Origin of the sequence: Cellulomonas marina, assembly GCF_900111925.1 — a bacterium.
GTDB lineage: Bacteria > Actinomycetota > Actinomycetes > Actinomycetales > Cellulomonadaceae > Cellulomonas > Cellulomonas marina.
The window spans coordinates 57,672-173,014 of sequence record NZ_FOKA01000003.1 but is presented as its reverse complement, the minus strand read 5'-3'; the positions used below and the strand labels follow the sequence as shown (position 1 = coordinate 173,014).

Genomic DNA, 115,343 nt, shown 5'->3' with positions numbered 1-115,343 from the left:
ACGGCGCCCTCGACCCGACCCTGACGTCGACGGAGGTCTCCGCGGGGCAGGCGGCCGGCTTCGAGGGGGCGCTGCGGGCGTACGTCGCGTACTGCCAGGGGCAGGACACCTGCCCGCTCGACGGGGACGTCGAGGACGGTCTCGCGCAGGTCCGCACCCTGCTGGACAAGGCCACCGCCGCCCCTCTGACCACCGGGCAGGACCGGCGGCTGACCAGCGCTCTGGCGTTCTCGGGGATCGCCGCGACGCTCTACTCCCAGGCGTCCTGGGACCTGCTGACCCAGGGGCTGACGGCCGCGATCACGCGCGGGGACGGGTCGGTGCTGCTCGCGCTGTCCGACGCGTACTACCAGCGCGACGCCGAGGGCCGGTACACGAGCAACATGTTCGAGGCCTTCTGGTCGATCGGGTGCGCGGACTCCCGCGCCCCCGCGGACGTCGCCGAGATGCGCGCGGCGGCGGCCGAGGTCGAGGCGGCGGCGCCCACCGTGGGCCCGTGGTTCTCCTACGGCGGCGTCACGTGCGCGCAGTGGCCCACGCCCGTCGCCGAGCCGCTGCCCTCCTACGCGGCCGAGGGTGCGGCGCCGATCCTCGTCGTCGGCACGACGAACGACCCCGCGACGCCCTACGCGTGGGCCGAGAAGCTGGCGACGACGCTCTCGTCGGGCGTCCTGCTCACCTTCGAGGGGGAGGGTCACACGGCCTACCGCGCGAGCAACACCTGCATCGCGGACGTGGTCGACGCCTACCTCGTCGAGGGGACCGTGCCGGCCGACGGCACCCGCTGCTGACGGGGCGCGTCCACGCGGGTGGGCCGGGCCGGTTTGGGCGCTCGTCCGGCGCCGGGTATGGTGGACCCGCTCGCCGCGCCCCCGGGTCCGGCGACGCCGCCTTAGCTCAGTCGGCAGAGCGTCTCACTCGTAATGAGAAGGTCAAGAGTTCGATTCTCTTAGGCGGCTCATCGGACGGCCCCCGCCCTCGGCGGGGGCCGTCCTCGTCTCCGACGGAGGTGACGGCATGACGGGACCCCGCAGCGCCGGCGGCGGTCGCGGTCCGGACCCCGGCGGCCGCGGCACGGCCGCGCTCGTCGCGGGCCTGGCGCTGGCGGCGTTCACCGTCTCGACCGCGGTCGTGCTGCGCGTCGCCGCGCTCGTCGACCGGCGGCACGCAGCAGCGGAAGGCCCTCACGCTGCGGGCGACGAGGGGGTCAGCGGCCCGCGCCGGTGACGAACGCCTGGATGGCGCGGACGGCTGCGCCGCGGGGCCACTGCGTGCGGTCCTCGGGGCGGACGACGAGGCCGACCGGCGTCGCCTCCGGGTCGCGGTCCTCCGCCAGGCCCGACGCCAGCGCCTCCGACGCGACCGACGCCAGGCGCACGCCCTCGCCGCCCAGGACGACCGTCGGCGTCCCGGCGACGTTGGCGACGGCCGCGACCAGGCGGCCGAGCGCGCGGCCGGCGTCGTCCACCGCCCGGCGCGCGCCGGGATGCCCCGCCACCGCGAGGTCCAGCGCCTCGTCGTAGTCGACCCACCGGCCGACGGCGGCCGCGACCGCGCCCTGCACCCCGTGCTGAGTGACGAACGCCGACGCGCACCCCCGGTGCCCGTCGCTGCAGCGCGGGCCGTCGAGCGCGAGACGGTGGTGCCCGACGAGCCCCAGGCCGGCGTCCGGCCCCTGGACGAGCCGGTCGTGCACGACGAGGCCGAGCCCGACCCCGGCCCCGACCGTGAGCAGCGCGAAGTGCGGGTGCTCCCGGCCCGCGCCGAACCAGTGCTCGGCCTCCGTCCGCGCGACGAGGTCGTTGTCCACCGTGACCGCCCGGTCGAGCGCGGACCGCAGGGCCGGTCCCGCGGGGACGTCCCGCCACCCCAGGAAGGGGGCGCGCCGGACGGTCCCGTCGGGGGTGGTCTGGCCGCCGAGGCTGACGCCGACGCCCTCGAGCGGTGCGGCGCCCGGCGCCTCGGCAGCCAGCTCGCGGACGAGCCCGGCGACGACCTCCAGCACGGCGTCGGGTGCGTGGTCGGCCAGCGGGACGCGGCGGTGCGCCAGCACGGTCGCGCGCAGGTCGGTGAGGACGGCGACGGCGTCGTCGCCGGTGAGGTTCACCCCGACGAACGCGTGGGCCGAGGCGGCCACGTCGAGCGGCTGCGCCGGCCGGCCCCTGCCCGCGGGCACGTCGGCGGGTTCGACCTCGACGAGCAGGCCTGCGTCGACGAGCGGCCGGGTGAGGCGGCTCAGGCTCGCCTGCGACAGGCCCGTGCGGCGGGACAGCTCCGCCCGGCCCAGCGGTCCGTGCAGAAGGACCTCGAGCGCGACCGCCTGGGTCGACCCGTCGAGCGGCGCCCAGTCGGTCATGCGCGCACTTCCTTCCGTCGAGCAACGAAGCCTCGCGTCATCCTGCCGCAGGACCGCACGCCGCGTGACGCGGATCGCGCTTCTTGACGACAATTCCTTCCGGAGCAAAACTAGGAGGGCCGTCAGCGCTGCCGCACCCCGCCCTCCCGCCGTGGTGGCCCTCCGGCCGACCGTGCCATCCGCCCGACCGAGAGGCCCACCGGTGAGCATCCTGCCGTCCCCGCCCGACACCGTCCGCGCGGGTGCCGCCGGTGCGACCCCCGGGTCGCCCCTCGGGCCGTCCGGGGTGCTCGCCCTGCGCGCCGGCGGCACCGCCCTGCTGCTGGACTGCACCGGCGACCGCCTGCCGCGCGTCCTGCACTGGGGCGAGGACCTCGGCGACCTGGACGACGCCGCCCTCGCCGACCTGCGCCTGGCCGCCGAGCCCGGCCTCGCCTCGGGCCAGGCCGACGTCGTCGTGCCCTTGTCCCTCGTCGCCGAGCAGTCCGCCGGCTGGATGGGCACGCCCGGGCTGACCGGGCACCGCGAGGGGCGCGACTTCTCCACGGCCTTCCTCGTCACCGCCCTGACGCACGAGCGGCCCGCCGGCGACCCGTCCGTCGCCCACCGGGTCCGCGTGGACGCCCGCGACGAGACCGCCGGCCTCGCGCTCGGTCTCGACGTCGAGCTGCTGCACCCGGGGCTCGTCCGGCTGCGCGCCGAGGTCACCAACGTCGTTGAAGGCCTGTTCGACCTCGCCACGCTCGACGTCAACCTGCCCGTACCGCTGACCTCCGACGAGATCCTCGACCTCACGGGCCGCCACCTGCGCGAGCGCACCCCGCAGCGGCACGCCTTCACGCTCGGCACGCACCTGCGCGAGAGCCGCCGCTCCCGGGGTCACGACGCGAGCCTGCTGCTGGCCGCCGGCGAGCGCGGCTTCGGCTGGCGCGGCGGCGAGGTGCGTGCCGTGCACGTCGCCTGGCACGGCAACACGCGCACCTACGCCGAGCGCACCAACCTCGGCACGGGCCTGCTGGCCGGTGGGGAGCTGCTGCTCGCAGGTGAGATCCGGCTCGCCACGGGCGACTCCTACCGGGGGCCCTGGGTCTACGGCTCGGCGGCCGACGGCCTCGACGCGATGTCCGCGCGCTTCCACGGCTACCTGCGCTCGCGTCCCCACCACCCGCGCTCCCCGCGGCCGGTGCTCATCAACGTGTGGGAGGCGGTGTACTTCGACCACCGCCTCGACCGGCTCGTCGCGCTCGCCGACCTGGCCGCGTCCGTCGGCGTCGAGCGCTACGTGCTCGACGACGGCTGGTTCTCCTCGCGGCGGGACGACACCTCCGGCCTCGGGGACTGGACGGTGTCCGACGAGGTGTGGCCCGACGGCCTCGGCCCGCTCGTCGACCACGTGCACGGGCTCGGCATGCAGTTCGGCCTCTGGTTCGAGCCGGAGATGGTCAACCCGGACTCGGACGTCGCCCGCGCGCACCCCGAGTGGATGCTCGCCGCGGGGGAGCGGCTGCCCGTGCCGGCCCGGCACCAGCAGGTCCTCGACCTGACTCACCCGGGGGCGTACGCCCACGTCCGCGACCAGCTCCTGGCGGTCCTCGACGCCTACCGGATCGACTACGTCAAGTGGGACCACAACCGCGACCTCGTCGAGCCCGGCCACCGCCCGACGGGTCGCCCGGTCGCGCACGCCCAGGCCGGGGCCGTGCTGCGGCTCCTCGCCGAGATCCGCGCCGCGCACCCGCACCTGGAGATCGAGTCCTGCTCCGGCGGCGGCGGCCGCGCGGACCTCGGCATCCTCGAGCTGACCGACCGCATCTGGACCAGCGACGACATCGACCCGTTGGAGCGCCAGCAGATCGAGGCGTACACCTCGCTGCTCCTGCCGCCCGAGCTCATGGGCTCGCACATCGCCTCCCCTATCAGCCACTCCACCGGTCGCGGCCACAGCCTCGACCTCCGCGCGGGCACCGCCTTCTTCTCCCACCTGGGCATCGAGTGGGACCTCACGAGCGCGTCGCCCGAGGAGCTGGACCGCCTCCGCCTGTGGGTCGCCGCCCACCAGCGGCACCGCGACCTGCTGCACACCGGCACGGTCGTGCACGACGAGCGCCCCGACGGCTCTGCCTGGCTGCGGGGTGTCGTCGCCCCCGACCGGTCCGAGGCGGTCTACACCGTCGTCGCCCTCACCACCTCGCCCGTCTACCCGCCCGGGCAGTTCCGCCTGCCGGGGCTCGACCCGGACGCGCTCTACGACGTCCGCCCGCTGCCGCCCGGCGACGTCGTCGGCGGCCGCACGTCCCAGGCCGGGGCCACGCCCCCCTGGTGGACCCGCGGGGTCACGCTGCCCGGGTCCGTCCTGGCCCGCGTCGGCGTCCAGGCGCCCGGCCTCCACCCCGAGCAGATGGTCCTGCTGCACGTCACCCGCGTCACCCCCGCCACCGAGGAGCCCTCGTGACCCGTCCTCCCCGCCCCCGACGACGAGGGGCGCGTCGACGCGCCCTCGTCGTCGGGACCCTCACCGCCTCCCTCGTGGCGCTGGCCGGGTGCTCCGGCGCCGGCGACGGCCGCACCACGCTCACGTTCTTCCAGTTCAAGGGCGAGGCCGTCGCCCAGTTCGAGGCGCTGGCCCGGCAGTTCGAGGCCGAGAACCCGGACGTCCGCGTCGTGGTGCAGAACGTCCCGGACCCGGAGACCGCGCTGCGCACGCGCCTGGTGAAGGACGACGTCCCCGACGTGCTCACCCTCAACGGCAACGGCACCTACGGGGAGCTCGCCTCGGCGGGCATCTTCGCCGACTTCGCCGGCACCGAGGTGCTGGACCGGGTCAACCCCGCGTACGTCGAGGTCGTCGAGGCGCTCGGTGCCAGCGAGCCGGGAGCGGTCAACGGCGTCCCGTTCGCGGCCAACGCGAGCGGGGTCCTCTACAACGAGGAGCTCTTCGCGCAGCAGGGCGTCGAGGTCCCCACCACCTGGGACGAGCTCCTCGCCGCCGCCGAGACCTTCGAGGCCGCCGGCATCACCCCGTTCTACGGGATGCTCGGGGATGCGTGGACCGCGCAGTCACCCCTGGCGCCGCTGACGGCGCAGGACGCGCCCGAGGACTTCTTCGAGCGGCGTTTCGCCGACGAGACCACCTTCGCGGAAGGCTGGCGCAGCGCGTCGGAGAAGCTCGCGACGCTCTACGACTACACGCAGGCCAACGCCGGGGCGGTCGGCTACCAGGACGGGACGCGGGCGTTCGCGGAGGGGCAGTCCGCCATGCTCCTGCTCGGCTCCTACGCCGTGCCGCAGATCCGGTCCTTCGAGCCGGCCTTCACCGTCGGCAGCTTCGCGCTGCCTGCCACAGACGACCCGGAGCGCACGACGCTCGTGTCCGGCGTCGACGTGCTCGTCACCGTCGGGGCCGACGCCGAGCACCCCGAGGAGGCGCAGCGGTTCGTCGACTTCCTCGTCCAGCCCGACGTCATCGCCGACTACGCGGCCGAGCAGGTCGCGATCCCGACGCTCGAGGGCTCGTCCAACCCCGACCCGGCGCTCGCGGGCGTGCAGGAGTACATCGACGAAGGGCGCATCGTGGGCTTCACCGACCACCAGTTCATCCCGGCGATTCCGCTGCCGAACCTCCTGCAGGAGTACCTGCTGGACCGCGACCTCGACGGGTTCCTCCGCGGGCTCGACGACAGCTGGGACCAGGTCGCCTCCCGGCGCACCTGGGGCCTCGGGGCGGTGCAGGGATGACCGCCGTCGACGAGCGCCCGGCCGCGCCCGCGCCGGGCGCGCCGGCCGGCGGCAGCGGCGGCAGCGCCTCCCGCGGCACCGCCCGGGCCTTCGCGTGGATGGTCGTGCCGGCAGCCGTGCTCTTCGCGCTGTTCCACACGGTCCCGGTGCTGCAGGGCATCTTCTTCAGCTTCACCGACTCGCCCGGGTACGGGACGTGGGACTTCGTCGGGCTGCGCAACTACCTCGCGCTGTTCACCGATCCGCGGGTGGGGCACGCGTACCTGTTCACGGCGCAGTTCGCCGTCGTCGCGACGGTCCTCACCAACGTCATCGCGCTCGCCATCGCCGTGGGCCTGAACGCGAGGATCAGGTTCCGCACGACGCTGCGGGCCGTGTACTTCCTGCCCAACGTGCTGGCGATCCTCGTCGTGGGGTACGTGTTCCAGTACCTGTTCACGTTCTCGATCCCGGCCATCGCCACCGCGCTCGGCGTCGACGCCCTCGGCGAGTCGATCCTCGCCGACGCGACCTGGGCGTGGGTCGCGATCGTCGTCCTGGCCGTCTGGCAGGGCACCGCCTTCAACATCATCATCTACCTCGCCGGACTGCAGACCGTGCCCGGCGAGCTCTACGAGGCCGCGTCCCTCGACGGCGCCGGGGCCTGGCGCCGCTTCCGCAGCATCACGTTCCCGATGATCCTCGGGTTCTTCACCATCAACATGGTGCTGTCCCTCAAGGGCTTCCTGCAGGTCTTCGACCACATCATCGCGATGACGGGCGGCGGGCCGGGCACGTCGACGGAGTCCGTGGGCGTGCTCATCTACCGAGGCGGGTTCCAGGGCGGCGAGTACGGCTACCAGCTCGCCAACGCCGTGCTCTTCATGGTCGTCATCGTCGCCTTCGCGGTGTTCCAGATCCGCGTGCTGCAGTCCCGGGAGGAGACCGCATGAGCACCCAGACCGTCGCCGCCGGACCCCGCCCCGGGGCCGGTCTGCCGCCCGAGGGGCCGGCGGGGCCCCGCCGTCGTCTGCGCCGCCGCCCCGGCGGCGACGAGGAGACCGGCCGCACGAATCCCTGGCTGACCGGCCTGCTCATCGCCCTCGCGCTGACCGTCGCCGTGCCGCTGTACTTCACCGTCGTCACGGCGCTGAAGACGCCGGCGCAGCTCGGCGGCACCGGGTTCGAGCTGCCGACGTCGGTCCGCTGGGCGAACTTCTCCGACGCGTGGCGCCTGACCGACTTCCCACGAGCGGCGCTGAACAGCGCGGTCATCACCGTCGGCGCCGTCGTGCTGACGCTGCTGACGAACTCGCTCGTCGCCTACGCCATCGCGCGGAACATGCACCGCCGCCGGTACAGGGCCCTCTTCTTCTACTTCATCTCCGCGCTGTTCGTGCCCTTCCCCATCCTCATGCTGCCCGTCGCGAAGCAGACGGCGCTCATGGGGCTGGACAACCAGCTCGGCCTGATCCTGCTGTACACGGTGTACGGGCTGAGCTTCAACGTGTTCGTCTACGTCGCCTACATCCGCTCCATCCCGGTGGAGCTGGAGGAGGCCGCCCGGATGGACGGCGCGTCGACGTGGACCGTCTTCTGGCGGATCGTGTTCCCGCTGCTGGGGCCGATGAACGCCACGGTCGGCATCCTCACGTGCCTGTGGGCGTGGAACGACTTCCTGCTCCCGCTCGTCATCGTCTCCGATCCCGGCGCCGCCACCCTGCCGCTGCAGCAGTACGTGTTCCAGAGCCAGTTCTCCACCAACTACCCCGTCGCCTTCGCCTCGTACCTCATGGCGATGATCCCCATGGTCGTGGTCTACGTGATCGCCCAGCGCTGGGTCATCTCCGGTGTCACGCGCGGCTCGGTGAAGTGAGGATCACGACCATGACGACGAGCACCTCCGCGACGAGCACCCCCTCGACGTCCGCTGGCCCGTCCGCGACCGCCGCGGCCCCTGCCTGGTGGACGTCCGCCACCGTCTACCAGGTGTACCCGCGCTCGTTCGCGGACTCCGACGGCGACGGCGTCGGCGACATCCCCGGCATCCGCGCGCACGTGGACCACCTGGCGGCGCTCGGCGTCGACGTCGTGTGGCTGTCCCCCGTGTACGCCACGCCGCAGGACGACAACGGCTACGACATCAGCGACTACCGCGCCGTCGACCCGACCTTCGGCACGCTCGAGGACCTCGACGGGCTCATCGCCGACCTGCACGACCGCGGCATCAGGCTCGTCATGGACCTCGTCGTCAACCACACCTCCGACGAGCACGCGTGGTTCGTCGAGTCCCGCTCCTCGTCGGACAACCCGAAGCGGGACTGGTACTGGTGGCGGCCGGCGCGCGCCGGCATGGAGGCCGGCGCACCCGGCGCCGAGCCGACGAACTGGGGCTCCTTCTTCTCCGGCCCCGCCTGGGAGCTCGACCAGGCCACCGGCGAGTACTACCTGCACCTGTTCTCCCGCAAGCAGCCGGACCTCAACTGGGAGAACCCGCAGGTCCGCGAGGCCGTCTACGACATGATGCGCTGGTGGCTCGACCGCGGGGTCGACGGCTTCCGCATGGACGTCATCAACCTCATCTCCAAGCGGGTGGGCGACGACGGGTCGCTCACGGACGGGCCCGTGGGCGGCAACGGGCCCTACGGCGACGGCAGCGCGGAGTACGTGTGCGGCCCGCGCATCCACGAGTTCCTGGCGGAGATGCACCGCGAGGTCTTCGCCGGCCGCGAGGCCGACCTCATCACCGTCGGCGAGATGCCGGGCGTGACCGTCGACGACGCGCGGCTGTTCACCGACCCGGCCCGGGCCGAGGTCGACATGGTGTTCCAGTTCGAGCACGTCGGCCTCGACCACGGCCCCGGCGGCAAGTTCGACGTCCGACCGCTGCGGCTGACCGACCTCAAGGCGTCCTTCGGGCGCTGGCAGGCGGGCCTGGCCGACGTGGGGTGGAACAGCCTCTACTGGGACAACCACGACCAGCCCCGCGCGGTGAGCCGGTTCGGCGACGACTCGCCCGAGCACCGCGAGCGCTCGGCCGCCTGCCTGGCGACCCTGCTGCACCTGCACCGCGGCACGCCGTACGTCTACCAGGGCGAGGAGCTCGGGATGACGAACGCGCCCCTCGAGCGGATCGAGGACTTCCGCGACATCGAGTCGCTCAACCACTTCCGGCAGGCGGTCGACGCCGGTGCGGACCCCGACGACGTGCTCGTCGGCCTGCGTGCCATGGGCCGCGACAACGCCCGCACCCCGATGCACTGGGACGGCTCGGACCACGCGGGCTTCACCACGGGCGAGCCCTGGATCGCGGTCCAGCCGAACCACGACGCCGTCAACGCCGAGGCCGCCCGCGCCGACGAGCACTCGGTCTTCCACCACTACCGCCGACTCATCGCCCAGCGGCACGCGGAGCCCGTCGTCGCCCTCGGGGACTTCACGATGCTCCTCCTCGACGACGAGCAGGTGTACGCCTTCACCCGCACGCTGACGACGGACGCGGGGGACGAGACCGTGCTCGTGGTCGCCAACGTCTCCTCGTCGCCGGCGCGCGCGGCCGTTCCCGACGCGGCCGCCTGGGCCGACGCCGAGCGCCTCGAGGGCTGCACCTACCGTCCGGACGAGGGGTCGGCCCCCGACGCGGACGCCGCGCTCGCGGCCGGTGCCCTGGCCCTGCGTCCGTGGGAGGCCCTCGTCCTGCGCCGCCGCGGCTGAGGCCGAGCCGTCCACGGGGTCGGGCCCGGCGTCCCACGGGCGCCGGGCCGGGCCGTGGGAGGCTGACGCCGTGCGGACGGGGAGCGGCTGATGGGGGCGGTCCTCGCGGCGCTCGGGACGATCGCGGCGGTCATCGGCGTCGGCGCGCTCGTCGGGCGGCTCGACGTGCTGGGGCCGCACGCCCCCCGCGTGCTGGCGCGGGTCGTGTTCGCGGTGGCGACCCCGTGCCTCATGGTCTCGACGCTCGCGCGGGCCGACCTGCACGCCCTGCTGTCCCGGTCCGCCGTGGCCGTCTGGGGCAGCACGGCCCTCGTGGCGCTGGTGGCGGCGCTCGTCCTGCGGTTCGCGCTGCGTCGGTCCGCGGCCGACGTGACGGTCGGGACGCTCGCGTCCTCCTACGTCAACGCCGGCAACCTCGGGCTGCCGCTGGCGGTGTACCTGCTGGGGACGCCGCTCGCCGTCGTGCCGACGCTGCTCTTCCAGCTCCTCGTGCTGGCGCCCGTCGGCTTCGCGGTGCTCGACGGCGCCCGTGCCCGGGCTCTCGCCGCCGACGGCGCGGTCCCGCCGCGGACCGGGCCGCTCGTGCTCCTGCGCCGCACGCTGAGCAACCCGATCATCGTCGGCACGCTGACGGGGCTCGTGCTGGCGGTGCTGCCGTGGGACCTGCCCGACGAGGTGCTGGCCCCCTTCGCGCTCGTCGGCCAGGCCGCCGCGCCCGTCGCCCTGCTGACCTTCGGCATGACGCTGTCCGCCCCGCGCGGTGCCGGCGAGGGGACGCCGCGGGCCGACCTCGCCCTGGCCGTCGTGCTGCGCTCGGTGGTGCATCCCCTGCTGGCGTGCGGGCTGGGGACGCTCGTCGGGCTGGAGGGGCGGGACCTGCTGGCGGTCACCGCCATGGCGTCGCTGCCGACGGCGCAGAACGTGCTGGTCTACGCGGTGCAGTACGGCCGCGGCCAGCCCCTGGCCCGCGACGCCGGCCTCGTCACGACGGTCCTGGCCGTCCCCGTGCTCCTGGTGGTGGCAGCCACCCTCGGCTGACCGCGGCGGGTGAGCGACCGTGCTGCCGCGGGCCGGGCGGCCGGAGCTCGGGCCCCGATGGTCGCGCTGGCGGGGTCGTGCTGCCGGGGTCGTGCCGACGTCGCCGTCGTCCCCCGGGGGCAACAGCCGCCGCGCTACGGCGAGGTACCACGCTCGGGGGCCCGGGCGCGGCGTGTCGTGGCATCTCGACGGGTGTCTCCGGGGGGCGCTCGGCTGCTCGACGCATCGGGGCCAGCTCAGGGACCTCGGGTGACGCCGAGTTGCCACGACGGGACCTCGGGCGACGCCGAGATGCCACGACGCGCCGCGGTGGCGGTCCTCCCCGTGGTACCTCGGCGTAGCGCGGCGGGAGGCCCGGCAGACCGGGCGCGAGCACGCGGGAGCCGCGTCGGCCTCGTCGTTCAGGGGTTGGTCGTGCTGGGGCGGCTCGCCGATGGGTGGACGTCGGTCGTGCAGGCCGCGGGTGCGTGGTCGGTGGGTGCCTGGTCGGTCGGGATGTCGGTGGGTGCGTGGTCGGGCGGGGGGCGGACGGCGGCGGTGGTGCCGGGGATGCCACCGGCGGCGAGGGCCGCGCCCGCGAGCATGAGGGCCGCGCAGACGAGCATCGCCGTGCGGTGGGCCGGGGCGAGGACGGTCGGGTTCGTGAGACCCGACCCGACCCCCGCCACCAGCGGCAGGACCGCGACGGCCAGCAGACCCGCGACCCGTGCCACGGCGTTGTTGACGCCGCTGGCGGTGCCGGCCAGCGCGTCGGGGGCGGCCGCGAGGGCGGTGGTCGTCAGCGGGGCGACGAGGGTGGTCAGCCCCAGGCCGACGAGCACGACGCCGGGCAGCACGTCCGTGAGGTAGTCCGCGTCGGCACCGACCCCGGCCAGGAGGACGAGTCCGCCGGCGGCGACCACGGGCCCGACCGTCATGGGCAGGCGGGGGCCGAGACGCGCCCCGAGCGCCCCGGCCGTCGGCGACCCGAGCAGGAGCAGCAGGGTCATGGGCAGCGACGCGATGCCGGCCGCCAGGGCGCTCCAGCCCGCGACGACCTGCAGGGTCGTGGTGAGGAACAGCCCGAGGCCCGACAGGGCGGCGTAGACGACGAAGGTGGAGGCGTTCGTCGCGGCGAACGGTCGCCAGCGGAACAGCCCGACCGGCACGAGCGGGGCGGTCGCCCGCCGCTCGACGAGCACGAACGCCACCAGCGTCGCCGCACCCAGGGCCAGGGCGACGACGACGTCGGGCCCGGCCGCGCCCTCGTCGGCCCACCGCGTGAAGCCCCACGTGACGGCGGCCAGGCCCCCGGCCCCGACCACCGTGCCCGCCACGTCGAGCCGGCCGCCACCCGGCTGCCGCGTCTCGGGCACGTGCCGCAGCGCCGCGACCACGACGAGCGCGGCCAGCGGCAGGTTGATCGCGAAGATCCACCGCCAGGAGACCGAGTCGACGATCCACCCGCCGAGGAAGGGGGCGAGCGCGCCGGCGATCGCCCCCAGCCCCGACCACGCCCCGATGGCGCGGGCCCGGTCCTCGCCGGCGAAGGTGGACTGCAGGATCGCCAGCGAGCCCGGCGTCAGCAGCGCCCCGCCGACGCCCTGGACGACGCGGGCCGCGACGAGCGCCTCGGCGCTGGGGGCGAGCGCGCACGCCAGCGACGCGACGGCGAACCACACGACGCCGACGAGGAACACCCGCCGCCGGCCCCACCGGTCGCCCAGCGAGCCGCCGAGCAGCAGGAACGCCGCGAGCGTGAGGCCGTAGCCGTTCACGGTCCACTGCAGCTGCGCCGTGCCGGCCCCGAGGTCGGCGGCCAGGTGGGGCAGCGCGACGATCACGACCGTCGCGTCGACGAACGCCAGCGCCGACCCCAGGACGGTCGCGGTGAGCACCCACCGCCCGCGCGCGGACCGGTAGGGGACGGGTCTCTCGTCGGGCACGGGCCCACCGTCCTCCTGCGGACCGCCGCTGACGAGCCCCCGACCAGCGGGTCCACGTCCCACGATGCGGACCGAGGACCGGGCCGGTTGGATGACGCCGTGCCCCTGACGACCCTCGGCTTCCACGCCTCCCACGAGCAGCTGCACCCCTCCGTCCTCCTGCGCGCGGTGCAGCGCGCGGAGAAGGCAGGCTTCGACGCCGCGATGTGCTCCGACCACCTCGCGCCCTGGAACACGCGGCAGGCCCACTCGGGCTTCGCGTGGGCGTGGCTCGGGGCGGCCCTCGCGACGACCGACCTCCGGTTCGGCGTCGTCAACGCCCCGGGCCAGCGGTACCACCCGGCGATCGTCGCGCAGGCGATCGGCACGCTCGGGGCCATGTTCCCCGGCCGGTTCTGGGCCGCGCTGGGCTCGGGCGAGAACATGAACGAGCACGTCACCGGCGACCCGTGGCCGCCGAAGGACGTCCGCGACGCGCGGCTGCGCGAGTGCATCGACGTGATCCGCCGACTGCTCGCGGGGGAGGAGGTGAGCCACGACGGCCTCGTCACGGTCGACCGCGCGCGGGTCTGGACGCTGCCCGACGTCACGCCGCCGCTCATCGCGCCGGCCGTCACGGTCCGGACCGCCGAGCGTGCCGCGGAATGGGCCGACGGGCTGGTCACCATCAACCAGCCGGTCGAGGTGCTGCAGGACGTCGTCGCCGCCTACCGCGGCAACGGCGGGCGGGGGCCCGTCGTGCTGCAGGTGCACCTGCAGTGGGGGCCCGACGAGGAGACGGCGGTGCGGGTCGCGCACGAGCAGTGGGGCTCCAACGTGCTGCAGCCGCCGCTGTGCTGGGACCTCGACGGCCCGGAGGCCTTCGAGCAGGCGACCGCGTTCGTGCGCCCCGAGGACGTGCGCGGCGGCGTGGTGATCTCCCAGGACCTCGACGAGCACGTCGACCAGCTCCTGGAGTACGCCTCCCTCGGCTTCGACGAGATCTACCTCCACCACGTCGGCCCGGAGCTCGACGCCTTCGTCGACGCGTTCGGCGAGCACGTGCTGCCGCGGGTGCGGGCCGGCGCCGGCGCGGACCCCTCGTCGGGCGCCCGCGTGGGGCGCACGCGCATCGACGCCGAGCAGGACGCGTCGGTGGCGAGCGCATGAGGATCACGCAGACCGCCGACCTGTGGTGGAAGAACGCGGTCGTCTACTGCCTGGACCCCGAGACGTTCTTCGACAGCGACGGGGACGGCGTCGGGGACCTCGCGGGGCTCGCCCAGCGCATCGACCACCTCGCCGAGCTGGGCGTCACGTGCCTGTGGCTCATGCCGTTCTACCCGACGGCGGAGAAGGACGACGGCTACGACATCACCGACCAGTACGGTGTCGACCCCCGGCTGGGCAACGCCGGCGACGTCGTCGAGCTGATCCGCACGGCGGCGGACCGCGGGATCCGCGTCATCGCCGACCTCGTCGTCAACCACACCTCCGACCAGCACCCCTGGTTCGTCGAGGCGCGGAAGGCGAAGGACAACCCGTACCGCGACTACTACGTGTGGCGCTCCGACCCGCCGCCGGACACCTCGGACCAGGTCGTCTTCCCCGACCAGGAGGACAGCATCTGGGAGCTCGACGAGGCCACGGGCGAGTGGTACCTGCACCGCTTCTACAAGCACCAGCCGGACCTCAACATCGCCAACCCGCTGGTCCGCGACGAGATCGCCAAGGTCATCGGGTACTGGCTCCAGCTCGGCCTGTCCGGGTTCCGGGTCGACGCGGTGCCGTACATGATCGAGACGGTCGGGCTCGACGAGGGCGAGGAGGCCCGCTACGGCGACCCGCACGTCTACCTGGCCTCGCTGCGCCAGCTCCTGGCCCGTCGGCAGGGCAGCGCGATCCTCCTCGGCGAGGTGAACCTGCCCTACCCCGAGGCGCGCACGTTCTTCGGCGACGGGCACGGCGACGAGCTGACGATGCTCTTCGACTTCGTCGGCAACCAGGCGATGTACCTGTCGCTGGCCCGGCAGGACGCCACGCCGCTGGCCGACGCGCTGCGGGCGCGGCCGGAGATCCCCATCGACGCGCACTGGGCGACCTTCGTCCGCAACCACGACGAGCTGACCCTGGACAAGCTCACCGAGGACGAGCGCCAGGAGGTCTTCGCGGCCTTCGGCCCCGACGAGGACCTGCAGCTCTTCGGACGGGGGCTGCGGCGACGCCTGCCGACGATGCTCGGCGGCGACCCGCGCCGGATCCGGTGCGTGTACTCCCTGCTCTTCGCCCTGCCCGGCACGCCGACGCTGTTCTACGGCGAGGAGATCGGCATGGGGGAGAACCTCGAGCTGGAGGGTCGCCTGGCCGTCCGCTCGCCCATGCAGTGGACGGACGAGCCGAACGGCGGCTTCTCGACCGCCGACGCGGCGGACCTGTGCGCGCCGGTGACGCAGGGCGGGTTCGGGCCGGAGTTCGTCAACGTCCGCGCCCAGCGCCGCGACCCGGACTCGCTGATGTCCCACGTCACGCGCCTCGTGCAGCGCTACCGCGAGTGCCCCGAGCTGGGCTGGGCGCCGCTGTGCGTCCTGGAGCAGCCGCACGCGGCCGTGCTCGCCCTGCGCAGCACCGTGGACGACGACACGGTGGTGACGCTGCACAACCTCGGCGACGAGCCGGTGACCGTGCCGCTGGACCTGTCGGACCTGCCGCAGGACCGCCGCCTGCTGGTGGACCTGCTGCAGGACGCGTCCACCCCGGTCGGTGACGACGGCCGCGTGGAGCTGACGCTGGAGGGCTACGGCTACCGCTGGCTCCGTGCCGCCGGCCCGGGCATGGTCCGCCTGCTGTGAGGCCTCAGAGCAGCCGGACGTCGTAGGCGCGGAAGCGTGCGTCGACGGTGAGGAGGAGGAGATCCCGCCGTGCGGCCTGCGCGATGAGCATCCGGTCGAACGGGTCGTCGTGGTGGCGCGGGAGCGCACCCGCTGCCAACCCGTCCTCGACCGAGATCGTGAGCGGGGTGAAGCCCTGCTCCTCGAGCTGCTGCGCGAGCCCGTCGGGGACCTCGAGCCTGCCGAGCGCCGCCTCCATCGAGATCTCCCATGCCGACACGGCGGACACGAGGACCTCGGCCACGGGGTCGGCGATGCGGGTGCGCATCCCCGATGGCAGCCGCGCGTCGTCGGGCAACCACCAGAGCAGGACGTGCGTGTCGAGCAGGAGGCTCACGGGTGCCCGTCCTCCGTGCCCTCCTCGAACGCCGCGACGAGCTCAGCCGGCGTCTCGTCGAAGTCGTCGGCGATGATCACCCGTCCGCGCCACGACCCGGGCTGCATGCCCCGACCGTAGTGGACTAAGTCGGACCAGGTCGAGAGCCGCCTCCGGGCGACCGGTGCCGCTGGTGCCGCCGAGGCGTCCGCCGCAGACTGGCGGGACGCGCCGCGGGGGTCGCGGCGCGGGACCGGAGGACCCATGACCGACCTGCTGCCCCTGCCCGCGCCGCCCTCGCCGGTCCCGGTCCCCGGCACGGGACTCGACCGGGACGAGCACCTCGCGCTCGTGCCGGAGGTCGAGGCGCTGGTCCGGCGGTGGCTCGACGAGGCGTCGGCGCATCCCGCGGACCCGGCGGCGGCGCGGCTGGCCGGGCTGCTGACCGACCCGGACGGGCTCGCCTTCGCCGTCGGGTTCGTCGACGACGTCGTGCGGCCGGAGGACCTCGGCGTGGCGGCACGGGCGTTGGCGCGGCTGGCGCCGGGGGTGCCGCGGTTCCTGCCCGCGCACCTGCGGGCGGCGGTGCGGCTCGGCGGGGTTCTCGCGCCGGTGCTGCCCTGGGCGGTCGTGCCGGTGGCGCGGCGGGTGCTGCGCTCGATGGTCGGGCACCTCGTGGTCGACGCGACCGATGCCCGGCTGGGGCGGGCGATCGCGGCGCTGCGGTCCGAGCCGGGGACGCGGCTCAACGTCAACCTGCTCGGGGAGGCGGTCCTCGGCCGGCGCGAGGCGGACCGGCGGCTGGCGGGGCTGCGGCGCCTCGTCGAGCGGCCGGACGTCACCTACGTGTCGGTCAAGGTGTCCGCGGCGGTGGAGCCGCACGCGCCTTGGGCCTTCGAGGCCGCGGTCGAGGACGTCGTCGAGCGGCTGGCCCCGCTCTACGCGACCGCCGCCGCCACCGATCCGCCGACGTTCGTCAACCTCGACATGGAGGAGTACCGCGACCTCGACGTGACGCTCGCGGTGTTCGAGCGCCTGCTCGACCGGCCGGAGCTGCTGCACCTGGAGGCCGGGGTCGTGCTGCAGGCCTACCTGCCGGACGCGGTCGCGGCGCTCGCGCGGGTGCAGGCGTGGGCGGCCGCCCGTCGGGCCCGGGCCGGGGCGCCCGTCAAGGTGCGGGTGGTCAAGGGCGCGAACCTGCCGATGGAGCGCGTCGAGGCGGAGCTGCACGGGTGGCCGCTCGCCACCTGGGGCAGCAAGGTCGCGACGGACACGCAGTACAAGCGCGTGCTGGACCTGGCGCTGCGGCCGGCGCACACCGACGCCGTCCGGGTGGGCGTGGCGGGGCACAACCTCTTCGACGTCGCGCACGCCTGGCTGCTGGCGGGACGGCGCGGCGTCCGCGACGCGATGGACGTCGAGATGCTGCTCGGCATGGCGCCGGGGCAGGCCGCGGCCGTCCGACGCGAGGTCGGGGAGCTGCTGCTGTACACGCCCGTCGTCGCACCGGCGGAGCTCGACGTGGCGATCGCCTACCTCGTCCGACGGCTGGAGGAGGGCGCCTCGTCGGACAACTTCATGTCCGCCGTGTTCTCCCTGCACGACGACGAGGACCTCCTGCGGCGCGAGCGCGACCGGTACGTCGCCTCGGTGGAGGCCCTGACGCCGGAGGTGCCGGCGCCGCACCGCACCGCGGACCGGTACGCGGCCGTCGGACGGCCGGGGACGGGCGGCCGGCGCGCCCGCTGGGTGAGCACCCCGGCCACGGACCCGGCCGTCGCGGAGAACCGCGCGTGGGTCGACGGGATCCTCGCGCGCGCGGCCGGCTCGGTGCTCGGCGTCGCGGAGGTGGCGGCGGCGCGCGTGGACGACGAGGACGCGCTCGACGCGCTGCTCCGCGCGACGGCCGCGGCCGGACGCGCCTGGGGCGCGCGACCCGCGGGCGAGCGCGCGGCGGTGCTGCACCGCGCCGGGCACGCGCTGGAGGAGCGGCGGGCTGCCCTGCTGGAGGTCATGGCCGCCGAGGCCGGCAAGACCGTCGACCAGGGCGACCCCGAGGTGTCGGAAGCAGTGGACTTCGCGCACCACACGGCGGAGCTCGCGCTCGACCTCGAGGCCGTCGACGGCGCCCGCCCGGTGCCCGTCCCGCTGACCCTCGTCGTGCCGCCGTGGAACTTCCCGGTCGCGATCCCGGCCGGCGGGGTGCTCGCCGCGCTCGCGGCCGGCAGCGCGGTGGTGCTCAAGCCCGCGCCGCCGGCCCGGCGCTGCGCGGCGGTCGTCGCGGAGGCGCTGTGGGCCGCGGGGGTGCCGGAGTCGGTGCTGCGGCTGGTGGTCGTCGACGACGAGCCGCTGGGGCCGGCCCTCGTCGCCCACCCCGCCGTGGACCGCGTGCTGCTCACGGGGTCCTACGAGACCGCCGAGCTCTTCCGCCGCCTGCGGCCGGACCTGCCGCTGCTGGCGGAGACGAGCGGCAAGAACGCCGTGGTGGTCGCGCCGAGCGCGGACCTGGACGCCGCCGCGCGGGACGTGGTCGCCAGCGCCTTCGGGCACGCGGGGCAGAAGTGCTCGGCGGCGTCGCTCGTCGTGCTCGTCGGGTCGGTCGGGCGGTCCCGGCGGTTCCGGGACCAGCTCCTCGACGCGGTGGCGTCGCTGCCGGTCGGCGAGGTGTGGGACCCGCGCACGCGGATGGGCCCGCTCGTCGAGCCGGCCGGGGGCAAGCTGCTCGCGGGGCTCACGGACCTCGGCGACGGCGAGCGGTGGGCGCTGCGGCCGGAGCGGCTGGACGCGGAGGGGCGCCTCTGGTCGCCGGGGGTGCGGGTCGGCGTGCGGCGCGGGTCGGCCTTCCACCGCACGGAGTACTTCGGTCCGGTGCTCGGCGTCATGACGGTCGCGACGCTGGAGGAGGCGCTGGAGGTGGTGGACGACGTCGACCTCGGCCTCACCGCCGGGCTGCAGACCCGGGACGCGGACGACCTGGCGCGCTGGCTCGACGGCGTCGAGGCGGGGAACCTCTACGTCAACCGCGGCACCACGGGCGCGATCGTCCGTCGGCAGCCGTTCGGCGGCTGGAAGCGGTCGGCCGTGGGTCCGGGCGCGAAGGTCGGCGGGCCGGACCACCTGCTGCCGCTCGTGGGCTGGGCGGACGCGCCCGCGACGCGCGGCCGGCCGGTGACCGACCCGGCCGTACGGGCGCTCGTCGACGCGGCCGACGCCGTGCCCGGCCTGCTCGACGAGGCCGCCCGCGCGCGCCTGGCCCGCGCGACCGGCTCCGACGCCGACGCCCTGGCGACGCACCTGGCCGCCACCGACCTGGCCGGGTTGGCGTGCGAGCGGGACGTGCTGCGGCACCTGCCGGTCGTCGCGGGCCGCGGCGGCCCCGTCGAGGTGCGCGCGGTCGCCGGGGCGCCGGTCGTGGACGTGGTGCGCGTGGTCGCCGCGGCGCTCGCGGTCGGGGCGGACGTGGCCGTGTCCCTCGCCGACGACCCCGGGCTCGACCTGGCGACCGCGCTGGCCGCGGCCGGGGACGTGCGGGTGGAGGACGACGCCGCGTGGGCGGCCCGGCTGGCCCGGCGGCGGGTCGCGCCGACGGGTGCGGCCTGGCCGCTGCGGGTGCGCCTCGTCGGGCACTGGGAAGCCGGCACGGGCGCGGACGGCGACCGGTCCAGGGAAGGGGGCACGGCCGCGGCGGCGGCGGCGCTCCGCGACGCGACGGCCGGGCGCCCTGACGTGGCGGTGTGGTCCGACCCGGTGACCGAGTCCGGCCGGGTCGAGACCCGCCCGTTCGTCCTCGAGCAGGCGGTGAGCCTCACGGCGCACCGGTTCGGCACGCCCGACGCGCTCGCCCGCGACGCCCGCCTGGACGTGGGGACACCGCCCGTCGCGGGGTCGTCGGCTCAGGCGGCCAGGGCGGCGGGGCGTCCCCACAGGTAGCCCTGCGCCACGCGGCAGCCTGAGGCGGAGAGCACGGCCGCGACCTCGTCGGTCTCGACGCCCTCCGCGACGAGGTCCAGCGACATCGCCCGCGCCATCGCCACCACGCCCTCGACGACCGCCCGGCTACGGGCGTCGGTGCGCATGGCGGCGACGAAGCTGCGGTCGATCTTCACCTCGTCGACCGGCAGCGCCGTGAGCTGCGTCAGGGACGAGTAGCCGGTGCCGAAGTCGTCGACCGAGAGCCGTACGCCCAGGGCGCGCAGCCGCTCGAGGTCCTCCACCAGGGGCCGGTCGATGGTCAGCAGGTGGGTCTCGGTCAGCTCCAGCACGACCCGGCCCGGGTCCATGCCGGTGCCCGTCAGGGCGTCGGTCACCACCGTCGCGAACCCGCCGTCCCCGAGCTGCGCCGCGCTGACGTTCACGTGCACGTCGACGTCGGCGCCGAAGGTCCGCGCGATGCGGGGCCACTGGGTGAACGCCTCGACGAGCGCCCACCGCCCCAGCGCCGGCATGACCCCGGACTGCTCCGCGACGGCCAGCCACTGCCCCGGCAGCAGCAGCCCGCGCTCCGGGTGCTGCCACCGCAGCAGGGCCTCGACGGCGGTGACCCGGGTGGACGCGATCTCGACGATGGGCTGGAAGTGCAGCACGAACTGCTGCCGCTCCACGGCGCGGCGCAGCTCGTCGTCGAGCTGGAGGTCCTGGCGTGCCCGGTCGAAGAGGACGTCGGCGAAGACGGCGGTCCGCCCGCGCCCGTCGGCCTTGGCCTCGTACATCGCCGTGTCGGCCTCGCGCAGCAGCGCCCCGGCGTCGGTGCCCGGGCGGGCGAGCGTGAGGCCGATGCTCGCGCCCACCGGGATGTCGCGGCCCTCGACGGTGACCGGGCGGCACACGTGCCGTGCGATGCGGGCGGCCAGCGCCGCTCCGGCCTTCGGGTCGGCGACGTCGGGGCAGCAGACGACGAACTCGTCGCCCCCGATCCGGGCGACCGTGTCCCCGGGCCGGACGGCGGCCACGAGGCGCTCGGCCACCTGCTGGAGCACGACGTCGCCGGCGGCGTGGCCGAGGGAGTCGTTGACGCGCTTGAAGTGGTCGAGGTCGAGGAACAGCACGGCGACGGTGGCGTCCGCGCGGGCGGGGGCCGCCAGCGCCTGCGCGATGCGCTCCGCGAGCAGGACGCGGTTGGGCAGGCCCGTGAGCTGGTCGTGCAGCGCCTGGTGGGACAGCCGGGCCTCGAGCTGCGTGCGGTCGGTGACGTCGACCAGCTGCAGGTTGGCCATGCGCTCCGTCCGCCCGTCCCCCTGCTCCTCGTGCAGGAGCACACCGGCGACCACGAGGCACGCGCGCCGCTCACCGGATGCCGTCCGGTGCTCCAGCTGCCCCTCCCACGCGTCCCGGGTCCCGGCGGCCAGCTCGTCGAGGACGGCGGCCAGCCGCCCGCGTTCGGCGGGCTCGAGGAGGTCGGGCCACGCCCGCCCGACGAGCCCGCCGCGCGGCGCGGCGTCGTGCTCGTCGCCCGGTGCGCCGTCGTGCGCGGCGCCCGGTGCGTCGTCCGGCGGCTCGTCCTGCCCCCACCAGCGCCGCAGGGCGGGGTTGGCGTACCGCACCACCCCGCGGGAGCGCGCCTCGAGCGAGACGAGGGCGTTCGGGACGACCGCGGACTGCCGCGTGCGCTCGAGGGCGTCGCCGCGGCGGTGCGCCGACTCGAGCGCGAGACGGCGCTGCCGGACCTCCAGGCTCAGCGCGAGCCCCACGAGTCCCGTGACACCGATGAACACCTGCACGACGACCGTCCGCGCGGCGACCGGTTCGACGTCGGCGAAGGGGCCCTGCCCGAGCAGCGTCGCCACCACGCCCAGGGCGGCGGCGGCCGCTCCGTAGGTGGAGGTCCAGGCCGGGGTGAGCCGCCACGCCACCAGGACGGTGACCGGCAGCGTGAGGAAGGCGTAGGCCTCGCCCCGGCCCAGCGCGTACAGCCACACGTCCACGGCGAGCGCCCCGAGGAGCACCACCGCGACCTCCGAGCGGCTGCGTGCCGCCGCCCGCCGTCCTGCCGCCCGGTCCTCCGACGCCGCTCGCCAGGCGAGGACCAGCGCCACCACGACGGCGGTGCTGGCGGTGAAGCGCGGCACCCACAGCACGACGATCGACCAGGCGGCGGCCAGGTCCTGCGGCCCCAGCACGGCCAGGAGGACCGGGGCCCCGGCGAGGGCGCCGGCCGTGCTCGCGACGCCGATCGCCAGCAGCCCGCGGCCGTCACGCAGCGAGCGGGGCGTGTGCCACGCCAGCCGTTCGAAGACCGCGCCGCCCACCACCGCGTGCGCCACGTTGGCCAGGGCGAACGCCGCCGACGTGAGCACCGGGGCGTGGGTGAGCACGTTGGCGACGAAGGCGAGGACGAGGAGCGCCGGCATCGCGACGCGGTACCGCAGGCGCACGGGCGTGAGGAGGAACCACAGCAGCGCGACCCCCGCCGCGGGCCAGACGAACGCGACCGGTGGGGAGGGCAGCCGCGTCAGGCCGCCCAGCACGCCGGCGACCAGGTACGCCAGAGCCGCGAGCGCCTGCACGGCGACCGGCCGCGGCACCGTCGTCACCCAGCTCTCCACCCGTGCCGGTGCGGAGGGCTCGCTGCTGGCCCTCCGACGTCCGGGCCTACCGTGTCACCGGCCGCGCGCCGCTGCATCCTGGTCCCACGGCGGCGAGGGGCGACCGGTGCCCGGGCGTGCGCTCCCGGTGCGGTCCAGCAGGGGTGTCGTGATCGCGGGCCGTGGCCCTACCGTCGGACGTGGTGGCTGGACGCGGTGGCCGGACGCGGTGGCCGGACGCGGTGGCCGGACGCGGTGGCCGGACGCGGTGGCATGACGCAGTGGCACGACGCGGTGGCCGGACGAGGCCGCCGCGGACGGGGGAGGGCGCATGACGGCACGGGACCGCACCGCCGAGCTGCTCGAGCAGCTCACGTGGCACTGGGAGGCCCAGCTGCGCCCGCGGCTCGACGGGCTCGGGGACGAGGAGTACCTGTGGGAGCCCGTGCCCGGCTGCTGGTCCGTGCGGCCGGAGGGGACGTCGACGGCGCCGCTGGCGCTCGGCACCGGCCCCTTCCGGCTGGACTACGCGCGCGAGGACCTCGACCCCGCGCCGGTGACGACGATCGCCTGGCGGCTGGGACACGTGGTCGTGGCCGTGCTGGCCGACCGCAACGCCCGGTACTTCGGCGGGCCGCCGGTGTCCGGGCGCACCTACCCGTACGACGGGCACGCGGTGGACGCGCTCGCGGCGCTCGACGACGCCTACGCGCGCTGGGTGGCCGGCGTCGCTGCGCTGGGTGCGGAGGACCTCGGGGCCGCGTGCCGTGAGCCGGGGTTCGAGGACCAGTCGATGGCGGCGCTGGTCCTGCACGTCCACCGCGAGGTGATCCACCACGGCGCGGAGATCAGCCTGCTGCGCGACCTGTGGGTGCACGGCCTTCGCTGAGAGCCGCCGCCCGCCGGGTCGGGCACGCGGTCACGCCTCGTCGGCCCCGTCCGTGGCCGTGTGCGCCCAGTCGGCGCGCAGGCGGCGCAGCAGGGTGGTGAGGGTCTCGACGTCCGCGGCCGACCAGTCGTGGACCGACCGCTGCCAGTGCTCGAGCTGCTCCGCCCGGAACGCCGTGTACTTCTCCCGCGCGGCCGGGGTGAGGTCGACGAGGCGCGCGCGGGCGTCGGTGGGGTCGGGGAGCCGCTCGACGAGGCCGAGGCGCTCGGCGGCGCTGATCTGCCGGCTCAGCGTCGAGGGGTCCAGCCGCAGCCGGCGGACCAGCTCCGTGGATCGCACGGCCCCCTGGGTGCCCAGCGCGGCGAGCAGCGGCACGGCGCTCGGGTCGAGGCGCGGGTGCAGCAGGCGGGCCAGCGCCCGGCCCTGCGCGCGGCGCAGCTGCCAGAGGGCCGAGACCTCGGCCTCGAGGGCGCCCAGGGGCGCGCCGTCGGCGGTCTCCCGCCCCGCCGCGCCCTGCCCGAGCACGGCACGCCCGACCGTGGACTCCATCGTGCTGGTCATCCGTACCTCCTCGCTCGCCCGCCCGGGAACGCCCCTCCCGCCGCCGTCAGGCGGGCGTCACGCCGGGTCGTCCTGGCGCACGGCCTGGACGTCGATCGCGACCTTGAGCGTCGTCCCGAAGATGGCAACGCCGACGCCCACCGCCCGGTTCCAGCTCAGCCGGAAGTCGTCGCGGTGCAGCTCGGTCGTCGCGCTGAAGGCCGCCCGCGTGCGCCCCTCGGCGTCCCGTCCGCTGCCCAGGTAGGTCAGCGCCAGCTCGACGGGCCGGGTCACGTCGAGCAGCGTCAGCCGGCCGGGGAGCACCCAGCCGGCCCCGTCGCGCCGGACCTCGTCGGCGACGAAGCGCACCCGCGGATGGTGCTCGACGTCCAGCAGGTCCGCCGAGCGCAGGTGCCCGTCGCGCTGCTCGTTGCCGGTGTCGATGGACGACGCGTCGATCTCGATCTCGACGCGGCTCGCCGCCGGGTCGCCCTCCGGCACGGTGACGACGCCCGCGAACCGCGTGAACCGGCCGTGCACGGAGGACAGGCCGAGGTGGTGGGCCGTGGCCAGGACCGCGGAGTGCGCCGGGTCGACGACCCACACGCCGGGCGGCGGGGTCTCCTGCCCGCCGGTGCGCTCCAGGGTGACGTCCCCGACGCGCCAGGTGCCGGCGGCGGGGACGACGACGCCCGTCGCGCGCGGTTCGTGCGCCGGCGCGGCGACGACGAGCGTCGCGGCCCCGGCCGGCACGTCGCCCAGCGCGAAGCGGCCGTCGCCGGCGGTCGTCGCGCGGGCGCGCTGGGTGCCGTCCGCGCCGAGCAGCGTCACCGAGGCGCCGGACACGGGCCACCCGTCGCGGCTGACCACGCGGCCCGCGCCGGCGACCGGCGGCACGACCGGCGGCACGACCGGCGGCGCGACCGGCGGCACGACCGGCGACGGGGCCGGGGCGGCCGTGCCCGCGCGGTGGCGGCCGCCGGCCGGCGGTGCCGCGGCGAGGGGGTCCTGGCTCACCGGCCCTCGCCGCCCACGGCCGCCTCGGGCCGCCCGGCGCCGTCGAGGTCCACCGGCACCGCGGGGGGCGGGGTGCCGAGCGCCAGCTGCACCGACGACGCGCTGTCGTCGGCGACGTGGACGGGCACCGCCACGGGCGCGTAGCCCGCACCGGTCAGCGTGTAGCCGCCGGGCGCGAGGTCGGCGAAGGCGTAGGCGCCGTCACCGGCCGTCACGGTGCTGCCGACGACCGTGCCGTGCGCATCCACCAGCGTGACGGTCGCGTCGCGCAGGGGGCGGCCGTCGGAGGCGGCGACGACGGTCCCCACGAGGCGGCCGCCGCCGGACAGCGTGAGGTCGACGGCCAGGGCCTCGGCCTCGCCGACCTCGACGGACCGGGCCAGGGGCCGGTGCGCGTCGCTCTGCGCGGTGAGCACGTAGGCGCCCGACATGAGCGTGCCGAAGCTGTAGCCGCCGTCGGCGTCGGTGCGGGCCGACCCGACGACCTCGCCCGTGACGTCGGTCAGGGTGACGAGGGCGCCGCTCACGCCGGCGAACCGGTCGCGGCCGCTCTCGGCGCTCGCCGGGTCGTCCTGCACGAGGACGCGGCCGGTGATGGCGGAGCGACCCGTGAGGGTGACGTCCCGCACGACCGCCGCGTCGTCGACGGCCACGAGGCTCGCGGCCGGCGTCAGGTGCGGGGCCGCGACGATGAGCAGGTACGTGCCGCCGGTCGGGACGGCCAGGGCGTAGTGGCCCCTCTCGTCGGACCGGGTGCGCGCCACCTGCCCGCCGGCCTGGTCGGCGAGGGTGACCACCGCGTCGACGAGCGGCAGCCCGCCGTGCCGGCGCACCGTCCCGGACACCGCCAGGGCGGCGGGCGCGTTTGCCGGCACCTGCACCTGCACCGGCACCTGCACCGGCACCTGCACCGGCACCTGGACCGGCACCTGGACTGGCACCTGGACCGGCACGGAGGTCGTCCCGACCGGCTCGACCTGCAGGCCGGGCCCGGGGGCGTCGACCGGCTCGTCGTCGGTGCGGTCGGCCACGGCGCTGCCCGACCACTGCTGGTCCCGCTGCGCCTCGGCCTGGTCCCGCTCGGCGGGGGAGGCGTCGGCGGCGGGCTCGTCGGCCACCGTCTCCACGCGGCCCGGATCGCTGTTCTGGCCGCGCAGCGCGATCTCCTTGAAGAAGAGCGTGACGACGAGGGCGACGAACGCGAAGGGCGCGGCGACGAGGAAGATGTCGGCGATCGAGGAGCCGTAGGCGGCCTGGAGGATGCCGCGCACGGGCTCGGGGATCTCGGCCAGGTTCGGCACGCCGCCGCTCGCGGCGCTGCCGAGCGCGGCGGGGTCGATGCCCGCCGTCGAGAGGCCCTCGGTGAGGTGCGACTCGACGCGGTGCCCCAGGACGGCGCCCAGCGCGGACACGCCGATCGCGCCGCCGAGGCTGCGGGCGAAGGCGACGAAGGAGCTCGCCGACCCGAGGTCCTGGGGGGCGATGACGTTCTGCACCGCGAGGATGAGGTTCTGCATCATGAGGCCGACGCCCACGCCCACGAGGAACATCCACGCGGCGACGACCCAGTACTCCGTGTCGTACGCGACGGTGCCCATGAGGCCCAGCCCCGCGGTGAGCAGCACGCCGCCGGAGACGACGAAGACCTTCCAGCGGCCGGTGCGCGTGATGATCTGGCCCGCGATCATCGAGGACAGGAACAGCCCGAGGATCATCGGCATGGTGAGCAGGCCGGACGCGGTCGGGGACTCGCCGCGGGCGAGCTGGAAGTACTGGCTGAGGAACACCGTCGCGCCGAACATGGCCACGCCGACGAAGACGCTGGCGAGGGCCGACAGGACGACGGTCGGGTTGCGGAAGAACCGCAGCGGGATGATCGGCTCCTTCGCGCGGCTCTCGACGAGGACCGTCAGCGCCAGCAGGACGACGCCGCCGCCGACCATCGCGGCGGTCTGCCACGAGGCCCAGTCGAACTGCTGCCCGGCCAGGGACACCCAGATGAGCAGGGAGGAGACGCCGGCCGCGAGCAGGGTGGCGCCGAGGTAGTCGATGCTCACGCCCTCGCGGCGCACGACCGGCAGGTGCAGCGTCCTCTGCAGGACGAGGATCGCTGCGACCGCGAACGGCACGCCGACGTAGAAGCACCAGTGCCAGGACAGGTGCTCGGTCAGCGCGCCGCCGATGAGCGGCCCGGACACCGTGGCCAGCGCGAAGGTCGCGCCGAGGTAGCCGGAGTACCGGCCGCGCTCGCGCGGGGAGATCATCGCGGCCATGGCGACCTGCGCCAGCGCCGTCAGGCCGCCGGCGCCGATGCCCTGCACCGCACGCATCGCGATGAGCGTGGACATGTTCTCGCTCAGCCCGGCCACCGCCGACGCGACGGTGAAGACGACCAGCGCGAGCTGGATGAGCAGCTTCTTGGAGAACAGGTCGGCGAGCTTGCCCCAGATGGGGGTCGACACGGTGGTCGCCAGCAGGGTCGCGGTGACGACCCACGTGTACCCGGCCTCGGACCCGTCCAGGTCGCTGACGATCGTCGGCAGGGCGTTGGAGACGACGGTCGAGGACAGGATCGCCACGAACATGCCGAGGAGGAGGCCCGAGAGCGCCTCCATGATCTGGCGGTGCGACATGGGCTCGTCGCCCGCGTGCCCCCGCGGGGGCGTGCGGTGGACGGCCTCGCGCCGGTGGGGCGCGACCGTGGTGCTGCTCATGCGGTCTCCTGCAGGTGGGGGGAGCGGGTGGTGCCGGCGGGGGGCGGGGGTGCGGCCGGGCAGGCCGCACGGGCCGGGGGCGGGGCCGCGTCGTCGGCCAGCCGGCCGAGGAGCGTGGTGAGGGTGGCGACGTCCGCGTCGTCCCAGCCGGCGAGGCGGCGGACGAGGTCGTCGACGAGGGAGCGGCGCACGCGGCGCAGCTCGTCGAGCCCGGCGGGCGTCACGGTCAGCTGCTGCGCCCGTCCGTCGAGCGGGTGCGGTGCGGCCTCGACGAGGTGGAGGTCGCGCAGGTGCGCGACCTTCCGGCTCACCGTCGACAGGTCGAGGTGGAGGTGGTCGGCCAGTTCGGACACCCGGGGGTGACCGAGCTGCAGCACCGCCGCCAGCACGGCCGTCCCAGGGACCTGGGGCGCGGCGGCCAGGGTGCGCCGCAGGCGCAGCACGTCGGGCATGACGTCGACGAGCGCGGCACAGGCCGAGGCAGTGGCCACTGGGCATCTCCGGAGGGCAGTCGTTGCAGAACGCAACAGTTGAGGACTGCTCCTAAGGTACGTCGCATGGTTGCACCATGCAACCGAAGGGAGCAGGGCTGCCGTCGGGTCGCCGTCGAGCTGCCGTCGAGGTCCGTCGTGCCGGTGGCGGAGGCGCCTACGCGGGCAGCACGGTCGTGCGCATGACCGTCTTGCTCTTGCCGATGTGCCGCTCGAGGACGAAGCCCGCCTCCTCGAACATGCTCCGCGTGACGTTGTGCAGGAACGAGGACGAGGTCCGCTTCCCGGGCACGAGCTCGTTCGGGAACGAGACGACCTCGCCACCGCCGGCCTGCGCGATGAGCGCCAGCGCGCCCCGCAGCGCCTCCAGCGCGACGCCGCGGCGGCGGTGGTCGCGGTCGACGAAGAAGCAGGTGATCCGCCACGGCGCCGGTCGCGTCTCGCCGGCGTCGTACTGCTTGCGGTGGTAGATCCCGGGCAGCTCGTCGGGGCTGCCGTACTGGCACCACGCGATCGCCGTCTCGCCGTCGAAGACCAGCGCGGCGTGGGCGACCCCCTCGTCGACGAGCCGGCGCTTGAAGGTGGCGCGGTCGTGGTCGTCCTTGCGCGTGGTCGGGGTGTCGCCGTGGAAGTAGCTGCAGTAGCAGCCGCCCCACACCCCGTTGTGCTTCTCCGCGAGCGCCAGCCAGGCGGGGAACGTCTCCGGCGTCAGCGGCTTGACGACGTGGTCGGCCATGAGGCGATCCTGGCCCCGGGTCGTCGGCGACGGAAGGTCCGGGGCGACGACGGCGGCAGGGCCGGCCGCTCAGGGCGTGGCCGGCTCCTCCGCGGCGGGCCTGCGGGCGCGGCTCGGCTGCACGCGGGGCGGCTCGCCCGGCATCTTGGGGTACTCCGGCGGGTACGGCAGGTCGCCGGCGCCGTCGTCGCGGGCCTGGCGGTCGGCCAGCTCGAGCAGGGAGTCGAGGCGGAAGCGGCCCGGCACCCCGGCGGCCAGCGGCGCGAACAGGTCGCCGACCTCGTCGAACCGCGCCGGCACGGTCGTGACGTCGAAGTCGTCGGGCGTCACGTCCGCGACCTCGTCCCAGCGCAGCGGCGTCGACACCGTCGCGCGGGGGTTGGCGCGGATGGAGTAGGCGGACGCGATGGTGCGGTCGCGCGCCATCTGGTTGTAGTCGACGAAGATGCGCTGCCCGCGCTCCTCCTTCCACCACTTCATCGTCACCGCGTCGGGCAGGCGGCGCTCCAGCTCGCGGCCGAGCGCGATCGTCGCCCGCCGCGCCTCGACGAAGGTCCACGCGGGCTCGATCGGCACGAAGACGTGCAGGCCCCGCCCGCCGGAGGTCTTGGGCCAGCCCTCGAGGCCGTGCTCGGCCAGCAGCTCGCGCAGGTGCGGGGCCACCCGTGCGGCGTCGGCGAAGTCCGTGCCGGGCTGCGGGTCGAGGTCGATGCGGAGCTGGTCGGGGCGGTCGACGTCGGCGCGCGTCACGGGCCACGGGTGGAAGGTGAGCGTGCCGAGGTTGGCGGCCCACGCCACGACGGCGAGCTCCGTGGGAGCGACCTCGTCGGCCGTGCGCCCGGACGGGAAGGTGATGTGCGCGGTCTCGACGTAGGGCGGCGCACCCTGCGGCAGCCGCTTCTGGTAGAACGCGTCGCCGCTGCTGTCGGAGCGCGTGCTGAGCCGGGCGCCCTCGAACACCCCCTTCGGCCAGCGCTCGAGCGTCGTCGGCCGCTCGACGAGGGCGCCGAGGACGCCGTCGCCGACCGCGACGAGGTACTGGACGACGTCGAGCTTCGTCAGGCCCCGCTGCGGGAAGACGACCCGTTCGGCGCTGGTGACGCGGACGGTCCGCCCGCGCACGTCGAGCTCCACGGCCGGTGCCTTCGTCGCCATGGGCGCCACCGTCCCACGACGGGGGCCGCCCGACCAGGGGTGGGGCCGGCGGCGCGTGCCCCGGGGGCAGGTCGGGGCGGGTCGGGGGACAGGTCCGGGGACAGGTCCGGGCGGAGCCGGGGTGAGGTCAGGGGCCCTCCCCATGTCGCCGGCGGGCCGGGCGCGGCACAGTGGGACGTGGTGCCGGCACGCGGCCGGGACCGGTGGTGGTGGCACGCGACGCGCGGGCCGCCACGGGAGGAGAGGCACGACATGGGATTCCAGGACCCGCTCGGACGGCAGGGGCTCATCCGGCCGTTCCGGGGACGGCTGCTCGCCGGGGTGTGCGCCGGGCTCGCGCTGCGGTTCGGGCTCAGCCCGGTCCTCATGCGGGTGATCTTCGTCGCCACGCTGTTCCTCATCCCCGGCAGCCAGATCCTCGTGTACCCGCTGCTGTGGGTGCTCATGCCCGCCGAGTCCGCGGTGTGGCGGCCCGCGCCGCGGCCCTACCGCCGCTGAGGGCACCGGTCGGGGACGCCCTGCCCGCCGGGCGCCCCGGCCGACCATCCGGCACCCTGTCGGTGTGGGAGACGTCAGGGACCTCCGGAGCGCCGCCAGCCTCCGCCGAGCGCGCGGGCCGGCCGCGGTCGACGCGGTGGTCCTGCCACCCGCGACGTCGACGCCCCGCCGTGCCCGCCACTGGGTGATGAACCGGGTGGCGGCCGTGGGCATCGGCGGCTGCACCAACCAGTACGCCGAGCTGCTCACCGGTGAGGTGGTGGCGAACGCCGTCGTGCACGGCCCGGCGACGGGCGAGGTGCGGATCGAGCTCAGCATGGACGCGGCTGTCGTGCGGGTCTCCGTCAGCGACGACGGCCACGGCCATCCCCGGCCCCGCCACCCGGAGCCGACCGCCCTGTCCGGGCGCGGCCTGGCGATCGTCGAGGCCCTGTCGAGCGCCTGGGGCACGCACACCTCGCCCACGGGTGGCACCACGGTGTGGTTCGAGCTCGAGGTCGACGCGGACTGAGGTCCGCGCACCCCGACGTCGTCAGGCGGTGCCCTCCAGGTCCGCCCACGCGGCGCGCAACCGGGACCGCGCGCGGCTGAGCGCGGCGTCGGCACCCCCCGTGGAGACGCCGAGGACCGCGCCGAGCGCGGCGCCCGTCAGGCCCTCCCAGGCGTGCAGCAGCAGCACCTCGCGGTCCCGCGGGGAGAGCCCGGACAGGGCGCGGCGGACGGCGTCGTCCTGCACGGCGCGCCACGCGGGGTCGTCGTCGTCGAGCCGCTCCGGGACGTCGGCCACGGGCAGCGGCACGACCTTGCGGCGGTGGTTGGCGAGCACGAAGCCCGCCGTCCGGTACAGCCACGGCAGCTCGGCACCCGCGGGCACGTCCGCGCGCCGGCGCCAGGCGACCGTCAGCACCTCGGCGGTGAGGTCCTCCGCGTCGCCGGCGCCGGCCCGGCGCACGAGGTAGCGGTGCACGTCGCGCAGGTGGGTGCGGACGAGGTCCTCGTACCAGGCGGCGTCGTGCTGCGGCGCCCGGTCGGGGGCGTCGGGCGCTGCGGGTGCGGGGCGGTCGTGTGCCACACCTGCACTGTGTCGCGACGCGGTCGTTCCTTGCAGGCGCCTGGCACGACGCGGTGCAGGTCGTGGCCGGACCGTGATGCGGCGGCGACCGGGGCCCGAGGACCGCTCCGCCGCCGAGCCCTGCAAGGGACGACCGCCGGCGGACACAGAGGGGGTGCAGCCGGCGACGACCGGGACGGATCGCAGGGACCCCGGCAGGGGAGCGGAGGCGGAACGTGGACAGGGACCGCGGGCACGACGAGGGGGCGCACGACGGGGGCCTGCACGACGGGGGCCTGCACGACGAGGGCCGGCACGACGAGGGCCTGCAGGACGAGGGTGCGCTGGACCGGCTGCGCGCCGGCGACCCGGCCCGCGGGGTGCCCGTGCCGGAGGCGCGGATCCGTGCGGACGTGAGCCGGCGCACGGGGGTGCCGCTGGCGGGTGCCGTCGGCGCCGAGCTGGAGGGGGACACCCTGGACGGTGCCGGCGACGGTGTCGTCGGTGGTGCCCGGGAGCCGGGGGCGCAGGTCGTGCCGCTGGCCCCGCGACGCCGTCGTCGCACCGCGTGGACCGCGGCGGCGGCCGTCGCGGGCGCCCTCGTCGTCGGGGGCGGCGGGTACGGCATCGGGGTCGCGGCGTCCGGCGGCGACGCGGAGGCGTCGACCGTGACGGCGCTGCCCGCGCTCTCGCTGTCCGGCGGGGCGGGCGGGGCGTCGGCCGCCGTCGGCACCCAGGCGGAGGCCGCCACGCCGCGCGTCGCGGGGGACACGGCCGCGGGCGCCTCGTCCATCGGCCTCTGGGGTGGCGGCCGGACCGTCTTCACCGGCACGGGGCTGGGCGACGAGCGGTCGTCGGCGCGGGCGTGGGCCCTCGACGCGTCCGCCGTGATCGACGCCGGGACGGCGCAGCGCGTCGCCGCCGCGCTCGGCGTGACGGGGGAGCCCGTCGCGCAGTGGGGATCGTGGGTCGTCGGCAGCACGGACGGCGGCGGCCCCTCGGTGATGCTGGGCACGGGCGGGCAGGTGTCGTACTGGACGCCGACGACCACGGTCTGCGAGCCGGTCGGCGCGGTGGTGGAGCCGCAGCCCGCGCCGCTCGACGACGCGGGATCGGGGGCGGGGTCGTCGGACGCGGGGTCGTCGGAGGCGGGGTCGTCCGGCGCGGTGGAGGGCCCGGCGGGCGGGGCCGGGGGCCCGGGCGCCTGCACGGTCCCGCCCACGCAGGACGCCGTGGACCGCCTCACGCAGGTCGCCCGCGACCTGGGGACGGACCTGTCGGGCTGGGCCGTCGGCACCACGAGCGACGGCGTCGGCGTGAGCGCGACGGCGTCGCGCGTCGTCGACGGGCGCGCCGCGGGTGACGCCTGGACGGCGTACGTCACCGCCGAGGGGCTGGTGTCGTTCTCCGCGAACCTCGCCTCGCTCGTCGACCTCGGCACCTACGACGTGGTCAGCGCGCAGGAGGCCGTCGACCGGCTCAACGACCCGCGCTTCGGCGCGAGCGGCGGGGTCGTCGCGCTCGCGGACGCGGCGGGGACCACAGGGGCCGAGCCCTTCCGTGCCGAGGGCGACGCCGCGACGAGCGACCTCGCCCTGCCGGCGCCGGACCCGGGCGCGACCCCGACGGCGGTCCCGGTCCCGACCGCAGGTGAGCCGCTGCCGTGGCCCGTCACGACGGTGACCCTCGTGTCCGCCGAGCTCACGGTGGCGACGGCGTGGACGCCGGACGGCTCGTCCCTGCTGGTGCCCACCTGGGCGTTGACGGCGGAGGACGGGACGGTGTGGACGGTGGTCGCGGTGGTCGACGAGGGCCTGGACCTCACGGCCCCCTGAGGCGGCAGGCCCGTCCGGGCGGACCGCTGCGCCGGTAGCCTGACGGTCCGACCCGACGCCGGCCCGGGCCCGCGACCTCGCGTCGCGGCCAGGCCGGCGCCACGCCCCCGGAGGACAGGACCGCATGGCGACGACGCCCGGCCGGCTGCTGCTGCTCGACACGGCCTCGCTGTACTTCCGCGCGTTCTACGGCGTGCCCGAGTCCGTCAAGGCGCCCGACGGGACGCCGGTCAACGCGGTGCGCGGGCTGCTCGACATCGTCGCGCGCCTCGTCCTCGACCGGCGGCCGGCCCGGCTCGTGGCCTGCTGGGACGACGACTGGCGGCCGGCCTTCCGGGTGGCGGCGATCCCGTCCTACAAGGCGCACCGGCTGGCGGCACCGGGGAGCGCGCCGGGCGGCGGCCCCGGCGGGGACGTGGAGGAGGTGCCGGCGGGCATCGTGCCGCAGGTGCCCGTCATCGCCGAGGTGCTCGAGGCGCTCGGCATCGCCCGGCTGGGGGCGCCGGGGTACGAGGCCGACGACGTCATCGGCACCCTCGTCGCCCGCGAGACCACCCGGTCGGCCGCCGCCCGCGGGCCCGTCGACGTCGTCACGGGCGACCGGGACCTGTTCCAGCTCGTCGACGACGCCGTCCCCGTCCGCGTGCTCTACACGCAGCGGGGCATCAAGGACCTCGAGGTCGTCGACGAGGAGCGGCTCGCCGAGCGGTACGCCGTCCGCCCCGGCTCGGCCTACGCCGACCTCGCCGTGCTGCGCGGGGACCCCAGCGACGGGCTGCCGGGCGTGCCCGGCATCGGTGAGAAGACGGCGGCGACGCTGGTCCGGCGCTACGGCGACCTCGCGGGCGTGCTGGCCGCGCGGGACCGCGCGGACCCGGGCCTCACGGCCACCCAGCGCCGGCGGCTGCTCGACGCGGCGGACTACCTCGCCGTCGCCCCGACCGTGGTGCGCGTCGCCGCCGACGCCCCCGTCGCCGCCGCGGACGACGCGCTGCCCTCCACGCCCGCGGACCCGGAGCGGCTCGTGGGGCTCGCGCAGCGCTGGGGCCTGACGTCCGCGGTCCGGCGGGTCGTCGACGCCCTCAGCGAGGTCGGCGCCGCGACGGCCGCGGGCCGCTGACGCCGCCGAGGACGAGGGCCGCGTCCGCGAGGTCGACCGCCCGCTCCGTGAGCCACCCGCTGCCCGGCTCCTGCCACCCGCGGCGCACCGTGCTCTCCAGGGCGACGACGAGCGTGCCCGCGGGATCGGTGAGCACGAGGGGACCCGGGACCGGCCCGTGCGGCTGCGGCACGAGCCGCCCGTGCCGCAGCGGCACACCGCCGCGCGCGACCAGCCGCAGCACGAGGTCGCCCAGGGCCGTGGTGAACGCCTCGACGAGGGGCTCGGGGTCCGCCGGCGGGCTCTGCGCGGACCAGGCGCGGCGGACGGCGTCGTAGAGCCGCCCGGCGGCCGCGGGGTCGTCGGCGCCGTCCGCGAGGTCTGCGACGACGGCGCGGTGGGCGACGAGGGCGCGCTCGTCGTCCCGGTCCAGCAGCGCCACGCGCTCGTCGGCGCCGATCCGCCGCACGTCCGGCACGGGCGGGGACGGACGACGGCGGGACGCGGGCATGGCCCCCTGTCGACCGGGACCCCGGGGTCGCTGAGCGCAGGGGCGCGGACGCACCCGGTCGGCGGCCCGCACCCCCGGCGGCTCCCTCCGCCGGGGACGACGAGGGCCGCCGGACGGGTGACGTCCGACGGCCCTCGCGTCGTGCTGGTGGTGCGGCCCTGCGGGTGGTGCGGGTCGGTCAGCCGCGCGAGGCGCCGGCCGCCGCGGGCCGTACGACGACCGTGACGGTGTCCGTCGTCGCGGCCAGGTCGGCCGTGCCGGCGTTGGCCACCTGCAGGACGTGCGTGCCCACGGGCAGGTCCGCCGGCAGGGTGACCGTCGCCGTGCCGCGGCGGCCGTCGACGGCCAGCGCGGTCGTGCCGAGCACCCCGTCCCCGAGCGAGACGGTGACGTCACCGGCCGGCGCGGCGTACCGGCCGACGAGGACCACCTTCACCTGGGGCGCGGTGCCCGTGGTGACCGTCCGGCGGACGGTGGACGCCGACAGCGTCGCCGGGGACTTCGCGAGCGTCAGCGACGCCGTCCCGCTCGAGGCCCCGAACGCCGCGGTGTCGGGCGCGAAGGACGCCGTGAGCGCGTGCTCGCCGGCCCCGAGGGTGACGGTCAGCTTCGCCACGCCGCCGCCGCCGACCTCGGCGGTGCCGAGCACGGCGGCCCCGTCGCTGAACGTGACGGTGCCCGTCGCGCCGCTGCCGGGCGACGTCTTCGCGACGAGCTGGACGTCCTGGCCGGCGTACTGCTTCGGCGAGGCGGTCAGCGTCGTCGTCGTGGCGGTGGCGGCCGGGGCCGTCAGGGACACGACCTGCGCCCGGGAGACCGGGTCGGCGTTCAGGTGCTGGAGCACCAGGAGGTCGGCGGAGGTGACGTCCGTGCGACGGTGCACCGGGAGCTCGGCGCCCTCGAAGCCCTGGCTGGCCAGGATCCCGGGGAGGCCGATGTTCGACTCGAACCACACCGGCGGGTCGTACGGGTCGACCGTGAAGGGCTCCGTGACGTCCTGCAGGCCCGTCGGCTCGTCGACGTCGTAGGTGTACGACTCCACGCGGACGGACGGGGTCTGGCCGGGCTCGATGCCGGCCGCCGCCAGGTTGATCGGCAGGACCAGCACGCTGTTGTCGAACTGGCCGCTCTCGACGTCACCCGGCAGCCCGTTGAGGAACTCGAGCCCGACGTTCTCGCCCGTGGCGAGGTCGTCGGTGGCGACCACGGTCACGTCCGTCTCGGTGAACTTCGTGACGTAGGTGACGAGGTCGTCCGTGCCGTCCTGGTCCACGTCGAGGTAGGCCTCGACGTCGCCCTGGTACAGGCCGATCGTCGACCACTCGCCGTCGACGGCCACGCCGATGCCGAGGTACGCGTCCTCGGGGTCGCCGCCGGCCGCCGCGACCGCGGGGGCGTCGGACGCCCACCCGACGTAGCGGATGTCCGCCGCCGCGCGCGTGCTCGGCGACTGCGCGTCGTCCGGGTCGTCCTCGAGCTTGGGGCTCGTCGCCCCGAGCACGAGCGGCGTGGTGAGGGAGAACCAGCCGCCGTCGGCGACGCCCCGGCCCGTCAGCGGCAGGGTGCCGACCGTGTCCGCGGCGTCCTCGATGACGACGTCGCCGGCGGTGAGGTCGGAGACGAGGCGCGGGGCGGCCTGGACCGGCACCCGCAGCTCGGTGTCGCCCGACGTGAGGACGAGGCGCCCGGAGACGGTGGAGACGAACTCGCGGGGCAGGCCCGCCTGCTCGACGGCCATCGTCGGGTCGATCTCGCGCTCCAGCGTGGCGGGGTCGGCGGTCATCGTGAGGGTCACGACGGCCGTGCCGCCCGCGGGCACCTCCACGCGCGACGGCGTGGCGGTGATGGTGGCTCCGCCGCTCGTCGTCGCGGAGCTGACGGAGGTCGTGTAGGTCACGGGCGTGCTGCCCGTGTTCTCGACCGTCACGGTCCGCTCGGCGGTCACCACGTCCGCGCCGACGTCGATGACGCCGAACGACACGGACGTGACGTCGCGCTGCGCCGCGTTGTACGCGAGCACCGGGTTCCGGACGGCGTCGAGGCCGTCGACGCGGCCGGAGCCGACGCGCTGCGGGCCGTAGACCTCGCCCTGCTGGTCGAGCTCCGTGTAGAGGTCGTGCGTCGCGGTGTTCACGATGGTCGCCTTGACCTGGTACGGCTGCCAGCCCGGGTGCGCCTGGCGGACGAGCGCGGCGATACCCGCCACGTGAGGGGACGCCATGGACGTGCCCGACTTGTTCGAGGCCGCCGTACCGGCGCCGGAGGCGGCGGACAGGATGCTCGAGCCCGGCGCGGCCACGTCCGGCTTCACGAAGCCGAGCGAGCCGTGCACGCCGCGGGAGGAGCCGGCGTTGAGCAGGTCGCCCTGGCCGATGTCGGCCTGCAGGCTCGCGTTCTGCTCCGGGCCGATGCGCACGACGAGCGTGCCGGCCTCGATCTCGGGCAGCAGCGCGTCGGTGACCGGCGCCGTCATCTGGAACATGGGGATGGCCGCGACGCCGGAGATGCCGGCGACGAACACCGGGACCTCGGTCGGGATGAGCACGCCGGCAGCACCGGCGGCTGCGGCGTTACCCGCGCGGGCGGCGGAGCCGCACTCGCGCGTGGCGTCGTCGTCGTCCCACCACTGGTAGACGATCGTGCCGGCGACGGCCTCCGCCTGCTCCGGCGTGTAGGGCTCGCAGCCGCTCACGTCGGCACCGAGGAACGACACGGGGGCCGTGACGTCCGCGCCGGTGTAGGCGATCGAGTTCTGCCCGGGGTGCTGCCCGACCAGGGACTCGTCCGACGCCTCGACGACGGTCATGGCGTCGAAGGTCTGCGGCGAGGCCACGGAGTTGGCCACGGCGATGCCGGCGGGCGCGTTGCCCGGCGTGCCCGCCGCGTCCTCGGTGTCGCCCGCGTTGCCGGCCGCGAAGACCGCGACGGTGCCGAGGTCCGTCAGGGTCTGGACGATCTCGTTCTCGACGTCGTCGAGGGGGCTGTAGTCCGAGCCGAGCGACAGGTTGATGACGTCGAGGCGGTCGTTGTAGTCGCCGTCGCCGTTCGGGTCCGCCGCCACGTCGTAGGCCAGCGCGGTGAGGTCGGTGGAGCCCCCCGTGTCGCCGAAGACCTTGATGGCGTAGATGCCGGCCTCGGGGGCCGTGCCCGGACCGACCCGCCAGTCCGCGACGGTCTCGGCGTCGAGGGTGCCGTAGTCGCCGTCGAACGTCGTGCCGTCGGGGAGGACCCCGTAGCCGGCGGCCGTGCCGGCCACGTGCGTGCCGTGACCGCTGCCGACCTCGGTGGGCGAGTCGATGGGGTTCTCGTCGGGGGCGGGGACGGGCTGGTAGGCGTCGCTCGTCGGGTCGGCGTTGTAGTCGTACCCGGCCAGGTCGACGCCGCCGAGGTACTTGGCGCCGTCGAACGTGCCCTCGGGGACCGGCCCGGTGCCGTCCTCGCCGTAGGCGGTGGCGTACGCCTCCTCCGTGCCGGGCCCGCCGAAGTCGGCGTGCGTGTAGTCCAGGCCCGTGTCGATGACGCCGATGGTGACGTCCTCGCCCGTCTGCCCGGTCTGCTGCCAGGCGGCCAGGGTGTCGGTGAACGACACCGCGTTGGAGTTCGCCAGGTGCTTCGTGGCCAGGCGCCGCACGGACACGACGTCCGGGCTGCCCGCCAGGGCGCGGAGCGCCGCCGCGTCGCCGGTGACGATGGAGCCCGCGACGAGGTTGGTCAGCGTCGCCACCCGGGTGGGCGCCGCGGTGGCGCTGCGGGCGGTGGCGGCGGCGCCCTCGGCCGGGACCACCGCGGCGGCGACCTGCTCGGTGCGGGCGGCGGCGGCGCGCACGTCGGCGGGCGTGCCGCCGGCCTCCGCGACGTCGACCCCGGACGGCTGGGCGTACTCGACGAGCGCCGTGACGGGCCCGGTGGCGCCGCGCAGGTCGGAGTCGAGCTTGGCGTCCGCCGGGAGGGCCGCGGCCAGGGCCTTGGCACGCTGGGCGGCGGCGACGAGTCCCGACGAGGGTCCGTCGGGAGGTGGGGCGGCGCCGGCGGCGCCCGAGGCGCCGAGCAGCGCCGTGGCGAGGGAGACGGACAGGGCGGTGACCGAGGCGATCACGGGGCGACGCGTCATGTGATGGGCATCCCTGCGGTTCAGGCGTGCGGGAGTGGGGGGTGGGTCGCGTGCACGTGCAGGTGGAGCGGGTGCTGCCGCACCGGTGACGCACGTCGGCGCCACAGGTGGTCGCACCGTACTGACCAGTCACCCGGTTCGTCACCCCTTCGGGCGAAACGGGGTGCACCGGGCGCGAGGGGTGCCCGGCCGCCGTGCCCCCGCACCCGCCGTGGGCGGGTGCGGGGGGCGGCCGCCGCTCCTAGCCTGACCGCGGCGCCGCACCGTGCGGCGTCGAGGAGGAGGAGCACCCGATGCCCACACGTACCGCTCGCACGGCCTGGAACGGCACCCTGCAGGAGGGCGGCGGTCAGGTCGAGCTGTCGAGCTCGAAGGTCGGCACCTACGACGTCTCGTTCCCGAAGCGCGCGGCCGACGAGGCCGGCGGCACCACCAGCCCCGAGGAGCTCATCGCGGCCGCGCACTCCTCGTGCTACGCCATGCAGCTCTCCGCGCTCATCGCCGAGGCCGGCGGCACGCCCGTCGCGCTCGAGGTCACGGCCGAGGTCGAGCTGGGCCCGGACCCCGCCGGCGGCTTCCGCATCCCGTCGATCGTCCTCACGGTGAAGGGCGAGGTGGAGGGGCTCGACGAGGCCGGGTTCCAGCAGGCAGCGGACGCGGCGAAGGCCACCTGCCCCGTGAGCAAGGCGCTGACCGGCACGGAGATCACGCTGCACGCCTCGCTCGAGTCCTGACAGGGGGTGACGGGCGCCGGCCGGCGTCCCGTCGCCGGGCGTCCTCGCCCGGCGCCCTGTGGCCCGGCGTCCGCCGCCCGCCTGTGGCCGGGGGGCGGACGCCGGGGACCCGTGTCGGTGCCGGGTGCGAGACTGCCGCCCGTGACGTCCAGCACGACGACCCGACCCCCCGGCCCGGCCGCCGGCGGGGACGACAGGACCGCGGACCTCGCACGGGCGGACCTCGTGCGCCGGCTGCGTGCCGCGGTCCGCGGGTCGGTGGACGACTCCTCCCGCCGCCGTGCGGAGTACTCCACCGACGCGTCGAACTACCGCGTCGTCCCCCAGGTCGTCGTCGCCCCGCGGGACACGGACGACGTGCTCGCGGCGCTCGAGGTGGCGCGGTCCACCGGCACGCCGCTCACCGCGCGCGGCGGCGGCACGTCCGTGGCCGGCAACAGCGTCGGCACGGGCGTCGTCCTCGACCTGTCGGTGCACCTGGACCGCATCCTCGAGGTCGACCCGGAGGCGGCGACGGCGCGCGTGGAGCCGGGCGTCGTCATGTCGTCCCTGCAGGCCGCGGCGGCGCCGCACGGCCTGCGGTTCGGCCCGGATCCCTCGACCATGAACCGCGCGACCCTCGGCGGGATGATCGGCAACAACGCCTGCGGCCCGCACGCCGTGGCCTACGGCCGGACCGCGGACAACGTCCTCTCGCTCGACGTCGTCGACGGGACGGGCCGCCGGTTCGAGGCCGGTGCCGGCGCGGGCGCCCTCGACGCCGTGCCGGGGCTCGACGCCCTGGTCCGGGGCAACCTCGACCTGCTGCGCACGGAGCTCGGGCGGTTCGGGCGGCAGGTGTCGGGCTACTCCCTCGAGCACCTCCTGCCCGAGCGGGGGACGGACCTCGCGAAGGCGCTCGTCGGGACCGAGGGCACGTTGACCACCACGCTGGCGGCGACGGTCCGGCTCGTGCCGGTGGCCGCCGCGCCGGTCCTCGTCGTGCTGGGGTACCCCGACATGCCGAGCGCCGCGGACGCCGTCCCCGCCCTGCTGGCGCACGCGCCGCTGGCGGTGGAGGGGATGGACGCGCGCCTCGTCGACGTGGTGCGCCGCGTGAAGGGGGCGGCCGCCGTGCCGCCGCTGCCGCCCGGGGGCGGCTGGCTCATGGTCGAGGTGGGCGGCGCGTCCGTGGAGGAGGCGCTGGCCCGCGGCCGGGCGCTGGCCGCCGACGCGGGGACCTCGTCGGTCGGCGTCTTCCCGCCGGGACCGGAGGCGTCGGCGCTGTGGCGCATCCGTGCCGACGGCGCCGGGCTGGGGGGCCGGACGCCGTCGGGCGCGCAGGCGTGGCCCGGGTTCGAGGACTCGGCCGTCCCGCCGGAGCGACTCGGCGCCTACCTGCGCGAGCTCGAGGCGCTCATGGCCGCGCACGGCGTGGACGGGCTCGCGTACGGCCACTTCGGCGACGGCTGCGTCCACCTGCGCATCGACCTGCCGATGGAGCGCTCCGGGGACCCGCTGCGGGCGTTCATGACGGATGCGGCGCATCTCGTCGCCGCCCACGGCGGTTCCCTGTCGGGCGAGCACGGCGACGGGCGCGCGCGCTCGGAGCTGCTGCCCGTCATGTACTCCGAGCGCGCGGTGGCGCTGTTCGGCGCCGTGAAGGACCTGTTCGACCCGCGGGACCTGCTCAACCCCGGTGTCCTCGTGCGGCCGCGGCCGCTCGACGCGGACCTGCGACGGCCCGCCGCGCGCCCGCTGCCGATGGCGTCGGGCTTCGCCTTCCCGCACGACGGCGGCGACCTCACGACGGCCGTGCACCGGTGCGTCGGGGTGGGCAAGTGCCGGGCCGACACCTCCGCGTCCGGCGGGTTCATGTGCCCGTCCTACCTGGCGACGAAGGACGAGAAGGACGTCACCCGGGGCCGGGCCCGCGTCCTGCAGGAGATGGCCAACGGCACCCTCGTCTCCCGCGGCTGGTCCTCGCCGGAGGTGCACGAGTCGCTCGACCTGTGCCTGAGCTGCAAGGCCTGCTCCTCGGACTGCCCGGCGGGCGTCGACATGGCGCAGTACAAGTCCGAGGTGCTGCACCGCACGTACCGGGGGCGGCTGCGGCCGGTCGACCACTACGCGCTGGGCTGGCTCCCGCGCTGGGCGCGGCTCGTCACGGGCGTGCCCGGGCTGGCCCGCGTCGCCAACGCCGTGCTCGGCGTGCGACCGGTGGCGAGGGCGGTGCTGCGCGCCGGGGGGATGGACCCGCGCCGGCAGATGGTCCGCTTCGCGCCCCGGCCGTTCCGGCGTGCCGTGCGGTCGGGCGCGGTGGACGTCCGTCGTGCCGCGGCGCCGCCGCCGGCGGACGCCGGTGACGGCGGCAGCCGTCCGCCGGTCGTGCTGTGGACGGACTCCTTCTCCGACGCGCTCGCGCCGGAGGTGGCGCACGCCGCCGTGGCGGTGCTGCGGGACGCGGGCTACCAGGTGCTCGTCCCGGAGCACGACGCGTGCTGCGGCCTGACGTGGATCAGCACCGGCCAGCTCGACGGCGCCAAGCGGCAGCTCCGGCACCTCCTGGAGGTGCTCGGGCCGTTCGCGGTGAACGGCATCCCGATCGTCGGGCTCGAGCCCTCGTGCACCGCGGTCCTGCGCTCCGACCTGCGGGACCTGCTGCCCGACGACCCCCGGGCCGTCGCCGTCGCACGCGCGACCCACACCCTGGCGGAGCTGCTGACCGCGCCGGCGCCCGTCGGGCCGGGCGACCGGTGGTCGGTGCCGGACCTGTCGGACGTGACGGCGGTCGTCCAGCCGCACTGCCACCACCACTCGGTCATGACGTGGACGGCCGACCGGTCGCTGCTCACGGCGGCGGGCGCGCGGATCGACGTCATGGCCGGGTGCTGCGGGCTCGCCGGGAACTTCGGCATGCAGCGCGGCCACTACGAGGTGTCCGTCGCGGTCGGCGAGCACATGCTGCTGCCGGCGCTGCGCGACCGGGCGCCGGGAGACCTGTACCTGGCCGACGGCTTCTCCTGCCGCACGCAGGGCGAGCAGCTCGCGGGGGCCCAGGGCCTGCACCTCGCGCAGCTCCTCGCGGCGCGGCTGACCGCCTCGACGACCGGCGCTACCACCGACGCACCGGCCGGCGCATCGACCCACGCACCGACCCCGGGCGCCGCGGCGCCCACCCTCTGAGAGGCTGGTGGACATGCTCGTCGCCTTCTCCGTCGCGCCGCTGGGTGCCGGCGAGTCCGTGTCGGAGGCCGTCGCCGACGCCCTGCGCGTCGTCCGGTCGTCCGGGCTGCCGCACCGCACCGACGCGATGTTCACGACCCTCGAGGGGGAGTGGGACGAGGTGATGGACGTCGTCCGGCGCGCGACCGAGGCGGTGGGCCGGCACGGGCACCGGGTCTCGCTCGTGCTCAAGGCGGACATCCGGCCCGGCTGGACCGGGGAGCTGGACGCGAAGGTCGAGCGGGTCGAGGCGCTCCTGCGCGGGGGCGACGAGCCCGACGACGAGCCCGGCGACGAGCCCGGCGCCGTACCCGGGTCCGCGACCGGCGCAGCACCCGCGGCCGGCGCACCGGCCTGAGGCCCCGCGGGGCTGTGCGAGAGTAGGCAGGTCCGGGCAGGTCACGCCGCGGACGAGGCGAGGGGCACGGCGGGCGGACGCGCCCGGGAGGGGCTGGCGGGCATGCCGATCTTCGAGCTCGACGAGGGCGACGCGCGTCCCGTCCAGCCGATGCAGCCCGTCGCGGGGTCCTTCCTCGCCGAGTGCGCCACGCTGGTGGACCGCCGCCTGCCCGCGGTGCTGGGCGAGCCGGTGTTCGCGGTCCGGCGGGCCGCGCCGGGCGAGGACGCCCCGGAGCTGCTCGGCCTCGACGCGGCGGGCCGCCCGCTCGTCGTGGTCGTCGCGCAGGTGCTCGACGAGGCCGCCCTCGTCGGGGCGCTGCGCCACGCGGGCCGCACGGGCCGCCTGTCCGCCGCCGACCTGTCCCGGTCGTTCGACGGGGACCCGAGCCGCTTCTCCGCCGAGTACGCCCGGTTCCGGGAGCGGGTCCCCTACGTCGACCGCGCGTCGGGCGAGCGCGGCGTGCGCGTCGTGGTCCTCACCGCCGAGGTCACCGAGGGCGCCGCGGACAGCCTGCACTTCCTGCGCGGCTCCGGGCGGGACGTGCAGGTCCTCCAGGTCGGCGTCGTCCACGGCGGCGACGACCGGCGGCTCCTGGAGGTGGCGCCCCTCGCCGCCGACGAGCGCGGTCGCCGCCCCGTCGAGCCCGCCCGGCTCACGGGTGCCGTCCCGGTGACGGCGGAGCTCGGTACCGATCGAGGACCCGAGCCCGAGCGCGACGCCGAGCCCGCCCCCGAGTCCGCTCCCGAGCCCGACCCCGCGCTCGTCGCGCTGGCCCGCGGGCTGGGCGCCGACCAGGCGCTCGTGTGGGTGCGCGCGCGGCGGGGGCAACGGCACGAGGCGACGCTGCGCGTCGACGGGCTGGTCGTGCTCGCGGACGGGTCGGTGCACGCCGACCCCGGTCGCGCCGCGGCGGCCGCCGCCCGGACCGAGCACGTCCCCGACGGGCGGCACACGTGGCACCTCGGCGACGACGGCCCGTCCCTGGCGGACGCCCTCGCCGAGGCGGCGCAGCAGCGCCCGCACCGCCGGCACTGACCACCGCCGGCACCGATCCCCGCCGGCACCGTCCCCGCCGGCACCGATCCACGCGTCAGCCGGCGGCGGGACCGGCCTCGTCGGCGTCGCTAACCACGACGACCTTCCCGAATGCGTCGCCCGTGGCGAGCCGGGCCAGCGCCGACCGCGCGTCCGCCAGCGCCCACGTGCTGTCGACCGGTGCGCGCAGGCCACTCGTCGCGCACAGGTGCAGCAGGCGCTCGAGGTCCTCGCGCGTGCCCATCGTCGAGCCGACGACCCGCAGGTCCTGGAAGAAGACCCGCGTGAGGCCGGGGTCCTCCGGCTCGCCCGTCGTCAGCCCGACGACGACGACCGTGCCGCCCGGCCGCAGGCTGCGCAGCGAGTGCGACCACGTCGCCCGGCCGACGCTCTCCAGCACGAGGTCCACGCGCGGCACCCGGGCCCCGGGCTCGACCGCCGCGGACGCCCCGAGGGCCAGCGCCCGGTCGCGGCGGCCCGCGTCCCGGCCGGTGACGGTGACGTCCAGGCCGGCGGCGGCCCCCAGCAGGACCGTCGCCGTGGCGAACCCGCCGCCGGCCCCCTGCACGAGGACGCGCGTGCCGGGCGTCGCCCCGCCCGCGACGAAGAGCGCGCGGTAGGCGGTGAGCCACGCGGTGGGCAGGCAGGCGGCCTCGGCGAACGACAGCGCCGCGGGCTTGGCGACGAGGTTCTCGTCGGGCACGGCCACCTGCTCGGCCAGCGTGCCGTCGTAGCGCTCGGACAGCAGCGAGCGCGGCTCGTCGGCCGGCACGGCGCGCGCACCCGGCCCGCCGACCACCGCGTGGACGACGACCTCCCGGCCGTCGTCCGTCACGCCGGCCGCGTCGGTGCCGAGGACCATCGGCATCCGGTCGGCGGGCAGCCCGACGCCGCGCAGCGACCACAGGTCGTGGTGGTTGAGCGAGGCGGCGCGCACGGTGACCGTCGTCCAGCCGGGCCGGGACGCGGGCGCCGGCCGGTCGCCCACCGCGAGACCGGCCAGCGGGTCGTCGGGGGAGGGGCGCACGACGGTCGCGGCGAGCATGCCCGCCACGCTAGCCGCCGGGCCCGCCCGGGTGCGCCGGCGGGGGCCCCGTGCGCGCCGGCACTAGGGCCAGACGCGCGAGCGGGCCGCGAACTCCTCCGGGTCGCTGTGCACGGGGATGACGCAGAGCAGGTGCCCGCCCGGTGCGCGCAGCGTGACGCAGCCCAGCCACCGCCCGACCTCGGCCGCACCGAGGGCCAGGAGCCGCTCGACCTCCGCCGGCACGTCGTCCGTCTCGAGGTCCACGTGGTAGCGCGGCTCGTCGTCGACGGCCTGCACCGCCATGACCAGGCCGTGCACGGCGCCGTGGAGCGAGAGGAACTGCGGCTCGCCGGGCGGCGAGTCGACCTCGCCGGTGCCGAGGGCGCCGGACCAGAACGCCGCGCTGGCGGCGGCGTCCTGGGTCCGGGCGTCGACGAGCAGGGTGGACAGGCGGCTGCGGTGCACGCCCCGAGGCTAGCCCCGGCCGAGGACGAGCCCTCGGGCCGCGGCGTACTGCTCGCGGACGCGGGTGCCGTCGGCGGCGGAGCCGGGGTTGAGCACGAGCGGCGGCTGCGCGGGGACCCAGGCGGGTGCCTCGGCACCACCGGCGAGCACCCAGGCGGCCTGGCGTGCGGCCCCGTCCGCGACGTACTCGCCCGGGGTCGGGACGTGCACCTCGAGACCGAGGACGTCCGGCGCGAGCGCCTGCACGGCCGCGGACTGGGCGGCGCCCCCGACGAGGTGCGCGCGCTGCACCGGCACGCCGGCCGCGCGCAGGGCGTCGATCCCGTCGGCCAGCGAGCACAGCAGCCCCTCGAACGCCGCCCGGGCGATGTGCGCGGGCGTCGTGTTCGTCAGGCGCATGCCGTGCAGGGCCGCCGCCGCGTGGGGCAGGTTCGGCGTGCGCTCGCCCTCGAAGTAGGGGACGAGGACGAGGCCGTCGGCGCCGGCCGGGGCGGACAGGGCCAGCTCCGCCAGGCGCGCGTGGTCGACGCCGAGCAGGCGGGCGGCCCAGTCGAGGATGCGCGCCGCGTTGAGGGTGCAGGCCAGCGGCAGGAAGCGACCCGTGGCGTCGGCGAAGCCGGTGACGAGGCCCGAGCCGTCGGCGGTGGGCGCGTCGGCGATGGCCGAGACGACGCCGGAGGTGCCGATGGACACGGCGACGTCACCCGTGCGCAGGCCGAGCGCGAGGGCCGCGGCGGCGTTGTCGCCGGCGCCGGGGCCGAGCGCGGGGGAGCCGCCGCCAAGGACGTCCGCGGTACCGGTGCCCGCACGGTCGGACGGGCCGAGCACCCGGGGTAGCGCGGGCACGTGCCCCAGCGCGCGCTCGACGAGGTCCGTGCGGTAGTCGCCGGTGCGGGGGGACCAGTACCCGGTGCCGGACACGTCGGAGCGGTCGGTCACCAGTCCCTCGAACCCGACCCCCGCCATCCCGCCCGCGAGCTGCCACGTCAGCCAGTCGTGCGGCAGCGCCACGGCCGCCGTGCGAGCCGCGTTCTCCGGCTCGGCGTCACGCAGCCAGCGCAGCTTCGTCACCGTGAGGGAGGCGACGAGCACCGAGCCGACGGAGTCGGCCCACTCCTGCGCGCCCAGCTCGGCGACGAGGTCCTCGGCGGCGCCCGCCGAGCGCGTGTCGTTCCACAGCAGCGCGTCACGGACGACCTCGCCGTCGGCGTCGAGCGCGACCATGCCGTGCTGCTGGCCGCCGACGCTCACGGCGTCGACGTCCGCCAGGCCGCCGGCGTCGTCGACGGCGGTGCGCAGCGCGTCCCACCAGTGGCGGGGGTGGACGGACGTGCCGTCGGGGTGGCTCGCGCGGCCGGAGCGCACGAGGGCGCCCGTCTCGGCGTCGCGCACGACGACCTTGCAGGACTGGGTGGAGGAGTCCACCCCGGCGACCAGCGTCATGACGTTCCTCGTCCGGTCGGCCGCGTCGGCGCGGGCGACCTCTCGTCGCCCCGAGGGGAGGGGCGGGGGTGCAGGGAGGGGGTGCAGGGAGGGGTACGGCGGGAGAGGGGACGGCGACGGCCCGCCGCGCGCTCGGGGCGCGCGACGGGCCGACGGCCGGTGCTCGGCGGGTGGGCCGAGGGTCAGCGGGCGCCGAGCGCGTGCTCGAGGGCCAGCTGGTTGAGACGGACGAAGCCGAAGCCGCGGGCGGCGACGGCGTCGACGTCGAAGTCCTCGAACGCGGAGCGGTCGGCCAGCAGGTCGGCGAGGGACTCGCCCTCCGCCAGCGTCGGCTGCGACAGCTCGAGCACCCCGGACTCCTCGAAGGCCGCCTGGACCTCGGGGTCGGCGCGGAAGGCCTGCGCGCGCTCCTTGAGGATGAGGTACGTGGCCATGTTGGCGCGCGCGGACTCCCACACGCCGTCCATGTCCTCGGTGCGCGAGGGCTTGTAGTCGAAGTGGCGCGGGCCGTCGTAGCGGGGGCCGCCGGCGGGGAAGCCGTTCTCGATGAGGTCGACGGTGGCGAACGCGGAGAACAGGTCGCCGTGACCGAAGACGAGGTCCTGGTCGTACTTGATGGACCGCTGGCCGTTGAGGTCGATGTGGAAGAGCTTGCCCGCCCACAGCGCCAGGCCGATGCCCTGCGTGTAGTTGAGGCCGGCCATCTGCTCGTGGCCCGTCTCGGGGTTGAGGCCGACGATGTCGCCGTGCTCGAGCTTGGCGATGAGGGCCAGGGCGTGGCCGATCGTCGGGAGCAGGATGTCGCCGCGGGGCTCGTTCGGCTTGGGCTCGATGGCGATCCGCAGGCCGTAGCCCTTGTCCTTGATGTAGGCGGCGACGGTGTCGATGCCCTCGGCGTAGCGGTCGTGCGCGGCGTTGAGGTCCTTGGCGGAGTCGTACTCCGCACCCTCGCGGCCGCCCCACATGACGAACGTGTCGGCGCCGAGCTGCGCGGCCAGGTCGACGTTCCGCAGGACCTTGCGCAGGCCGTAGCGGCGGACGCGGCGGTCGTTGGAGGTGAACGCGCCGTCCTTGAAGATGGGGTGGCTGAAGGTGTTGGTCGTGACCATCTCGACCGTGATGCCGGTCTCCTCCAGGGCCGCCTGGAAGCGGTCGAGGATCTTCTCGCGCTCGGCGTCGCTGGAGCCGAAGGGCACCACGTCGTCGTCGTGGAAGGTCACGTGCGCGGCGCCGAGCTCGGCCAGCTTGTGCACGGACTCGACCGGGTCGAGGTCGGGGCGGGAGGCCGAGCCGAACTGGTCCTGGGCCGGCCAGCCCACGGTCCAGAGGCCGAACGAGAACTTGTCCTCACGGGTGGGTGTGCGCGTCATCGCGATGTCTCCGTCGAGCTGGTGCGGGCCGACGCGGGGCTGCGACGGCATTTTGTTGGCGCGATGAACATAAGCGCTCGGAGCCGATAGGGTCAACCCGTGGTCGCCGCCCCGTCACCCGTCCCCGCACCGCTGCCGGCGGGCGCGATGGGGCTCGGGGACGCGTCGGACCACGCCGGGCGCCCGGCGCTCGACGCCGGCCGCGTCGCCCGCCAGGACCGCATGCGCGAGCACAACCTCTCGCTCGCGCTGGCGGAGGTCGTCGGGGCCCGCGAACCCGTCTCCCGGGCGCAGGTCGCCGCCCGGACGGGGCTGTCGCGCGCGGCCGTCAGCGGCCTCGTCGACGTGCTCGTCGCCGCCGGGCTCGTGCGCGAGCTCGCCCCCGTCGCCCTGCCCCGGGCGGGCCGGCCCGCGACCCCGCTGGTCCCCGCGCCGGGCGCGGTCGCCGGGCTCGGCCTGGAGGTGAACGTCGACTACCTCGGCGTGCGCGCGGTCGACCTGGCCGGCTCGGTGCTCGCGGAGCACGTCGAGCACGCGGACCTGTCGGGCTCCGACCCGGCGCAGGTGCTGGAACGGCTGGCCGCGATGGCCACGGACGTGCGCGACGGCCTCGTCGCCACCGGGACGCGCGTCGCCGGTGCCGCGCTCGCGCTGCCGGGCCTCGTCGACCGCGGCGCCGGCGCCGGCGGCCCCCTGCGCGTCGCCCCGAACCTCGGCTGGCGCGACGTCGACCTCGGCCCGTCGTCGCCGCTCGCGGCGCTGGCACCGCTCGTCGCGAACGAGGCGGACCTGGCCGCGCGGGCGGAGGCGCACGAGCGCCGCGGCGACCGGCCACCCAGCTTCTTCTACGTCTCGGGCGAGATCGGCATCGGCGGCGCCACCGTCATCGACGGCGAGCTGCAGGCGGGCCGGCACGGCTGGGCGGGGGAGGTGGGCCACGTCGTCGTCGGCACCGCACCGGACGGCCGGCTGCAGGTGCTGGAGCAGGTGGCGGGCCAGCACGCCCTGCTGCGCGCGGCCGGTCTCCCGACGAGCGCGGGCCTGTCGGAGCTCGAGCGCGTCGCGGCGCAGGGTGCCGCCGGGACGGTGACCGAGGTGGCGTCCGCCCTGCGCGGCGCGGGCCGGGCGCTGGGCGTCGCGCTCGCGGCCGTCGCGCACGTCGCCGACGTCGACGAGGTGGTGCTCGGCGGGACGTTCGCCGCGCTCTTCGACGTCCTCGCGGCCGAGGTGACCGCCACGCTGGCCGAGCTCGTCGTCTTCGACGCGTGGTCGCCCGTCCGGGTCTCCGCCGCGCGCGCCGGCCGGTACGCGGCCCTCACGGGTGGGGCGCTCGCCGTGCTGGCGCAGGTCGTCGCCCGGCCGTCGGCGTGGACGCGGCCGTCCGCCCCCGTCGCGTCCGCGCCCACGGCCACGACGTGATCGGCGGCGGGCTGAGCGTCGTCGTCGCGGTCGACGCGTTCAAGGGCAGCGTCGGCAGCGCGGAGGCCGGAGCGGCGGTGCGGGCGGGCGTCCTGGCCGCCGACCCCGAGGCGGACGTGCACGTCGTCGTCGTGGCCGACGGCGGTGAGGGCACGCTCGAGGCCGTGGCCGCCGCGCGCGGTGGACGACGCGTCCCCGTCGAGACCGTCGACGCCGTCGGCCGCCCGCTGCGCGCGCCCCTGCTCCTGCTCGACGACGGGACGGCCGTCGTCGAGGCCGCCGCCACGATCGGTCTGCCGCGCGTCGGTCCGGTCGACGCGACCGTGCCGCCGCGGGCGTCGTCGTGGGGCGTCGGCGTCCAGGTGGCGCACGCTGTCGCGGCGGGGGCGCGGCGCGTGCTGCTGGGCCTCGGGGGCACGGCCAGCACCGACGGCGGCGCGGGCATGCTCGCCGCTCTGGGCGTGCGGCTGGCACGTGACGCGTCCCCGGGCCGCAACCCGCTGTGGCCCGACGACCGCGCCGGCGCCGCGCTGCTGCTGGACCGGGACCTGCCCGGTCTCGGCGGTGCGGAGCTCGTCGCCCTCACCGACGTGACCAACCCGCTGCTCGGCCCCACGGGCGCCGCCGCGGTGTTCGGGCCGCAGAAGGGGGCCACACCCGAGCAGGTCGCCGTCCTCGACGGTGCCCTGGCCGCCTGGTGCGCCGAGCTCGAGGCCGCGGCGGGCCGGGCGCTGGACGTCCCGGGAGCCGGGGCGGCCGGAGGTCTGGGCGCGGCGGTGCTGGCCCTCGGCGGACGGCTTGAGCCCGGCTTCGCGGCCCTCGCCGACCTCGGCGGGCTCGACGGGGCCCTCGCGGGTGCCGACCTCGTCCTCACCGGCGAGGGCAGCCTCGACGCGCAGACGGCCGCCGGCAAGGCGCCGGCCGGGGTGGCCCGGCGGGCACGCGCGGCGGGGGCGCTCGTCGTCGGGCTCGCGGGCCTCGTCGTGCACCCCCTCGGACCGACCGGCGCGCTGTTCGACGCCGTCCTGCCGGTCCACCCCCGCCCGCTCGCGCTCGTCGAGGCCCTCGACCCGGCGACGACCCTCGCGCACCTGCGCACGACGGCGGAGCAGGTCACCCGGCTCGTGCGGGCGGCACTGCTCAGCCGGTGATGGCGTCGTCCGTGGCCGTCTCGAGCAGGAACTCCCGGACCATCGCGCCGACCTGGTCCTCCTCGATGAGGAAGCCGTCGTGCCCGAACTCCGAGCGGATGGTCCGGACCGGCCCGGCCCCGGGGATGCCCGCCGCGATCCGCTCGGACTGCGCCGGCAGGAAGAGCCGGTCGGTGTCGACGGCGACGACGAGGGCCCGCGCGGTGACCGACGCCAGCGCCGCCTCGACGCCACCGCGGTCGCGGCCGAGGTCGTGCGTCACCATCGTCTCGGTGAAGCGCACGTAGGTGTTGGCGTCGAACCGGCGGGCCAGCTTGTCGCCGTGGTGGTCCAGGTAGGACTGCACGGCGTAGCGGCCGCCGGCCAGCGGCTCCTCGGCGCCCTGGGGGATGCGGCCGAAGCGCTCGTCGAGCTCCCGCGCGCTGCGGTAGGTCTGGTGCGCGATCTGCCGGGCGATGCCGAGCCCCACGTGCGGGCCCTCGCCGTCGGGCGCGTCGTAGTAGTCCCCGCCGCGGAAGCGCGGGTCGGCGCGGATGGCCGCGAGCTGGGTGTGGAACGACGCGATCTGGTCGCCGGAGGTCTGCGCGCTCGTCGCGATCGCTGCCAGCGCCCGCACCCGCGCCGGGGCCGTCACGGCCCACTCGAGCACCCGCAGCCCGCCCATCGACGCCCCGACGACGAGGTGCCACGCGTCGATCCCCAGCAGGTCGGCGAGCCGGACCTCGGCCTCGACCTGGTCGCGGACCGTCAGCTGCGGGAACCGGCCGCCCCACGGCCGGCCGTCGGGCGCCGTGGACGCGGGACCCGTCGACCCCTGGCACCCGCCCAGGGCGTTGGGGGCGACGACGAAGTACCGGTCGGTGTCGATGGGCGCGCCGGGACCTACCATCGACTGCCACCAGCCCGGCGTCGGGTGCCCGGGGCCGGCGGGGCCCGTCACGTGGGAGTCCCCGGTCAGGGCGTGCAGCACCAGCACCGCGTTGTCGCGCGCCGCGTTCAGCGTCCCCCACGTCTCGTAGGCCAGGCGCACGGCCGGCAGCCGCCCGCCCGCCTCGAGCCGGAAGGGCCCGAGGTCCGCGAACCGCCGCCGGCCCACCGGGTCGCCGTCCCGCCACGCCGCGCTCGCGGGCACGGGCGGGCGCTCGGGCAGGGGCGTCCGGCTCGCCGCGGGCGCCGCCGCCCGGGGCAGGGCGGCGGCGACGTCGGGGTGCTGGTGCTGCACCAGATCAGGCACCGGATCGGGCACGGGCTCAGGCGCCCTTGGCCGCGCGGAAGCCGGCGTCGAGGTCGGCCAGGATGTCGTCGATCCCCTCCAGGCCGACGGCCAGGCGCACGAGGCCGGGCGTCACGCCCGACAGCGCCTGCTGCTCCGGCGTGAGCTGGGAGTGCGTCGTCGACGCGGGGTGGATGACGAGCGAGCGCACGTCGCCGATGTTCGCGACGTTCGAGTGCAGCTCGAGCGCCGAGACGAAGGCCTTCCCGGCCTCCGCGCCGCCGTCGAGCTCGAAGGCCAGCACCGCACCGGCGCCGCGGGGGGCGTACTTGAGCTGGTTGGCGTGCCAGGGGGAGGACTCGAGGCCCGAGTAGAAGACGTGCCGCACCTCGTCGCGCGCCTCGAGCCACTCCGCTACCTTCTGCGCGTTCGCGACGTGGCGCTCCACGCGCAGCGACAGCGTCTCGACGCCCTGCGCGATGAGGAACGCGTTGAACGGGCTGATGGCGGCGCCGTAGTCGCGCAGCCCCTGCACGCGGGCCTTGAGGATGAAGGAGAGGTTGACGCCGAAGGCCCCGCCGACGCCGAGGTCACGGGCGAACACGAGCCCGTTGTACGAGGGGTCCGGCTGGTTGAACCCGGGGAACTTCTCGGGGTCCTGCGCGAAGTCGAAGGTCCCGCCGTCGACGAGCACGCCGCCGATCGCCGAGCCGTGCCCGCCGAGGTACTTCGTCGCCGAGTGCACGACGACGTCGGCGCCCCACGCGAGCGGGTTGACGAGGTACGGCGTCGCGACGGTGTTGTCCACGACGAGCGGGACCCCGGCCGCGTGCGCGATCCCCGCGACCGTCTCGATGTCGAGCACGTCGGACTTCGGGTTGGGGATCGTCTCGGCGAAGAACAGCTTCGTGTTCGGGCGGACGGCGTCGCGCCACTGCTGCGGGTCGTGCGGGTCTTCGACGAACGTCGTCGTGATGCCGAGCTTCGGCAGGGAGTGCTTGAGCAGGTTGTACGTCCCGCCGTACAGCGAGGAGGAGGCGACGAGGTGGTCGCCCGCCTCGGCGATCGTGAGGATCGCGAGCGTCTCCGCCGCCTGGCCGGAGGCGACGAGCAGGCCGCCGACGCCGCCCTCGAGCGAGGCGATGCGGTCCTCGACGACCGCCTGCGTCGGGTTGGTGATGCGCGTGTAGATCGGGCCGAGCTCCTTCAGCGCGAACCGGTCCGCCGCCTGCTGCGCGCTGTCGAAGACGAAGGACGTCGTCTGGTAGATCGGCAGGGCGCGGGCGCCGGTGGCGGCGTCCGGCACCTGGCCGGCGTGGATCTGACGGGTCTCGAAGCTCCAGCTGTCGCTCATGGGGTGTCTCCTCGTACGTCGCTCGGGGGTCGACGGGTGCCGAGGGCTGCTCGCGCCGCGGTCACCCGGTCAGGCTCGGGTGGGGCGCACGGTGGGGCCGTCGGGCCCCGGTCCCTCTCGGCGGCCGTGCCGGCGGGGTGGCGGGGTCCGGGCGTGCCGAACGTGCGCAGGGTCAGCGGCACATTCGACAGGTCATGCGGCGAGGCTAGGGGCGGCGCCCTCGGACGACGAGAGCGGGTCCGCCATCCGGACGCCTGTCCGCTGCGTGAGATGGCGCGGGGATGCCCGTCGCGTCCCGAACGCTCACGACGGGGCACCCGCCCGCCGATGGGAAGCACAACGGTGTGACTTCTGGGACTCGTGTGACTGGTGTTCCCCCTGGGGCGACGAGCAGGTACGGTCGCCGGGGCGCCGGCGACGGGCGGCGGGTCCGGCAGCGGTGCGAGGACGGGGAGCAGGGATGACGGCACGACGACGCGGGACCGGGACGGGACCGCGCCCGAGGGGGGCTGCGGTGCTCGTCGCCGCGCTCACCACGGCGCTCACCGCCGGACTCGCCGCGGGGGTGGCGCCCGCGGTCGCCGCACCCAGCCCCGGCCCCGTGACGGACGACGACGTGCGCGCGGCGCAGCGGGCCGTGCAGGCGGCGGCCGGCTCCGTGGCGGCCATGGAGGTCCGGCTCGCGGAGCTCTCCCAGGTGAGCGAGACCGCCGGCCGGCAGGTCGAGACCGCTGCCGAGGACTACGCCGGCGCGACGGCGGCGCGCGACGCCGCGGTCGCCGGTGCGGCCGCCGCGCAGGAGCGGTCGGCCACGGCGTCGGCCCGGGCTGAGGAGTCGCGCCGGGCGCTGGTCGCCATCGCCCGCGAGATGTCGCGGTCCGGCGGCGGGACCGAGCTGCTCCAGGCGCTCGTGTCCGCGGAGGACTTCGCCGAGGTCGCGGCCAAGAGCTCGGCCCTCACGCACGTGAGCGGCAAGGCCGACGAGGCGGTGCAGGAGTACCGGGCGGCGGGTCTCGTCGCCGGCACCCTGCAGACCCGCGCGGAGGCCGCGGCACGTCAGGCCGAGGAGGCGACGGTCGCCGCGCAGGACGCGCTGGCGGCGGCCGAGGACGCGCAGCGGGACGCCGAGCGGGCCGTCGCCGCCGCGGACACCGAGCGCGACGCGCTGCTCGTCCAGCTCGCCGCCGCGCAGCAGACCAGCGTCGAGGTCCAGCGGGAGCGCCAGGCGCAGATCGAGGCCGAGCGCCAGGCGCGCGCCGAGGCGGCCGCGCAGGCCCAGCGGCTCGCCGCCGCCCAGCAGGAGGCCGCCCGTCAGGCCGCCGCCGCCGCGGCACCTGCCGCGTCCGCGCCCCGCCCTGCCGCCGCGCCGGCAGCGGCAGCACCGGCGGCAGCACCGGCACCGGCACCGGCGGCAGCACCGGCACCGGCACCGGCAGCAGCGCCGGCAGCAGCGCCGCCCGCGGCCGCCGCACCGGCTCCCGCGCCGGCACCGGCACCTGCGCCTGCCCCGGCGCCTGCTCCCGCGCCGGCGCCTGCTCCCGCACCCGCACCCGCCCCGTCGCCCGGTACGGGTCTCCTCGGGACCGGCAGCGCCCGCGGCTCGGCCGCCCAGGGCCAGGCCGCGGTCGAGGCCGCGAAGACCAAGATCGGCGTCCCGTACCTCTGGGGCGGCACGGGGCCGAGCGGGTACGACTGCTCGGGTCTCACCGGCTTCGCGTGGTCGTCGGCGGGGCTGGGGCTCTCCCGCACGTCGCGGCAGCAGTACCTGCAGGTGAAGAAGATCTCCTACGCCGACATGCGGCCCGGCGACCTCGTCTTCTGGGGCACGAACCCGGACGACCCGCAGTCCATCCACCACGTCGCCATGTACGCCGGGGGTGGCCAGATCATCGAGGCCGCCCGTCCCGGCACGCTCGTGCGCATCGTCTCCATGCGCTGGTCGGGGACGATGCCCTACGCCGGCCGGCCCTGACGACCGCGGGGACGACGCAGGCCCGGCCCCTCCGTGCGGAGGGACCGGGCCTGCGTGGTGCTCGGAGCGGGGCGAGCCGGGGCGTCAGTGCCCCTCAATGCCCCTCAGTGCCCCTCAGTGCCCCTCGTACCCCGCGTCGATGGCCCGCTGGCGGGAGCGCTCGATCTCGGCCTCCGCCTCGGTGCGGCCGGTCCAGTAGGCGCCCTCGACGGACTTGCCCGGCTCCAGGTCCTTGTAGACCTCGAAGAAGTGCTGGATCTCCAGGCGGTGGAAGTCGGACACGTCGTCGATGTCCTGCCGCCACGCCGCCCGCTGGTCACCGGTGGGGACGCAGAGGACCTTGTCGTCGCCGCCCGCCTCGTCGCGCATGCGGAACATGCCCAGCGCGCGGCACCGGATGAGGCAGCCGGGGAAGGTCGGCTCCTCCAGCAGGACCAGGGCGTCGAGCGGGTCGCCGTCCTCGCCGAGGGTCCCCTCGATGAACCCGTAGTCGTCGGGGTAGCGCGTCGAGGTGAACAGCATCCGGTCCAGACGGATCCGCCCGGTCGCGTGGTCGACCTCGTACTTGTTGCGCTGACCCTTGGGGATCTCGATCGTGACGTCGAACTCCACGGGCTCTCCTGTCGCTGGCGCACCCGCCCCTGGGGCGGCGCGTCGTCTCGTCGCGGCGCACGGGTCGGGTGCGCACCGGGCCCGACAGTAGTCTCATCGGGCGTCCGGGTGCAGCGACCGGTGGGGTGAGGTGTCCTCGACATGCACGAGGACGTGCGGGAGGTGGCGGTGGGACGACGGGCGCGGGCGCTCGGCGGCGGCGTGCTCGTCGTCGTGCTGGCCGCGGGTGCCTACGGGGTCGCCGACGCGGTCGACGTCGTGCCCGGGGTGCTCACGCTCGCGCCGGTGCCGTCGCCCCCGCCGCCGGACCCCACCGCACCTGGCGCGGTGGTCCCCGACGCGCTGCCCGCGGTCCTGCCCGACCTCGACGCCACCGCGCCCGTTCCCGCGGTCGCGGCGCTCCAGGCGCAGGTCGACGCGCTCGTCACCGACCCGCGCCTGGGTCCGTCCGTCGGCGTGGTCGTCGCGGACGCGGCCACGGGCCAGGACCTCGCCGTCGCCGACCCGGGGACGGCACGCATCCCCGCCTCGACGCAGAAGCTGCTGACCGCCGTGGCGGCGCTGTCCGTGCTCGACCCCGCCTCGACGACGACCACGTCCGTCGTCCGCGGCGACGGCGACACCCTCGTGCTCGTCGGCGGCGGCGACATGATGCTCGCCGCCGGTGCGGGCGACCCCACGGCCGTCGAGGGGCACGCGGGCCTCGGCGACCTGGCCGACCAGGTGGCCCGCGCCCTCACCCTGGCCGGCACGACGACCGTGCGCCTGGCCGTCGACGACGACCTCTTCGCCGGCCCGACCGTCAACGCCGCCTGGGGCCCCGCGGACGTGGCCGCCGGGTACGCCGCGCCGGTGACCGCGCTGGCGGTGGACACCGCCCGCCTCACCGACGCCGAGTACGCGCCCCGCTCGCCCGACCCGTCGCTGGCGGCCGGCCGCGTCCTGGCCGAGCGCCTGGCCGAGCGCGGCATCACCGTGACGGGCCCGCCCACGCGGGCGGCCGCTCCCGACGGCGCACCCGTCCTGGGGGAGGTGGCGTCCGCGCCGCTCGCCGACGTCGTGCACCACTTCCTCGACACCTCGGACAACACGATCACCGAGGTCGTGGCGCGGCAGGTGGCCCTCCAGCAGGGGCTGCCGGCGTCGTTCGAGGGGTCCACGCAGGCCGTGCTGCGCGTGCTGGCGGGGCTCGGCGTCGACGTGGGCACCGCGCGGCTCGTCGACGCGAGCGGCCTGGCGGCGGGCTCGGCGCTGTCGGCGCGGCTCCTGTCGGACCTGCTCCTGCACGTCCTGGGCAGCCCCGACCTGCGGGAGGTCGCCACCGGCATGCCGGTGGCGGGCCTCACGGGGACGCTGGCGGACCGGTACCGGACGTCGGAGGCGCGCGGGCTCGTGCGCGCGAAGACCGGCAGCCTGCCCGACGTGACCGCCCTGGCCGGGACGGTGGTGGACGACGACGGCCGCCTGCTCGTGTTCGCCGTCCTCGCGGACCGCACGCCCGGCGCGGGCCAGCTGCCGCCGCGCGCGGCGATCGACGTGTTCGTCGGCGGCCTCGCCGGCTGCGGCTGCTCCTGAGACCTGCGCGCCCCCGTCCGCCGCTCCCCGGCGGTCGTGCCCTGCGGCCCGGGCACTAGCGTGGGCGCGTGCCGGACACCCGCGACCCCGTGGACTGGGACGCCGCCGCGCGCCTGGCGGGCCGGCTCGCGCCGCGGGGCCCCGCCGCGGGACGGGCGGAGCTCGTCGACCTCGTGGCCGAGCTGCGGGACGCCGCCGCCCGGGCGGCCGGGCACGTCGCGCTCCTGGCGCACCTGCAGCCCGCGGACGGCCGGCCCCCGCGCGCCGCGGCGACCGTGCACGTCGTCGACCGGCCCCGGTGGGCGGAGGCGAACGTCGGCACCTTCGCGGCCCTGAGCGCGCCGCTCACGGACGCCCTCGTGCGGTCCGCGCAGGACCGGGGTCGCCGGACGCCGCGGGTGACCGCCGCGGCGCGCGCGGCCGGGGCCGCGCAGCTCGGTGGCCTGCTGGCGCTGCTCTCGAGCAAGGTCCTGGGCCAGTTCGACCCGTTCGGCGCGCCCGCGGGCGCCCCGGGCCGGCTGCTCCTCGTCGCCCCCAACGTCCTGGCCACCGAGCGGGCGCTGCGCGTGCACGCCGCGGACTTCCGGCTGTGGGTGAGCCTGCACGAGCAGACGCACGCCCTGCAGTTCGCCGCCGCGCCGTGGCTGGCCGGGCACCTGCGGGAGCGGGTGGTCGAGCTGGGCACGGGGCTCGCGGGGCGGCTGCGTCCCGCCGGTGACGAGACCGGCGACGAGGGCGTCGACGAGGGCGGCGACGGATCCGGCCACGGGGGCGCGCGCGGCGCCGTGCCCGGCGACGACGACGAGGGCGGCCTCGCGGACCTGCTGCGCGGCGCCGTGCGGGCCGCCCGCGGCGGGCCGGGGTCGGCGGGCCTGCTGGAGCTCCTGCCGGCGCCGCAGCGCCGGGCCGCGGAGGAGGTGACGGCGGTGATGTCCCTGCTCGAAGGGCACGCCGACGTCACGATGGACCAGGTGGGCGCCGACGTGGTGCCGACCGTGCGCACCATCCGCCGGCGCTTCGAGGCGCGCCGCGACGCCGCCGCGTCCGCGGGCGGCCCGGCCGGGCTCCTGCGGCGCCTGCTCGGCCTCGACGCCAAGCTCGCGCAGTACCGGGACGGGGCCCGCTTCGTCCGCGGCGTGCGCCGGCGTGCCGGTGCCCGCGGGCTCGACCCGGTCTGGGCCGACGCCGCCCACCTGCCCACGCCCGCCGAGCTGGCCGACCCGCGCGCCTGGGTGCGCCGGGTCCACGGCTGACGCGGCCGGGCACGGGCGGGTCGGCACGGGTCGGGCGGGGACCGGGTGGCAGGTCCGGCACCGGTGGTGGCCGCCGTCCGCCGCGCGGTGCGCGCCGCGACGGCCGACGTCCCGGCGGGGGCCACCGTGCTCGTCGCGTGCTCCGGCGGGCCCGACTCCCTCGCGCTCGCGGCGGGAGCGGCGTTCGTCGGGCCGCGGGCGGGCTGGCGGGCGGGCGCGGTCGTCGTCGACCACGGGCTGCAGCAGGGGTCGGCCGACGTGGCCGCCGCGGCGGCGGCGGCCTGCCAGGGGCTCGGGCTGGACCCCGTCGAGGTCGCCGCCGTGGACGCGCGCGGGCCGGGCGGGCCCGAGGGCGCGGCGCGCGCGGCGCGGTACGCCGCCCTGGCGGACGCCGCCCGGCGGCACGGCGCCGCGGCCGTGCTCCTCGGGCACACCCGGGACGACCAGGCCGAGTCGGTGCTGCTCGCCCTGGCCCGGGGGTCGGGGCCGCGGTCGGCCGCCGGGATGGCCGCGCGGCGCGGGGCTCTGCGGCGCCCGCTCCTGGACCTCCCGCGTGCGACGACGCTCGCGGCCTGCGACGCGCTCGGGCTGGTGCCGTGGCACGACCCGACGAACGCGCCGGGCCCCGCGGCGCCGCTGCGGTCCCGGGTGCGCGGCGAGGTCCTGCCGCTGCTCGAGGAGGTGCTGGGCCCGGGGGTCGCCGCCGCGCTGGCCCGCGGGGCCGACCTCGCGCGCGAGCAGGCCGACGCGCTGGACGCCCTGGCGGCGGACCTGCTCGTCGCCGCAGCCGCCCCGGCCGCCCCGGACGGCGCCTCGTCGGGACCCGACGCGACGGCCCCGGCGACCGCGCCGACGGGCGGGCTCGACGCCGACGTCCTGGCCGCGGCCCACGCCGGGGTCCGGCGGGCGGCGCTGCGGGTGGCGGCGCTGGGCGCGGGCTGCCCCGCCGGCGCCCTCACCCGCGCGCACGTGCTCGCGCTCGACGACCTCGTCGTCGCCTGGCACGGCCAGGGGCCGGTCGCGCTGCCGGGCCGCGTGGTGGCCGCCCGCCGCTGTGGCAGGCTCTTCCTCGACCCGTCGCCCCCCTCGGGGACGGGCGTGCCGACCGGGAGGGGAGTCGTCGGGTGACACCGGAGCAGATGGGGGAGGACCTGCAGGAGGTCCTGCTCACGGAGGAGCAGCTGCACGGTCGCCTGGCCGAGATGGCCGCCCGGATCGACGCGGACTACGCGGGCCGCGACCTGCTGCTCGTCGGCGTCCTCAAGGGGGCCGTCATGGTCATGGCGGACCTGGCCCGGCGGATCTCGCTGCCGGTGCAGATGGACTGGATGGCCGTCTCGTCCTACGGGTCGGGCACGAAGTCGTCGGGGGTCGTCCGGATCCTCAAGGACCTCGACACGGACCTGCACGGGCGCGACGTGCTCATCGTCGAGGACATCATCGACTCGGGCCTGACGCTGTCCTGGCTCCTGTCGAACCTGCGCTCGCGCGGGGCGGCCAGCGTCGAGATCGCGACGATGCTGCGCAAGCCCGACGCGGCGAAGGTCGAGGTCGACGTGCGGTACGTCGGGTTCGACATCCCCAACGAGTTCGTCGTCGGGTACGGGCTGGACTACGCCGAGCGCTACCGCAACCTGCCCTGCGTCGGCACGCTCGCGCCGCACGTCTACGGCGGCTGACGCGCCCGGCGGGACCGCGGTCCGCCGGGCCGGCGCCGGCCGCTGTGCCCTCGGCGAACACCCAGGGAACCACCAGCGTCGCCGTGTACCTTCGGCTGAGATCGCCACACGTCCGACGCGCGCACCCGTGAGCAGCAGCGACAGCACCGCAGCCGCAGGCGACGACGTCCCAGCACCGGGGAGGGAACGAGGGGCACCGCCCCGACGCCCATGAATGTCAAGAAGCTCGCCCGCGGACCCGTGCTCTGGGTCGTCCTCGCCGTCGTGGCGATCCTCATCGGGGTCAGCCTGCTCAACCAGCCGACGGTCCAGCGCATCGACACGTCGGACGGCCTGGCGCTGCTCGGCGGTGACACGGTCACGGCCGCCCGCGTCACCGAGGGCGCCCAGCGCGTGGACCTCACGCTGTCCGAGCCGTTCGTCAAGGGCGAGCAGGACTACGGCGAGTCCGTGCAGTTCTACTACGTGACGCCCCTCGGGGAGGACGTGCGGGACGCGCTCGTCGCCGCCGACCTCGAGGACGGGTACGACTCCTCGGTCCCGCAGTCCTCCTGGTGGGGCAGCCTGCTCGGGATCCTGCTGCCCGTGCTGCTCCTGGTCGGCTTCTTCTGGCTGATCATGTCGAACATGCAGGGCGGCGGCAGCCGCGTCATGAGCTTCGGCAAGTCGCGCGCCAAGCTCGTGAGCAAGGAGTCGCCGCAGGTCACCTTCGCCGACGTCGCCGGCGTCGACGAGGCGCTGGAGGAGCTCCAGGAGATCAAGGAGTTCCTCTCCGAGCCCGCGAAGTTCCAGGCCGTGGGCGCCAAGATCCCCAAGGGCGTGCTGCTGTACGGCCCGCCCGGCACCGGCAAGACCCTGCTCGCCCGCGCGGTCGCGGGGGAGGCGGGCGTGCCGTTCTACTCCATCTCGGGCTCGGACTTCGTCGAGATGTTCGTCGGCGTCGGCGCCAGCCGCGTGCGCGACCTGTTCAACCAGGCCAAGGAGAACGCCCCGGCGATCATCTTCGTCGACGAGATCGACGCGGTCGGCCGCCACCGCGGCGCCGGCATGGGCGGTGGGCACGACGAGCGGGAGCAGACGCTCAACCAGATGCTCGTCGAGATGGACGGGTTCGACGTCAAGACGAACGTCATCCTCATCGCCGCCACGAACCGGCCCGACATCCTCGACCCGGCCCTGCTGCGGCCCGGGCGGTTCGACCGCCAGGTCGCGGTGGAGCCGCCGGACCTCAAGGGCCGCGAGCGGATCCTGGCCGTGCACTCCCAGGGCAAGCCGATGGCGCCGGGCGTCGACCTGGCGACCGTCGCGCGTCGCACCCCCGGGTTCTCCGGGGCGGACCTGGCCAACGTCCTCAACGAGGCGGCCCTGCTCACCGCGCGCCGCGGCGCCACGCAGATCACGGACGAGGCGCTGGACGAGGCGATCGACCGCGTCATCGCCGGACCGCAGAAGCGCACGCGGGTGATGAACCCCAAGGAGGTGAAGATCACCGCCTACCACGAGGGTGGGCACGCGCTGGTCGCCGCCGCCCTGCGGTACACCGACCCCGTCACGAAGGTGACGATCCTGCCGCGCGGCCGGGCCCTCGGCTACACGATGGTCATGCCGACGGAGGACAAGTACTCGACGACGCGCAACGAGCTGCTGGACCAGCTCGCGTACGCCATGGGCGGGCGCGTCGCGGAGGAGCTCGTCTTCCACGACCCGACGACGGGCGCGAGCAACGACATCGAGAAGGCGACGAGCACCGCCCGCAAGATGGTCACGCAGTTCGGCATGAGCGCCCGCGTCGGGGCCATCCAGCTCGGCCAGGCGTCCGGCGAGGTCTTCATGGGCCGCGACATGGGCCACGGCCGGGAGTACTCGGAGTCCGTCGCCGCCACGATCGACGCCGAGGTGCGCCAGCTCATCGAGCACGCGCACGACGAGGCGTGGGAGATCCTCACGGAGTACCGCGACGTGCTCGACCACCTCGTGCTCGAGCTGCTCGAGAAGGAGACCCTCAACGCCGAGCAGCTCGTCGAGGTGTTCCGGCCGATCACCAAGCGCCCGCCGCGCGAGGTCTGGCTGTCCAGCGAGCTGCGGCACGTGTCCGACCGCCCCCCGGTCATGACGCCGGCCGAGACCGCCGCGCTCAACGGCCACGCGGTCATCCCCCAGGACGAGGCCGCGGCCGCCAAGCCCGAGCACCCCGCCGTCGGGGCGGTGGAGCTCCCGCCGGACCAGGCGCCGGGCCGATGAGCACGGGCACCGACATGAGCACGGGTACGAGCACGGGCACGGACGTGACGACGGACGCGGACACGCACCTCGACGGGCTGGACGTCCCCGGCGCGGGCGCTGCGCACGCCCTCACGCCGCTGGTGGCCTCGGGCCGCGCGACGGGGGAGTACGACGCGGCACGCGCGGAGGCGGCCGTCCGCGAGCTGCTGGCCGCGGTGGGCGAGGACCCGGACCGCGAGGGGCTGCGGGACACCCCGGCGCGGGTCGCCCGGGCGTACCGGGAGATCTTCGCGGGGCTCTACATGGACCCGCGCGAGGCGCTCACCACGACGTTCGACATCGGGCACCAGGAGATGGTGCTCGTGCGCGACATCGAGGTGTACTCCACCTGCGAGCACCACCTCGTGCCCTTCCACGGCGTCGCGCACGTCGGCTACATCCCCGGTCAGGACGGGCGGGTGACCGGGCTGTCGAAGCTGGCCCGCCTCGTCGACGTGTACGCGCGGCGCCCGCAGGTGCAGGAGCGGCTGACGGCGCAGGTCGCGGACGCTCTGGTGGACATCCTCGACCCCAGCGGCGTCATCGTGGTCGTCGAGTGCGAGCACCTGTGCATGTCGATGCGGGGGGTGCGCAAGCCGGGCTCCCGGACGATGACGTCGGCGGTGCGCGGTCAGCTCCGCGACCCGGCCACCCGCGCGGAGGCGATGAGCCTGGTCGTGGGGCGCTGACCGTAGGCTCTGGCCCGTGACCGACCCCCTGCCCGAGCCGCTGCGCGCCGCGGGCCGCACGCTGGTCATGGGCGTCGTGAACGTCACCCCCGACTCGTTCTCCGACGGCGGGCTGTGGCTGCGGCCGCAGGAGGCCGTCTCGCACGGGCTGCGGCTGCTCGACGAGGGCGCCGACCTGCTGGACGTCGGCGGGGAGTCCACGCGCCCGGGGGCGGCCCGGGTGAGCGAGGCCGAGGAGCTCGCCCGCGTCCTGCCGGTCGTCGAGGCGCTGGCCGGGCGCGGGGCGACGGTGTCGGTCGACACGACGCGTGCCGCCGTCGCGGCGGCGGCCCTCGAGCGGGGCGCGACGCTGGTCAACGACGTGTCCGGCGGGCTGGCCGACCCCGCGATGGCGGGCCTCGTCGCCTCCGCGGGGTGCGCCTACGTCGTCATGCACTGGCGCGGGCACGCGGACGTCATGGACGCGCGCGCCCGGTACGACGACGTCGTCGCCGACGTCCGCGCCGAGCTCGGGGAGCGCGTCGCCGCGCTGACGGCCGCGGGCGTGCGACGCGAGCAGCTCGTCATGGACCCCGGGCTGGGCTTCGCCAAGCCGGGCAGCGCGAACTGGCCGCTGCTGGCGGCGCTGCCGTCGTTCGTCGCCGACGGCCTGCCGGTGCTCGTCGGCGCCAGCCGCAAGCGGTTCCTGGGGCACCTGCTGGCGGGGCCGGACGGCGTGCCCGCGCCGCCGCTGCACCGCGACGCCGCGACCGCCGCCGTCAGCGCCCTGGCCGCCGCGGCCGGCGCGTGGGCGGTCCGGGTCCACGACGTGCGGGCGTCGGCCGACGCCGTCCGCGTGGCCGCCGCCCTCACGGGTGCGCGGCGGAGGGAGGAGCCGTGACGCACGGGCCGGTGCTGGACCCCGCGGGCCGCCCGCTCGACCAGATCCGCCTCACGGGCGTGTCCGCGACGGGCCACCACGGCGTGTTCGACCACGAGCGGCGCGACGGCCAGACGTTCGTCGCCGACGTCGTCGTCCACCTCGACACGCGGCCGGCCGCCCGCGGCGACGCCCTGGCCGCCACCGTGCACTACGGCGAGCTCGCGCAGGCCGTCTCCGACGTGCTCACGGGCTCGCCGGCGGACCTCATCGAGACCGTGGCGGAGCGCATCGCCGCCGTGGCGCTCGCGCACCCGGCGGCCGTCGCGGTCGACGTCGCGGTGCACAAGCCCTCCGCCCCGATCCCCGTGCCGTTCGACGACGTCGTCGTCGCGGTACGTCGCGACCGCGTGCTCGCGCCCCCGGTCGTCCCGGCGGGTGACCTGGTGCCCCCGCCCGAGGCGGACCCCCTGCCGGAGCCCGTGCCGGACGCGGCGCCGCAGACGGTGCCGGACCCGCTGCCGGACCCGCTGCCGGACGCGCTGCCGGATCCGCTGCTGCCGGAGCCCGTCACGCTCGTGGCGACCGACGTGCACGCCGTCGACCACCCCGACCGGCCCGACGGCGGTCCCCTGCGCGCCGACGACGCGGACGACGACGCCGTCGTCGAGGCGGAGGTCGTCGAGGACGCCCTGGACCGGCGGCCGGCGGAGCCCGTGGACGTCGTGCTCGCCATCGGCGCCAACCTCGGCGCGGCCCAGGAGACGCTGCGCCAGGCGGTCGCGGACCTCGACGCCGTGCCGGGTCTGGAGGTCCTGGAGGTGTCGCCCCTCGCGCGGACCGCGGCCGTCGGCGGCCCGGAGCAGCCGGACTACCTCAACGCGGTGCTGCTGGGCCGCACCACGCTGGCCCCGCGCGAGCTGCTGCACGCCGTCCAGCGCGTCGAGCAGGGCCACGGCCGCGTCCGGCTCGAGCGCTGGGGGCCCCGCACCCTCGACGTCGACGTCGTCGCCTACGGCACCGTCGTCGCCGCCACCGACGACCTGGAGCTCCCGCACCCCCGGGCCCACCAGCGCGCGTTCGTGCTGGCCCCCTGGGCGCAGGTGGACCCGCACGCGGTGCTGCCGGGGCTGGGCGGCGGACCCGTCGCCGCCCTGGCCGCGACGGCGCCCGACCGCGCCGGCGTGCGTTGGATGGCGCTGGACTGGCTCACCTCGCCCGTCACGGTGGTCCCGCCGCCCGCACCCGGGGAGGGCTGATGCAGCGCACGCGGTGGACGGCCCTGCTGGGCGCCGCCGTCGGCACCGGGCTGCTCGCGTGGTTCGTCGTGCGCGGCGTCGAGGGGCGCGGCGGCACGATGCCCGAGGTCCCCTGGCTCGTCGCGGTCCTGGAGGCGGTGCTCGCCGCCCTCGTGCTCGGGCAGGCGTGGGGCGTGCGGCAGTACGTGCGCGGCAAGCGGCCGGGGCTGTCGGGGCTGCGCGCGGCGCGGACGCTCGTGCTGGCCAAGGCCGCGGCCTGGTCGGGGTCGCTGCTGCTGGGCTGGTACGGCGGCCAGGCGGCCCGCGCGCTGGCCGAGGTCGAGCTGGGCACGAACGCCGCGCGCGCCGCGTCCGCCGGCGGGGCGGCCGGCGGCGCGCTGCTGCTCGTCGTCGCCGGGCTCCTGGGGGAGTGGTTCTGCCGCGTCCCGCCGCAGGACGACGACGAGGACCACGGCCCCGGCGCGCGGGCCGTGCCGGAACCCCCGCCCGTCGCGCCGTGACGGGGCCGGCCCCACAGGTCCCGCCGGACGGGCGCCGCTCGGTGCGAGGATGACCGCATGACCACCGACGAGGGCGCCGTCCGGTACGCGCAGCCCGCCGGCCCGTTCGACCCCGCGGCGGTGACCTGGACCCCGGTGTCCCCGCGGCTCGCCGGAGCCCGCTGCACGGCGATCGCCCTGACGCTGCTCGTGCCGCTGGCGGCGACCGTGCTCGTCGCCGTCCTCACCGCGCCGTGGGTCTGGGTGTTCCCCGCCGCGCTCGTCGCGCTGCTCCTCTGGGCGCTGTGGCTGGTCCCGCGGCAGGTGCGGGCGCTGCAGTACGCCGAGCGGGACGACGACCTGCTCATCCGCCGCGGCATCCTCTTCCGGCAGCTCGTCGTCGTGCCGTACGGGCGGATGCAGTACGTCGACGTGTCCGCCGGCCCGCTCGCGCGGCGCTTCGGCATCGCGTCGGTGCAGCTGCACACCGCGTCCGTCGGGACGAACGCGTCGATCGACGGGCTGCCGCCGCAGGAGGCGGCGCGGCTGCGGGACCGCCTGGCCTCGCGCGGTGAGGCCAGGCTGGCGGGCCTGTGAGCGCCGCGCCGGACCCGACGACGCCGGACCCCACCACGCCGGACTCCGTGACCTCGGACCTCGCGACGCCGGACCTCCCGTCGCCGGCCCCTGATGGTCCCGTCGCGCCCGTCACGCCCGAGGCCGTCGGGGAGGAGGCCTACGCCTGGCGACGCATGCACCCCGTGACGCCGGTCGTGCGGGGGTGGCGGGTGGTCGTCGGCGTGCTCGCGGTGGCGGTGTTCCAGCTCGACTCCTTCGTGGACCTCGTCGTCGAGCTCGGCGCCCGCGCGTGGCTCGTCGGGCTGGGGCTGCTGCTCGTCGTCGGCGTGATCGGGTTCGCCTCCTCGGTGCTGGCGTGGCGGATGACTCGGTTCGCCGTGACCGACGAGGCCGTCCACCTGCGGCAGGGCGTGGTCTTCCGGCAGCAGCGGCAGGCGCGGCTGGACCGCCTGCAGGCCGTCGACCTCGTGCAGCCCCTGCTCGCGCGGCTGCTGGGGCTGGCGGAGCTGCGCCTCGACGTCGCCGGCGGCACCGGGTCGTCGGTCGCGCTCGCGTTCCTGCGCGAGGCGGAGGCGGAGGACCTGCGCGTGGAGCTGCTCGCGCTGGCCGCCGGCCGTCAGCGCCCCGGCACCGGCCCCCTCCCGGCGGACGCCCCGCTCGCCCGCACCCTCACGACCGGCGACGAGGGCGCGCCCCCCGCCGTGGGGCCGGCCGGCACGCAGGACCGCCCGCACGGCGGTACCTCGCACGGCGCCCACGACGGGACGGACGCCCCTGCGCCGGCCGTGCCCGCCGCCGCGCCGGTCGGCGTCGGCGACGGCCGCTTCACCGCCTCCCCGGAGCAGCAGGTCTACGAGGTCCCCGCGGGCCGTGTGCTGCTGTCGGTGGTGCGCTCCTCCGCGCTGGTCTGGCCGCTCGTCGCCGTGGCCGGCGTGACCGTGCCGGCGGTCCTGTTCGGCGAGCCGGGCGGGTTCTTCGTGCTCTTCCCCGCGGTGTTCGGGGCCCTGGGCTTCGTGTGGAGCCGGGTCAACAACGGCATCGGGTTCCGCGCGGCGACGTCCCCCGACGGCATCCGCCTGCGCCACGGTCTCACCGAGCAGCGCGCGCAGACCGTGCCGCCGGGTCGCGTCCAGGCCGTGCGCCTCACCCAGACCCCCCTGTGGCGGGGGCCGGACTGGTGGCGCGTCGAGATGAACGTGGCCGGCTACGGCGGAGGGGGCGGCGGGGAGTCGACCTCGTCGGAGACCGTCCTGCTGCCCGTCGGCCCGCGCGACGAGGCCGTCACCGCCGTCTGGCTCGTGCTGCCGGACCTCGGCGTCGCCGACCCGCGGGCCCTGCTCGACACGCTGCTGTCCGCCGACCCCACGGCCCGCGAGGGCGCCATCACCTCGCCGCGCCCGGCCCGCCGCCTCGACCCCGTCGCGTGGCGCCGGCGGGCCGCGGTCGTCACCGACCGGGCCCTGCTCGCCCGCCGCGGCCGGTTCACGCGCGTCCTCGAGGTCGTGCCGCACGAGCGCACGCAGTCGCTCGGCGTCGAGCAGGGGCCGTTGCAGCGCCGCCTGGGACTGGCCTCCGTGGTGCTGCACTCCACCCCGGGGCCGGTCAGCCCTCGCGTGGACCACCTCGCCGCGGCCGACGCAGCCGCGCTGCTCGACGAGCTGTCGGTGCGTGCCCGGGCCGCCCGCGCGGGCGCCGCGCCGGAGCAGTGGCTGCGCGACGTCCGGACGGCCCCGTGACGGCGACCGCCGACGCCTCGCGCCGCCCGGGGCGGCTCGGCGTGGGCGTCGTCGGGGCCGGCAGGGTCGGGGCCGTGCTCGGCAGCGCGCTACGGGCCGCGGGGCACCCCGTCGTGGCGGTGAGCGCGGTGTCCGAGGAGTCGCGCGAGCGCGCCGCGGCGCTGCTGCCGGGCGTGCCCGTCGTCGACGTCCCGGAGGTCGTGCGCCGCGCGGAGCTCGTCCTGCTGGCCGTGCCCGACGACGCGCTCGCCCCGCTCGTCGGCGGCCTGGCCGAGCTGGGCCTGTGGCAGGCGGGGCAGATCGTCGTGCACACCGCCGGCCGGTACGGCGTGGACGTCCTCGCGCCCGCACGGCCCGCGGGCGTCATCCCTCTGGCGCTGCACCCGGCGATGACCTTCACCGGCACGTCGCTGGACCTGTCCCGGCTCGTCGGGTGCGGGTTCGCGGTCACGGCGCCGGCGGCGGTGCTCCCCATCGGGCAGGCGCTCGTCGTCGAGGTCGGCGGTGAGCCCGTCGTCGTCGACGAGGAGGCGCGCGGGCTCTACCACGCGGCGCTCGCCCACGGTGCCAACCACCTCGTCGTGCTCGTCGCGCAGGCCGCCGACGCCCTGGCCGCGGCCGGGGTGCACGAGCCGGGCCGCGTCCTGGCGCCGCTGCTGGGCGCCGCGCTCGACGGCGCCGTCCGGTCGGAGCAGCCCGACGCCTCGGGCGACCGCGGCCCGGGCGCCCTCGCCGCGCTCACGGGACCCGTGCGGCGCGGCGACGCGGGGACCGTCGCCGAGCACCTCGCCGCCCTGCGCGCGCTGGCCGCGCGATCGGGGACCGTCGACGTGGTCGCCGGCTACGCGGCGCTGTCGCGGGCGGCGACGCAGCGGGCGCTCGGGGCGGGCATGATCGACCCGTCCGCGGCGCAGCGGCTGCTCGACGTCCTGGACGCACCCGGCCCGGAGGCGGCCGGCGGCGCACCCCCGGCGGGCTGACACGGCACCTGCGCCGCCGCCACCGGCACCGCCGCGGCCCCGGCGCACGCCTGCGCGGCGTGACGCGCGACCGGCACCTCCCCCGCACGACCAGGCACCACCACGAGGACAGGCACCACCATGAGCACCACGACCACCGCGAGCACGTCGACCGCCACCGGCACATCGAGGCCGGCGGCCGGACCCGGCCCCCTGCTGGTCCGCACGCGCGAGCAGCTCGCCACGGCCCTGCGCGCGCAGGACGCCGGGCCCGCGGCGCCGTCGGGCCGACGGCGGGCGGTCGTCATGACGATGGGGGCGCTGCACGCGGGCCACCTGGCCCTCGTCCGCGAGGCCCGGCGGGTGGCCGACGCCGTCGTCGTCACGATCTTCGTCAACCCCCTGCAGTTCGGCGCCGGCGAGGACCTCGACCGGTACCCGCGCGACCTCGAGGGCGACCTGGCGCTGCTGTCGGGGGACGGCCTGCTCGGCCCCGGCGACGTCGTCCTCGCACCGACCCCCGACGTCGTCTACCCCGGCGGCGACCCGGCGGTCCGCGTGTCCGCCGGGCCGGTCGGTGAGGTCCTCGAGGGCGCCGCGCGGCCGGGTCACCTGGACGGCGTCCTCACCGTCGTCCTCAAGCTCATGCACCTCACGGCCCCGGACGTCGCCCTCTTCGGCCGCAAGGACGCCCAGCAGCTCGCCGCCGTGCGCGCGATGGTCCGCGACCTCGACGTCCCCGTCGAGGTGCTGGCCGTCGACACCCAGCGCGAGGACGACGGCCTGGCCCGCTCCAGCCGCAACGCCTACCTCGCGCCGGACGAGCGCGTCCGCGCGCGCGCCCTCCCGGCGGCGCTCGCGGCGGGCGCGGCCGCCGCCACGGCGGGAGCGGACGGCCCGGCCGTCGTCGCCGCCGCGCGGGCGGTCCTCGACCGCGCGCTCGACCCGGTGGCCGACGAGGTGGGCTACGTCGCGCTCGTCGACCCGACCTCGTTCGACCCCGTCGACGCGGCCGCCGCCGGTCCCGGCCTGCTCCTGGTCGCCGCGCGGGTCGGCGGCACCCGGCTCATCGACAACCAGGAGCTGGTGCTCGCGGGTGCCGTGGCGGGCGCGGCGACGGCGACGGCAGCGGGCGACGGGCCGGCGTGAGCGCACCCGCCGCGCCCCGGCTCGCCCGCCGGCTGGCCGCGCCCGAGCCCGGCTGGACCGTGCACGCCGACGCCGTCGTCGTCGGGTCGGGGATCGCCGGCCTGACCGCCGCGCTCGAGCTGCGCACCCGCGTCCCGCGCGTGCTGCTCGTGACGAAGGACGTGCTCGCCTCGGGGTCCACGGTGTGGGCGCAGGGCGGCATCGCGGCGGCGCTGGACCCCGCCGACTCCCCGGCGGCGCACCGCACGGACACCCTCGTGGCCGGCGTCGGCCTGTGCGACGAGGACGCCGTCGACGTGCTCGTCACCGAGGGCCCCGCCCGTGTCCGCGAGCTCGTCGCCCGCGGGGCCGTGTTCGACCGGGCCGCGGACGGGGACCTCGCGCTCACCCGCGAGGGCGGCCACCTGGCCGACCGCATCGCGCACGCGGGCGGCGACGCCACGGGGGCCGAGATCAGCCGCGCCCTCGTCGCCCAGCTCGAGGCGGTGCGGGACGACCCGGGCATCGAGGTGGTCGAGCACGCGCTCGTCCTCGACGTCCTCACCGGCCCCCCGGGTCCGGACGGCGCGCCCGGCCGCGCCTGCGGCGTCACGCTGCACGTCATCGGTGAGGGCAGCCGGGACGGCGTCGGTGCCGCCCTCGGCCGCGCCGTCGTGCTCGCCACGGGCGGGATCGGCCAGGTCTACCGGTCCTCGACGAACCCGGCGGGCGCCACGGGGGACGGCACCGCGGCGGCCCTGCGCGCCGGCGCGCGCCTGGCGGACGTGGAGTTCGTCCAGTTCCACCCCACGGTGCTGTGGCTGGGCGCGGGCGTGAAGGGTCAGCTCACGCTCGTCTCCGAGGCCGTGCGCGGCGAGGGCGCCCTCCTGCTCGACACCGACGGCACGCGGTTCATGCCCGACGTGCACCCGCTGGCCGAGCTGGCGCCCCGCGACGTCGTCGCGCGCGCCATCGTGGCCCGCACGGCGGCCACGGGCGCCGACCACGTCTGGCTCGACGCGCGGCACCTCGGCGCGGACCGCCTGCGCGCCCGCTTCCCGACGATCTGCGCCCGCCTGGCCGAGCACGGCATCGACCCCGCCACCGACCTCGTGCCGGTCGCGCCGGCGCAGCACTACCACTCGGGCGGCGTCCGCACCGACACGGTCGGGCTCTCGTCGGTCCCGGGCCTGTACGCGATCGGCGAGGTCGCGTGCACCGGCGTGCACGGCGCGAACCGTCTGGCGTCCAACTCGCTGCTCGAGGGCCTCGTGTTCGCCGCCCGGGCCGCCCGGCACGTGGCCGAGCGCGCGCCCGACCGTCGCGCGCTGGAGCTCGAGCCCCGGCCGCGACCGGGACCCGACGCGCTCGTCGCCGCCGCCGCCCGGGCCCGGGTGCAGCGGGTCGCCACGGACGGCGTCGGCGTCCTGCGCACGGGCGACGGGCTGCGCCGCGCCGCCGCCGCGCTCGCGGCCGTGCCGATGGACGCGCACGTCCGGCGCGACGAGGGCCGCGCCCTGGCGGCCCCGCAGACCGCGGAGTGGGAGACGACGAACGTCCACCAGGTCGCCACGGTCCTGGCAGCGGCGGCGCTCGAGCGCGAGGAGACGCGCGGCGGGCACGTGCGCGGGGACCACCCCGACCGGGACGACGCGCGGTGGCGCGTGCACCTCGAGCTCGGCCTGGACGGCGACGGCGTGCTGACCTCGCGCCGCACCGACGTGGTCGGGGACGGCCGCGGGCTAGGTTGACGCCGTGACCACGCCCCCGACCGCACCGCGCGTCCTGTCTCCCCTCCTGCCGGGCGACCCCGGGCCCGACCCGGCGGCGCTGGACCGGCTCGTGGTCGCGGCGCTCGACGAGGACCTCGGGCCGGCCCCCGGCCGCGACGTCACGACCCAGGCCACCGTGCCCGCCGACGCCCGCGGCACCGCCGGCCTCGTGGCGCGCGCCCCGGGCGTCGTGGCCGGGCTCGTCGCGGTGCCGGTGGTGCTGGCGGCGGTCGCCGAGCGGCTGGGCCTGCCGGGGCCGGAGGTCCGGTGGCGCCTCGGGGACGGTGCCACGATCGCCCCCGGCGACGTCGTCGCCGAGCTCGTGGGACCGGTGCAGGTGCTCCTCGTCGCCGAGCGGACGCTGCTCAACGTCGTGTGCCGGGCCTCCGGCGTCGCCACGCACACGCGCCGCTGGGCGGACGCGCTGGCCGGCGCGGGTGCCCGCGTCCTCGACACCCGCAAGACGACCCCGGGCCTGCGCGCGCTGGAGAAGTACGCCGTGCGCTGCGGCGGCGGGACGAACAAGCGCATGGGCCTGCACGACGTCGCCATGGTGAAGGACAACCACGTGGTGGCGGCGGGCGGGGTGGCGGCGGCCGTCGCGGCCGTGCGGGCGCGCTTCCCCGACGTCGAGGTCCAGGTCGAGGCGGACACCACCGCGCAGGCGCTCGAGGCGCTCGGGGCGGGGGCGACCTTCCTGCTGCTGGACAACATGCCCACGCCGGTCCTGGCCGCCACCGTGCGCGCCGTGCGGGACTGGGAGGCGGCCCACGGCGGTGGTGCGGGCGGCCGGCGCGTGGAGCTCGAGGCCACCGGCGCGCTCACGCTCGACCGGGCGGCCGAGGTCGCCGCGACGGGGGTGGACCTGCTCTCCGTGGGCGCGCTCACGCACTCCTCGCCGGTGCTGGACCTCGCGCTCGACCTGCGCCCCGCCTGACGGGCCGGACGCAGGGCCGGACGGGAGGGCCGGACGGGAGGGCCGGACGGGAGGGTCGGACGCGAGGGCCGGACGGAGGGCGCGGGTCGGCCAACTACGATCGGGGCGTGACCGACGGCCCCGCCCCCACCCCCGCCCCCGCCGCCGACGACCTGCCCGAGCAGCTGCGGGTCCGGCGCGAGAAGCGGGCCCGGATGCTCGCCGAGGGCGTCGCGCCCTACCCCGTCGGCGTCCCGCGGACCCACACGATCGCGCAGGTGAGGGCCGCGCACGCCGATCTCGAGGCCGGGCAGGAGACGGACGAGGTCGTCGGCGTCGCCGGGCGCGTGGTGTTCCTCCGCAACACGGGCAAGCTCTGCTTCGCCACGCTGCAGGACGGGGAGGGCGGTCGCCTGCAGGCCATGCTCAGCCTCGCGGAGGTCGGCGAGGAGCGGCTGACCGCCTTCAAGTCCGACGTCGACCTCGGCGACCACCTGTTCGTGCACGGGCGCGTCATCAGATCCCGCCGGGGGGAGCTGTCGGTCATGGCCGACGCCTGGACGCTGGCCGCCAAGGCCATCCGTCCGCTGCCGAACCTCTACGAGGGCACCGAGCTCAGCGAGGAGGCGCGCGTCCGCCAGCGCTACGTCGACCTCATCGTGCGGCAGCCCGCACGCGACACCGTCCGGCTGCGGGCCGGCGTCGTGCGTTCCCTGCGCGAGAACTTCCACCGGCGCTCCTTCCTCGAGGTCGAGACGCCCATGCTGCAGACGCAGCCGGGCGGTGCCACGGCGCGCCCGTTCGTCACGCACATGAACGCGTTCGACATCGACCTGTACCTGCGGATCGCGCCGGAGCTGTTCCTCAAGCGCGCGGTCGTCGGCGGCATCGAGAAGGTCTTCGAGATCAACCGGAACTTCCGCAACGAGGGCGCGGACTCCACGCACTCCCCGGAGTTCGCGATGCTCGAGGCGTACGAGGCCTACGGTGACTACGACACCATGGCGGCGCTCACCCAGGACCTCGTCCAGACGGCGGCGCAGGACGTGCTCGGCACCACCGTGGTGACGCTCCCCGACGGCGAGGAGTACGACCTCGGCGGGACCTGGCCGCAGCTGTCGATGTACGACTCGCTGTCGTCGGCGCTCGGGGAGGAGGTCACGCCGGGCACGTCCGTCGAGGCGCTCACGCGCACCGCCGGGCGGCTCGAGGTCGAGGTCGACCCGCGGCGCCTCTCGCACGGCAAGCTCGTCGAGCGGCTGTGGGAGCACACGGTCGGGGACGCGCTGCACGCGCCGACGTTCGTCCGCGACTTCCCCGTCGAGACGAGCCCGCTCACCCGCGACCACCGCAGCATCCCCGGCGTCGTGGAGAAGTGGGACCTGTACGTGCGCGGCTTCGAGCTGGCCACGGCGTACTCCGAGCTCGTCGACCCCGTGGTGCAGCGGCAGCGGTTCGAGGCGCAGGCCCTGCTCGCGGCGGCGGGCGACGACGAGGCGATGCGCCTCGACGAGGACTTCCTCACCGCCGTGGAGTACGCGCTCCCGCCGGCCGGTGGCATGGGCATGGGCATCGACCGGCTGCTCATGGCGCTGACGGGGTTGGGGATCCGCGAGACGATCCTCTTCCCGCTGGTCAAGCCCTCCTGACCGGCGGGGGGACGGGCGGACGGGCGGGCGGACGGGCGGGCGGACGGGCGCGGTGGGCAGGGCGACGAGGGTGGGTGGTCACGGTGGGTGAGCTGGGTGCGGTCCTGGCGGCGGTGCTGCCGTCGATCGGGGTGGGGCTCGTCTTCTGGTTCGTCGTGCGCGCCCTCGTCCAGGCGGACCGGCGCGAGCGGCTCGCGCTCGCCCGCCTGGACGCCGAGGACCGCGCGCGCCGCGAGGCCGAGCGGCGCACCGTGCTCGACGAGGGACGCCCGCAGGACGAGCCCCGCACCGGCGACGACGACGTCGCGGAAGGCCCGCGCGCGCAGGAATAGCGCGGTCCATGCGGACTCATGGACATTCCTGTGCACGGGCCGCGTCAACGCCGGACAACGCACCGCACAACGTATCCGGCGCCGCGCGGCGCTTGCGACGCGGTGTCCCGAAAACGGTCACAGATGTCCGCAATGGTTCTGTGAGAGAGGTCACCATCGACTGGTCGGAAGAGCTGGCGCGGAAATGTCACGGCGTTTCGTTTGACGCCCGACTCTTGCTGCGGACATGATGTCGACGCACCCCCCCCGTGCAATTCGACGAATGACGGAGAAAGCCATGGCACAGAAGGTCCAGGTCCTGCTCGTGGACGACATCGACGGCGGCACCGCCGACGAGACGGTGACGTTCGCGCTCGACGGCGTGAGCTACGAGATCGACCTCACCACCGACAACGCCGCCAAGCTCCGTGACGAGCTCTCGAGCTGGGTCGGCCACGCGCGCCGCGTCGGCAGCGGCCGCAGCCAGGGCCGGTCCTCCGGCTCGGCGGGCTCCGCCGCGAACCGGCCGAAGCGCTCCTCGTCCAACGAGGCGCAGGCCATCCGCGAGTGGGCCAAGGAGAACGGCATGGAGGTCTCCGAGCGGGGCCGCATCTCGGCCGAGGTGAAGGCCGCGTACGAGGCCGCGCACTGAGCACGTCTGCCGTGCCCCTCGACGGCGTGCCCCTCGACGGCGTGCCCTCCGACGGCGTGCCCTCCGACGGCGTGCCAGCCGGTGGCGTGCCCCTCTGGCTCGGGTCGTATCCCGCGGCCGGGGCGGGCACGCCGGTCGGCCGGGGCGAGGGGATCTGGCGGGCGGTGCTCGACCCTGCGGACGGGTCGCTGACCGCGCTCGGCGCCGACGGCGTCCCCGGGGCCGAGGGGCCCGTGGTGGCAACCCCGGCCCCGTCGTTCCTGGCCCTGCACCCGGGGGTCGACGTGCTCTACGCCGTGGGGGAGGCGGCGGAGGGCACGGTGACGGCGTTCGCGGTCGAGGGGCACGCCCTGCGCCCCCTGTCCACCGTGGCCGCCGGCGGCGCGGACCCCTGCCACCTGCTCGTCGTCGAGCACGAGGGCGCGCACGCGCTCCTGGTGGCGACCTACACCGGCGGGACGCTGGCCGTCCTGCCCCTGGCCGACGACGGCCGGTTCGCACCCGCGGTCCTCGCGGCGGGCGGCCCCACCCAGGTGCACGGCACCACCGGGTCCGGCCCGCGCGCCGACCGGCAGGAGGCGCCCCACGCCCACTTCGTCGCCCGCGCGCCGGGCGGTGCCGTGCTGGCCGTCGACCTCGGGACGGACACGCTGCGCCGCTTCCGCGTGCGTCGCGGCGCGGAGGGGCTCGTCGTCGACCCCGACGGCACCGCCGCCGTCCTGCCTCCCGGCACCGGTCCGCGGCACCTCGCCGTCACCCCCGACGGCGCGTGCCTGCTCGTCGTCGGCGAGCTCGACGGCCGCCTGCACGTCCTCGCCTGGGACGCGGCGACGTCGACGGGAAGGCTCCTGGGCGACGTGCCGCTCGTCGGCGACGCCGTGCCGACAGGTGTGCCGAGTGGTGTGCCGGGTGGTGCGCCGGGAGGCGCCGCGCCCGACCCGCTGCCCTCGCACGTGACCCTCGTCGACGGCACGCTGACGGTCGGGGTGCGCGGCGCCGGACCGGCCCTCGGCCGCGGCCCTGACGACGTCCTCGTCCACCGCCGGGTCGACGCCGCCGGCGACGCCGCGGCGGCCGCGCTCCTGGCGGCGCCCGCGTGGACGACGGCGCTGCCCGGCGCCTGGCCGCGGCACCACGCGGTCCTCGCGGGCTGGACCGTGGTCGCGCTGCAGCACGCGGACGCCGTCGTGGCCGTGCGGCCGGGCGGAGCGGGTGGCGCCGACGCACCGGGCACCGACGCATCCGCCGCCGACACGCCGGCGGTCGTCGGCGGGCGGCTCGCGGTCCCCGCACCCGCCTGCGTGGTCGTCGGCCGCTGAGGGCACCGCGAGACGGGCGGGCGCGGACGTCGCGGTCGGGGGAGGATCGGCAGCGGCAGGATGCTGCCTCGCCGGGGGCCCGCGGGCCCCGCCCACCCCGCCCGGAGGACACCGCGTGAAGGGACCGCACGCACCGCGCGTCGCGATGCTGTCCGTGCACACCTCGCCGCTCGAGCAGCCCGGCACCGGGGACGCGGGCGGCATGAACGTGTACGTCCTGGAGCTCGCGCGGGCGCTCGCCGCCCGCGGCACCCGCGTCGAGATCTTCACGCGCGCCACGTCCTCCGAGCAGCCCGACACGGTGGTCCTCGACGGCCGCGACGCGGAGGGCCGGCCCCTGCGCGGCGAGCCGGCCCGGGCGCTCCTGCTGGCCGACGAGGTGCCGGCCGGGACCGTGCCGCCGGTGCTCGTGCACCACGTCCCCGCCGGTCCCTTCGAGGCCCTCGACAAGAACGACCTGCCCGCCGTGCTGTGCAGCATGGCCGCCGGCGTCCTGCGCTCCGAGGCGGCCCGCCTGCCCGGCTGGTACGACGTCGTGCACTCGCACTACTGGCTGTCGGGGCAGGTCGGCCTGCTGGCCGCGCACCGCTGGGACGTCCCGCTCGTGCACACCTCGCACACCCTCGCGCTGGTGAAGAACGCCGCGCTCGCGCCCGGGGACCGGCCCGAGCCGCCCGCGCGCGTCGTCGGCGAGGAGGACGTCGTGCGGGCGGCGGACGCCCTCGTCGCCAGCACGGGCGACGAGGCGCGCGAGCTCGTCGAGCTGTACGGCGCCGACCCGCACCGCGTGCACGTGGTCGAGCCGGGGGTCGACCTCGACCGGTTCACGCCGGGGGACCGGCGGGCGGCGCGGGAGGCCGTGGGCCTGCCCGCCGACCGGCCCGTCGTGCTCTTCGCGGGGCGCGTGCAGGCGCTCAAGGCCCCGGACGTGCTGGTCCGCGCGCTCGGCGTGCTGGCCGACGGGCCGGGGCCGCGGCCGCTGCTCGTCGTCCTCGGCGGACCCAGCGGCAGCTCCACCGCCGTGCGGGAGCTGACCGCGCTCGCGGCGACCCTCGGCGTCGGCGACGACGTCCTCGTGCGGCCGCCGGCGGACCGCGAGCGCCTGCCGCTGTGGTTCCGCGCGGCCGACGTCGTCGCGATGCCCTCGCGCAGCGAGTCCTTCGGCCTCGTCGCCGCCGAGGCGCAGGCGTGCGGCGTCCCGGTCGTCGCCGCGGCCGTCGGCGGGCTGCGCAGCATCGTGGAGGACGGGGTGTCGGGCCGCCTCGTGCGCGGGCACGACCCGCACCGCTGGGCGGCGGCGCTGCAGGAGGTGCTCGACGACGACGCGCTGCGGGCGCGGCTCGCCGCGGGGGCGCGGCCGGCCGCGGAGCGGTTCGGCTGGGACGCCGCCGCCGACCAGGTGCTCAAGGTGTACGCCGTCGCCCGCGAGGGGGCCGGGCGGCGCTGAGCCGTCCTCGGCACCGCCCCGGCGCGCTACCCGGTCCGCCGGCCGTCCCCCGGGGACGGACGTCCCTGCGTCCACCGGGCGCCTGCGGCAGGATGACGCCCATGACCTACACCCTCGTGCTGCTCCGCCACGGCGAGAGCGAGTGGAACGCCAAGAACCTCTTCACCGGCTGGGTGGACGTGGCCCTCTCGGAGAAGGGCGTCGCGGAGGCGAAGCGCGGCGGGGCACTGCTCACGGACGCGGGCGTGCTGCCCGACGTGGTGCACACCTCGCTCCTGCGCCGCGCGATCACGACGGCGAACCTCGCGCTCGACGCCGCCGACCGCCACTGGATCCCGGTGAAGCGGACGTGGCGCCTCAACGAGCGTCACTACGGCGCCCTGCAGGGCAAGGACAAGAAGCAGACGCTCGACACGTACGGCGAGGAGCAGTTCATGCTCTGGCGCCGGTCCTACGACGTCCCGCCGCCCGAGATCGAGCTCGGCTCCGAGTTCTCCCAGGACGCCGACCCGCGCTACGCCGGCGAGCCCATCCCGCGCACGGAGGCCCTCGCGAACGTCCTCGTCCGGATGCTGCCGTACTGGGAGGAGGAGATCGTCCCCGACCTGCGGGCGGACAAGGTCGTCCTCGTCGCCGCGCACGGCAACTCCATCCGCGCGCTCATCAAGCACCTCGACGGCATCGACGACGCCACCATCGCGGGCCTCAACGTCCCCACCGGCATCCCGCTCCTCTACACGCTCGACGACGACCTGAAGCCCGTCACCGCGGGCGGTCAGTACCTCGACCCCGAGGCCGCGGCCGCCGCCATCGCCGCGGTCGCCAACCAGGGCCGCTGACGCACCCCGGACGACCGCAGGAGCCCGGCACCTCGAGCGAGGTGCCGGGCTCCTGGGCTCCTGCCCGTCGGGGCGCGAACGTCGGTGCGGTCGTCAGTGCGCGACGACCGACTCCGCGGCCTCGCCGGTGACGAGGTAGGCGATGCGCCGGGCCACGGAGACCCCGTGGTCGCCGAAGCGCTCGTAGTAGCGGCCGAGCAGCGTGACGTCGATGGTCTCCTGCGCGGTGCCCGCCCACGACCCGCCGAGCAGGGCCGTGAAGGTGTCCTCGTGCAGGGAGTCGAGCAGGTCGTCGTCGGCCTCGATGGCCGCGGCGAGCGCGAGGTCGCGCGTGACGAGCAGCTCCGAGATCCGGTGCGCCAGGCGGACGGCCGCCGCGTCCATCTCCGCGAAGGTCTCCGTGAGGTGCTGGGGCACGGCGTGGCGGGGGTACCGGCCGCGCGCGACCTGCGCGATGTGCCGCGCGAGGTCGCCCATGCGCTCCAGGGACGCGCTGATGCGCAGCGCGGTGACGACGACGCGCAGGTCCGTGGCGACGGGCTGCTGCTGCGCGAGCAGGCGCACGCACCGCTCGTCGAGCTCGTTCTCGAGGGCGTCGATGGCCATGTCGTCCGCGATCACCGCCTCGGCGACCGCCAGGTCGGTGCTGGTCAGCGACACGCCGGCCTGCGTGATCGCGCGCTGGACGAGGGTGCTCATGTTCTCGAGCCCCTCGCCGAGCGCCTTGAGCTCGGCCTCGAAGATCTGACGCATGCGGGTCCTTTCCTGGCGTGCGCGCGGTGCGCGGGCACGGCGACGTGCAGGGTCTGGGGACAAGCCTGGCACGTCGAGGTGAACACCGCGTCCCCGTCGGGTGAACACCAGGGTCACGCCCCGCACGGCTCCGCACGGGGCCCTGCGCGCACGGTCGGCGGGCGTCCGGGCGTCGCCGGGCCGCCCCTACAGTGAGCGCTGTGGAGGGGCTGACCGGGGTCGTCACGCTGGGCGCAGGGCTGCTCGGCGTGCTCGTCGGCGTCGTGTCCGTGCTGGCGTTCCGGCTCAGCGAGCGCGCCCAGCGCCGGGTCCCGGCCCTGCCGGCGCCGCCGGTGGACGAGGGGATCGTGCGCGTCCTGGCCGTCCTGCGCTCGGCCGCCGTCGTGCTGGACGAGTCGGACCGCGTCGTGCGGGCGAGCGCCCCGGCGCTGGCGCTCGGGCTCGTCCGCGAGGGCCGGCTCGCCCCGGTCGCGGTCCGCGAGCTCGTCGCCCGCGTCCGGCGCGACGGCGTCATCGCGGACGAGGAGCTCGAGGTGCCGCGAGGTCCCCACGGGCCCGGGCTGCTGCTCCTGCAGGTCCGGGTCGCGCAGGTGACGCACCGCCACGTGCTCGTCCTCGCCGAGGACCTCACGGGCGCCCGCCGGCTCGAGGCCGTGCGCCGGGACTTCGTCGTCAACGTCTCGCACGAGCTGAAGACGCCCGTGGGCGCGCTGTCCCTCCTGGCGGAGGCGACGGTGGAGGCCGCGGAGGACCCGGAGGCGGTGCGCCGCTTCGGCACGCGCATGCGCTCCGAGGCGGCGCGGCTGGGCCAGCTCGTGCAGGAGATCATCGAGCTGTCGCGCCTCCAGAGCACGGCGGTGCCCGGGGATGCGCAGCGGGTGCGCATCGCGGACGTCCTCGGGGAGGCCGCGGACCGCGCGCGGACCGTGGCGGCGGCCAAGGAGATCGAGATCGTCGTGGGCGAGGACGCCGGGTGCGAGGTCGTCGGCGACCACAACCTGCTGGTGACGGCCGTGCGCAACCTGCTCGACAACGCCGTGGCCTACTCCAACCCCGGCACCCGCGTGGGCGTCGGGGTGCGGCGGCTCGACGACGTCGTGGAGATCGCGGTGGTCGACCAGGGCATCGGCATCGGCGCCGACGACCTCGAGCGCGTCTTCGAGCGGTTCTACCGCGTCGACCCGGCCCGCTCCCGCGACACCGGCGGGACGGGCCTCGGCCTGTCCATCGTCAAGCACGTCGCCCTGGACCACGGGGGCGACGTGGCCGTCTGGTCGCGCCCGGGCCGCGGCTCCACCTTCACCCTGCGGCTGCCGCTCGCCCCGGAGCGGGCGGCGGCGCCGGCGGCCATCGGCCCCGGCCGAGACCCCGACCCCGAGACCACCCGGAGCGTGCCGTGACCCTGATCCTCGTCGTCGAGGACGAGCCCTCGTACTCCGAGCCGCTCGCCTTCCTGCTGCGGCGCGAGGGCTACGACGTGCGGGTCGCCGAGACGGGGCCCGACGGGCTCGCCGCGTTCGAGGCGGCCACCGAGCCGCCCGTCGACCTCGTGCTGCTCGACCTCATGCTGCCCGGCATGCCGGGCACGGAGGTCTGCCGGCGCATCCGGCTCACCTCCGACGTGCCGGTCGTCATGCTGACGGCCAAGGACGACGAGATCGACAAGGTCGTCGGCCTGGAGCTCGGGGCCGACGACTACGTGACGAAGCCGTACTCGGGCCGCGAGCTCGTCGCCCGCGTGCGGGCCGTGCTGCGGCGGCCGCGCGCCGGCGGGGCCGGTGCCGCCGCCGGGGGCGAGGACGGCGGCGTGCTGGAGGTGGGGCCCGTGCTCCTCGACGTCGAGCGGCACACCGTGCACGTGCGCGGCAGCGCCGTCGCGTTCCCGCTCAAGGAGTTCGAGCTGCTCGAGCTGCTCATGCGCAACGCGGGCCGGGTGCTCACGCGCGGCCAGCTCATCGACCGGGTGTGGGGCGCGAACTACGTGGGGGACACCAAGACCCTCGACGTCCACGTCAAGCGGGTGCGGGCCAAGATCGAGGACGACCCCGCCGACCCCCGGCTGCTCGTCACCGTGCGTGGCCTGGGCTACAAGCTCGACGACCCCGCCACGGCCTGACCGGTCGCCGGCCCGGCGAGGACGGGCGTGACCCGGGCCACACCTATGCCGCGCCGCGGGCGCGCCGTCAAGGGGGCAGGACGTCACCCGGACGAGTCGTCGCCCGTCGTTCACCCGCGGTTCACCCGAGCCCGACCACCCGGTCACCTCCCCTGCCTACCGTCGGGGCACGGCGCGCAGGACGTGCGCGGACGTGCGACGAACGGACGGAATGACGTGAAGCTGAACCGAACCAGCCGTGGGGCTCGTGCCGGTGTGGTGGTGGGCGCCCTCGCCCTGACGCTGGCCGCCTGCGGGTCGGACAACGCCGTGCCCGGTGCCGCCGGTGGCGAGAGCTCCGCCCCCGCGGCGGGCGGCTCGGAGCTGTCGGGCGAGCTCGTCGGCGCGGGCGCGAGCTCGCAGGAGTCGGCGATGGAGGCCTGGCGCGCCGGGTTCCAGAGCGCCAACCCCGACGTGTCCGTCTCCTACGACCCGGCCGGCTCCGGCGCGGGGCGTACCCAGTTCCTCGAGGGCGGCACGGACTTCGCCGGCTCCGACGCGGCGCTGGACGAGGAGGAGCTCGCGACGGCCGAGGAGCGCTGCTTTGGCGCCGGCGTCACCGAGCTCCCGCTGTACATCAGCCCCATCGCGGTCATCTACAACCTGCCCGAGGTCACGGAGCAGCTCCAGATGAGCGCCGCGACGATCGCCGGCATCTTCTCCGGCGCGATCACGAACTGGAACGACCCGGCCATCGCCGCGGAGAACGAGGGCGTGACGCTGCCCGACCTGGCCATCACGCCCGTCAACCGCTCCGACGAGTCCGGCACGACGGAGAACTTCACGGAGTACCTCGCCGCCGCCGCCCCCGAGGTGTGGACGGAGGAGCCGTCGGGCGACTGGCCCTTCAGCGGGACGCAGTCCGCGCAGGGCACGTCCGGCGTGGTCCAGACGGTCGAGGGCGCCGAGGGCACCATCGGCTACGCCGACGCCTCGCGCGCCGGCTCGCTCGGCACCGTCGCGGTGAAGGTCGGCGAGGAGTACGTGCCGTTCTCGCCGGAGGCCGCCGCGGCGGTCGTCGACGCCTCCCCGGTCGCCGAGGGGCGCGCGGAGCACGACCTGGCGCTCGAGCTCGAGCGCGACACCACGGAGGCGGGCGCCTACCCGATCGTCCTCGTCTCCTACACGATCGCCTGCCTCGCGTACGAGGAGCAGGAGCAGGTCGACCTCGTCAAGGCGTGGCTGACCTACCTCGCGTCGGAGGGCGGCCAGCAGGCCGCGGCGGGCGCCGCGGGCAACGCCCCGATCTCCGAGACCCTGCGCGAGCAGGTCACGGCGGCGATCGGCGCCATCACCCTGGCGTCCTGACGCCACGCACGTCACGCTGGTGGCCGGTCCCGCTCGGGACCGGCCACCGGCGCGCCGCCCCCGGAACGACCACCGGACCCCCGGAGGACCGATGAGCACCACCCCGACGCGACGCCCCGAGGGCGCCGAGCCGTCGCTGACCCCGGCGGAGTCCATGACCCACGGCCGCGCGAGCCTGGCCAACCGCGCGTTCGCCCGCCTGAGCACCGCCTCGGGCGTCACCATCCTCGCGCTGCTCGCGGCGGTGACGGTGTTCCTCGTGCTCGAGGCGATGCCGGCCGTGACGACGAGCCCGGCCGAGCTGGCCGAGCGCATCTCCTGGTTCCCCGAGGCCGGCGGGATCCTCGGCTACGTCGGGCCGCTCGTGTTCGGCACACTGCTGGCCGCGGTCCTCGCGCTGCTCATCGGCACGCCGCTGGCGATCGGCATCGCGCTGTTCATCTCGCACTACGCGCCGCGGCGGCTCGCGCAGGGCCTGGGCTACCTCGTGGACCTGCTCGCCGCGATCCCCTCGGTGGTCTACGGGCTGTGGGGCTCGCTGGTGCTGGCGCCGCGGATCGTGCCGGTGCAGGACTTCCTCGCCCAGTACCTGGGCTGGATCCCGCTGTTCGACGGTCCCGCGGCCCACCCCGCCCGCACGGTCTTCACCGTCGGCGTCGTGCTCGCGGTGATGATCCTGCCGATCATCACCGCGGTCTGCCGGGAGGTCTTCCTCCAGACGCCGCGCCTGCACGAGGAGGCCGCGCTGGCCCTCGGCGCGACCCGCCTGGAGGTGATCCGCACGGCGGTCCTGCCCTTCGCCCGCTCGGGCATCATCTCCGCCGCGATGCTCGGTCTCGGCCGCGCCCTGGGGGAGACGATGGCCGTCCTCATGATCCTGTCGCCGGGCTTCGCCTACAGCTTCGCGCTCCTGCAGGCCGGGCAGCACCAGACGATCGCGGCGAACATCGCCAACCAGTTCCCCGAGGCCAACACCTACGGCGTCAGCACGCTCATCGCCACGGGCCTCGTGCTGTTCGTGATCACCCTCGCCGTCAACATGCTCGCGCGCTGGATCGTCTCGCGCCGGGCCGAGTTCTCCGGAGCGAACTGATGGCCACCGTGCAGAGCGCCCCCACGCGACCCGCCGCCGACGACGAGCTGCGCCGCCAGCTCACCGGCGCCGGCCTGGAGCCGAGCCGCAAGCGGGCCGACCGCCTCATGACCGTGGTCGTGACGCTCGCCTTCGCCGTGGCCCTCGTGCCCCTGGTGTCGGTGTCGTGGACCGTCATCAGCCGCGGCCTCGAGCGGTTCGACCTCTACTTCCTCACGGTGTCGATGCGCGGCGTGTTCGGCGGGATGGACGCCGGCGGCATCTACCACGCCATCCTCGGCACGCTCCTCATCACCCTCTTCGCCGCGCTCATCAGCGTGCCGATCGGGCTGCTGTGCGCGATCTACCTCGTCGAGTACGGCCGCGGGCGGCTGGCGAAGTCCGTCACCTTCTTCGTCGACGTCATGACGGGCATCCCGTCGATCGTCGCGGGCCTGTTCGCCTACGCCCTGTTCGCGCTGTTCTTCGGGCCGGGCGTCCGCCTGGGCATCGCCGGGTCGGTGGCGCTCTCGGTCCTCATGATCCCGGTCGTCGTGCGGTCCTGCGAGGAGATGCTCCGGCTCGTGCCGAACGAGCTGCGGGAGGCCTCCTACGCGCTGGGCGTGCCGAAGTACCTGACGATCCTCAAGGTCGTGCTCCGCACCGCGATCGCGGGCATCGCGACGGGCGTCATGCTGGCCATCGCCCGCGTCATCGGCGAGACGGCCCCGCTGCTCATCGTGGCGGGCACGGTCGACAGCATCAACACCAACGTCTTCGACGGCCGCATGATGACCCTGCCCGTGTACATCTTCGGGCAGTACCGTCAGGGCAACGTGTCCTGCGTGGCGGGGGCGACCGACTGCATCCCGACGATCAACTTCGACCGCGCCTGGGCCGCCGCCCTGACGCTCATCCTCATCGTCATGGCGCTCAACCTGATCGCGCGCCTCATCGCCCGCTTCTTCGCCCCCAAGGCCGGTCGCTGACCGCCCCGGCGGAGCACCTCTCCGGCCGGCCGACACCACACCCCGAAGGACACCGATGGCCAAGCGCATCGACGTCAGCGACCTGAACATCTACTACGGCAGCTTCCTGGCCGTGGCCGACGTCTCCATGACGATCGAGCCCCGCACGGTCACGGCGCTCATCGGCCCGTCGGGCTGCGGCAAGTCGACCTTCCTGCGGACGCTCAACCGCATGCACGAGGTCATCCCCGGCGCCCGGGCCGAGGGCAAGGTCGTCATGGACGGCGTGGACATGTACGGCTCCGACGTCGACCCCGTCGCGGTCCGCCGGCACGTCGGCATGGTCTTCCAGCGCCCCAACCCGTTCCCGACGATGTCCATCGCCGAGAACGTGCTGGCCGGCGTGAGGCTGAACAACAAGCGCATCTCCAAGGGCGACGCGCAGGACCTCGTCGAGCAGTCCCTGCAGGGCGCCAACCTCTGGAACGAGGTCAAGGACCGCCTCGACCGGCCCGGGTCGGGCCTGTCGGGCGGCCAGCAGCAGCGCCTGTGCATCGCGCGCGCCATCGCGGTGAAGCCGCAGGTGCTCCTCATGGACGAGCCGTGCTCGGCGCTGGACCCCATCTCGACGCTCGCGATCGAGGATCTCATCGCCGAGCTCAAGGACGACTACACGATCGTCATCGTCACGCACAACATGCAGCAGGCCGCGCGCGTGAGCGACCGCACGGGGTTCTTCAACATCGCCGGCACCGGCAAGCCCGGTCGCCTCATCGAGATCGACGACACCTCGACGATCTTCTCCTCCCCGCACGAGCAGGCCACGGAGGACTACATCTCCGGCCGCTTCGGCTGACCGGCGCGCGCGGCCCCGGCCGTGCCCGCGATGCCACGGAGGCCCGCACCCCTCGGGGTGCGGGCCTCCGTCGCCGTGCGCGGGTGGGGGCCGGGTGGCCCGACCGGGCCGCCGGGCCGGGCCCGGAGGGGGCGCGTCAGCCCTCCTCCTCGCCCTCCTCGCCCTCCTCGTTCCCGGCGCCGGCGGAGCCGCTGGGGGCGGGCGTCGCGCTCGGGGAGACGGTGGAGCCGGGCGGGGTGGGGACGAGCGTGGCGTACTCCGGCAGCGTGCCGTCGAGCACGGGGACGCGGACCGTCTGCGACCCGCCCTCCGGCGTGGACATCGTGACGTCGACGAGGCCGCCCGGTGCCGCGGGCACCGTGTCGATGGCGATCCCCTCGTCGTCCTCCGTGCCGAGGTAGACGGCCTCGGCCGCCGCCAGGTCGAGGCTGTCGCTCTCGCCGCCCGGCAGCTCGAGGGACACGTCGACCGCGTCCGAGCTCTCGTTGGTGAACGCGCCGACGAGCACCCCCGGCTCGCCCTCCGCCGTCGTGAGGACCAGGAGGTTCTGGGCGTAGACGGTCCCGACGGTGACGCCGATGCCGTCCGAGGGGTCGTAGCTCACGTTGGTGGTGACGGGGTTCGTCGCCGTGCAGCCGGCCAGGGCGAGCACCGCGAACCCGGCGGCGGGCAGGGCCCGCGCCACCGTGCGTGCATCGGCGCGGGCCCCGGTGCGTGCCTCTGCACGGGGGCGCGCGGGGCGGCGCGACGGGCGCGCGGGCAGGGACGCGGGCAACGCGGTCACGGGTGCTCCTGGGGTCGTGTCTGGTCCTCGACGTGCGGCCCCGAGCCTATCGGTCGGGGGACGCGTGCGGCCCCCCGGGCGGTCCCGCCGCAGGTCCGGCCGCTGACCTGCGGATTCGCGCGCCACGGTGGTGTGACGCAGACCACGGGGACGGCCGTCGCGAAGGGGTCGCGTGCTAGACTCGGCCATTGCGAAAGGGGACACCTGCAGATGACTTTCACGGTTGGGGAGACTGTTGTCTACCCGCACCACGGGGCCGCACTCATCGAGGAGATCAAGACCCGGACCATCCGGGGCGAGGACAAGATCTACCTCAAGCTCAAGGTCGCGCAAGGCGACCTGACCATCGAGGTGCCGGCCGAGAACGTCGACCTCGTCGGCGTCCGCGACGTCGTCGGGCAAGAGGGGCTGGACCGGGTCTTCGAGGTCCTGCGCGCCCCCTACACCGAGGAGCCGACCAACTGGTCGCGCCGCTACAAGGCGAACCTCGAGAAGATCGCCTCGGGTGACGTCATCAAGGTGGCCGAGGTCGTCCGCGACCTCTCCCGCCGCGACGCCGACCGCGGCCTGTCCGCCGGGGAGAAGCGCATGCTCGCCCGCGCCCGGCAGATCCTCGTCTCGGAGCTCGCGCTGGCCGAGCACACCGAGGAGGACAAGGCCGAGGCCATCCTCGACGAGGTCCTGGCCTCCTGACGCACCGCGGCGGCCCGGACGGGTCCCGCCGCCTGCCCCGGAGACCACGTGTCCCCCCGCTCCGCCATGACGACCGCTGCCGTGCTGACCGCCGCCGGCAGCGGTCGTCGTCTGGGTGCCGCCGGCCCCAAGGCCCTCGTGCCGCTGGCGGGCGAGCCCCTGGTCCTCCACGCCGCCCGACGCCTCGCCGCGTCGGGCGTCGTCGTCTCCGTGGTCGTGACGGTGCCGCCGGGGGGCGAGGCGCCCTTCGCGTCGGTCCTGCCGGCCGAGCTGGACGGCGTGCCGGTGCGGCTGGTCGCCGGCGGCGCCTCGCGGCAGGCGTCGGTGGCGGCGGGGCTGGCCGTGCTCGGGCCCGACGTCGACGTCGTCCTCGTGCACGACGCGGCGCGCGCGCTCGCGGGTCCCGGCCTCGTGCGCGCGGTGGAGGCCGAGGTGCGCGCCGGTCGCGCCGCCGTCGTGCCGGGGCTGCCCGTGACGGACACGCTCAAGCGGGTCGGACGGCCGCAGGTGGCACCGGGCACGACGACGGTGCACGGGGCCGCCGGCGGTCCCGTACCCGGGCCGGCGGGCGCGCCCCCGGCGTGGCCCGTGCTGGCGACCGTCGACCGCGGCGAGCTGCGCGCGGTGCAGACCCCGCAGGGGTTCGACCGCGCGCTCCTCGACCGCGCGCACGCGGCGGCCGCGCACCTCGCGGGCGACGAGGCGACCGCCCTCACCGACGACGCCGGTCTCGTCGAGGCGCTGGGCGCCGAGGTCTGGGTGGTGCCCGGCGAGGAGCGGGCGATGAAGGTGACCACGGCGCACGACCTCGCGGTCGCGCGACTGCTGCTCGACGAGGGGGACCAGGGATGACCGACGTCGCAGGCGCGGGAGGGGTGCCCGACGAGGTGCCGGGCAGGATGGCGGCGGGGGTGCCGGCGGGGCTGCCGCGCACGGGGATCGGCGTGGACGTGCACGCCTACGACCCGGACCCCGCGCCCGGCGCCGTGCTGCACCTGGCCGGGCTGGCGTGGCCGGGGGAGCGACCGCTCGCCGGCCACTCCGACGCCGACGTGGCGGCGCACGCGGCGGCGGACGCCCTGCTGACGGCGGCGGGGATCGGTGACCTCGGCTCGGTCTTCGGCACCTCCGACCCGCGCTGGGCGGGGGCGGCGGGCACGACGCTGCTGGCGGAGGCGGCCCGGCAGGTCCGGGCGGCCGGCTACGCGGTCGGCAACGTCGTCGTGCAGGTGGTGGGCAACCGGCCGCGGCTGGGACCCCGGCGGGCGGAGGCGGAGGCGGCGCTGTCGGCGGCCGTCGGCGCGCCGGTCTCGGTCTCGGCGACGACGACCGACGGCCTCGGTCTCACCGGCAGGGGCGAGGGGGTGGCGGGGATCGCCACGGCCCTCGTCGTGCCCGTGGCGCCCGCCGGCACGGCGACCGCGGGCTGAGACCGCGCCGCATCGCGGGACGGCGCCGCGGACAGAGACGGCGGCACGGGCTGGGGCGGCGGCGCCGGTCGGGCGGTCGAGCCCAGCAGCACCCCGCCGACGACGAGAGCCGCCAGCGCGAGCTCGCCGCCGGCCGGCCGCTCGCCGAACCACCACCAGCTCGTGCCGATGCCGACCACCGGCACGAGCAGCGACCAGGGCGCGACGACGGACGACGGGTGCCGGGCCATGAGCGCCGTCCAGCGTCCGGTTCCCAGCAGCGTCGCGACCAGCACGGTGAACGCCAGCCCGGCCAGCGCCCACGCACCCGTCGCCGTGCCCAGCGTGGTGAAGGACCGCACGACGGCGTCCCGCCCGTCGACGACGAGCGCCAGCGCGAGCAGGGGCAGCACGGGGACCGTCGACATCCACAGCGTGAAGCGCACGGGGTCGGGGGCCTGCGCGCGGCGGCTGGCGAGGTTGCCCAGCGCCCAGCCCAGCCCGCCGCACAGGGTCAGCAGCACGGGGACGAGCCCGCCGGCACCGTGCGCGCCGGCGCGGAGCACCGCGATGCCCGTCAGGCCGAGCACGGCGACGGCGATGCCGACGGCCTGCCGTCGGGTGACGCGCTCGCGCAGCAGCAGCGCGCCGAGGACGACGGTGAACGGCGCGCTCGACTGCAGCACGAGCGACGCCAGGCCGGTCGGCATGCCGCCGTCCATCGCCAGGTACAGGAACGCGAACTGCAGCGTGCCGAACCCGAGCCCGTACCCGAGCAGCCACCGCAGGGGCACCTGCGGCCGCGGGACGAGGAGGACCGCCGGCACGGCCAGCACCGCGAACCGCAGCGACCCGGCCAGGAACGGCGGGAACTGCTCCAGGGTCAGGTGGATGGCGGGGAAGTTCACGCCCCAGCACAGGGCGACGAGCAGGGCGGTGAGGCGGTCACGGGGCGGCACGGGCGTCATCCTGCGCCGCGAGGAGCGTGCAGCACCATCACGAGGTGGTGAACGGATCGTGCAGCGTCGCTGCACGGTGACACGTCGCGCCGCTAGGGTGCGCGGCGTGGAGACCCGGCACCTGGAGGTCCTGCGGGCCGTGCGCGACCGCGGCGGGGTGACCGCCGCCGCGGCCGCCGTGCACCTGACGCCCTCGGCGGTGTCGCAGTCCCTGGCCGCGCTGCAGCGGTCCGTCGGCCCGACCCCGCTGACCGAGCGCCACGGCCGGGGCCTGCGGCTCACCCCGGCCGGGCACGCGCTGGCGGACGCGGGGGCGGACGTCCTGACGGCCCTGGCTCGCGCGCGGGCCGCCGTCGACGCCTTCGCCGAGCGGCCCACCGGCACCGTCCGCGTCGCCCTGTTCGCCTCCGCCGCGCAGATGCTCGCGCCGGGCCTGCTCACGCGGGCGGCGACGTGGCCGGGGGTGCGGGTCGAGCTGGCCGACGAGGACGTCAGCCAGGCGGCGTACCCCGCGCTGACGGCCGAGGCGGACGTCGTCGTGGCGCACCGGCCCGAGGACGGCGCAGCCTGGCCGGCCGGGCTCGTCGTCACCCCCCTGCTGCGGGAGCCGATGGACGTCGCGCTGCCCCTGGACCACCCCCTGGCCGGGCGCACGGCCCTGACGCCGGCCGATCTCGTGGACGAGGCGTGGGTGGCCGTGCAGGAGGGCTTCCCGGTGGCCGGGGTGCTGGCGGCGGTGGAGGCCGCGGCCGGGGCGCCGGTGCGCGTGGTGCAGCGGTCCAACGACTTCCACGTGGTCGAGGCCCTCGTCGCCGCCGGGCACGGCGTCTCCCTGCTGCCGCGGTACACCTCCGGGCTGGCCGCGGCGGGCCGGTTCGCCCTCGTGCCGCTCGTCGGGGTGCGTGCCGCGCGCCGGGTCGACGCGCTGCAGCGGCCGGACCGCGCCCAGCGCCGCGTGGTCGCCCTCGTGCTGGCGGCGCTCGTCGAGACGGCCCGGGGCGTGGACGTCGGTAGCCTGGGGCGGTGACCCTCCACCTCTTCGACTCCGCCACGCGCAGCGTGCGGCCGTTCGAACCCGTCGTGCCGGGACAGGTGGGCGTCTACCTCTGCGGCGCGACCGTGCAGGCGCCGCCCCACGTGGGGCACGTGCGCTCGGCGGTCGCGTTCGACGTGCTCGTGCGCTGGCTGCGCCGCTCCGGCTACCGCGTGACCCTCGTCCGCAACGTCACGGACGTCGACGACAAGATCCTGGCCCGCTCGGCCGCCGCGGGGGAGCCGTGGTGGGCGTGGGCGCTGACGAACGAGCGCGCCTTCACGCGCGCGTACGACGCGCTCGGCGTCCTGCCGCCGACGTACGAGCCGCGGGCCACCGGGCACGTGCCCGACATGGTGGCGCTCATGCAGCGGCTGGTCGAGGGCGGGCACGCCTACGCCACCGCGCCGGGCGACGTGTGGTTCGACGTGCGCTCCTGGCCCGCCTACGGGGAGCTGACGCACCAGCGGCTGGAGGACATGGTCCCCTCGCCCGACGACGAAGGCCCGGCGGCGGGGGAGCCGGCTCCCGACGACGAGCCGCTCGACGAGCGCGCGACGCCCGGCAAGCGCGACCCGCACGACTTCGCGCTGTGGAAGTCGCCGCGCCCGGGCGAGCCGGCGACGGCGGCGTGGGACACCCCGTTCGGCCGGGGGCGGCCGGGCTGGCACCTCGAGTGCTCCGCCATGGCGCACCGCTACCTCGGGGAGACGTTCGACATCCACGGCGGCGGCCTCGACCTGCGCTTCCCGCACCACGAGAACGAGCAGGCGCAGAGCCGGGCGGCCGGCTTCGGGTTCGCGCGGTACTGGGTGCACAACGGCTGGGTCACGCAGGGCGGCGCGAAGATGAGCAAGTCCCTGGGCAACGGGCTGCTCGTCGACGCCGTGCTGCGGACGACCCCCGCGCCGGTGGTCCGACTGGCGCTGACGGCGGTGCAGCTGCGGTCCATGCTCGAGTGGACCGACGACATCCTGCGCGAGGCCGGGGCGACGTGGGAGCGGCTCGCCGGGTTCGTCGCGCGGGCCACGGAGGCGGTCGGGGCGGTGGACGACGACGAGGTGCTGCTCGCCGCGCTGCCGGAGGCCTTCACCGCCGCGATGGACGACGACCTCAACGTGCCCGCCGCGCTGGCGGTGGTGCACGAGCACCTCAAGGCCGGCAACACCGCGCTCGCGGCCGGCGACGCCGCGGCCACGCGCACCGCCGTCGTCGCCGTGCGCGGCATGCTCGACGTGCTCGGCCTGGACCCGGCGTCCCCGCAGTGGGCCGCCGGCCGGGGCGCGGGCGACGACCGGGCCGCCCGCGCGCTGGACGCGGTCGTCGGCGCCGAGCTCGAGGCGCGCGCCCAGGCGCGCGCCGCCCGGGACTGGGCCACCGCGGACGCGATCCGCGACCGCCTCACCGCCGCCGGCATCGCGGTGGAGGACTCACCGGCCGGCGCCCGCTGGAGCCTCGCGGCCCCGGCCGGCGCCGCCGAGACCACGACGACGGAGGACTGATGGCCGGCAACTCCCAGCGGCGCGGGGCCACCCGCAAGGCGGGCTCGAAGAAGGGCGCCACGACGGGCACCGGCGGCAAGAACCGCCGGTCCCTCGAGGGGCGCGGCCCCACGCCGAAGGCGGAGGACCGCGTCTACCACGTGGCGCACCAGCGCAAGGTGGCCGCCGAGCGCGCCGCCGCGGCGGGCGCGCGGCCGGGTGCGGGTGCCGGCGGCGCGCGTGTGGCCGGCGGCCGTGCAGGCGGCCGTGCGGGCGGCGGCAAGGCCCGGGGGTCGGCGCGCGGCGCGGGGGCGACGGAGACCATCTCCGGTCGCAACTCCGTGCTCGAGGCGCTGCGCGCGGGCATCCCCGTGACCACGGTGTACCTCGCCGCCAAGCTCGAGGCCGACGACCGCACCCGCGAGATCATCGCCATCGCGGCGGACTCCGGCCGTCCGCTGCTCGAGGTGTCGCGCACGGAGCTCGACCGGCTCACCGATGGCTCGGTGCACCAGGGCGTGGCGCTCGTCGTGCCGCCCTACGACTACGCCGACGTCGACGACCTGCTCGACGCCGCCGAGGCCTCGGGCCGGCCGCCCCTGCTCGTCGCCCTCGACCAGGTCACGGACCCGCGCAACCTCGGTGCGGTGCTGCGGTCGGCCGGCGCCTTCGGGGCCCACGGCGTGCTCGTGCCCGAGCGGCGCGCGGCCGGCGTGACGGCCGCGGCGTGGAAGGTGTCGGCGGGGGCCGCCGCGCGCGTGCCCGTGGCCCGCGTGACCAACCTCGCGCGGACCCTGCAGGACTACCGCAGCGCGGGGCTGTTCGTCGTCGGGCTCGACGCCGGCGGCGACACGGAGCTGGCGGAGATGCCCTACGCGGGGGACCCCGTCGTGCTCGTCGTCGGGTCGGAGGGCAAGGGCCTGAGCCGGCTCGTGCGGGCGCAGTGCGACGTGGTCGCCTCCATCCCGATCGCGTCCGCGGTCGAGTCGCTCAACGCCGGGGTCGCCGCGGGCATCGCGCTGTACGAGGTGGCCCGCCAGCGCGGGCCGGTCCCCGCGTGAGCCCCGAGCCGGGCTGGGTCCGGCACGCGGTCCTCTACCACCTGTACCCGCTGGGCTTCCTCGGCGCGGAGCGGACGGCCGACGAGGTCCCCGAGGGCGAGGTGCGTCACCGGCTGTCCGCGCTCGAGCCGTGGCTCGACCACGCCGTGTCGCTCGGGGCGTCCGGGATCCTCCTCGGGCCGGTGTTCGCCTCACGCACGCACGGGTACGACACGACGGACCACCTCGCCGTCGACCGGCGGCTCGGCGACGAGGCGGACCTCGTCGCGCTGTTCGCCGCCGCGCACGCCCGGGGCCTGCGGGTCGTGCTCGACGGCGTCTTCAACCACGTCGGCGAGGACTTCGGCGAGTACCGGCAGGCCCTCGCGGAGGGCCCGTCGTCGCCGGCCGCCCGCTGGTTCCGGCTGCGCTGGCCGGACCCGTCCGCCGCGGACGGTGGCGGCCACCCCGCCCACGACGACTTCGAGGGGCACGGCGCGCTCGTCGCCCTCGCGCACGACGAGCCCGCCGTCGCGGCGCACGTCGAGCACGTCATGCGGTACTGGCTCGAGCGAGGCGCCGACGGGTGGCGCCTGGACGCCGCCTACGCCGTGCCGCCGGCGTTCTGGGCGCCGGTGCTGACCGCGGTCCGGGCGGCCCACCCCGACGTCTACGTCGTGGGCGAGGTGATCCACGGCGACTACGCGGGGATCGTCGCGGCCTCCGGGATGGACGCCGTCACGCAGTACGAGCTGTGGAAGGCGACCTGGAGCTCGCTCGAGGACGGCAACGCGTGGGAGCTCGCGCACGCGCTGCGCCGGCACGCGGAGTTCACCGAGGCGTTCGTCCCGCTGACCTTCGTCGGGAACCACGACGTCACCCGCATCGCCAGCCGCCTGAGCGACCCGCGCCACCTGGACCACGCGCTCGCGCTCCTGCTGACCGTGCCCGGCACGCCGTGCGTCTACGCCGGCGACGAGCACGGGTTCACCGGTGTGAAGGAGGACCGCGCGGGCGGCGACGACGCGGTCCGGCCGGCGTTCCCCGCCACGCCGTCGGAGCTCAGCCCCGTGGGCCTGCCCGTGCTGCACCGCCACCAGGAGCTCGTCGGTCTCCGGCGGCGCCACCCGTGGCTGCACGACGCGGAGCTGTCGGTACGGCACGTGTCCAACCCGCTGCTCGTCGTCGCGCTCGCGCCGCGGGCGGGGGCGCCGGACGCCGGGCCCGACGAGGGCGTCCTGCTCGTGCTGAGCACCGACGACGCCGAGGTGCGCTGGGGCCTGCCGGCCGACCTGCCGGGAGCCCTCGCCGCCGGGCCGGCCGCGCTCGCCGCCGGGACCGGGTCGCTCGCCGACGGCGGCCGCACGGTCGTGCTGCCGCCGCACGGCTGGGCGGTGCTGACGCACCCGTGACCACCCCCGCGGGCGCCGCACGCGCCGTCCCGGGGCAGGCGTGGCTCGTCTGGGGCGTCGGCCTGCTCGTCTACGGGCTGGCGGTGACGAGCCGCACGTCGCTGTCGGCGGCCGGGATCGAGGCGTCGGACCGGTTCGGCGTCTCCGCCGGCACCCTGTCGCTGTTCGCGGTGCTGCAGCTCGCGGTCTACGGCGCCCTGCAGGTGCCGGTGGGGGTGCTGCTCGACCGGTTCGGGACCCGGCGGGTGCTGCTCGTCGGCGTGGTCACCATGGCCGTGGGGCAGGTGGTGCTGGCCACCGCGACCGCCGTCCCGGCCGCCATCGCGGCGCGCGCGCTGGTGGGGGCGGGCGACGCGACGGTGTTCGTGGCCGTCCTGCGCCTCGTCGTCGCCTGGTTCCCGGTGCACCGGACGGCGCTCATGGTGCAGGTGACCGGCATCGTCGGGCAGCTGGGGCAGGTCGTCAGCGTCGTGCCGCTGCGCGCGGTGCTCGACGAGGCCGGCTGGGAGCCCGCCTTCCTCGGGCTCGGGGCGGCGCTGGCGCTGGGGGCGCTGCTCGTCGCCCTGGCCGTGCGCGAGGGGCCGCGAAGCGTGGCCGCGGCCGCCGCCACCGACCCGGGCGGGCACGTGCGGGGCCGGCTCGCCGCGGCCTGGTCGCACCCGGGGACGCGGCTGGGCCTGTGGACGCACGCCGTGGCGCCCTTCCCGGCGCACACGTTCGCCCTGCTGTGGGGCTTCCCGTACCTGACGGCGGGGGAGGGCCTGACGGACGGGGCCGCGCAGGGGCTGCTCGTCCTGTTCGTGCTGGCCGGGATCGTGGCCGGGCTGCTCATCGGCCGGTTCACGGGGCGGCACCCGCTGCGGCGGTCGTGGGCGGTGCTCGCGGTGGTCGCGGTCCAGGCGGCCGCCTGGACGACGGTGCTGCTGCGGCCGGGGCCGGCGCCGTCCTGGCTGCTCGTCGTCCTCGTGCTGGCGCTCGCCTCCGGCGGGCCGGGGTCGCTCGTCGGGCTGGACTACGCGCGCTCGTTCAACCCGCCCGAGCGGATCAGCAGCGCCCAGGGCATCGTCAACAGCGGCGGGTTCGTGTCGGCGCTCGTGGCGCTGGCGCTGGTCGGGGTCGCGCTGGACCTGCAGGGCGCGGGGACGCCCGACACCTACACGCTGGACGCGTTCCGCTGGGCGATGGCGGTGCAGTACCCGATGTGGGCGGTCGGGGTGGTGGCGCTCCTGCGCGCCCGACGACGCACGCGCGCGCTGCTGGCGGAGCAGGGGACGGTGGTGCCGCCGCTGCGGCAGGCGCTGCGACGGGGGCGGGGCTAGCACCCTGGCAGCCGCCTGGACGCCGGCTGTACGGTGCGCGCGTCCGAGCGCCCCTGGCGTGCCGGGGACGCTGCTGCTACCGCACGGGAGACCCGCGATGACGCGCACCACCCGCCGGTCGGCGCTGCCGACCGCCCGCACCAGCACCCGCACCAGCACCGGCACCAGCACCAGCACTCGCACGAGCACCCGCACCAGGACCAGCACCCGCACCCGCACCCTGGCCGCCGCGATCGGCACCTGCGCCGCGCTCGCGCTCGGCGGGTCGCTCGCCCTGCCCGCCGTGGCCGCACCGCCGACGGCCGCCCCCGACGTCGAGGCCCAGGGCCTGCTCAGCCCCCTGTCCCTCGCGGTCCGCCCCAACGGCACGGTGCTCGTGTCGCAGAACTTCGCCGGCCTGATGTCCTCGGTGAAGACGCAGGGTGCCGCCGCCGGCACGGTCACGCGCGTCGGCACCCAGCTCGAGCCGGGCGCGGAGCTGGGCGCGCTCTCCGTCACGCCGTCCGGCCGCGTCACGTACGCCGAGAGTCGGGAGACCTCGGCCGTGGTCAAGGAGCGCAACGTCTGGGGCGGGACGAAGACGGTGGCGGACACCTGGGCGGCCGAGGTCGCCTTCGACCCCGACGGCGACACCGAGTACGGCCTGCTCGAGGTCGACGAGGCGTGCGCGGCGCAGGTGCCCGCCGAGGTGGGCGGCGCCACCTACACCGGGGAGACGTACTCGCACCCGTACGCCACGACGACCGTCCGCGACGTGCTCTACGTCGCCGACGCGGGCGCGAACACGATCTGGAAGGTGCAGGGCGGCCAGGTCACGCCGCTCGCCGCGCTGCCCCCGCAGCCCGCGGTCCTGCCCGACGAGGCCTACGCCGCCTTCGGCTTCCCGAGCTGCGCCTTCGGCACGCCGTACTCCTTCGAGGCGGTGCCCACGGACGTCGAGCTCGGCCCGGACGGCTGGCTCTACGTGTCGACGCTGCCCGGCGGTCCCGAGGACCCGAGCCTCGGTGCCCGCGGGTCCGTGTGGCGGGTGCACCCGGCGACGGGTGAGCTGCGGCTGGTGGCGACCGGCTTCGCCGGGGCGACGAACCTCGCCGTGTCGGGCTCCGGGGACGTCTACGTGGCCGAGCTGTTCGGCGGACGCGTCTCGGTGGTGGCTCGCGGGACGAGCACCCCGACGACCGCCGTCGAGGTGCCGTTCCCCGGGGCCGTCGAGGTCGTCGGGAAGGACCTGTGGGTCACGACCGACGTGCTGAGCGGCCTCCAGCCGGGCTCCACGCCGGCCGGTTCCGTCGTGCGCGTGCCGCTGGGCTGAGCCCGTCGCGGGGGTGGTGTGCCGCCGTGCACGCCACCCCCGCTGCGGCCACCCGCGTCAGCCGATGAGCATGTCCCCGTCGACCTCGTCGGGGTGCACACGGGGCATCGAGCCCGTCTCCGTCTCGCGCAGGTCCTCGGCGCTGACGCCGAGGACGGCCTGCTCGTCGGGCCGGGTGGGCAGGACGGTCTTCACGTAGCTCTTGACGACCTCCTTCATGGGCACGTCCCGGTTCTGCTGCTGGGACAGGAACCACCGGTGGTCGAGCAGCTCGTGGTAGACCTGCGCCGGCTCGAGCTTCTTGCGGAACTCCCGCGGGACCTTCCGCACGGCCGGCTCGAAGACGTCCGTGAGCCAGTCGTGGGCGACGAAGGACTCGTCCTCCATCTGCCGGTCCGTCGCGGCGCGGTACTCGTCGAGGTCGTTGAGCAGCCGCCGCGCCTGGTTCTCCTGCACGTCCAGGCCGGTCAGGCGCATGAGGCGCCGGGAGTGGTGGCCGGCGTCGACGACCTTGGGCTGGATGCGCACGGTCGTGCCGTCGATGTCGGTGGTGATGTCGAGCTCGCCGACGTCGAAGCCCAGGTCGTTGAGGCGGTCGATGCGCTGCTGCACGCGCCACCGGTCGCCGTAGGAGAACGACTCGCGCTCGGTGAGGGCGCGCCACAGCTCCTGGTAGCGCACGACGATGGCGTCGCCGATCTCCACCGCGTCGACGTCCTCCGACAGGAACGCGCCCGCCTGCAGGTCCATGAGCTCGCCGATGATGTTCACGCGGGCGACCTCGAGGTCGTAGGACCGCTGCCCGGGCGAGAGCTTGTCGTGCAGGTCGCCCGTCTCGGCGTCGACGAGGTACGCCGCGAACGTCTCCGCGTCCCGGCGGAACAGCGTGTTCGACAGCGAGACGTCGCCCCAGTAGAAGCCGACGAGGTGCAGCCGCACGAGCAGCACCGCGAGGGCGTCGATGAGGCGGGTCGCGGTGTCCGGCTGCAGCGACTGGCTGAACAGCGCGCGGTACGGCAGGGAGAAGCTGAGGTGGCGGGTCAGCAGGCACGCCTCGAGCGGCTCACCGTCGGGCGCGTGGCGACCGGTGACGACGCCGAGCGGCTCGACGCCGGGGATCTCGAGCTTGCGGAGCTGGCGCAGGAGCTCGTACTCCCGGTAGGCGACGGTCTCGCCGATCTCCTTGATGGCGACGACGCCGCCGGACAGCCGCGCGAACCGCACGATGTGCCGCGAGATGCCGCGGGGCAGCGCGGCCAGCACCTCGGACGGCCACTGCTCGAGCGGCACGTGCCAGGGCAGGTCGAGGAGCGCGGGGTCGGTGGTCGCCGCGGTGATCTGCAGGCGCGGGGGCGTGGGGCTCATGACGTCCTCGGGTCGGGCGGGGGTGGCACCAGCGTCCCACGCCGTGGGTGGGCGCGCGGGGACGACGGAGGGGCGGGACCGGCGACCCGGTCCCGCCCCTCCGCACACGCTGACGTCAGGCGCTGATGCGCTCGCCGCTGCCCGCGTGGAACAGGTGCTGCTCGCCCGGGCGGATGCGGACGTGGATCGTCTCGCCCTTGCCGGGGACCTGGCGCGGGTCGACGCGCACGATGACCTGCGAGTCGCCGGCGCCGGAGCGCACCTCGCCCGCGACGCCCCGGCCGAGGCTGCCGTAGACGAACGCGTCGGAGCCGAGCTCCTCGACGATGTTGACGACGACCGGGATGGCGTCCGCCGTGCCCTGCGGCACGACGTCGAGCGCCTCGGGACGGAAGCCGACGGTGATCTGGCCCTTGTCCTCCGAGGAGATCGCCGAGACCGCCTCGCGCGGGAGCACGACGTGCGCCTGCCCGAGGTCCGCCGCGTCGCCCTGGACCGGGAACGTGCCGATGTTCATGGCCGGGGAGCCGATGAAGCCGGCGACGAACACGTTGGCCGGGGTGTCGTACATGTCGCGCGGGGTGCCGACCTGCTGCAGCAGGCCGTCCTTGAGGACCGCGATGCGGTCGCCCATGGTGAGGGCCTCGGTCTGGTCGTGCGTGACGTAGACCGTCGTGACGCCGAGGCGGCGCTGCAGCGAGGCGATCTGCGTGCGCGTCTGGACGCGGAGCTTGGCGTCGAGGTTCGACAGCGGCTCGTCCATGAGGAACACCTGGGGCTGACGCACGATGGCGCGGCCCATGGCGACACGCTGGCGCTGACCGCCGGAGAGCGCCTTCGGCTTGCGGTCGAGGTACTGCGTGAGGTCGAGGATCTTGGCGGCCTCCTCGACGCGGGTGCGGATCTCCGCCTTCGGCGTGCCGGCGATCTTCAGGGCGAAGCCCATGTTGTCGGCGACCGTCATGTGCGGGTACAGCGCGTAGTTCTGGAACACCATCGCGATGTCCCGGTCCTTCGGCTGGACGTCCGTGACGTCGCGGTCGCCGATGAGGATGCGGCCGGCGTTGACGTCCTCGAGGCCCGCGAGCATGCGCAGGGAGGTCGACTTGCCGCAGCCCGAGGGGCCGACGAGGACGAGGAACTCGCCGTCCTCGATGTGCAGGTTGAGCGCGTCGACCGCGGGGCGCTCCGAGCCCGGGTAGAGCCGGGTCGCGTGGTCGTAGGTGACCGTAGCCATGACTGGTACATCCCTCCACCGGCAGGTACGTGCCGGACGATCCGTCGTGAAGAGTGTCAGCGTGTCTGCTCTGACACCGACCGCGGCCAGGGAGCCGCGGACGTGGCGCCATCATGGCACACGAGCGGGTGAGACGGACAACATGCGCGGCGAGCGCTTTCCGCAGCCCGTCGCCGACGTGCACCGTGCCCGCTCCTGACCGGCCGGTTCCACGCCGACCCGGAAGGGGCGGGCGTCAGGCGCCGAGCGCGTCGGCCAGCGCGGTGAGGGCCGTCGCGACGGCCTCGGGGTCGGCGAGCCGGTGAGCGGCGACGGTGCTGCCCGGGCCGACCTTGACGGTGAGCCCGCGCACCTCGTCGGCGGCCCCGGCGAGCGCCCGGAACGCGTTCTCGTCCGTGACGTCGTCGCCGGCGTAAACGGCGGCGCGGGCGCCCAGCTCGCGCACCAGGGCGAGGACGGCCTTCCCCTTGTCCGCGTCGAGCACGCTCATCTCCACGACGTCCTTGCCGTGCAGCACGTGCACGCCGAGCCGCGCCCCGAGGTCGAGCGCCTCGCCCTCGGCCACGGCCGCCACCTCGCGCGGGGCCAGGCGCGTGTGCACGACGACGGCCGCCGGCTTCGTCTCCACCCACACCCCGTCGCGGCCGCGCGCGACGGCGGCCGCCTGCGCCCCGAGGTCGGCCAGCGCGTCCTGCTGCACGTCGGTGAGGCGCACGACGGCCCGGTCGAGGCCGAAGGACGTCGTCCGGGCGCGCTCGGAGCCGTGGCTCCCGACGAGCACCGTCCCGACCGGCACCTCCGCGAGGGCCTGCAGGTCGGCCATCGCCCGGCCGCTGACCAGCGCGAGGTGCACGCCGCGCACCTGCCCGAGCCGCGCGAGGGCGGCCACGGAGGCCGGGAGCGCGCGCGACGCCGACGGGTCGTCCTGCAGGGGGGCCAGGACGCCGTCGAAGTCGAGCGCCACCAGAAGCGGGCGCGCGTCGGCGTCGCCCGCGAGCGCCGTCAGGGCCGCGACCGCGGCGGCGTCGGCCGTGGCTCCGGTTGACGGGCCCGTCGTCGTGCCCGTCGTCACGCCCGTCGTCGTCCCCGTCTCAGCCACGTCCCACCACCAGGTCCCGTCCCTCCGTCGCCCCCGGGTCGGGCAGCGCCCGGCCCGGCGCCGCGGGCTCGGCCTGCAGGGCGCCGAGGAACTGCTCCGACCACGCCGTCACGTCGTGCTCCAGCACTCGACGGCGCAGGCGGCGCATGCGGGTGCGCGCCTGCCGCGGCTCCATCGTCGCCGCCCGCACGATGGCGTCCTTGAGGCCGTCGATGTCGTGCGGGTTGATGAGCACGGCGCCGGCCAGCTCGTCGGCCGCACCCGTGAACTCCGAGAGCACGAGCGTGCCCCGCTCGTCGTTGCGCGCCGCCACGTACTCCTTGGCGACGAGGTTCATGCCGTCGCGCAGGGCCGTGACGAGCATGACGTCCGCCGCGAGGTAGAGCGCCGCCATCTCGGCCATGGGGAAGGACTGGTGCAGGTACTGGATCGGCGTGTGGCCGACGGCGCCGTGGTCGCCGTTGATGCGCCCGACGAGCAGCTCCACCTCGTCGCGCAGCTGCTGGTACGCCTCGACGTTCTCGCGGCTGGGGCTGGCCACCTGCACGAGGCGCACGTCCTGCGGGTCGAGGGTGCCGTCCTCGAGGACCTCGCCGAAGGCCTTGATGCGGTGGATGATCCCCTTGGTGTAGTCGAGCCGGTCGACGCCGAGCAGGAGCACCTTCGGGTCGCCCAGGTCGTGGCGGATCTCCCGCGCCCGCTGCTGCACCTCGGGCGTGCGGGCCAGCTCGTCGAACGCGCCGCTGTCGATGGAGATGGGGAACGCCGAGGCGCGCACCTGGCGGTCCACCGCCCCCGGCCGCGGCACCGTGATGACCTGACCGCGTGTCGGCAGGTCCGTGTACCGGCGCACCACCCGCACGAAGTTGCTCGCGTCGCCGGCGCGCTGGAAGCCGATGAGGTCCGCGCCGAGCAGGCCGTCGACGACCTGCCGCCGCCACGGCAGCTGCGCGAAGATCTCCAGCGGCGGGAACGGGATGTGGTGGAAGTACCCGATCCGCAGGTCGGGGCGCTGCTCGCGGAGCATCGCCGGGACGAGCTGGAGCTGGTAGTCCTGCACCCACACCGTCGCACCCGGCGCGGCCTGCTCGGCGGCGGCCGCCGCGAAGCGCCGGTTCACCGTCACGTAGGAGTCCCACCAGTTGCGGTGGAACGCGGGCGGCGCGATGACGTCGTGGTAGAGCGGCCACAACGTGTCGTTGGAGAAGCCCTCGTAGAACGTGGCGACGTCGTCGGCGCTCAGCGCGACCGGGACCAGCCGGGTCCCGTCGACGTCGAAGGGGTCCAGCGCCAGGTCCGGGGACCCGCCCCAGCCCACCCAGGCGCCGTCGGCCTTGGCCATGACGGGGGACAGGGCCGTGACGAGCCCGCCCGGGGACCGCGTCCAGCTCGGCTCGCCGTCCTCGCCGAGCGTGACGTCGACGGGCAGGCGGTTGGCGACGACGACGAGCTCGTAGCCGTCCCCGGGGGCCAGGTCGGCCGTGCTGCCGTCGGGGCCGTCGGTCGTGCCGTCGGTGCGGTTCTCGGCGGTGCGGTCGTCGGCGGTGCGGTCGTCGGCGGTGCGGTCGTCGGCGGTGCGGTCGTCGGGGGTGCCGGCTGCGGGCACGAGGACACCTCCTGGGAGTGGTCGTGCAGAGGGCCGCGAGGGCGCGCGCAGCGCAGCCCGGCGGCGGGCTGCGTCGACCCTAACGGGCGAACCGCGGCCCCGCCCGGCGCCGCGGACGCACCTGTCCGCTCCCGGCCAGGGGCGGGACCGGGCGCTAGCGTGCGGGGGCATGGAGCGCATCGGCCCTGCCCCGGGCACCGAGGTCGGCGGCTACACCGTGGTCGCCCCGCTCGGCGCGGGCGGGATGGGCGCCGTCTACCGGGCGGTGGACGGCGGCGGGCACGCCGTGGCGCTCAAGCTGCTGCACCCCCACGTCGGCGCGGACCCCGAGGCCCGCGACCGCCTGCGCCGCGAGGTCCTGGCCCTGCAGCGGCTGCGGCACCCCGGGGTCGCCGCGGTGCTCGACGCGGAGGCCGACTCCTCCGAGGCCTTCCTCGTCACGGAGCTCGTCCCCGGCGAGGACCTGGAGGCGCGCGTGCGCCGGGAGGGCCCGCTGGACGGCCCGGACCTCGCGCTGCTGGCCGACGGCCTGCTCGACGCCCTGCGCGCCGTGCACGCGGCCGGCGTCGTCCACCGGGACCTCAAGCCGTCGAACGTCATGGTCACGCCGGCCGGGCCCGTGCTCATCGACTTCGGCATCGCGCAGTCCGCCGACGACACGCGGGTCACCTCGGCGGGGCTCGTCGTGGGGACGCCGGGCTACCTCGCGCCGGAGCTCGTCGCCGGGCAGGAGCCGACCCCGGCGTCCGACCTGTGGGGCTGGGCGGCGGTCGTCGCCTGGGCCGCCACGGGCCGCCCGCCGTTCGGCCGCGGGCCGGCGGACGCCGTGCTCGCGCGGACGATGGCGGGGGAGACGGCGCTCGAGGGCGTCGGGGGGCGGGTGCGGGCGGCGCTGCGTGCGGCGCTCGACCCGGACCCCGCGCGACGACCCCGGCCCGACGTCCTGCTCGAGGTGCTGCACGACGCGGCCCTGGGCGTCGGCGACGACGAGGACGTGGCCGACGACGTGGCTCACCTCGGCGCTGCCGGTGCCGGCGGGCCGAGCGGCGACGACGGCGATACGCACGTGCTGCCCGCCGTCCCGCCGCCGGCGGGGGCCACGCAGGTGCTGCCCCCTGCGCCGCCGCCGCCGACCGGGGCCACGCAGGTCTTGCCTACGGCGCCCCCGCCGGCCCCGGCGCCGGTCCACACGCCGGTGACAGGGCGGGCGCCCGCGGTCGTGGCGACCCCCTCCGACCGTGCGCAGGACGGCAGCACGCAGCTCCTGCCCGTCCGGCCGCCCCGCGCGGCCGCGGCGGCGCCGGTCGCCGTGCCCCCGGTCGGGTCCGGGGACGTCAGCCCGCTCGTCGGGCCCGGCGCGCCCGGCGTGCCCACCTCGCCGGGCGCGCCCGGTCCGGGCGGCGACACGGACGTCGACCCGCCCGGGCCCGGCTGGCGACGCCCGGTCCCGCGGCGCCGCTGGGGGTCGCTGCTCGCGCTGGCGCTCGTCGTCGGGGCGGCGGGCGCGCTCGTGCCCGTCTGGACGCTCGCGGTCGTGGCGGTGCTGCTGCTGCTCGTGAGGACCGTCGGCTCGACGGTCGAGGCGATGCACGGCCGGCGCGAGCGGCGCGGCGGCCCGGGGCGGGCGGACGTCGCGGCGGCGGTGGGGACGACGCCGTGGCACCTGCTGCGCGCGCTCGTGGGGCTGCTGCCGTCGCTCGTCGTCGGGGCGAGCGTGGCCGTCATCGTCCTGGGCGTCCTGTGGTGGCTGCTGGGCAGCGGGACGTGGGCGCCGACGGGTGCCCACCTCGTCCCGGGCGAGCCGCCGGGCGGCCGGACCGTGCAGGCCCTGCTCGGCGGCGGCGTGCTCGTCGGGGTGCTCGCCGCCTGGTGGGGGCCCGCGTCGCGGACCACACGGCTCGGGGCGCGCTGGACCCTGGCGGCGCTGGCGCCGGGCCGCGGCGGGGCGGTCGCGCTCGTGCTCGTCGCCCTGGTCGTGGCCGGGCTGCTCGTCGCCCAGGTGCTGCAGGGCCAGGCCGTCGACTGGACCCCGCTGCCCACGCCGACGCTGCCCTGAGCCGGCCCAGCGCTCGGGGCGGACGTCGGACGAGCCGCGTCCGGACGCTCCTCACCCGGGCGGGCGTCGGGCGCCTCAGGGGCGGCCCGTACCCTGGGCTCGTGCCGTCGTCCGCCGCCCGCCTGCGCCTGCCCCGGTCCGCCGGGGCCGTGCTCGCGGCCGCCGCGGGGACGCTGGTCGTGCTGCTGGCGCTCGGGGCCGTGACGGTCCTGTGGCACCGGTGCGTCGCCGCCGGCGGGCTGGCACCGCTCGCGCTGCGGCTGGACCTGCTCGCGGGCGCACCGGGCTGTCCCGAGGGGACCCTGGGGCTCGGCGGGCTCGGGCGCGCCGCGCTCGTCGTCGCCCAGCTCGCGCTGTCGCTCACGGGGGCGCACGTCGTCCTCGCCGCCTGCGGGGCCGGGCTGCTCGGCGTCGCCGCGGCGCTGGTGCGGACGGCCGGTGCGCTGTGGGACGCGGTCGTGCGCGTCGTCGTGCGCGGCCGCCGGCCGGTGCTCGCCGCGGACCCCGTCGGCCGCGTGCCGCGCGGACGCGCCGCGCCCGCCGTCGACGGTCCGCCCGCGCAGCGCGGGCTGGGCACCGTCCGCTCGCACCGCGGGCCCCCGGCCGTGCTCGCGGCCCTCGTCGGGCCGACCGCCGCCCGTCCCTGACCCCCGCGCCGACGAGCGCGTGCAGCACCGAGCCACCGGAGAGACCCACCATGCCCAGCAACGACCCCCGGCCGTCGAAGGCCGACCGCCGCGAGGCGGCCCGCGCGGAGGCCGCCCGCCTGCGCGCAGAGCAGGCCCGCAAGGCCAAGCGCACCCGCATCATCGCCATCAGCGGCCTGGCCGCGGCCGTCATCGCGCTGGCCGTCGTCGTCGCGCTCATCATCACCAACAGCACCGCCAACCGTGAGGCCTACGGCCAGGTCGTCTACGGCGGTACGTCGGACACGGTCGAGGCCCCGGCGCTGACGGACGTCACGTCGCCCGCCGGGACCGACGACAGGGGCGGCATCCCCGTCAGCGCGGACGGCGTCGGCACCACCGGCGACGCCCCCGTCGAGCTGACCGTCTACCTCGACTACCAGTGCCCGTTCTGCGCGCAGTTCGAGGCGGCCAACGCGCAGATGCTCGCCGAGCGGACCGAGGCGGGCGACATCTCCGTCACCTACCACCTCCTGTCCTTCCTGGACCGCGCCTCCAACGGCACCTTCTACTCCACGCGCGCCGCCAACGCCGCCGCGACGGTGGCGGACCAGGACCCGGACAACTTCATCGCCTTCTCCACCGCGCTGTTCGAGAACCAGCCGGCCGAGGGCACGGAGGGCCTGACGGACGCCGAGATCGCCGAGATCGCGCAGGGCGTCGGCGTCCCGGCCGCCGTCACGGACACCTTCACCGACACGGTCTCCGGCTCCTTCACCGACGGCGACGGCGAGCAGGAGGGCACGTGGCGCACGTACGCGCCGTGGGTCGTCGCGGTCACCGGCCAGGCCGAGGCGGACCTGCCGCGCCTGAGCACCCCGACGATCCTCATCGACGGCCAGCCGTTCTCCGGCGACCCGACGACGCCGGGCCCGCTCGAGGAGCAGATCGACCTGGCGCTCGCGGGCTGACACCCCGGCCGGGTCCTGCACCCGGCGGGCGGCGCACGGCGGACGACCGACGACGACGGCGGCACCACCCGGACGGGGGTGCCGCCGTCGGCGCGTCCGGCCGCCGACGCTACCCTGGGCGCCTCGCCTCCTTAGCTCAGTCGGCCAGAGCACCTGTCTTGTAAACAGGGGGTCGTCGGTTCGAATCCGACAGGGGGCTCCACGGCCCGTCCTCGATCCCGCTCGCACCCCGTGCCTCGTCGGGCGTGCGCCCCGGGACCGCCCGGGACGTCCCCCTCCGTCCCCCGTGCCCGGGATGTCCTGGGCCCTCGGTCCCAGGACCTCGCCCGGGGGACGACGAAGACTCGTCCCCGTGACGAGTGACGGAGACGGCGGCGCCCCCGGCCGCGTGGTGGTGGTGGGTGCCGGCATGGTGGCCCACCGGTTCGTGGAGTCCTGGCTGCGCCGTGCGCCGGAGGACGGCTGGAGCCTGACGGTGCTGGGCGACGAGCCCTACCTCCCCTACGACCGGGTGCACCTGTCGGAGCACGTCGGCGGCCGCACCGTCGAGGACCTGGCGATGGCGCCGGCCGTCTGGGACGACCCCCGCGTCGTGCTGCGCACCGGGGACGCCGTGGCGGCGGTCGACCGCGAGGCCCGTACCGTGCGGACGGCATCCGGGTCCGTGCACCCCTACGACACCCTCGTGCTGGCCACGGGCTCCTGGGCCTGGACGCCCCGCGCCGAGGGGACCGATCTGCCGGGCGTGTTCTCCTACCGCACGCTCGACGACCTGCGCGGGCTCATGGCCTGGGTGCGCGACCGTGGGGCGGCGCTCGGGCGGTCGGTGCGCGGCGTCGTCGTGGGCGGCGGCGTGCTGGGGCTCGAGGCGGCGGCGGCGCTGCAGACGCTCGGTGCCCAGGCGGCCGTCGTCGAGTTCGCGGACCGGCTCATGGCCGTGCAGCTCGACGCGGGCGGCGGCGAGGCCCTGCGGGTGCTCGTCGACGACCTCGGCATGGAGGTGCGCACGGGCGCGGCGGCCCAGCGCCTCGTCGCCGGGCCGGACGGGGCCGTGGCGCGCGCGGAGCTGTCCACGGGGGACGTGCTCGACGCGGACGTCGTGGTCTTCTCCACCGGCGTGCGGCCGCGCGACCGGCTCGCCCGCGAGAGCGGCCTGGCGGTGGGGGAGCGCGGCGGCGTCGTCGTCGGCCCCACGTGCCGCACGTCCGACCCCGCCGTGTGGGCGATCGGGGAGTGCGCGTCCTTCGAGGGCGAGTGCGCGGGCCTCGTCGCGCCGGGCAACGCCATGGCCGACGTCGTCGTCGACCGGCTGCTCGGGGGGACGGCCGTGCACAGCCGCTCCGCCGAGGGCACGAAGCTCAAGGGCGTCGGCATCGACGCCGCGAGCTTCGGCGACGTGCTGGGCCTGACGCCCGGCGCGCTCGAGGTGACCTTCGCGGACCCCGTGGCGAAGACGTACAAGAAGCTCGTCGTGTCCGACGACGCGCGGACCCTGCTGGGCGGGGTCTTCGTCGGCGACATCGACCTGTACTCCCGGCTGCGCCCCCTGCTCGGGCGCCCGCTCGGCGCGGACCCGGCCGCGTTCCTCACGCCCGAGGGCGCGGGCGGCGCGCCGCAGACGGAGCTGCCCGACGACGTCGTCGTCTGCTCCTGCGCGAACGTCACCGCCGGCACCATCCGGGGCGCGGTCAGCGAGCACGGCTGCACGAGCGTCGGCGAGGTCAAGGCCTGCACGAAGGCCGGGACGGTCTGCGGCTCCTGCGTCCCGCTGGTGACGACGCTGGTCAACACCGCGCTGGAGAAGGCGGGCGTCGAGGTCAGCCGGGCCATGTGCGAGCACTTCGCGATGCCGCGCGCCGAGCTGCTGGCGCTCGTGCGGCAGGACGGGCTGCGCACGTTCTCCGAGGTCGTCGCGAAGCACGGCACCGGGCGCGGCTGCGCCGTCTGCAAGCCGGTCGTGGCCTCGATCCTGTCGGTGCTCGGCGTCGGTCACGTCCTCCAGCCGGACCAGTCCTCGCTGCAGGACACGAACGACCACGTCCTGGCCAACCTGCAGAAGGACGGGACGTACTCCGTGGTGCCGCGCGTGCCGGCGGGGGAGATCACGCCGGAGAAGCTCGCGGTCCTCGCGCAGGTGGCGCAGGACTTCGGCCTCTACACCCGCATCACGGGCGCGCAGCGGATCGGGCTGTTCGGCGCGCGCCTCGACCAGCTCCCGACGATCTGGCGCCGCCTCGTCGACGCCGGGTTCGAGTCCGGGCAGGCCTACGGCAAGAGCCTGCGGGCCGTGAAGAGCTGCATCGGGTCGGCCTGGTGCCGCTTCGGCGTGCAGGACTCGGTGAGCATGGCCACGCGGCTGGAGCTGCGGTACCGCGGCCTGCGCAGCCCGCACAAGTTCAAGGTCGGCGTCTCCGGCTGCGCCCGGGAGTGCGCGGAGGCGCGCGGCAAGGACGTCGGCGTCATCGCCACCGAGAAGGGCTGGAACGTCTACGTCGGCGGCAACGGCGGCTTCACGCCCCGGCACGCCGAGCTGCTGGCGGAGGACCTGGACGACGAGCGCGTCGTGCAGGTGGTCGACCGCTTCCTGGCGCTGTACATCCGCTCGGCCGACCGCCTGCAGCGCACCGCGCCGTGGGTCGCCGGGTTCGAGGGCGGCATCGCCGAGCTGCGGCGGGTCGTCGTCGAGGACTCCCGGGGCCTCGGGGCCGAGCTCGAGGCGGAGATCGCCCGGCACGTGGACGCGTACGTCGACGAGTGGCGCGCGACGCTCGAGGACCCCGAGAAGCTCCGGCACTTCGTGGCCTTCGTCAACGCGCCGGACCAGCACGACCCGGACCTGTCCTACACGTCCCTGCGCGGCCAGGTCCGCCCGGCCCGCACCGGCGACGTCCAGCACCACGACCCGCGCGTCGCCCGCACCCTGGAGGTCGTCCCGTGAGCACCGCCACCACCGTCGCCGCCGTCACCGATGCCGCCGAGGGCGCGGGCTGCTGCGGCTCGTGCCGCTGCGGTGGCGGTCCCGCCGCCGGCGTCGCCCCCGTCGGCGCGCCGAGCCGCGCCGGCACCACCGTGTCGGCCGCGTCCGCCGGCACCGCGGCCGGCTGGGTGCCCGTCTGCGCGCTGTCCGACCTCGTGCCCGAGCGCGGCGCGGCCGTCCTCGTCGACGGGCAGCAGGTGGCGCTGTTCCGGCTGGCCGACGACCGCGTGCTCGGCGTGCAGCACCGCGACCCCTTCTCGGGGGCGAACGTGCTGGCGCGGGGCATCGTCGGGAGCCGGGGCGAGGCGCCCGTGCTCACCTCGCCCATGCTCAAGCAGGTCTGGGACCTGACGACGGGGGCGTGCCTCGACCCGGTCGGCCGCGAGCCGCAGGACCTGCGCACCTACGGCGTGCGCGTCGAGGGCGACGCCGTCCTCCTCGCGACGGCCTGACCGCGGTCGCCCGACCCGCGAGGGGCCGGCAGCACGCTCGTCGGCACGGCCAGCGGCGGGGCTCGTCGCCATGAGGGCACGCGGAGGTGCCCCCTCCCCACCCGGGGGCAGTGGGCGAGGAGGGGGCGATCAGGGGTCCGCCCGGCCGCAGCCGCAGGGGGGTGACCACGACCGGACGAACCGGGACGAACCTACTGCCCGGCGCGGCCCCGCGGGGGCGTCCGGGCGCAGCGTCACCCGTCCGGACGCACGCGGCCCCCCCTGCCCGGTGGACGGCGGCAGCCCGCCGCGCCGGGGTGCCGACCCCGGCGACCGCGGCGCTGTGCCCGCCCTGAGCAGCGCGGCGGCCGGGCACCGGGCCGGTTGCGGGTCCGCCCGCGGAGCCGGACGATCACGGCGACGGTCGTCCGGCCGGAGGCGCGCGTCGCTCGTCGGCCGGAGGTGACGACCGTCGAGACGCACGAGCAGCCAGCGACCCGCCCGCGACCCCCGGAGCAGCGTGAGCCCCACCCGTCCCCCGACCTCCCCCGGCCCGCGGGTCGACGAGCTGCGGCGTGCGCTGGGCGAGGACGCCCTGGAGGCGGCGGCCGAGGGCAGCGGACCCACGAGCGACCTCGACGTCGTCGTCGGCTCCGGCCGGGGAGCGGCGGAGGTGCTGCGGGAGCCGACCCCGCGGACGGACGGCTATGCCGCGCTGCGCGCCTACGCCGCCCTCGGCGACGGCCGGACGGTGGCCCTCGTCGCCGACGACGGGCGCGTCGACTGGCTGCCGATCCCCGACCTGGACTGCGCCCCGGCGTTCGCCGCCCTGCTCGACGCCGAGAGCGGCGGGGTCGTCGAGCTGGCGCCCACCCAGCCCTACCGCCTGCGCCGCCGCTACCTGCCCGGCTCGAACGTCCTGAGCACGGAGTACGAGACCGCGACCGGGACGGCCCGGGTCACCGACGCCCTCTGCACCGGCGTCGCCGGGCGCCTGCCCTGGTGCGAGCTGGGCCGCCGCGTGGAGGGGCTGTCCGGCGACGTCCCCTTCGCGTGGCGCATCGCCCCGGGCACGGCGCTGGCGTCGGCCTCGCCCTGGGTGCAGGGGACGGTGCACGGCGCCGTGCTGCGCGTGAACGGCGCGACGATGGTGCCGGTGCTCTCCGACGACCTGACCCCCCTCGTCGCCGAGCAGGAGATCGCGGGGGCGTTCACGACGAGCCCCGGTTCCCGGCACCTCGTCGCCCTGGTGGGCACCGAGCGCGAGCCGGTGCAGGTCCCCCGGGCCGAGGAGGTCGACGACCGGATCAGCCGCACGGTGGCCAACTGGCAGACCTGGACCGACGCGTTCCGCTACCAGGGCCCGTGGCCGCTGGCCGTGCAGCGCAGCGCCCTGCAGCTCAAGCTGCTGCTGCACGCGCCCACGGGCTCCATCGCGGCCGCCGCGACGACGTCGGTGCCGGAGAGCTGGGCCGGCGGCAAGAACTGGGACTACCGCTACTCCTGGCTGCGCGACACGGCCTACGCGGTCGACGCGCTCATCGACTTCGGGCTGCGGGAGGAGACGCACGCCGCCATCTCCTGGGTGGTGCGGACCATCCGGTCGGAGGAGCCGCGCGTCTTCTACACGCTGGCGGGCGAGGTGCACGACCACCACGACGAGCCCGACGTGCCGGGCTGGCGCGGCATCGGACCGGTCGCCGTCGGCAACCACGCCGGCGCCCAGCGGCAGCTCGGCGTGTACGGGGACGTGCTCGGCGTCGTGCGCGGGTACGTGGACGCGGGCAACCTCCTCGACGCCGACACCGGCCGCGTCCTGGCCGCGCTCGCCGACGAGGCCGCCGACGCGTGGCACCGCCCCGACGCCGGCATCTGGGAGCTGCACGACGAGCGCCACTTCACGACGTCGAAGCTCGGCTGCTGGCAGGCCCTGGAGTGCGCGGCCCACCTGGCCGACGCCGGCCAGATCCCGGGCACGCCCGACCGCTGGCGGGCTGAGGCGCGCCGCATCCGGGACTGGGTCGAGGAGCACTGCTGGGACGAGGCGCGTGGCACCTACGTCATGGCGTCGGGCAGCGACGACCTCGACGCCTCGATCCTGCTGCACGCGATGTCGGGCTTCGACACCTCCGACCGCATGAGCCGCACGGTCGACACCCTGCGCGCCGAGCTCGGCACGGGGCCGTGGCTGCACCGCTACACGGGCATGCGCGAGGAGGAGGGCGCCTTCGTCGCGTGCTCGTTCTGGGGCGTGGCCGCGCTCGCGGAGGTGGGGCGGGTCGACGAGGCGCGGACGTGGATGGACGAGCTCGTCGCCGCGTCCAACGACGTCGGGCTCTGGACCGAGATGGTCGACGTGGACACCGACGAGTTCCTCGGCAACCTGCCCCAGGCGCTCAGCCACCTCGCGCTCGTGCAGGCCGCCATCGCGGTGTGGGACGCCACGGGTCGCGCGCCCGTCGAGGTGCCCGACGTGGAGGCCGCCGGCTCGACGGCCGCCGAGCGCACGGGGGCGACGTCGGGGAGCTGAGCCGGCCCCTCGTGCAGGACGCAGGGCGCGGGCCGTCAGCGGTCGCCCGTCTCCTCCAGCAGCCGCAGCGCCGCGCTCACGCGGGGGTTCCGCGCGGGGTCGGCGTCGATGCCGAGGGTCGCGTAGATGGCGTTGACGTGGTTCTGCACGGACTTCTCCGTGATGCCCAGCCGCAGCCCGATGCCCGCGTTCGACAGCCCCTGCGCGAGCAGCCGGAGCACGCCGAGCTGCCGGTCGGTGAGCCGCGAGACGGTCGAGCCGGCCCGCGGCGCCGCCCCCTCCAGCAGCGCCGGGTCCAGCACCGTCACGCCCCTGGCCGCGGCCCGGACGGCCTGCACCAGCAGCTCCTCCGACGTGCCGGACGTCTTGGACAGGTAGCCCCAGCCGACCGCCACGTCCCGCGGCACGTCGAGCAGCAGGTCCATCGCGTCGTGCGCCGACAGCAGGAGGATCCCGAGCCCGGGCTGCCGGCGCCGCAGCCCGACGCCGAGCGCGATCCCGTTGCCGTCCGGCAGGTCGATGTCGAGCACGACGACGTCGGCCGCGCCCGGAGGCAGCGCCGCCTCGGCCTCCGCGACCGACCCCGCGGCCGCGACCACCGCGAGCCCGGGCGTCCCGTCGAGGGTGTGCTGGAGCATGGCGCGGAAGAGGGGCTGGTCCTCCACCACCGCCACGCGCAGGAGGCCCACCTCGGTCGTCGTCATCGCAGGTGAGTATGGTCGGCCGCGGGGCGCAGCGGAACGTCCTGTCCGGCGGTGGCGCGCCGCCGGCCGGCGTCCGGCGGGAGGGCGGGGGCATGGAGGCGTCGTCGCGTGCGGACCGGCGGGCGCTGCTCACCGGCACCGGTGCCGTGGCCGCGGCCCTGCTCGCCGCCGGGACCCTGCACGAGGTGGCCCTGGCGCTCGAGACCGCCGGCCCCGCCCGCCCCGACGCGGGCGTCCTCCTGGCGCGGCTCGTCGCCGACGCGGGGGCGCTCGGGCTCCTCGTCGCCGGTCTGGTGGTGCTGGGGGTGCACCGCTCGCGCCGGCGGTGGCCCGCCGCGGCGGCGGTGCTCGGGCTCGCCCTCGTCTCGGGGCTGGCGCGGTGGGGGCTGCTGCACGCGCTCGGCGTCACGGGCGGTGGCGCGCCCCTCGTCGAGGCCGGCACCGGCGCCGTCGTCGCCGCCGTCGCCGCGGTGCTCGGGCTGGAGCACACGCGTCGCCGGCGGCGGCTGCGCGAGCGCACGCGCGCGGCGGAGCGCGAGACGGTCCGGGTCGAGCAGGCGGTGCGTGCGCTGCAGGCCGAGGAGGTCCGGGTGCGGCGCGAGGTCGCCGAGGGGCTGCACGCGAGCCTGCAGCAGCGCCTCGTGCTGGTGGTCGCACGGCTGGACCGGGTGCTCGCGGCCGCCACCGCCCGTCCCCTCACGCGCGACGAGCTGGCCTCGCTGCGCAGCGCCCGCGACGACCTGGAGCAGGTGCGCGCCCGGGACGTCCGCGAGACGAGCCGCCTGCTCTACCCCGAGTCGCTGGAGATCGGCCTGCTGCCGGCCCTGCGGGCGATGCTGCGCCGGGTGCCGACCTCCATCGCCGTGGACCTGCGGGTGGACGACGAGGTGCGCGCGCTCGACGACCCCTCGGCGCCGCGGCTCACCTCCGCCGAGCGGCTGCTGGCCGTGCGCGTGGTCGAGGAGGGCGTGCAGAACGCCCTGCGGCACGCGCGGCCGCAACGGGTGGAGGTCGTCGTCGGGCGGCGCGACGGCGCCCTGCTCGTGGCGGTGACGGACGACGGCGGCGGGTTCGACCCGACCCGCGTGCAGGCCTCCGGGACCGCGCGGCTGCGGGAGCGCCTCGGCCTCGTCGGGGGACGCCTCGACCTCGTCCCCACCCCCGGGCAGGGGACCCGGCTGGAGGCGCACCTGCCCGTGGACCACCTGCGCGGGGCGTAGGGGCTCAGCGTCCGAGCGGGGCCCCGTCGACGACGAGGGGCTCGAGGACGGGTCGCTTGGCCGAGACGACGTCGCCCGAGGACCGGCCGCGCAGCCGCCGCGTCGCCC

At 76.4% G+C, this 115,343-nt stretch carries 92 protein-coding genes, 2 tRNA genes and 3 pseudogenes (2 of these 97 cut by a window edge); 68 read left to right on the top strand and 29 right to left on the bottom strand.

What is annotated here, in order from left to right:
* The 3 genes from BM048_RS04810 to BM048_RS04800 form a co-directional block, all read left to right on the top strand.
* Window positions 1-791, top strand: partial view of an alpha/beta hydrolase gene (locus tag BM048_RS04810; protein WP_090031309.1) — the 3' portion only. 736 nt of this gene lie to the left of the window's left edge; the window shows 791 of its 1,527 coding nt (coding positions 737-1,527); its start codon lies off the left edge, out of view; it ends in the stop codon at window positions 789-791.
* Window positions 792-886: 95 nt separating this feature from the next.
* Window positions 887-959: transfer RNA gene (locus tag BM048_RS04805), tRNA-Thr, on the top strand.
* Between the two features lie 58 nt (window positions 960-1,017).
* Window positions 1,018-1,227 (top strand): hypothetical protein, encoded by a 210-nt coding sequence (locus BM048_RS04800; protein ID WP_090031124.1) that lies wholly within the window; start codon window positions 1,018-1,020, stop codon window positions 1,225-1,227.
* Here BM048_RS04800 and BM048_RS04795 read toward each other — a convergent pair.
* Window positions 1,208-2,356, bottom strand: a complete 1,149-nt coding sequence (locus BM048_RS04795; RefSeq protein ID WP_090031123.1) for an ROK family transcriptional regulator — start codon at window positions 2,354-2,356, stop codon at window positions 1,208-1,210. The two genes, BM048_RS04800 and BM048_RS04795, sit on opposite strands and share 20 nt — an antisense overlap.
* 202 nt (window positions 2,357-2,558) lie before the next feature.
* Between BM048_RS04795 and BM048_RS04790 the strand changes: the two genes are divergently transcribed.
* The 6 genes from BM048_RS04790 (at window position 2,559) to BM048_RS04765 (ending at window position 10,822) form a co-directional block, all read left to right on the top strand.
* Window positions 2,559-4,808, top strand: coding sequence for an alpha-galactosidase (locus BM048_RS04790; protein WP_239078607.1), 2,250 nt, complete (start codon window positions 2,559-2,561; stop codon window positions 4,806-4,808).
* Window positions 4,805-6,091 (top strand): ABC transporter substrate-binding protein, encoded by a 1,287-nt coding sequence (locus BM048_RS04785; RefSeq protein WP_175499279.1) that lies wholly within the window; start codon window positions 4,805-4,807, stop codon window positions 6,089-6,091. The genes BM048_RS04790 and BM048_RS04785 overlap by 4 nt, the downstream gene beginning before the upstream one ends.
* Window positions 6,088-7,023, top strand: coding sequence for a carbohydrate ABC transporter permease (locus tag BM048_RS04780; protein ID WP_090031118.1), 936 nt, complete (start codon window positions 6,088-6,090; stop codon window positions 7,021-7,023). The genes BM048_RS04785 and BM048_RS04780 overlap by 4 nt, the downstream gene beginning before the upstream one ends.
* Window positions 7,020-7,946: a carbohydrate ABC transporter permease gene (locus BM048_RS04775; RefSeq protein ID WP_090031117.1), complete on the top strand. Its 927-nt coding sequence runs from the start codon at window positions 7,020-7,022 to the stop codon at window positions 7,944-7,946. The genes BM048_RS04780 and BM048_RS04775 overlap by 4 nt, the downstream gene beginning before the upstream one ends.
* An 11-nt stretch (window positions 7,947-7,957) precedes the next feature.
* The gene (locus tag BM048_RS04770) at window positions 7,958-9,784 is read left to right on the top strand and encodes a glycoside hydrolase family 13 protein (RefSeq protein WP_090031115.1); all 1,827 of its coding nucleotides are present in this window, start codon (window positions 7,958-7,960) and stop codon (window positions 9,782-9,784) included.
* A gap of 90 nt (window positions 9,785-9,874) precedes the next feature.
* A complete protein-coding gene (locus BM048_RS04765) occupies window positions 9,875-10,822 on the top strand; it encodes an AEC family transporter (RefSeq protein WP_090031113.1) in 948 nt (315 codons plus the stop codon).
* Window positions 10,823-11,223: 401 nt separating this feature from the next.
* On the opposite strand, the gene BM048_RS04760 is transcribed toward BM048_RS04765, so the two are convergent.
* Window positions 11,224-12,747: an MFS transporter gene (locus BM048_RS04760; protein WP_090031307.1), complete on the bottom strand. Its 1,524-nt coding sequence runs from the start codon at window positions 12,745-12,747 to the stop codon at window positions 11,224-11,226.
* 105 nt (window positions 12,748-12,852) lie between these two features.
* Between BM048_RS04760 and BM048_RS04755 the strand changes: the two genes are divergently transcribed.
* Together BM048_RS04755 and BM048_RS04750 are read left to right on the top strand one after the other, a co-directional pair.
* Entirely contained in the window at window positions 12,853-13,896 is a 1,044-nt protein-coding gene (locus tag BM048_RS04755) for a TIGR03885 family FMN-dependent LLM class oxidoreductase (protein WP_090031305.1), read from the top strand.
* Complete coding sequence (locus BM048_RS04750; protein ID WP_090031112.1) at window positions 13,893-15,575, top strand: alpha-amylase family protein; 1,683 nt, start codon at window positions 13,893-13,895, stop codon at window positions 15,573-15,575. The genes BM048_RS04755 and BM048_RS04750 overlap by 4 nt, the downstream gene beginning before the upstream one ends.
* A 4-nt stretch (window positions 15,576-15,579) precedes the next feature.
* Here BM048_RS04750 and BM048_RS04745 read toward each other — a convergent pair whose 3' ends face one another.
* Complete coding sequence (locus BM048_RS04745; protein WP_090031111.1) at window positions 15,580-15,951, bottom strand: type II toxin-antitoxin system VapC family toxin; 372 nt, start codon at window positions 15,949-15,951, stop codon at window positions 15,580-15,582.
* A 243-nt stretch (window positions 15,952-16,194) separates the two neighbouring features.
* Here BM048_RS04745 and BM048_RS04740 point away from each other — a divergent pair, with 243 nt between their 5' ends.
* Window positions 16,195-19,860: a bifunctional proline dehydrogenase/L-glutamate gamma-semialdehyde dehydrogenase gene (locus tag BM048_RS04740; protein ID WP_090031110.1), complete on the top strand. Its 3,666-nt coding sequence runs from the start codon at window positions 16,195-16,197 to the stop codon at window positions 19,858-19,860.
* Here BM048_RS04740 and BM048_RS04735 read toward each other — a convergent pair.
* Window positions 19,824-22,460, bottom strand: a complete 2,637-nt coding sequence (locus BM048_RS04735) for a bifunctional diguanylate cyclase/phosphodiesterase (RefSeq protein WP_175499277.1) — start codon at window positions 22,458-22,460, stop codon at window positions 19,824-19,826. The two genes, BM048_RS04740 and BM048_RS04735, sit on opposite strands and share 37 nt — an antisense overlap.
* 322 nt (window positions 22,461-22,782) lie before the next feature.
* Here BM048_RS04735 and BM048_RS04730 point away from each other — a divergent pair, with 322 nt between their 5' ends.
* On the top strand, window positions 22,783-23,340 hold the full coding sequence (locus BM048_RS04730) for a DinB family protein (RefSeq protein WP_090031108.1): 558 nt from the start codon (window positions 22,783-22,785) through the stop codon (window positions 23,338-23,340).
* Between the two features lie 30 nt (window positions 23,341-23,370).
* Here BM048_RS04730 and BM048_RS04725 read toward each other — a convergent pair whose 3' ends face one another.
* From BM048_RS04725 to ligD, 6 genes are all read right to left on the bottom strand, one after another.
* On the bottom strand, window positions 23,371-23,901 hold the full coding sequence (locus BM048_RS04725; RefSeq protein ID WP_203708688.1) for a MarR family winged helix-turn-helix transcriptional regulator: 531 nt from the start codon (window positions 23,899-23,901) through the stop codon (window positions 23,371-23,373).
* Window positions 23,902-23,958: 57 nt separating this feature from the next.
* On the bottom strand, window positions 23,959-24,897 hold the full coding sequence (locus tag BM048_RS04720; protein WP_203708685.1) for a YceI family protein: 939 nt from the start codon (window positions 24,895-24,897) through the stop codon (window positions 23,959-23,961).
* Window positions 24,894-27,611 (bottom strand): MFS transporter, encoded by a 2,718-nt coding sequence (locus BM048_RS04715; RefSeq protein WP_175499275.1) that lies wholly within the window; start codon window positions 27,609-27,611, stop codon window positions 24,894-24,896. Before BM048_RS04715 ends, BM048_RS04720 begins: the two co-directional genes overlap by 4 nt.
* Window positions 27,608-28,102, bottom strand: coding sequence for a MarR family winged helix-turn-helix transcriptional regulator (locus BM048_RS04710; RefSeq protein WP_090031107.1), 495 nt, complete (start codon window positions 28,100-28,102; stop codon window positions 27,608-27,610). The genes BM048_RS04715 and BM048_RS04710 overlap by 4 nt, the downstream gene beginning before the upstream one ends.
* A gap of 157 nt (window positions 28,103-28,259) precedes the next feature.
* The gene (locus BM048_RS04705; RefSeq protein WP_090031106.1) at window positions 28,260-28,838 is read right to left on the bottom strand and encodes a GNAT family N-acetyltransferase; all 579 of its coding nucleotides are present in this window, start codon (window positions 28,836-28,838) and stop codon (window positions 28,260-28,262) included.
* Between the two features lie 69 nt (window positions 28,839-28,907).
* Window positions 28,908-29,993 (bottom strand): non-homologous end-joining DNA ligase, encoded by a 1,086-nt coding sequence (ligD, locus tag BM048_RS04700; RefSeq protein ID WP_090031105.1) that lies wholly within the window; start codon window positions 29,991-29,993, stop codon window positions 28,908-28,910.
* A 252-nt stretch (window positions 29,994-30,245) separates the two neighbouring features.
* Here ligD and BM048_RS04695 point away from each other — a divergent pair, with 252 nt between their 5' ends.
* Together BM048_RS04695 and BM048_RS04690 are read left to right on the top strand one after the other, a co-directional pair.
* Window positions 30,246-30,491 (top strand): PspC domain-containing protein, encoded by a 246-nt coding sequence (locus BM048_RS04695; RefSeq protein WP_090031104.1) that lies wholly within the window; start codon window positions 30,246-30,248, stop codon window positions 30,489-30,491.
* A 64-nt stretch (window positions 30,492-30,555) separates the two neighbouring features.
* A complete protein-coding gene (locus BM048_RS04690) occupies window positions 30,556-31,002 on the top strand; it encodes an ATP-binding protein (RefSeq protein ID WP_239078606.1) in 447 nt (148 codons plus the stop codon).
* 21 nt (window positions 31,003-31,023) lie between these two features.
* Here BM048_RS04690 and BM048_RS04685 read toward each other — a convergent pair whose 3' ends face one another.
* Window positions 31,024-31,563, bottom strand: coding sequence for an RNA polymerase sigma factor (locus BM048_RS04685; RefSeq protein WP_090031103.1), 540 nt, complete (start codon window positions 31,561-31,563; stop codon window positions 31,024-31,026).
* Window positions 31,564-31,778: 215 nt separating this feature from the next.
* On the opposite strand from BM048_RS04685, the gene BM048_RS04680 reads away from it, so the two are divergent.
* Both BM048_RS04680 and BM048_RS04675 read left to right on the top strand, forming a co-directional pair.
* Window positions 31,779-33,377 (top strand): hypothetical protein, encoded by a 1,599-nt coding sequence (locus BM048_RS04680; protein ID WP_090031102.1) that lies wholly within the window; start codon window positions 31,779-31,781, stop codon window positions 33,375-33,377.
* A gap of 124 nt (window positions 33,378-33,501) precedes the next feature.
* The gene (locus BM048_RS04675) at window positions 33,502-34,497 is read left to right on the top strand and encodes a 5'-3' exonuclease (RefSeq protein WP_090031101.1); all 996 of its coding nucleotides are present in this window, start codon (window positions 33,502-33,504) and stop codon (window positions 34,495-34,497) included.
* Here the strand turns inward: BM048_RS04675 and BM048_RS04670 are convergent.
* Both BM048_RS04670 and BM048_RS04665 read right to left on the bottom strand, forming a co-directional pair.
* On the bottom strand, window positions 34,460-34,987 hold the full coding sequence (locus BM048_RS04670; protein WP_139224296.1) for a hypothetical protein: 528 nt from the start codon (window positions 34,985-34,987) through the stop codon (window positions 34,460-34,462). The two genes, BM048_RS04675 and BM048_RS04670, sit on opposite strands and share 38 nt — an antisense overlap.
* Window positions 34,988-35,165: 178 nt before the next feature.
* Window positions 35,166-39,098, bottom strand: coding sequence for a S8 family serine peptidase (locus BM048_RS04665; protein WP_090031099.1), 3,933 nt, complete (start codon window positions 39,096-39,098; stop codon window positions 35,166-35,168).
* A 293-nt stretch (window positions 39,099-39,391) separates the two neighbouring features.
* Here BM048_RS04665 and BM048_RS04660 point away from each other — a divergent pair, with 293 nt between their 5' ends.
* The 4 genes and pseudogenes from BM048_RS04660 (at window position 39,392) to BM048_RS04645 (ending at window position 44,471) form a co-directional block, all read left to right on the top strand.
* On the top strand, window positions 39,392-39,832 hold the full coding sequence (locus BM048_RS04660; RefSeq protein WP_090031098.1) for an OsmC family peroxiredoxin: 441 nt from the start codon (window positions 39,392-39,394) through the stop codon (window positions 39,830-39,832).
* A gap of 225 nt (window positions 39,833-40,057) precedes the next feature.
* A complete protein-coding gene (locus BM048_RS04655) occupies window positions 40,058-42,997 on the top strand; it encodes an FAD-binding and (Fe-S)-binding domain-containing protein (protein WP_239078626.1) in 2,940 nt (979 codons plus the stop codon).
* A 13-nt stretch (window positions 42,998-43,010) separates the two neighbouring features.
* A pseudogene (locus BM048_RS04650) lies at window positions 43,011-43,298 on the top strand (MTH1187 family thiamine-binding protein); the annotation flags it as partial.
* A gap of 198 nt (window positions 43,299-43,496) precedes the next feature.
* Entirely contained in the window at window positions 43,497-44,471 is a 975-nt protein-coding gene (locus BM048_RS04645) for a hypothetical protein (RefSeq protein ID WP_090031096.1), read from the top strand.
* 55 nt (window positions 44,472-44,526) lie between these two features.
* On the opposite strand, the gene BM048_RS04640 is transcribed toward BM048_RS04645, so the two are convergent.
* The 4 genes from BM048_RS04640 to xylA form a co-directional block, all read right to left on the bottom strand.
* Window positions 44,527-45,516: a zinc-binding dehydrogenase gene (locus tag BM048_RS04640; RefSeq protein WP_090031095.1), complete on the bottom strand. Its 990-nt coding sequence runs from the start codon at window positions 45,514-45,516 to the stop codon at window positions 44,527-44,529.
* Window positions 45,517-45,579: 63 nt separating this feature from the next.
* A complete protein-coding gene (locus BM048_RS04635; RefSeq protein WP_090031094.1) occupies window positions 45,580-45,963 on the bottom strand; it encodes a VOC family protein in 384 nt (127 codons plus the stop codon).
* Window positions 45,964-45,972: 9 nt separating this feature from the next.
* Window positions 45,973-47,406, bottom strand: coding sequence for a xylulokinase (gene xylB, locus BM048_RS04630; protein WP_090031093.1), 1,434 nt, complete (start codon window positions 47,404-47,406; stop codon window positions 45,973-45,975).
* Window positions 47,407-47,588: 182 nt separating this feature from the next.
* Window positions 47,589-48,776, bottom strand: a complete 1,188-nt coding sequence (gene xylA, locus BM048_RS04625) for a xylose isomerase (protein WP_090031298.1) — start codon at window positions 48,774-48,776, stop codon at window positions 47,589-47,591.
* Window positions 48,777-48,875: 99 nt separating this feature from the next.
* Here xylA and BM048_RS17680 point away from each other — a divergent pair, with 99 nt between their 5' ends.
* Complete coding sequence (locus BM048_RS17680) at window positions 48,876-50,195, top strand: ROK family transcriptional regulator (RefSeq protein ID WP_239078605.1); 1,320 nt, start codon at window positions 48,876-48,878, stop codon at window positions 50,193-50,195.
* Complete coding sequence (locus BM048_RS17675) at window positions 50,192-51,346, top strand: glycerate kinase (protein ID WP_175499272.1); 1,155 nt, start codon at window positions 50,192-50,194, stop codon at window positions 51,344-51,346. Before BM048_RS17680 ends, BM048_RS17675 begins: the two co-directional genes overlap by 4 nt.
* On the opposite strand, the gene metX is transcribed toward BM048_RS17675, so the two are convergent.
* Complete coding sequence (metX, locus tag BM048_RS04615) at window positions 51,336-52,535, bottom strand: homoserine O-acetyltransferase MetX (RefSeq protein WP_373308384.1); 1,200 nt, start codon at window positions 52,533-52,535, stop codon at window positions 51,336-51,338. The two genes, BM048_RS17675 and metX, sit on opposite strands and share 11 nt — an antisense overlap.
* Window positions 52,536-52,596: 61 nt before the next feature.
* Window positions 52,597-53,916 (bottom strand): annotated as a pseudogene (locus BM048_RS04610) (bifunctional o-acetylhomoserine/o-acetylserine sulfhydrylase); the annotation flags it as partial.
* 511 nt (window positions 53,917-54,427) lie between these two features.
* Here BM048_RS04610 and BM048_RS04605 point away from each other — a divergent pair.
* Entirely contained in the window at window positions 54,428-55,885 is a 1,458-nt protein-coding gene (locus tag BM048_RS04605) for a C40 family peptidase (RefSeq protein WP_239078604.1), read from the top strand.
* A gap of 114 nt (window positions 55,886-55,999) precedes the next feature.
* Here BM048_RS04605 and BM048_RS04600 read toward each other — a convergent pair whose 3' ends face one another.
* Entirely contained in the window at window positions 56,000-56,497 is a 498-nt protein-coding gene (locus BM048_RS04600) for an inorganic diphosphatase (RefSeq protein ID WP_090031090.1), read from the bottom strand.
* Between the two features lie 141 nt (window positions 56,498-56,638).
* Here BM048_RS04600 and dacB point away from each other — a divergent pair, with 141 nt between their 5' ends.
* The 21 genes from dacB (at window position 56,639) to BM048_RS04495 (ending at window position 79,859) form a co-directional block, all read left to right on the top strand.
* Complete coding sequence (gene dacB, locus BM048_RS04595) at window positions 56,639-58,072, top strand: D-alanyl-D-alanine carboxypeptidase/D-alanyl-D-alanine endopeptidase (RefSeq protein ID WP_090031089.1); 1,434 nt, start codon at window positions 56,639-56,641, stop codon at window positions 58,070-58,072.
* Window positions 58,073-58,140: 68 nt separating this feature from the next.
* Window positions 58,141-59,325 (top strand): zinc-dependent metalloprotease, encoded by a 1,185-nt coding sequence (locus BM048_RS04590; protein ID WP_090031088.1) that lies wholly within the window; start codon window positions 58,141-58,143, stop codon window positions 59,323-59,325.
* Window positions 59,326-59,370: 45 nt separating this feature from the next.
* Complete coding sequence (tilS, locus tag BM048_RS04585) at window positions 59,371-60,453, top strand: tRNA lysidine(34) synthetase TilS (RefSeq protein WP_090031087.1); 1,083 nt, start codon at window positions 59,371-59,373, stop codon at window positions 60,451-60,453.
* A gap of 11 nt (window positions 60,454-60,464) precedes the next feature.
* Window positions 60,465-61,004: a hypoxanthine phosphoribosyltransferase gene (hpt, locus tag BM048_RS04580; RefSeq protein WP_203708695.1), complete on the top strand. Its 540-nt coding sequence runs from the start codon at window positions 60,465-60,467 to the stop codon at window positions 61,002-61,004.
* Between the two features lie 210 nt (window positions 61,005-61,214).
* Window positions 61,215-63,245: an ATP-dependent zinc metalloprotease FtsH gene (gene ftsH / locus BM048_RS04575; protein ID WP_090031085.1), complete on the top strand. Its 2,031-nt coding sequence runs from the start codon at window positions 61,215-61,217 to the stop codon at window positions 63,243-63,245.
* The gene (gene folE / locus BM048_RS04570) at window positions 63,242-63,955 is read left to right on the top strand and encodes a GTP cyclohydrolase I FolE (RefSeq protein ID WP_239078603.1); all 714 of its coding nucleotides are present in this window, start codon (window positions 63,242-63,244) and stop codon (window positions 63,953-63,955) included. Before ftsH ends, folE begins: the two co-directional genes overlap by 4 nt.
* A gap of 67 nt (window positions 63,956-64,022) precedes the next feature.
* On the top strand, window positions 64,023-64,835 hold the full coding sequence (gene folP / locus BM048_RS04565) for a dihydropteroate synthase (protein WP_090031293.1): 813 nt from the start codon (window positions 64,023-64,025) through the stop codon (window positions 64,833-64,835).
* The gene (gene folK, locus BM048_RS04560) at window positions 64,832-66,073 is read left to right on the top strand and encodes a 2-amino-4-hydroxy-6-hydroxymethyldihydropteridine diphosphokinase (RefSeq protein WP_090031084.1); all 1,242 of its coding nucleotides are present in this window, start codon (window positions 64,832-64,834) and stop codon (window positions 66,071-66,073) included. The genes folP and folK overlap by 4 nt, the downstream gene beginning before the upstream one ends.
* On the top strand, window positions 66,073-66,573 hold the full coding sequence (locus tag BM048_RS04555) for a DUF3180 domain-containing protein (RefSeq protein WP_090031083.1): 501 nt from the start codon (window positions 66,073-66,075) through the stop codon (window positions 66,571-66,573). Before folK ends, BM048_RS04555 begins: the two co-directional genes overlap by 1 nt.
* Window positions 66,574-66,630: 57 nt before the next feature.
* Complete coding sequence (locus BM048_RS04550) at window positions 66,631-67,149, top strand: PH domain-containing protein (RefSeq protein ID WP_090031082.1); 519 nt, start codon at window positions 66,631-66,633, stop codon at window positions 67,147-67,149.
* Window positions 67,146-68,867 carry a PH domain-containing protein gene (locus tag BM048_RS04545; protein ID WP_239078602.1) on the top strand — a complete coding sequence of 574 codons (1,722 nt, stop codon included), beginning with the start codon at window positions 67,146-67,148 and terminating at the stop codon, window positions 68,865-68,867. The genes BM048_RS04550 and BM048_RS04545 overlap by 4 nt, the downstream gene beginning before the upstream one ends.
* On the top strand, window positions 68,864-69,847 hold the full coding sequence (locus BM048_RS04540; RefSeq protein WP_090031081.1) for a Rossmann-like and DUF2520 domain-containing protein: 984 nt from the start codon (window positions 68,864-68,866) through the stop codon (window positions 69,845-69,847). The genes BM048_RS04545 and BM048_RS04540 overlap by 4 nt, the downstream gene beginning before the upstream one ends.
* 120 nt (window positions 69,848-69,967) lie before the next feature.
* On the top strand, window positions 69,968-70,975 hold the full coding sequence (gene panC, locus BM048_RS04535; protein WP_090031080.1) for a pantoate--beta-alanine ligase: 1,008 nt from the start codon (window positions 69,968-69,970) through the stop codon (window positions 70,973-70,975).
* Window positions 70,972-72,705 carry an L-aspartate oxidase gene (locus tag BM048_RS04530; RefSeq protein ID WP_090031079.1) on the top strand — a complete coding sequence of 578 codons (1,734 nt, stop codon included), beginning with the start codon at window positions 70,972-70,974 and terminating at the stop codon, window positions 72,703-72,705. Before panC ends, BM048_RS04530 begins: the two co-directional genes overlap by 4 nt.
* Before the next feature lie 4 nt (window positions 72,706-72,709).
* Window positions 72,710-73,663, top strand: a complete 954-nt coding sequence (nadC, locus tag BM048_RS04525; protein WP_090031078.1) for a carboxylating nicotinate-nucleotide diphosphorylase — start codon at window positions 72,710-72,712, stop codon at window positions 73,661-73,663.
* 194 nt (window positions 73,664-73,857) lie between these two features.
* Window positions 73,858-75,291, top strand: coding sequence for a lysine--tRNA ligase (lysS, locus tag BM048_RS04520; protein ID WP_239078624.1), 1,434 nt, complete (start codon window positions 73,858-73,860; stop codon window positions 75,289-75,291).
* A 74-nt stretch (window positions 75,292-75,365) separates the two neighbouring features.
* On the top strand, window positions 75,366-75,623 hold the full coding sequence (locus tag BM048_RS04515) for a hypothetical protein (RefSeq protein ID WP_090031076.1): 258 nt from the start codon (window positions 75,366-75,368) through the stop codon (window positions 75,621-75,623).
* 277 nt (window positions 75,624-75,900) lie between these two features.
* On the top strand, window positions 75,901-76,254 hold the full coding sequence (locus tag BM048_RS04510) for a histone-like nucleoid-structuring protein Lsr2 (protein WP_090031075.1): 354 nt from the start codon (window positions 75,901-75,903) through the stop codon (window positions 76,252-76,254).
* 11 nt (window positions 76,255-76,265) lie between these two features.
* Window positions 76,266-77,573 carry a lactonase family protein gene (locus tag BM048_RS04505; RefSeq protein ID WP_175499269.1) on the top strand — a complete coding sequence of 436 codons (1,308 nt, stop codon included), beginning with the start codon at window positions 76,266-76,268 and terminating at the stop codon, window positions 77,571-77,573.
* Between the two features lie 145 nt (window positions 77,574-77,718).
* Complete coding sequence (locus BM048_RS04500; RefSeq protein WP_090031288.1) at window positions 77,719-79,020, top strand: glycosyltransferase; 1,302 nt, start codon at window positions 77,719-77,721, stop codon at window positions 79,018-79,020.
* A 101-nt stretch (window positions 79,021-79,121) separates the two neighbouring features.
* Complete coding sequence (locus BM048_RS04495) at window positions 79,122-79,859, top strand: phosphoglyceromutase (RefSeq protein ID WP_090031073.1); 738 nt, start codon at window positions 79,122-79,124, stop codon at window positions 79,857-79,859.
* 93 nt (window positions 79,860-79,952) lie between these two features.
* Here the strand turns inward: BM048_RS04495 and phoU are convergent, their stop codons facing one another.
* A complete protein-coding gene (gene phoU / locus BM048_RS04490; protein WP_090031072.1) occupies window positions 79,953-80,612 on the bottom strand; it encodes a phosphate signaling complex protein PhoU in 660 nt (219 codons plus the stop codon).
* A gap of 200 nt (window positions 80,613-80,812) precedes the next feature.
* Between phoU and BM048_RS04485 the strand changes: the two genes are divergently transcribed.
* The 6 genes from BM048_RS04485 to pstB all read left to right on the top strand — a co-directional run bounded on the left by BM048_RS04485 (window position 80,813) and on the right by pstB (window position 86,971).
* Complete coding sequence (locus tag BM048_RS04485; RefSeq protein WP_090031071.1) at window positions 80,813-82,012, top strand: sensor histidine kinase; 1,200 nt, start codon at window positions 80,813-80,815, stop codon at window positions 82,010-82,012.
* On the top strand, window positions 82,009-82,728 hold the full coding sequence (locus BM048_RS04480) for a response regulator transcription factor (RefSeq protein WP_090031070.1): 720 nt from the start codon (window positions 82,009-82,011) through the stop codon (window positions 82,726-82,728). Before BM048_RS04485 ends, BM048_RS04480 begins: the two co-directional genes overlap by 4 nt.
* Before the next feature lie 258 nt (window positions 82,729-82,986).
* Window positions 82,987-84,075, top strand: coding sequence for a phosphate ABC transporter substrate-binding protein PstS (gene pstS / locus BM048_RS04475; protein ID WP_239078622.1), 1,089 nt, complete (start codon window positions 82,987-82,989; stop codon window positions 84,073-84,075).
* A 91-nt stretch (window positions 84,076-84,166) separates the two neighbouring features.
* Window positions 84,167-85,168, top strand: a complete 1,002-nt coding sequence (gene pstC, locus BM048_RS04470) for a phosphate ABC transporter permease subunit PstC (RefSeq protein WP_090031068.1) — start codon at window positions 84,167-84,169, stop codon at window positions 85,166-85,168.
* Window positions 85,168-86,136, top strand: a complete 969-nt coding sequence (gene pstA / locus BM048_RS04465) for a phosphate ABC transporter permease PstA (protein WP_090031067.1) — start codon at window positions 85,168-85,170, stop codon at window positions 86,134-86,136. Before pstC ends, pstA begins: the two co-directional genes overlap by 1 nt.
* 55 nt (window positions 86,137-86,191) lie before the next feature.
* On the top strand, window positions 86,192-86,971 hold the full coding sequence (gene pstB, locus BM048_RS04460) for a phosphate ABC transporter ATP-binding protein PstB (protein WP_090031066.1): 780 nt from the start codon (window positions 86,192-86,194) through the stop codon (window positions 86,969-86,971).
* A gap of 136 nt (window positions 86,972-87,107) precedes the next feature.
* Here pstB and BM048_RS04455 read toward each other — a convergent pair whose 3' ends face one another.
* A complete protein-coding gene (locus BM048_RS04455) occupies window positions 87,108-87,656 on the bottom strand; it encodes a hypothetical protein (protein ID WP_090031286.1) in 549 nt (182 codons plus the stop codon).
* 309 nt (window positions 87,657-87,965) lie between these two features.
* Between BM048_RS04455 and BM048_RS04450 the strand changes: the two genes are divergently transcribed.
* The 3 genes from BM048_RS04450 to ispF all read left to right on the top strand — a co-directional run bounded on the left by BM048_RS04450 (window position 87,966) and on the right by ispF (window position 89,878).
* Window positions 87,966-88,448 carry a CarD family transcriptional regulator gene (locus BM048_RS04450; RefSeq protein ID WP_090031065.1) on the top strand — a complete coding sequence of 161 codons (483 nt, stop codon included), beginning with the start codon at window positions 87,966-87,968 and terminating at the stop codon, window positions 88,446-88,448.
* Between the two features lie 66 nt (window positions 88,449-88,514).
* Complete coding sequence (locus BM048_RS04445; RefSeq protein WP_090031064.1) at window positions 88,515-89,300, top strand: IspD/TarI family cytidylyltransferase; 786 nt, start codon at window positions 88,515-88,517, stop codon at window positions 89,298-89,300.
* Window positions 89,301-89,347: 47 nt separating this feature from the next.
* The gene (gene ispF, locus BM048_RS04440) at window positions 89,348-89,878 is read left to right on the top strand and encodes a 2-C-methyl-D-erythritol 2,4-cyclodiphosphate synthase (protein ID WP_090031284.1); all 531 of its coding nucleotides are present in this window, start codon (window positions 89,348-89,350) and stop codon (window positions 89,876-89,878) included.
* Between the two features lie 143 nt (window positions 89,879-90,021).
* On the opposite strand, the pseudogene BM048_RS04435 reads toward ispF, so the two are convergent.
* Window positions 90,022-90,825: pseudogene (locus BM048_RS04435) on the bottom strand (EamA family transporter); the annotation flags it as partial.
* A 97-nt stretch (window positions 90,826-90,922) separates the two neighbouring features.
* On the opposite strand from BM048_RS04435, the gene BM048_RS04430 reads away from it, so the two are divergent.
* The 6 genes from BM048_RS04430 to BM048_RS04405 all read left to right on the top strand — a co-directional run bounded on the left by BM048_RS04430 (window position 90,923) and on the right by BM048_RS04405 (window position 98,413).
* Window positions 90,923-91,843, top strand: coding sequence for a LysR family transcriptional regulator (locus BM048_RS04430; RefSeq protein ID WP_175499267.1), 921 nt, complete (start codon window positions 90,923-90,925; stop codon window positions 91,841-91,843).
* Window positions 91,840-93,351, top strand: a complete 1,512-nt coding sequence (gene cysS / locus BM048_RS04425) for a cysteine--tRNA ligase (RefSeq protein WP_090031062.1) — start codon at window positions 91,840-91,842, stop codon at window positions 93,349-93,351. The genes BM048_RS04430 and cysS overlap by 4 nt, the downstream gene beginning before the upstream one ends.
* Window positions 93,351-94,391, top strand: a complete 1,041-nt coding sequence (gene rlmB, locus BM048_RS04420; protein ID WP_090031061.1) for a 23S rRNA (guanosine(2251)-2'-O)-methyltransferase RlmB — start codon at window positions 93,351-93,353, stop codon at window positions 94,389-94,391. The genes cysS and rlmB overlap by 1 nt, the downstream gene beginning before the upstream one ends.
* The gene (locus tag BM048_RS04415; protein ID WP_090031060.1) at window positions 94,388-95,782 is read left to right on the top strand and encodes an alpha-amylase family glycosyl hydrolase; all 1,395 of its coding nucleotides are present in this window, start codon (window positions 94,388-94,390) and stop codon (window positions 95,780-95,782) included. The genes rlmB and BM048_RS04415 overlap by 4 nt, the downstream gene beginning before the upstream one ends.
* The gene (locus BM048_RS04410) at window positions 95,779-97,101 is read left to right on the top strand and encodes an MFS transporter (protein WP_090031059.1); all 1,323 of its coding nucleotides are present in this window, start codon (window positions 95,779-95,781) and stop codon (window positions 97,099-97,101) included. The genes BM048_RS04415 and BM048_RS04410 overlap by 4 nt, the downstream gene beginning before the upstream one ends.
* Window positions 97,102-97,198: 97 nt before the next feature.
* Window positions 97,199-98,413: a ScyD/ScyE family protein gene (locus tag BM048_RS04405; RefSeq protein WP_090031058.1), complete on the top strand. Its 1,215-nt coding sequence runs from the start codon at window positions 97,199-97,201 to the stop codon at window positions 98,411-98,413.
* A 57-nt stretch (window positions 98,414-98,470) separates the two neighbouring features.
* Here the strand turns inward: BM048_RS04405 and BM048_RS04400 are convergent, their stop codons facing one another.
* The 4 genes from BM048_RS04400 to BM048_RS04385 all read right to left on the bottom strand — a co-directional run bounded on the left by BM048_RS04400 (window position 98,471) and on the right by BM048_RS04385 (window position 103,588).
* On the bottom strand, window positions 98,471-99,778 hold the full coding sequence (locus tag BM048_RS04400; protein WP_090031057.1) for a DUF4032 domain-containing protein: 1,308 nt from the start codon (window positions 99,776-99,778) through the stop codon (window positions 98,471-98,473).
* A 115-nt stretch (window positions 99,779-99,893) separates the two neighbouring features.
* On the bottom strand, window positions 99,894-101,015 hold the full coding sequence (locus BM048_RS04395; protein WP_090031056.1) for an ABC transporter ATP-binding protein: 1,122 nt from the start codon (window positions 101,013-101,015) through the stop codon (window positions 99,894-99,896).
* 235 nt (window positions 101,016-101,250) lie between these two features.
* Complete coding sequence (gene otsB, locus BM048_RS04390; RefSeq protein ID WP_239078601.1) at window positions 101,251-102,114, bottom strand: trehalose-phosphatase; 864 nt, start codon at window positions 102,112-102,114, stop codon at window positions 101,251-101,253.
* A complete protein-coding gene (locus tag BM048_RS04385; RefSeq protein WP_090031283.1) occupies window positions 102,107-103,588 on the bottom strand; it encodes an alpha,alpha-trehalose-phosphate synthase (UDP-forming) in 1,482 nt (493 codons plus the stop codon). The genes otsB and BM048_RS04385 overlap by 8 nt, the downstream gene beginning before the upstream one ends.
* A gap of 301 nt (window positions 103,589-103,889) precedes the next feature.
* Here BM048_RS04385 and BM048_RS04380 point away from each other — a divergent pair, with 301 nt between their 5' ends.
* The 7 genes from BM048_RS04380 (at window position 103,890) to BM048_RS04350 (ending at window position 113,311) form a co-directional block, all read left to right on the top strand.
* Window positions 103,890-105,776 (top strand): serine/threonine-protein kinase, encoded by a 1,887-nt coding sequence (locus BM048_RS04380; protein ID WP_090031054.1) that lies wholly within the window; start codon window positions 103,890-103,892, stop codon window positions 105,774-105,776.
* A gap of 101 nt (window positions 105,777-105,877) precedes the next feature.
* The gene (locus BM048_RS04375; protein WP_090031053.1) at window positions 105,878-106,423 is read left to right on the top strand and encodes a hypothetical protein; all 546 of its coding nucleotides are present in this window, start codon (window positions 105,878-105,880) and stop codon (window positions 106,421-106,423) included.
* A gap of 50 nt (window positions 106,424-106,473) precedes the next feature.
* Window positions 106,474-107,373, top strand: a complete 900-nt coding sequence (locus tag BM048_RS04370) for a DsbA family protein (protein ID WP_090031052.1) — start codon at window positions 106,474-106,476, stop codon at window positions 107,371-107,373.
* A 125-nt stretch (window positions 107,374-107,498) separates the two neighbouring features.
* Window positions 107,499-107,575 (top strand) — tRNA-Thr (locus BM048_RS04365).
* A 93-nt stretch (window positions 107,576-107,668) separates the two neighbouring features.
* Window positions 107,669-110,311 carry a nitrite reductase large subunit NirB gene (gene nirB / locus BM048_RS04360; RefSeq protein WP_090031051.1) on the top strand — a complete coding sequence of 881 codons (2,643 nt, stop codon included), beginning with the start codon at window positions 107,669-107,671 and terminating at the stop codon, window positions 110,309-110,311.
* Window positions 110,308-110,802, top strand: coding sequence for a nitrite reductase small subunit NirD (nirD, locus tag BM048_RS04355; RefSeq protein ID WP_308439466.1), 495 nt, complete (start codon window positions 110,308-110,310; stop codon window positions 110,800-110,802). The genes nirB and nirD overlap by 4 nt, the downstream gene beginning before the upstream one ends.
* A gap of 652 nt (window positions 110,803-111,454) precedes the next feature.
* A complete protein-coding gene (locus BM048_RS04350) occupies window positions 111,455-113,311 on the top strand; it encodes a glycoside hydrolase family 15 protein (protein WP_175499300.1) in 1,857 nt (618 codons plus the stop codon).
* A gap of 35 nt (window positions 113,312-113,346) precedes the next feature.
* On the opposite strand, the gene BM048_RS04345 is transcribed toward BM048_RS04350, so the two are convergent.
* Window positions 113,347-114,015 (bottom strand): response regulator, encoded by a 669-nt coding sequence (locus tag BM048_RS04345; protein WP_090031050.1) that lies wholly within the window; start codon window positions 114,013-114,015, stop codon window positions 113,347-113,349.
* Window positions 114,016-114,107: 92 nt separating this feature from the next.
* Between BM048_RS04345 and BM048_RS04340 the strand changes: the two genes are divergently transcribed.
* On the top strand, window positions 114,108-115,235 hold the full coding sequence (locus tag BM048_RS04340; RefSeq protein WP_139224294.1) for a sensor histidine kinase: 1,128 nt from the start codon (window positions 114,108-114,110) through the stop codon (window positions 115,233-115,235).
* Between the two features lie 4 nt (window positions 115,236-115,239).
* On the opposite strand, the gene BM048_RS04335 is transcribed toward BM048_RS04340, so the two are convergent.
* Window positions 115,240-115,343 carry the end of an SGNH/GDSL hydrolase family protein gene (locus tag BM048_RS04335; protein WP_090031048.1) on the bottom strand. 772 nt of this gene lie beyond the right edge of the window, so 104 of the gene's 876 nt are visible here — the last part of the coding sequence; the start codon falls outside the window, past its right edge; its stop codon occupies window positions 115,240-115,242.

Coding starts and splice junctions, on each gene's coding strand:
- pstB (WP_090031066.1), top strand. CDS start 86,192: ATGGCCAAGCGCATCGACGTCAGCGACCTGAACATCTACTACGGCAGC.
- dacB (WP_090031089.1), top strand. CDS start 56,639: ATGCACGAGGACGTGCGGGAGGTGGCGGTGGGACGACGGGCGCGGGCG.
- rlmB (WP_090031061.1), top strand. CDS start 93,351: ATGGCCGGCAACTCCCAGCGGCGCGGGGCCACCCGCAAGGCGGGCTCG.
- xylB (WP_090031093.1), bottom strand. CDS start 47,406: ATGACGCTGGTCGCCGGGGTGGACTCCTCCACCCAGTCCTGCAAGGTC.
- BM048_RS04445 (WP_090031064.1), top strand. CDS start 88,515: ATGACGACCGCTGCCGTGCTGACCGCCGCCGGCAGCGGTCGTCGTCTG.
- BM048_RS04770 (WP_090031115.1), top strand. CDS start 7,958: ATGACGACGAGCACCTCCGCGACGAGCACCCCCTCGACGTCCGCTGGC.
- BM048_RS04725 (WP_203708688.1), bottom strand. CDS start 23,901: ATGACCAGCACGATGGAGTCCACGGTCGGGCGTGCCGTGCTCGGGCAG.
- BM048_RS04730 (WP_090031108.1), top strand. CDS start 22,783: ATGACGGCACGGGACCGCACCGCCGAGCTGCTCGAGCAGCTCACGTGG.
- BM048_RS04400 (WP_090031057.1), bottom strand. CDS start 99,778: ATGAGCCCCACGCCCCCGCGCCTGCAGATCACCGCGGCGACCACCGAC.
- pstC (WP_090031068.1), top strand. CDS start 84,167: ATGAGCACCACCCCGACGCGACGCCCCGAGGGCGCCGAGCCGTCGCTG.
- BM048_RS04795 (WP_090031123.1), bottom strand. CDS start 2,356: ATGACCGACTGGGCGCCGCTCGACGGGTCGACCCAGGCGGTCGCGCTC.
- ispF (WP_090031284.1), top strand. CDS start 89,348: ATGGCGGCGGGGGTGCCGGCGGGGCTGCCGCGCACGGGGATCGGCGTG.
- pstA (WP_090031067.1), top strand. CDS start 85,168: ATGGCCACCGTGCAGAGCGCCCCCACGCGACCCGCCGCCGACGACGAG.
- BM048_RS04665 (WP_090031099.1), bottom strand. CDS start 39,098: ATGACGCGTCGCCCCGTGATCGCCTCGGTCACCGCCCTGTCCGTCTCC.
- BM048_RS04765 (WP_090031113.1), top strand. CDS start 9,875: ATGGGGGCGGTCCTCGCGGCGCTCGGGACGATCGCGGCGGTCATCGGC.
- BM048_RS04715 (WP_175499275.1), bottom strand. CDS start 27,611: ATGAGCAGCACCACGGTCGCGCCCCACCGGCGCGAGGCCGTCCACCGC.
- BM048_RS04750 (WP_090031112.1), top strand. CDS start 13,893: ATGAGGATCACGCAGACCGCCGACCTGTGGTGGAAGAACGCGGTCGTC.
- BM048_RS04555 (WP_090031083.1), top strand. CDS start 66,073: ATGCAGCGCACGCGGTGGACGGCCCTGCTGGGCGCCGCCGTCGGCACC.
- nirB (WP_090031051.1), top strand. CDS start 107,669: ATGTCCTGGGCCCTCGGTCCCAGGACCTCGCCCGGGGGACGACGAAGA.
- BM048_RS04775 (WP_090031117.1), top strand. CDS start 7,020: ATGAGCACCCAGACCGTCGCCGCCGGACCCCGCCCCGGGGCCGGTCTG.
- ftsH (WP_090031085.1), top strand. CDS start 61,215: ATGAATGTCAAGAAGCTCGCCCGCGGACCCGTGCTCTGGGTCGTCCTC.
- BM048_RS04780 (WP_090031118.1), top strand. CDS start 6,088: ATGACCGCCGTCGACGAGCGCCCGGCCGCGCCCGCGCCGGGCGCGCCG.
- BM048_RS04675 (WP_090031101.1), top strand. CDS start 33,502: ATGGCGACGACGCCCGGCCGGCTGCTGCTGCTCGACACGGCCTCGCTG.
- BM048_RS04500 (WP_090031288.1), top strand. CDS start 77,719: ATGCTGTCCGTGCACACCTCGCCGCTCGAGCAGCCCGGCACCGGGGAC.
- xylA (WP_090031298.1), bottom strand. CDS start 48,776: ATGACGCGCACACCCACCCGTGAGGACAAGTTCTCGTTCGGCCTCTGG.
- BM048_RS04510 (WP_090031075.1), top strand. CDS start 75,901: ATGGCACAGAAGGTCCAGGTCCTGCTCGTGGACGACATCGACGGCGGC.
- ligD (WP_090031105.1), bottom strand. CDS start 29,993: ATGGCGACGAAGGCACCGGCCGTGGAGCTCGACGTGCGCGGGCGGACC.
- BM048_RS04340 (WP_139224294.1), top strand. CDS start 114,108: ATGGAGGCGTCGTCGCGTGCGGACCGGCGGGCGCTGCTCACCGGCACC.
- lysS (WP_239078624.1), top strand. CDS start 73,858: ATGCTCGCCGAGGGCGTCGCGCCCTACCCCGTCGGCGTCCCGCGGACC.
- BM048_RS04740 (WP_090031110.1), top strand. CDS start 16,195: ATGACCGACCTGCTGCCCCTGCCCGCGCCGCCCTCGCCGGTCCCGGTC.
- BM048_RS04670 (WP_139224296.1), bottom strand. CDS start 34,987: ATGCCCGCGTCCCGCCGTCGTCCGTCCCCGCCCGTGCCGGACGTGCGG.
- hpt (WP_203708695.1), top strand. CDS start 60,465: ATGGGGGAGGACCTGCAGGAGGTCCTGCTCACGGAGGAGCAGCTGCAC.
- BM048_RS04640 (WP_090031095.1), bottom strand. CDS start 45,516: ATGCTCGCCGCGACCGTCGTGCGCCCCTCCCCCGACGACCCGCTGGCC.
- BM048_RS04645 (WP_090031096.1), top strand. CDS start 43,497: ATGCCGATCTTCGAGCTCGACGAGGGCGACGCGCGTCCCGTCCAGCCG.
- BM048_RS04345 (WP_090031050.1), bottom strand. CDS start 114,015: ATGACGACGACCGAGGTGGGCCTCCTGCGCGTGGCGGTGGTGGAGGAC.
- phoU (WP_090031072.1), bottom strand. CDS start 80,612: ATGCGTCAGATCTTCGAGGCCGAGCTCAAGGCGCTCGGCGAGGGGCTC.
- BM048_RS04495 (WP_090031073.1), top strand. CDS start 79,122: ATGACCTACACCCTCGTGCTGCTCCGCCACGGCGAGAGCGAGTGGAAC.
- BM048_RS04450 (WP_090031065.1), top strand. CDS start 87,966: ATGACTTTCACGGTTGGGGAGACTGTTGTCTACCCGCACCACGGGGCC.
- BM048_RS04550 (WP_090031082.1), top strand. CDS start 66,631: ATGACCACCGACGAGGGCGCCGTCCGGTACGCGCAGCCCGCCGGCCCG.
- BM048_RS04660 (WP_090031098.1), top strand. CDS start 39,392: ATGCCCACACGTACCGCTCGCACGGCCTGGAACGGCACCCTGCAGGAG.
- BM048_RS04370 (WP_090031052.1), top strand. CDS start 106,474: ATGCCCAGCAACGACCCCCGGCCGTCGAAGGCCGACCGCCGCGAGGCG.
- BM048_RS04380 (WP_090031054.1), top strand. CDS start 103,890: ATGGAGCGCATCGGCCCTGCCCCGGGCACCGAGGTCGGCGGCTACACC.
- BM048_RS04705 (WP_090031106.1), bottom strand. CDS start 28,838: ATGGCCGACCACGTCGTCAAGCCGCTGACGCCGGAGACGTTCCCCGCC.
- BM048_RS04695 (WP_090031104.1), top strand. CDS start 30,246: ATGGGATTCCAGGACCCGCTCGGACGGCAGGGGCTCATCCGGCCGTTC.
- panC (WP_090031080.1), top strand. CDS start 69,968: ATGAGCACCACGACCACCGCGAGCACGTCGACCGCCACCGGCACATCG.
- folP (WP_090031293.1), top strand. CDS start 64,023: ATGGGCGTCGTGAACGTCACCCCCGACTCGTTCTCCGACGGCGGGCTG.
- folE (WP_239078603.1), top strand. CDS start 63,242: ATGAGCACGGGCACCGACATGAGCACGGGTACGAGCACGGGCACGGAC.
- BM048_RS04405 (WP_090031058.1), top strand. CDS start 97,199: ATGACGCGCACCACCCGCCGGTCGGCGCTGCCGACCGCCCGCACCAGC.
- BM048_RS04800 (WP_090031124.1), top strand. CDS start 1,018: ATGACGGGACCCCGCAGCGCCGGCGGCGGTCGCGGTCCGGACCCCGGC.
- BM048_RS04395 (WP_090031056.1), bottom strand. CDS start 101,015: ATGGCTACGGTCACCTACGACCACGCGACCCGGCTCTACCCGGGCTCG.